This window comes from uncultured Bradyrhizobium sp. (genome assembly GCF_936943645.1).
Lineage (GTDB): Bacteria > Pseudomonadota > Alphaproteobacteria > Rhizobiales > Xanthobacteraceae > Bradyrhizobium.
The window spans coordinates 1-101,445 of sequence record NZ_CAKZJO010000105.1 but is presented as its reverse complement, the minus strand read 5'-3'; the positions used below and the strand labels follow the sequence as shown (position 1 = coordinate 101,445).

Annotated in this window: 87 protein-coding genes; 54 read left to right on the top strand and 33 right to left on the bottom strand. The window is 65.2% G+C overall.

Annotated elements, in window-relative coordinates:
* Positions 1 to 59 precede the first annotated feature (59 nt).
* On the top strand, positions 60 to 1,250 hold the full coding sequence (locus Q0743_RS31290) for a dihydrodipicolinate synthase family protein (protein WP_298245273.1): 1,191 nt from the start codon (positions 60 to 62) through the stop codon (positions 1,248 to 1,250).
* Positions 1,250 to 2,113 carry a sugar phosphate isomerase/epimerase gene (locus Q0743_RS31285; RefSeq protein WP_298245272.1) on the top strand — a complete coding sequence of 288 codons (864 nt, stop codon included), beginning with the start codon at positions 1,250 to 1,252 and terminating at the stop codon, positions 2,111 to 2,113. The genes Q0743_RS31290 and Q0743_RS31285 overlap by 1 nt, the downstream gene beginning before the upstream one ends.
* Positions 2,114 to 2,214: 101 nt before the next feature.
* Here the strand turns inward: Q0743_RS31285 and Q0743_RS31280 are convergent, their stop codons facing one another.
* Positions 2,215 to 3,435 carry a cytochrome P450 gene (locus Q0743_RS31280; RefSeq protein WP_298245271.1) on the bottom strand — a complete coding sequence of 407 codons (1,221 nt, stop codon included), beginning with the start codon at positions 3,433 to 3,435 and terminating at the stop codon, positions 2,215 to 2,217.
* Positions 3,436 to 3,540: 105 nt separating this feature from the next.
* Here Q0743_RS31280 and Q0743_RS31275 point away from each other — a divergent pair, with 105 nt between their 5' ends.
* The 9 genes from Q0743_RS31275 to Q0743_RS31235 all read left to right on the top strand — a co-directional run bounded on the left by Q0743_RS31275 (position 3,541) and on the right by Q0743_RS31235 (position 15,003).
* Positions 3,541 to 4,083 carry a phosphonopyruvate decarboxylase gene (locus Q0743_RS31275; RefSeq protein ID WP_298245270.1) on the top strand — a complete coding sequence of 181 codons (543 nt, stop codon included), beginning with the start codon at positions 3,541 to 3,543 and terminating at the stop codon, positions 4,081 to 4,083.
* Positions 4,080 to 4,670, top strand: a complete 591-nt coding sequence (locus Q0743_RS31270) for a thiamine pyrophosphate-dependent enzyme (protein ID WP_298245269.1) — start codon at positions 4,080 to 4,082, stop codon at positions 4,668 to 4,670. The genes Q0743_RS31275 and Q0743_RS31270 overlap by 4 nt, the downstream gene beginning before the upstream one ends.
* Positions 4,671 to 4,815: 145 nt before the next feature.
* Positions 4,816 to 5,517, top strand: coding sequence for a TetR/AcrR family transcriptional regulator (locus Q0743_RS31265; protein ID WP_298245268.1), 702 nt, complete (start codon positions 4,816 to 4,818; stop codon positions 5,515 to 5,517).
* A gap of 1 nt (position 5,518) precedes the next feature.
* Positions 5,519 to 6,712, top strand: coding sequence for an efflux RND transporter periplasmic adaptor subunit (locus Q0743_RS31260; protein WP_298245267.1), 1,194 nt, complete (start codon positions 5,519 to 5,521; stop codon positions 6,710 to 6,712).
* A gap of 70 nt (positions 6,713 to 6,782) precedes the next feature.
* Positions 6,783 to 9,878, top strand: a complete 3,096-nt coding sequence (locus tag Q0743_RS31255; RefSeq protein WP_298245266.1) for a MexW/MexI family multidrug efflux RND transporter permease subunit — start codon at positions 6,783 to 6,785, stop codon at positions 9,876 to 9,878.
* A 153-nt stretch (positions 9,879 to 10,031) separates the two neighbouring features.
* A complete protein-coding gene (locus tag Q0743_RS31250; protein ID WP_298245276.1) occupies positions 10,032 to 12,614 on the top strand; it encodes an ATP-binding protein in 2,583 nt (860 codons plus the stop codon).
* Positions 12,611 to 13,000, top strand: a complete 390-nt coding sequence (locus Q0743_RS31245; RefSeq protein ID WP_097659480.1) for a response regulator — start codon at positions 12,611 to 12,613, stop codon at positions 12,998 to 13,000. The genes Q0743_RS31250 and Q0743_RS31245 overlap by 4 nt, the downstream gene beginning before the upstream one ends.
* On the top strand, positions 12,997 to 14,247 hold the full coding sequence (locus tag Q0743_RS31240) for an adenylate/guanylate cyclase domain-containing protein (RefSeq protein WP_298245265.1): 1,251 nt from the start codon (positions 12,997 to 12,999) through the stop codon (positions 14,245 to 14,247). Before Q0743_RS31245 ends, Q0743_RS31240 begins: the two co-directional genes overlap by 4 nt.
* Positions 14,248 to 14,256: 9 nt before the next feature.
* A complete protein-coding gene (locus tag Q0743_RS31235) occupies positions 14,257 to 15,003 on the top strand; it encodes a hypothetical protein (protein WP_298245264.1) in 747 nt (248 codons plus the stop codon).
* On the opposite strand, the gene Q0743_RS31230 is transcribed toward Q0743_RS31235, so the two are convergent.
* From Q0743_RS31230 to Q0743_RS31175, 12 genes are all read right to left on the bottom strand, one after another.
* The gene (locus tag Q0743_RS31230; RefSeq protein ID WP_298245263.1) at positions 15,000 to 15,884 is read right to left on the bottom strand and encodes an ABC transporter permease; all 885 of its coding nucleotides are present in this window, start codon (positions 15,882 to 15,884) and stop codon (positions 15,000 to 15,002) included. The two genes, Q0743_RS31235 and Q0743_RS31230, sit on opposite strands and share 4 nt — an antisense overlap.
* 3 nt (positions 15,885 to 15,887) lie before the next feature.
* Positions 15,888 to 16,829: an ABC transporter permease gene (locus tag Q0743_RS31225; protein ID WP_298245262.1), complete on the bottom strand. Its 942-nt coding sequence runs from the start codon at positions 16,827 to 16,829 to the stop codon at positions 15,888 to 15,890.
* A 10-nt stretch (positions 16,830 to 16,839) separates the two neighbouring features.
* On the bottom strand, positions 16,840 to 18,348 hold the full coding sequence (locus tag Q0743_RS31220; RefSeq protein WP_298245261.1) for an ABC transporter substrate-binding protein: 1,509 nt from the start codon (positions 18,346 to 18,348) through the stop codon (positions 16,840 to 16,842).
* Between the two features lie 22 nt (positions 18,349 to 18,370).
* A complete protein-coding gene (locus Q0743_RS31215; RefSeq protein WP_298245260.1) occupies positions 18,371 to 19,480 on the bottom strand; it encodes an ABC transporter ATP-binding protein in 1,110 nt (369 codons plus the stop codon).
* Positions 19,481 to 19,655: 175 nt separating this feature from the next.
* Positions 19,656 to 20,645 carry an ABC transporter ATP-binding protein gene (locus Q0743_RS31210; protein ID WP_298245259.1) on the bottom strand — a complete coding sequence of 330 codons (990 nt, stop codon included), beginning with the start codon at positions 20,643 to 20,645 and terminating at the stop codon, positions 19,656 to 19,658.
* Entirely contained in the window at positions 20,642 to 21,352 is a 711-nt protein-coding gene (locus Q0743_RS31205) for a DUF1028 domain-containing protein (RefSeq protein WP_298245258.1), read from the bottom strand. The genes Q0743_RS31210 and Q0743_RS31205 overlap by 4 nt, the downstream gene beginning before the upstream one ends.
* A gap of 10 nt (positions 21,353 to 21,362) precedes the next feature.
* A complete protein-coding gene (locus tag Q0743_RS31200; RefSeq protein WP_298245257.1) occupies positions 21,363 to 23,168 on the bottom strand; it encodes a gamma-glutamyltransferase family protein in 1,806 nt (601 codons plus the stop codon).
* Positions 23,169 to 23,250: 82 nt separating this feature from the next.
* Positions 23,251 to 24,240 (bottom strand): ABC transporter ATP-binding protein, encoded by a 990-nt coding sequence (locus tag Q0743_RS31195; RefSeq protein ID WP_298245256.1) that lies wholly within the window; start codon positions 24,238 to 24,240, stop codon positions 23,251 to 23,253.
* Positions 24,237 to 25,223 (bottom strand): ABC transporter ATP-binding protein, encoded by a 987-nt coding sequence (locus Q0743_RS31190; RefSeq protein ID WP_298245255.1) that lies wholly within the window; start codon positions 25,221 to 25,223, stop codon positions 24,237 to 24,239. Before Q0743_RS31190 ends, Q0743_RS31195 begins: the two co-directional genes overlap by 4 nt.
* Positions 25,224 to 25,251: 28 nt before the next feature.
* On the bottom strand, positions 25,252 to 26,223 hold the full coding sequence (locus Q0743_RS31185) for an ABC transporter permease (RefSeq protein ID WP_298245254.1): 972 nt from the start codon (positions 26,221 to 26,223) through the stop codon (positions 25,252 to 25,254).
* 11 nt (positions 26,224 to 26,234) lie between these two features.
* Positions 26,235 to 27,215, bottom strand: coding sequence for an ABC transporter permease (locus Q0743_RS31180; RefSeq protein ID WP_298245253.1), 981 nt, complete (start codon positions 27,213 to 27,215; stop codon positions 26,235 to 26,237).
* Positions 27,216 to 27,319: 104 nt separating this feature from the next.
* A complete protein-coding gene (locus Q0743_RS31175) occupies positions 27,320 to 28,915 on the bottom strand; it encodes an ABC transporter substrate-binding protein (RefSeq protein WP_298245252.1) in 1,596 nt (531 codons plus the stop codon).
* A 303-nt stretch (positions 28,916 to 29,218) separates the two neighbouring features.
* Here Q0743_RS31175 and Q0743_RS31170 point away from each other — a divergent pair, with 303 nt between their 5' ends.
* The 6 genes from Q0743_RS31170 to Q0743_RS31145 all read left to right on the top strand — a co-directional run bounded on the left by Q0743_RS31170 (position 29,219) and on the right by Q0743_RS31145 (position 36,957).
* Entirely contained in the window at positions 29,219 to 29,476 is a 258-nt protein-coding gene (locus tag Q0743_RS31170) for a DUF6489 family protein (RefSeq protein ID WP_097659465.1), read from the top strand.
* A gap of 2 nt (positions 29,477 to 29,478) precedes the next feature.
* Positions 29,479 to 30,276, top strand: coding sequence for an alpha/beta hydrolase (locus Q0743_RS31165; protein WP_298245251.1), 798 nt, complete (start codon positions 29,479 to 29,481; stop codon positions 30,274 to 30,276).
* A gap of 49 nt (positions 30,277 to 30,325) precedes the next feature.
* A complete protein-coding gene (locus Q0743_RS31160) occupies positions 30,326 to 31,876 on the top strand; it encodes a wax ester/triacylglycerol synthase family O-acyltransferase (protein ID WP_298245250.1) in 1,551 nt (516 codons plus the stop codon).
* A gap of 10 nt (positions 31,877 to 31,886) precedes the next feature.
* On the top strand, positions 31,887 to 32,882 hold the full coding sequence (locus Q0743_RS31155; RefSeq protein WP_298245249.1) for an alpha/beta fold hydrolase: 996 nt from the start codon (positions 31,887 to 31,889) through the stop codon (positions 32,880 to 32,882).
* A gap of 132 nt (positions 32,883 to 33,014) precedes the next feature.
* Entirely contained in the window at positions 33,015 to 36,251 is a 3,237-nt protein-coding gene (locus Q0743_RS31150) for a cytochrome P450 (RefSeq protein WP_298245248.1), read from the top strand.
* A 31-nt stretch (positions 36,252 to 36,282) separates the two neighbouring features.
* Positions 36,283 to 36,957, top strand: a complete 675-nt coding sequence (locus Q0743_RS31145; protein WP_298245247.1) for a spermidine synthase — start codon at positions 36,283 to 36,285, stop codon at positions 36,955 to 36,957.
* On the opposite strand, the gene Q0743_RS31140 is transcribed toward Q0743_RS31145, so the two are convergent.
* On the bottom strand, positions 36,954 to 37,868 hold the full coding sequence (locus Q0743_RS31140; RefSeq protein WP_298245246.1) for an alpha/beta hydrolase: 915 nt from the start codon (positions 37,866 to 37,868) through the stop codon (positions 36,954 to 36,956). The genes Q0743_RS31145 and Q0743_RS31140 overlap by 4 nt on opposite strands.
* A gap of 163 nt (positions 37,869 to 38,031) precedes the next feature.
* Here Q0743_RS31140 and Q0743_RS31135 point away from each other — a divergent pair, with 163 nt between their 5' ends.
* From Q0743_RS31135 to Q0743_RS31060, 16 genes are all read left to right on the top strand, one after another.
* Positions 38,032 to 38,415: a hypothetical protein gene (locus Q0743_RS31135; RefSeq protein WP_298245245.1), complete on the top strand. Its 384-nt coding sequence runs from the start codon at positions 38,032 to 38,034 to the stop codon at positions 38,413 to 38,415.
* Positions 38,412 to 39,494 carry an alpha/beta fold hydrolase gene (locus tag Q0743_RS31130; protein ID WP_298245244.1) on the top strand — a complete coding sequence of 361 codons (1,083 nt, stop codon included), beginning with the start codon at positions 38,412 to 38,414 and terminating at the stop codon, positions 39,492 to 39,494. The genes Q0743_RS31135 and Q0743_RS31130 overlap by 4 nt, the downstream gene beginning before the upstream one ends.
* On the top strand, positions 39,491 to 40,084 hold the full coding sequence (locus Q0743_RS31125) for a GNAT family N-acetyltransferase (protein ID WP_298245243.1): 594 nt from the start codon (positions 39,491 to 39,493) through the stop codon (positions 40,082 to 40,084). Before Q0743_RS31130 ends, Q0743_RS31125 begins: the two co-directional genes overlap by 4 nt.
* A gap of 192 nt (positions 40,085 to 40,276) precedes the next feature.
* Positions 40,277 to 40,732: a phasin gene (locus tag Q0743_RS31120; protein ID WP_298245242.1), complete on the top strand. Its 456-nt coding sequence runs from the start codon at positions 40,277 to 40,279 to the stop codon at positions 40,730 to 40,732.
* A 171-nt stretch (positions 40,733 to 40,903) separates the two neighbouring features.
* Positions 40,904 to 42,190, top strand: a complete 1,287-nt coding sequence (locus Q0743_RS31115; protein WP_298245241.1) for a DUF445 domain-containing protein — start codon at positions 40,904 to 40,906, stop codon at positions 42,188 to 42,190.
* 202 nt (positions 42,191 to 42,392) lie between these two features.
* Positions 42,393 to 43,163 carry an alpha/beta hydrolase gene (locus tag Q0743_RS31110; protein ID WP_298245240.1) on the top strand — a complete coding sequence of 257 codons (771 nt, stop codon included), beginning with the start codon at positions 42,393 to 42,395 and terminating at the stop codon, positions 43,161 to 43,163.
* Positions 43,164 to 43,372: 209 nt separating this feature from the next.
* Positions 43,373 to 44,239 carry a phenylacetic acid degradation operon negative regulatory protein PaaX gene (paaX, locus tag Q0743_RS31105; RefSeq protein ID WP_298245239.1) on the top strand — a complete coding sequence of 289 codons (867 nt, stop codon included), beginning with the start codon at positions 43,373 to 43,375 and terminating at the stop codon, positions 44,237 to 44,239.
* Positions 44,240 to 44,315: 76 nt separating this feature from the next.
* Entirely contained in the window at positions 44,316 to 45,308 is a 993-nt protein-coding gene (paaA, locus tag Q0743_RS31100) for a 1,2-phenylacetyl-CoA epoxidase subunit PaaA (protein WP_298245238.1), read from the top strand.
* A gap of 10 nt (positions 45,309 to 45,318) precedes the next feature.
* On the top strand, positions 45,319 to 45,606 hold the full coding sequence (paaB, locus tag Q0743_RS31095) for a 1,2-phenylacetyl-CoA epoxidase subunit PaaB (protein WP_063196222.1): 288 nt from the start codon (positions 45,319 to 45,321) through the stop codon (positions 45,604 to 45,606).
* Positions 45,606 to 46,382: a 1,2-phenylacetyl-CoA epoxidase subunit PaaC gene (gene paaC, locus Q0743_RS31090; RefSeq protein ID WP_298245237.1), complete on the top strand. Its 777-nt coding sequence runs from the start codon at positions 45,606 to 45,608 to the stop codon at positions 46,380 to 46,382. Before paaB ends, paaC begins: the two co-directional genes overlap by 1 nt.
* Positions 46,376 to 46,879 carry a 1,2-phenylacetyl-CoA epoxidase subunit PaaD gene (gene paaD / locus Q0743_RS31085; protein ID WP_298245236.1) on the top strand — a complete coding sequence of 168 codons (504 nt, stop codon included), beginning with the start codon at positions 46,376 to 46,378 and terminating at the stop codon, positions 46,877 to 46,879. The genes paaC and paaD overlap by 7 nt, the downstream gene beginning before the upstream one ends.
* A 136-nt stretch (positions 46,880 to 47,015) precedes the next feature.
* Entirely contained in the window at positions 47,016 to 48,098 is a 1,083-nt protein-coding gene (gene paaE / locus Q0743_RS31080) for a 1,2-phenylacetyl-CoA epoxidase subunit PaaE (protein ID WP_298245235.1), read from the top strand.
* A gap of 101 nt (positions 48,099 to 48,199) precedes the next feature.
* Positions 48,200 to 48,649, top strand: a complete 450-nt coding sequence (paaI, locus tag Q0743_RS31075) for a hydroxyphenylacetyl-CoA thioesterase PaaI (protein ID WP_298245234.1) — start codon at positions 48,200 to 48,202, stop codon at positions 48,647 to 48,649.
* A gap of 42 nt (positions 48,650 to 48,691) precedes the next feature.
* Positions 48,692 to 50,020, top strand: coding sequence for a phenylacetate--CoA ligase PaaK (paaK, locus tag Q0743_RS31070; protein ID WP_298245233.1), 1,329 nt, complete (start codon positions 48,692 to 48,694; stop codon positions 50,018 to 50,020).
* 80 nt (positions 50,021 to 50,100) lie between these two features.
* Positions 50,101 to 51,105, top strand: a complete 1,005-nt coding sequence (locus tag Q0743_RS31065) for a zinc-binding alcohol dehydrogenase family protein (RefSeq protein ID WP_298245232.1) — start codon at positions 50,101 to 50,103, stop codon at positions 51,103 to 51,105.
* A gap of 2 nt (positions 51,106 to 51,107) precedes the next feature.
* On the top strand, positions 51,108 to 52,166 hold the full coding sequence (locus Q0743_RS31060; RefSeq protein WP_298245231.1) for a YeeE/YedE family protein: 1,059 nt from the start codon (positions 51,108 to 51,110) through the stop codon (positions 52,164 to 52,166).
* Here the strand turns inward: Q0743_RS31060 and Q0743_RS31055 are convergent.
* The gene (locus tag Q0743_RS31055; protein ID WP_298245230.1) at positions 52,145 to 53,059 is read right to left on the bottom strand and encodes a DMT family transporter; all 915 of its coding nucleotides are present in this window, start codon (positions 53,057 to 53,059) and stop codon (positions 52,145 to 52,147) included. The genes Q0743_RS31060 and Q0743_RS31055 overlap by 22 nt on opposite strands.
* Before the next feature lie 100 nt (positions 53,060 to 53,159).
* Here Q0743_RS31055 and Q0743_RS31050 point away from each other — a divergent pair, with 100 nt between their 5' ends.
* Positions 53,160 to 54,590: a PLP-dependent aminotransferase family protein gene (locus Q0743_RS31050; protein WP_298245275.1), complete on the top strand. Its 1,431-nt coding sequence runs from the start codon at positions 53,160 to 53,162 to the stop codon at positions 54,588 to 54,590.
* 4 nt (positions 54,591 to 54,594) lie between these two features.
* On the opposite strand, the gene Q0743_RS31045 is transcribed toward Q0743_RS31050, so the two are convergent.
* From Q0743_RS31045 to Q0743_RS31025, 5 genes are read right to left on the bottom strand one after another with little or no spacing between them, the layout of a single operon-like run.
* On the bottom strand, positions 54,595 to 55,818 hold the full coding sequence (locus Q0743_RS31045; RefSeq protein ID WP_298245229.1) for a bifunctional alpha/beta hydrolase/OsmC family protein: 1,224 nt from the start codon (positions 55,816 to 55,818) through the stop codon (positions 54,595 to 54,597).
* A gap of 24 nt (positions 55,819 to 55,842) precedes the next feature.
* On the bottom strand, positions 55,843 to 56,505 hold the full coding sequence (locus tag Q0743_RS31040; RefSeq protein WP_298245228.1) for a sulfite oxidase-like oxidoreductase: 663 nt from the start codon (positions 56,503 to 56,505) through the stop codon (positions 55,843 to 55,845).
* Positions 56,506 to 56,508: 3 nt separating this feature from the next.
* Complete coding sequence (locus tag Q0743_RS31035) at positions 56,509 to 57,831, bottom strand: MFS transporter (protein ID WP_298245227.1); 1,323 nt, start codon at positions 57,829 to 57,831, stop codon at positions 56,509 to 56,511.
* A gap of 30 nt (positions 57,832 to 57,861) precedes the next feature.
* Positions 57,862 to 59,082, bottom strand: coding sequence for a cytochrome P450 (locus Q0743_RS31030; protein WP_298245226.1), 1,221 nt, complete (start codon positions 59,080 to 59,082; stop codon positions 57,862 to 57,864).
* A 57-nt stretch (positions 59,083 to 59,139) separates the two neighbouring features.
* Positions 59,140 to 59,349, bottom strand: a complete 210-nt coding sequence (locus tag Q0743_RS31025) for a ferredoxin (RefSeq protein ID WP_100181354.1) — start codon at positions 59,347 to 59,349, stop codon at positions 59,140 to 59,142.
* 157 nt (positions 59,350 to 59,506) lie between these two features.
* Between Q0743_RS31025 and Q0743_RS31020 the strand changes: the two genes are divergently transcribed.
* Positions 59,507 to 60,136, top strand: coding sequence for a TetR/AcrR family transcriptional regulator (locus tag Q0743_RS31020; protein ID WP_298245274.1), 630 nt, complete (start codon positions 59,507 to 59,509; stop codon positions 60,134 to 60,136).
* 14 nt (positions 60,137 to 60,150) lie between these two features.
* Here the strand turns inward: Q0743_RS31020 and Q0743_RS31015 are convergent, their stop codons facing one another.
* The 4 genes from Q0743_RS31015 to Q0743_RS31000 form a co-directional block, all read right to left on the bottom strand.
* Complete coding sequence (locus Q0743_RS31015) at positions 60,151 to 60,789, bottom strand: aspartate/glutamate racemase family protein (protein WP_298245225.1); 639 nt, start codon at positions 60,787 to 60,789, stop codon at positions 60,151 to 60,153.
* 155 nt (positions 60,790 to 60,944) lie between these two features.
* Complete coding sequence (locus Q0743_RS31010) at positions 60,945 to 61,958, bottom strand: amino acid ABC transporter substrate-binding protein (RefSeq protein ID WP_298245224.1); 1,014 nt, start codon at positions 61,956 to 61,958, stop codon at positions 60,945 to 60,947.
* Positions 61,959 to 61,970: 12 nt separating this feature from the next.
* The gene (locus Q0743_RS31005) at positions 61,971 to 63,320 is read right to left on the bottom strand and encodes an aspartate aminotransferase family protein (RefSeq protein WP_298245223.1); all 1,350 of its coding nucleotides are present in this window, start codon (positions 63,318 to 63,320) and stop codon (positions 61,971 to 61,973) included.
* A 3-nt stretch (positions 63,321 to 63,323) separates the two neighbouring features.
* Positions 63,324 to 64,196: a MurR/RpiR family transcriptional regulator gene (locus Q0743_RS31000; protein ID WP_298245222.1), complete on the bottom strand. Its 873-nt coding sequence runs from the start codon at positions 64,194 to 64,196 to the stop codon at positions 63,324 to 63,326.
* An 89-nt stretch (positions 64,197 to 64,285) separates the two neighbouring features.
* On the opposite strand from Q0743_RS31000, the gene Q0743_RS30995 reads away from it, so the two are divergent.
* Positions 64,286 to 65,470, top strand: coding sequence for an ABC transporter permease subunit (locus Q0743_RS30995; protein WP_298245221.1), 1,185 nt, complete (start codon positions 64,286 to 64,288; stop codon positions 65,468 to 65,470).
* A gap of 2 nt (positions 65,471 to 65,472) precedes the next feature.
* Positions 65,473 to 66,579, top strand: coding sequence for an amino acid ABC transporter permease (locus Q0743_RS30990; RefSeq protein WP_298245220.1), 1,107 nt, complete (start codon positions 65,473 to 65,475; stop codon positions 66,577 to 66,579).
* A 150-nt stretch (positions 66,580 to 66,729) separates the two neighbouring features.
* On the opposite strand, the gene Q0743_RS30985 is transcribed toward Q0743_RS30990, so the two are convergent.
* Together Q0743_RS30985 and Q0743_RS30980 are read right to left on the bottom strand one after the other, a co-directional pair.
* Positions 66,730 to 68,148 carry an amidase gene (locus tag Q0743_RS30985; RefSeq protein WP_298245219.1) on the bottom strand — a complete coding sequence of 473 codons (1,419 nt, stop codon included), beginning with the start codon at positions 68,146 to 68,148 and terminating at the stop codon, positions 66,730 to 66,732.
* Between the two features lie 53 nt (positions 68,149 to 68,201).
* Entirely contained in the window at positions 68,202 to 68,978 is a 777-nt protein-coding gene (locus Q0743_RS30980) for an SDR family oxidoreductase (protein WP_298245218.1), read from the bottom strand.
* 156 nt (positions 68,979 to 69,134) lie between these two features.
* Between Q0743_RS30980 and Q0743_RS30975 the strand changes: the two genes are divergently transcribed.
* Positions 69,135 to 70,208 (top strand): tartrate dehydrogenase, encoded by a 1,074-nt coding sequence (locus tag Q0743_RS30975; protein ID WP_298245217.1) that lies wholly within the window; start codon positions 69,135 to 69,137, stop codon positions 70,206 to 70,208.
* Positions 70,209 to 70,430: 222 nt separating this feature from the next.
* Here the strand turns inward: Q0743_RS30975 and Q0743_RS30970 are convergent, their stop codons facing one another.
* From Q0743_RS30970 to Q0743_RS30955, 4 genes are read right to left on the bottom strand one after another with little or no spacing between them, the layout of a single operon-like run.
* Entirely contained in the window at positions 70,431 to 71,504 is a 1,074-nt protein-coding gene (locus tag Q0743_RS30970) for a malate/lactate/ureidoglycolate dehydrogenase (RefSeq protein ID WP_298245216.1), read from the bottom strand.
* An 11-nt stretch (positions 71,505 to 71,515) separates the two neighbouring features.
* Positions 71,516 to 72,427, bottom strand: a complete 912-nt coding sequence (locus tag Q0743_RS30965) for an NAD(P)-dependent oxidoreductase (RefSeq protein ID WP_298245215.1) — start codon at positions 72,425 to 72,427, stop codon at positions 71,516 to 71,518.
* A gap of 12 nt (positions 72,428 to 72,439) precedes the next feature.
* Positions 72,440 to 73,690, bottom strand: coding sequence for a Zn-dependent hydrolase (locus Q0743_RS30960; RefSeq protein WP_298245214.1), 1,251 nt, complete (start codon positions 73,688 to 73,690; stop codon positions 72,440 to 72,442).
* 33 nt (positions 73,691 to 73,723) lie between these two features.
* Positions 73,724 to 74,641, bottom strand: coding sequence for a LysR family transcriptional regulator (locus tag Q0743_RS30955; RefSeq protein WP_100178978.1), 918 nt, complete (start codon positions 74,639 to 74,641; stop codon positions 73,724 to 73,726).
* 120 nt (positions 74,642 to 74,761) lie between these two features.
* Between Q0743_RS30955 and Q0743_RS30950 the strand changes: the two genes are divergently transcribed.
* The 6 genes from Q0743_RS30950 to Q0743_RS30925 all read left to right on the top strand — a co-directional run bounded on the left by Q0743_RS30950 (position 74,762) and on the right by Q0743_RS30925 (position 80,383).
* On the top strand, positions 74,762 to 75,577 hold the full coding sequence (locus Q0743_RS30950; protein ID WP_298245213.1) for a putative hydro-lyase: 816 nt from the start codon (positions 74,762 to 74,764) through the stop codon (positions 75,575 to 75,577).
* Between the two features lie 89 nt (positions 75,578 to 75,666).
* A complete protein-coding gene (locus tag Q0743_RS30945) occupies positions 75,667 to 76,911 on the top strand; it encodes an ABC transporter substrate-binding protein (RefSeq protein ID WP_298245212.1) in 1,245 nt (414 codons plus the stop codon).
* Positions 76,912 to 77,105: 194 nt separating this feature from the next.
* Positions 77,106 to 77,984: a branched-chain amino acid ABC transporter permease gene (locus Q0743_RS30940; RefSeq protein ID WP_298245211.1), complete on the top strand. Its 879-nt coding sequence runs from the start codon at positions 77,106 to 77,108 to the stop codon at positions 77,982 to 77,984.
* Complete coding sequence (locus tag Q0743_RS30935) at positions 77,984 to 78,967, top strand: branched-chain amino acid ABC transporter permease (RefSeq protein WP_298245210.1); 984 nt, start codon at positions 77,984 to 77,986, stop codon at positions 78,965 to 78,967. The genes Q0743_RS30940 and Q0743_RS30935 overlap by 1 nt, the downstream gene beginning before the upstream one ends.
* The gene (locus Q0743_RS30930; RefSeq protein ID WP_298245209.1) at positions 78,964 to 79,695 is read left to right on the top strand and encodes an ABC transporter ATP-binding protein; all 732 of its coding nucleotides are present in this window, start codon (positions 78,964 to 78,966) and stop codon (positions 79,693 to 79,695) included. The genes Q0743_RS30935 and Q0743_RS30930 overlap by 4 nt, the downstream gene beginning before the upstream one ends.
* Entirely contained in the window at positions 79,679 to 80,383 is a 705-nt protein-coding gene (locus Q0743_RS30925; protein WP_097659416.1) for an ABC transporter ATP-binding protein, read from the top strand. The genes Q0743_RS30930 and Q0743_RS30925 overlap by 17 nt, the downstream gene beginning before the upstream one ends.
* Before the next feature lie 188 nt (positions 80,384 to 80,571).
* On the opposite strand, the gene Q0743_RS30920 is transcribed toward Q0743_RS30925, so the two are convergent.
* Positions 80,572 to 81,258 carry an aldolase gene (locus Q0743_RS30920; RefSeq protein WP_298245208.1) on the bottom strand — a complete coding sequence of 229 codons (687 nt, stop codon included), beginning with the start codon at positions 81,256 to 81,258 and terminating at the stop codon, positions 80,572 to 80,574.
* Between Q0743_RS30920 and ltnD the strand changes: the two genes are divergently transcribed.
* From ltnD to Q0743_RS30880, 8 genes are all read left to right on the top strand, one after another.
* Positions 81,248 to 82,282, top strand: coding sequence for an L-threonate dehydrogenase (gene ltnD, locus Q0743_RS30915; protein WP_367184956.1), 1,035 nt, complete (start codon positions 81,248 to 81,250; stop codon positions 82,280 to 82,282). The genes Q0743_RS30920 and ltnD overlap by 11 nt on opposite strands.
* 14 nt (positions 82,283 to 82,296) lie before the next feature.
* Complete coding sequence (otnI, locus tag Q0743_RS30910) at positions 82,297 to 83,079, top strand: 2-oxo-tetronate isomerase (RefSeq protein WP_298245206.1); 783 nt, start codon at positions 82,297 to 82,299, stop codon at positions 83,077 to 83,079.
* Positions 83,076 to 84,353, top strand: coding sequence for a 3-oxo-tetronate kinase (gene otnK, locus Q0743_RS30905; protein ID WP_298245205.1), 1,278 nt, complete (start codon positions 83,076 to 83,078; stop codon positions 84,351 to 84,353). Before otnI ends, otnK begins: the two co-directional genes overlap by 4 nt.
* 170 nt (positions 84,354 to 84,523) lie before the next feature.
* Positions 84,524 to 86,215, top strand: coding sequence for a methyl-accepting chemotaxis protein (locus Q0743_RS30900; RefSeq protein ID WP_298245204.1), 1,692 nt, complete (start codon positions 84,524 to 84,526; stop codon positions 86,213 to 86,215).
* Positions 86,216 to 86,392: 177 nt separating this feature from the next.
* Positions 86,393 to 88,585 carry a methyl-accepting chemotaxis protein gene (locus Q0743_RS30895; protein WP_298245203.1) on the top strand — a complete coding sequence of 731 codons (2,193 nt, stop codon included), beginning with the start codon at positions 86,393 to 86,395 and terminating at the stop codon, positions 88,583 to 88,585.
* A gap of 290 nt (positions 88,586 to 88,875) precedes the next feature.
* Positions 88,876 to 90,918, top strand: a complete 2,043-nt coding sequence (locus Q0743_RS30890) for a methyl-accepting chemotaxis protein (RefSeq protein WP_298245202.1) — start codon at positions 88,876 to 88,878, stop codon at positions 90,916 to 90,918.
* A 166-nt stretch (positions 90,919 to 91,084) separates the two neighbouring features.
* On the top strand, positions 91,085 to 94,264 hold the full coding sequence (locus Q0743_RS30885; RefSeq protein ID WP_298245201.1) for an efflux RND transporter permease subunit: 3,180 nt from the start codon (positions 91,085 to 91,087) through the stop codon (positions 94,262 to 94,264).
* Positions 94,251 to 95,447, top strand: a complete 1,197-nt coding sequence (locus tag Q0743_RS30880) for an efflux RND transporter periplasmic adaptor subunit (RefSeq protein WP_298245200.1) — start codon at positions 94,251 to 94,253, stop codon at positions 95,445 to 95,447. The genes Q0743_RS30885 and Q0743_RS30880 overlap by 14 nt, the downstream gene beginning before the upstream one ends.
* A 41-nt stretch (positions 95,448 to 95,488) precedes the next feature.
* Here Q0743_RS30880 and Q0743_RS30875 read toward each other — a convergent pair whose 3' ends face one another.
* Positions 95,489 to 96,997, bottom strand: coding sequence for an acetyl-CoA acetyltransferase (locus Q0743_RS30875; protein WP_298245199.1), 1,509 nt, complete (start codon positions 96,995 to 96,997; stop codon positions 95,489 to 95,491).
* Positions 96,998 to 97,210: 213 nt separating this feature from the next.
* Complete coding sequence (locus Q0743_RS30870; RefSeq protein ID WP_298245198.1) at positions 97,211 to 98,344, bottom strand: nitronate monooxygenase; 1,134 nt, start codon at positions 98,342 to 98,344, stop codon at positions 97,211 to 97,213.
* A gap of 252 nt (positions 98,345 to 98,596) precedes the next feature.
* Here Q0743_RS30870 and Q0743_RS30865 point away from each other — a divergent pair, with 252 nt between their 5' ends.
* Positions 98,597 to 100,252 (top strand): NAD(P)/FAD-dependent oxidoreductase, encoded by a 1,656-nt coding sequence (locus Q0743_RS30865; protein ID WP_298245197.1) that lies wholly within the window; start codon positions 98,597 to 98,599, stop codon positions 100,250 to 100,252.
* A gap of 162 nt (positions 100,253 to 100,414) precedes the next feature.
* Positions 100,415 to 101,290, top strand: coding sequence for a glutathione-dependent disulfide-bond oxidoreductase (gene yghU / locus Q0743_RS30860; protein WP_298245196.1), 876 nt, complete (start codon positions 100,415 to 100,417; stop codon positions 101,288 to 101,290).
* Positions 101,291 to 101,445: the final 155 nt, after the last annotated feature.

The following is a 101,445-nucleotide window of genomic DNA, read 5'->3' as shown; positions in this document are numbered from 1 at the left end:
AGCGCAAATTGCTTCGCAATTTGTCGCGGGCTCCTCGCAATGACGGGGAGAGGTCCAAAATGAACAAGCCCGTCCTGCCGATCTCATCCCTGTCGCTCAAGCTGCCGAAGGCCGATCGCTCGATCGAGACCTACCGCCTCGCGGCCTCGCGTACATTTCCCGCAAAGCTCGAGGGGCCGCTGAACCGCATCGCCTTCTCGGCCGTGCATACGGTCGCCGATCCCTTCGCCGACAATGATCCTTGGCTCTCCGTTGCCGTCGACTGGGACAAGACCATCGCCTTCCGCGAGCATGTCTGGGATCTCGGTCTCGGCGTTGCCGAAGCCATGGACACTGCGCAGCGCGGCATGGGCCTGGACTGGCCGACATCGCTGGAGCTGATCACGCGCTCGGTCGGCGCCGCCAAGCGACGCAATGCGCTGGTGTTCTCCGGTGCGGGTACCGATCACCTCGCGGTCGAGGACGCCAGGACCATCGATGACGTGATCCGCGCCTATGAGGAGCAGATCTCGGCGGTCGAGAAGGTCGGCGGCCGCATCATTTTGATGGCGTCGCGGGCGCTCGCCAAGCTCGGCCGCAATGCCGATGACTACGCAAAGGTTTACGATCGCGTGCTGTCGCAGGTCCGTGAGCCCGTGATCATCCATTGGCTCGGCGACATGTTCGATCCGGCGCTGACGGGTTATTGGGGCACGAGGGATCTCGACAAGGCGATGGACACGGCGGTGGCCATCATCAACGGCAACGCTGCCAAGGTTGACGGCGTCAAGGTCTCGCTGCTCGACAAGCAACGCGAGATCGACATGCGCAGGCGCCTGGACAAGCGCATCAAGATGTACACCGGCGACGACTTCAACTACGCGGAGCTGATCGCAGGCGACGAACAGGGCTTCTCGCACGCGCTGCTCGGCATCTTCGACGCGATCGCACCGGCGGCGTCCTACGCGCTGTCGCGGCTTGCGGCCGGCGATGAGACCGGCTTCCATGATGTGCTGGGGCCGACTGTGCCGCTGTCGCGCCACATCTTCAAGGCGCCGACGCGGTTCTACAAGACCGGCGTCGTCTTCATGGCGTATCTCAACGGCCACCAGGACCATTTCACCATGATCGGGGGACAGGAGAGCACGCGCTCCACGTTGCATCTGGCCGAGCTGTTCCGTCTGGCCGACAAGGCCGGCCTGCTCGCCAATCCCGAACTCGCGACGCAGCGGATGAAGACCGTGCTCGCCACCCACGGGATTGAAGCCTGATGCGCGATTTCTCGTCCGACCATCGCTGGCTCTCGCTGAATACGGCGACCGTCCGCAAGCAGGGCAACCTCGTCGAGATCATCGATGCCTGTGCGAAGCACGGCATCCGCGCCATCGATCCCTGGCGCGAGCAGGTCTCGGCCGTTGGGCTCGATCGCGCCGCGCGCGCGGTGCGCGAGGCCGGCCTCGATCTCTCAGGCTATTGCCGTGGCGGCATGTTCACATCGGACGCCTCGCGCCGGGGCGAGGTGCGTGACGACAATCGCCGCTGTGTCGATGAAGCGAAGGCGCTGGGCGCGCCCTGCATCGTACTCGTCGTCGGCGGCCTGCCGCAATATTCGCGCCCGGGCAGCGAGGCTTCCAAGGATCTCGTCGCGGCGCGTGGGCAGGTGGAGGAAGCGCTGGCCGACATGCTCGACTACGCCAAACAGGCAAACCTGCCGCTGGCGATCGAGCCCTTGCATCCGGCTTACGCTGCCGATCGCGCCTGCGTGAACACGACAAAGCAGGCGCTCGACATCTGCGACCGGCTCGACCCCGGCCGCAGCGGCATGCTCGGCGTCGCGCTCGACGTCTATCACATCTGGTGGGATCCCGAGCTGATGAGCCAGATCGCGCGCGCCGGAAAGGATCGCCTGCTCGCGTTCCATGTCTGCGACTGGCTGGTGCCGACAAAAGACATCCTCAACGACCGCGGCATGATGGGCGACGGCGTCATCGACATCAAATCGGCGCGCGCTGCCGTCGAGGCGCAGGGCTATGCCGGCTATTCCGAGATCGAGATCTTCTCCAATGACTGGTGGGGCAAACCGATGGATGAGGTGCTGCGCACCTGCATCGCGCGGCACAAAGCGGTGATTTAGGTATCAGGGCACCGCGCTCCAGCGCTGGTGATTACCGAGATACATCAAAGCAGTGGCTACTGTGCATGGGGTTGTTTTCGCAATTTTTGTTGTGAGGCCCCTTATCCGATCGCGCAGGGCACGCTCAAGAATCCGCGAAAACGCACCCGTCCGCCCCGCACCGGCTTTCCGCTTACGGCATAGTTCGGAAAGCGCGCCAGAAAGCGCGAGATCGCGATCGCGCCCTCCAGCCGCGCCAGCGCCATACCGGCGCATTGATGCGCGCCGGTGGCGAAGGCCAGATGCCGGTTCGGCGTGCGCGCGATGTCGAAACGTTCCGGGTCCGGAAACTGCGCGGGATCGCGATTGGCCGCGCCAATGCACAGCGTCACCGACGTGCCGGCCTCGAGCATGACGCCGCCGAGCTCGACCTTCTCGGTGGTCATGCGGTTGCCGAGCTGGTTCGAGCTCTCGTAGCGCAGCATCTCCTCGACCGCGGTCTTGATCATGTCGGGGTTGTCGATCAGCTGCTGCTTCTGGTCCGGGTGACGGTCCAGTGCGACCAGGCCGTTGCCGATCAGGTTCGTCGTGGTCTCGTGCCCCGCGTTGAGCAGGAAGATGCAATTGTGCAACAGCTCCTTCTCGGTCAGCCGCTCCCCATTCTCCTCGCCCTGGATCAGGCGCGTCAGCACGTCGCGCTCGGGATTGCCGGGCTTGTCGCGCCGGCGCGCCACCAGCGTCTGGAGATAGGCTAGGAAATCCGTCACCGCCTTATTGCCGCGCGCGGCCGCATCAGATGACACCACCGGTTCAAGCGCGCCGAGGATCGCCAGCGACCAGTCACGCAGCGGCCCACGCTCGTCATGGGGCACGTCAAGCAGATTGCCGATCACCTCGATCGGAATCGATGCGGCGAAATCCTCGATCAATTCGCAATGGCCTTTGGCCGCGATGGCGTCGAGCAGGCCGTCGACCAGCTTGACGATGTTGCCCTCCATCCCCGCGATTGCCCGCGGCGACAGCGCGCCCATGATCAGGCGGCGCACGCGGGTATGCGACGGCGGATCATTGAAGACGAGGCTGGCGGTGTGATGCTCGTAGAGCGGCGCATCGCCGTATTTCGGCGCGAACTCGCGCTTCTTGTCCGAGCTGAACGACTTCGTGTTCTTGTACGTCGTGACGAGGTCGTCGTAGCGGGTCAGGAACACGGTGCCGCTGCGCAGGCGCTTGACCGGCTCGTTCTCCCGCAGTGCACGATAAGTCGGATAGGGGTCGTCGTAGAATTCCGGCGTCAGCTTCTCGAGGTCGAAGCTGGCGGCCAGCGCCTTCGCATCTGCGTTCATCCCGTTATACTCGCCGGTTAAAGCCGTTATGCCGTTTTTGTTGTTCTGATCGGCGCATGCCTGCGTCTACAGTCGCTGCACCTTGCTAGCCGACTGGACAGGAAAATGCACGCCCACGCTGAGGCTGCCGACACGGCGCCGAATTGGCCCGATGATATTTTCGCGACCCTGCAACGTTTCGACGTGCGGCAGGTGCCTTACGTGCCGGACGCCGGCCATTCGAAGCTGATCCAGCGCGTGCTGGCATCCTCCACCATGCGCGGCATTTCGCTGACGACGGAGGAGGAGGGCGTGGCGCTGCTCGCCGGCGCCTGGGCGGGCGGACAGCGCGGCGTGTTGCTGATGCAGTCGAGCGGCGTCGGCAATTGCATCAACATGCTGTCGCTGATCCCGATCCTGCGCTTTCCGTTCCTGACGCTGGTGACCATGCGCGGCGAGTGGGGTGAGTTCAATCCTTGGCAGGTGCCGATGGGATCGACCACGCAGGGCGTGTTCGAGCTCTCGGGCGTCCAGGTGCTGCGCGCCTCGAACGCGGCCGAGGTGCCGGCCGTGCTGGAGGCCGCTGCGTCGCAGGCCTACAACGCACTCACCCCCACCGCCGTCCTGCTGTCGCAGCGCCTGATCGGCGCCAAGGTTTTCACCAAATGAGCAAGGCCAATCTCCTCGACCGCCGCCAGGTGGTCTCCACGCTGCTGGCGAACCGCAAGGACGTCGTCGCGATCGGTGGCCTCGGGGCCTCCACCAACGACATGTGCGCGGCGGGAGACCACGCCCGCAATTTCTATCTCTGGGGCGGCATGGGCGGCGCTGCCATGATCGGCCTCGGCCTCGCGCTGGCGCAGCCGAAAATGCCTGTGCTGGTCATCACCGGCGACGGCGAGATGCTGATGGGCCTGGGCAGCCTTGCCACCATCGGTCTGCAGAAGCCGTCAAACCTGTCGATCGTCGTGCTCGACAACGAGGCCTATGGCGAGACCGGCGGCCAGACCAGCCACACCTCCACCGCCGCCGACCTCGTCGGCGTCGCCAGGGCTTGCGGCATCAAGGATGCTTGCGCGATCTCGACCATGGCCGAGGTCGAGGCTTTCGCCAAAGCCGTCCATGACGTCTCGGCCGGGCCCCGATTTGCCAATGTAAAGATCGACAACGCCAGCCTGGAGCGGATTCTGCCGACCCGGGACGGCACCTACATCCTCAACCGCATCCGGGGCGACCTCGGCTTTCAGCCGATCTAGGGGCGGGTGGGTCCGTCCCTGCGGCGCTCAGGTCCTGCACGCGGCCCGCGCAAACGGAGCGAATTTCCCCTGAATTTGCAACGCACTTAGGTTGCGTTGCAACATAGTGCTTGACTTTTACGTGGGTGAGTGCTTACTCACTGCCATGAGCTCATTGCGTATGACGAGCGACCTGAGGCGTCAATTGATCCTCGGTGCCGCGAAGCGTTGCTTTGCCCGACATGGCTATACCGGCACCACGACAAAGAGCGTGGCGGCCGCGGCTGCCATTTCCGAGGCCTTGCTGTTCAAGCATTTCCCGTCCAAGGCGGCGCTCTACGCCGAAATCCTCAGCGACGAATGCGAGGCGGATCCGGCGCTGACCGAACTGCTCGAACGCGAGCCGTCAACGGCCACGCTGGTCGAAATCATTCGCGGCATGGTCGCGCATTTTCTCGAGATGGCCGACGGGCCCGATCAGGAAGAGGCGCAGCGCCTGCGACTGATGGCCACGAGCCATTTGGATGATGGCGAATTCGCTCGTTTGCTATATGCCAAGATCGAGACGCTGATCGGCGCGATCTTCGTCGCCTCGCTCGAACGTGCCGTTGCCAGCGGTGACGCGCGCCCATGCAGCGGCGAACCGCTCAACCTGTTCTGGTTTGCGCATCACACGGTGATGACCGCAGCGCTGACCAGGCTGCCGTCCACGCCTTGCCTCGTCTACGGCAAAGCTGAAGACCTCGAGCGGCAGCTGTGTGAGTTTCTCCTGAGGGGTATCGGACTTAACGACGCCGCAATTGCTTCGCATCTGGGCCACAATCAGGCTGCGGATGCCGGCAGGCCGGCGATTGCAGAAAGTGCATGACATGAACATCGTAACCGAACACAAGATTTCGGGCGAACCGATCGACAACAAGGCTCCCAAGCGTCCGGTCCGGCCGGTGCTCTGGTTCATCATCGTCGGCACGCTGCTGGCCGTGCTCGTCGGCGGCCTCGTCTGGTTCAATTACTTCCGGGGCCAGATGATCAAGCAGTTCTTCGCCAACAACAAGCCGCCGCCGACCGCCGTCAGCGCGGCGGAGGCGAAGTCCGAGGTGGTGCCGAACCTGCTCACCGCGGTCGGCGGCCTCGTCGCCGTGCATCAGGTCGACGTCAGCGCCGACGTCAACGGCCGCGTCACCGAGATCAAGTTCCAGCCGGGCACGCGTGTCGAGGCCGGCACGCCGCTGGTGCAGCTGTTCGACGCTCCGGAGCAGGGCGACCTCGCCAACTACAAGGCCCAGGCGACCGTCGCGCAATTATCGCTCGATCGCGCCAAGCAGCTGGCCTCGCGCCAGTTCGGCCCGCAGGCGACCGTCGATTCCGCCCAGGCCGCCTACGACCAGGCGCAGGCCGGCATTGCCAAGACCGAGGCGCTGATCTCCCAGAAGCTGGTGCGTGCGCCGTTCGCCGGCGATCTCGGTGTCCGCAAGGTCGAAGTCGGTCAGTATCTGACGGCAGGTACCGCGATCGTGTCGCTGACCGACCTGTCCGAGCTGTGGGCCAACTTCACCGTGACCGAAAAGGATTCCGGCAGCCTCAAGGTCGGCCAGACCGTCCGGCTCAAGGTCGATGCCTATCCGGGCCGGGTCTTCGAGGGCAAGATCACCACGATCGAGCCGCAGATCGCCAGCGACACCCGCAACATCCGCGTGCAGGCGACGGTTGCCAATCCGGAAAAGATCCTGAAGCCCGGCATGTTCGTGACCACCACGGTGGTGCTGCCGGACAAGCCGGCCGTGATCACCGTTCCGGAGACGGCGGTCGACTACACGCTCTACGGCGACTCGGTGTTCGTGATCACCGAGAAGAAGGGAGAGGACGGCAAGACCAGTCTCTCCGCGGTGCGCACCTTCGTGCAGACCGGCAACAGGGTCGAAGGCCGTGTCGAAATCGTCAAGGGCCTGAAGGCGGGCGACAAGGTCGTTGCCGTCGGCCAGCTCAAGCTGCAATCGGGCGCGGCGGTGTCGATTTCGACCGACCCGGCCCCGCAGATCCCGGCGCAGCCGCCGCGCTACTGATCCATGACACTCAAGTGATCCGGCTCGGCCGGATCACTTTTCTTGAGACATATAAATCGAGATCGCCGCGATGCGCTTTACCGACATCTTCATCAAACGCCCGGTCCTGTCGGTCGTCGTCAGCCTGTTGATCCTGCTGATCGGCCTCCGCGCGGCGATGGTGCTGCCGATCCGGCAATATCCGAAACTGTCGAACACGGTCATCAACATCACGACCGTTTATCCCGGCGCGTCTGCGGACCTGATTCAGGGCTTCATCACGACGCCGATCGAGCAGGCGGTCGCCTCCGCCGAGGGCGTCGACTACATCACCTCGTCCTCGGTGCTCGGCACCTCGACGATCCAGGTCTACATCAAGCTGAACTTCGATCCGAACCAGGCGCTCACCGAAGTCCTGGCGAAGACCAATTCGGTCAAATACCTGATCCCGAAGGAATCCAACGACCCGATCGTCACCAAGACGACGGGCCAGACCACGGCTGTGATGTATCTCGGCTTCTCGTCCGAGGAGCTCTCGGGCTCGGCGATCTCGGATTATCTGACGCGCGTCGTGCAGCCGGTGCTGTCGACGGTCGACGGCGTGGCTTCCGCCGACATTCTCGGCGGCCAGACCTTCGCAATGCGGCTGTGGCTCGATCCCGAGAAGATGGCCGGGCGTAACGTGTCGCCGGCGGACGTCGCGGCTGCCATCCAGGCCAATAATTTCCAGTCCGCAGCGGGCCAGGCCAAGGGCTACCTGATCGTCTCGAACGTCTCGACGAATACTGGCCTGACCAGTGTCGATCAGTTCAAGAAGATGATCGTCAAGGCCAAGGACGGCGGTTTCGTGCGGATGGACGATATCGCCACCGTCGAGCTTGCAGCCCAAAGCACGGATGCGAGCGTCGCCTTTAACGGCGAGCACGCGATCTTCATCGGCGTGCAGGCGACCCCTCAAGGCAATCCGCTCACACTGGTCAAGGGCGTGCGCGCGCTGTTCCCGGAGCTCGAGCGCAATCTGCCGCCGTCGATGAAGATGAAGGTCGCTTACGACTCGACCAAGTTCATCCAGTCCTCGATCGATGAGGTGGAAAAGACGCTGGGCGAAGCCGTGATCATCGTGATCGTGGTCATCTTCCTGTTCCTGGCCTCCTTGCGGTCGGTCATCATTCCCGTCGTCACCATTCCGTTGTCGATGATCGGCGTCTGCACCCTGATGCTGGCGCTGGGCTTCAGCTTCAACCTCTTGACGCTGCTCGCGATGGTGCTGGCGATCGGTCTCGTGGTCGACGACGCCATCGTCGTGGTGGAGAACATCCATCGCCATCTGGAGGAGGGCAAGACGCCGGTCCAGGCGTCGCTGCAAGGCGCGCGCGAAATCGTCGGGCCCGTCATCTCGATGACGATCACGCTCGCAGCCGTGTACGCGCCGATCGGCTTTCTCGGCGGCCTCACCGGTTCGCTGTTTCGCGAATTCGCCTTCACGCTAGCCGGCTCGGTGATCGTGTCGGGCGTGATCGCGCTGACCTTGTCGCCGATGATGTGCTCGGTGCTGCTGAAGAACACCGAAGAGGGCCGCTTCGCGAAGGCCGTCAACAAGGTGTTCGGTGCGCTGACGCGCTGGTATGGCCGCAGGCTCGACCGTTCGCTCGACTACAAGGCGATCACCGGCCTGTTCGCGGTTACCATCCTCGGTCTGGTCGGCTTCCTCTACATGCACACGTCGAAGGAGCTGGCGCCCGAGGAAGATCAGGGCATCGTGTTCGCGGTGACCAAGGCGCCGAAATACGCCAACATCGACTATGTCGATTTCTACGGCGAGAAGCTCGACAAGGAATTCGCAAAGTTTCCCGAGACCGACCTGCGCTTCGTGCTGAACGGCATCAACGGCCCGCAGGGCGGCATCGCCGGCATGCTGCTCAAGCCCTGGGATGAGCGCAAGCGCTCGTCGATCGCCCTGAAGCCGCTGGTGCAGGCCGAGCTCTCCAAGATCGAGGGCGTGCAGGCCTTCGCGTTCAACCTGCCGCCGCTGCCGGGCGGGCCGGGCGGTCTGCCGGTCCAGATGGTGATCAACTCCACCGCGGGCTTTCAGACCGTCTATGAGCAGATGGAGAAGCTGAAGGACGCAGCGCGCAAGAGCGGCATGTTCATCGTCTCCGACAGCGATCTCAACTTCAACCAGCCGAACGTGAAGGTGACGATCGACCGCAGCAAGGCGCAGGACCTCGGCGTCAACATGCAGAACCTCGGCGCCACGCTCGCGGTCCTGCTTGGCGGCAACTACGTCAACCGCTTCAATCTGGAGGGCCGGTCGTACCAGGTGATTCCGCAGGTGCCGCGCGCCAAGCGGCTCTCGCCGGAATCTCTCGGTGGTTACTACGTGACGACCAATACGGGCCAGCAGCTGCCGCTGTCGACCGTGGTGTCGATCGAGACCAAGACCGACCCGAACTCGCTGACGCACTACAATCAGCTTAACTCGGCGACGTTCTCGGCGGTGCCGATGCCCGGCGTGACCGTCGGCGCGGCGGTCGACTTCCTCGAAGGCGAGGCCAAGAAGCTGCCGCAGGGCTTCAGCCACGACTATCTTGCCGACAGCCGGCAGTATGTTCAGGAAGGCAACCAGCTCGCGATCACCTTCGGCTTCGCGCTGATCATCATCTTCCTGGTGCTGGCGGCGCAGTTCGAGAGCCTCCGTGATCCGTTCGTGATCATGATCTCGGTGCCGATGGCGATCGTCGGCGCGCTGATCCCGCTGTTCTTCGGCGTGGCGACCATGAACATCTACACCCAGGTCGGCCTGCTCACCCTGGTCGGCCTGATCACCAAGCACGGCATCCTGATGGTGGAGTTCGCCAACGAGCTCCAGGTCAACGAGCGGCTCGACCGCCGTTCGGCCATCGAGATGTCGGCCCGCATCCGCCTGCGGCCGATCCTGATGACCACGGCCGCGATGGTGACCGGCCTGATTCCGCTGTTGACCGCGACCGGTGCAGGCGCCGCCAGCCGGTTCTCGATCGGCCTCGTCGTCGTGGCCGGCATGTCGATCGGCACGCTGTTCACGCTGTTCGTGCTGCCGGCCGTCTACGTGGTGCTGGCGACCGACCACCGCGCGGCCGCCGATTCCGAGCGGAACAAGCAGGTCAACGAGCTCGATCTCGGCGCCAAGGCCCTGCGGCCGACCTGAGCCGGCTCGCAAACGAACCAGAGGGGCGGCAGCGGTGGGTCCGTTGCCGCCCCTTTTTCGTTCCGTCATCGTATTAGCCATCCGGCGCAGCGGACTGTGGCCTTCCCGCGCCTGCGAGAGACAAGGGCAGGTCTTCTTGCTAGGTTCCGCGGGATGAGCCTCTCCCTCCATCCCGATACCCCGCAAGCCAGCACGCTGCCGAGCCCCGCTCCGGCCAGTGCTGCCTTCGGCGCGGCTGCGGGACGAGGGATCAGGACCAGGCTGTTCACCAAATATGTCGCGCTGTTCGTCGCCGTCGTCGCCATAGCGCTGCTCGCCAACGGCCTGTTCGAGGTCTTCTTCTATTACCGCGAGCACAAGGCGTCGCTGATCCGGGTTCAGCACGAACAGGCCGAGGCGGCGGCGGCCAAGATCGGCCAGTTCGTCAAGGAGATCGAGAGCCAGCTCGGCTGGACCACGCAACTGCCGTGGTCGGCGGGTTCGATCGAGCAGCGCCGGTTCGACGCGCTCCGGCTGCTGCGCCAGGTGCCTGCCATCACCGAGCTTGCCCAGGTGGATTCGACCGGCAAGGAACGGCTGCGGGTCTCGCGGCTCGCCATGGACGCGATCGAGAGCGGGATCGACCTGTCCAGCGATCCGAAGTTTACCGAGGCCGTCGCGCACAAGGTCTATTACGGGCCGGTCTATTTCCGCCGGGAGTCCGAGCCCTACATGACGCTGGCCCTCGCCGGCGCGCGCAAGGACGCCGGTGTCAGCATTGCCGAGGTCAATCTCAAGCTGATCTGGGACGTGGTTTCGCAGATCAAGGTCGGCCTGCACGGGCATGCCTATGTGGTCGGCCCGGAAGGCCGCCTGATCGCGCATCCCGACATCAGTCTCGTGCTGCGCAACACGGACATGTCCGGCCTTGCACAGGTGCGCGCAGCGCAGGCTGCCGGCGGTACCATGCCGGATGCGCTCCAGGAAGCGCGCAACATCCAGGGCCAGAAGGTCCTGACCGCATCGGCGCCGATCGAGCCGCTGCACTGGACCATGTTCGTCGAGTTGCCGGTCGAGGAGGCGTATGCATCGCTCTACGCTTCGCTGCAGCGGCTCGCGATCGTGCTGCTCGCGGCGTCGATCTTCGCGGTGCTGGCGGGGATATTCCTCGCGCGCCGGATGGTCGGGCCGATCCAGGCGCTGCGCAGCGGCGCCGAAAGGATGGGCGGCGGCGACTTCTCCCAGCGCATCTCGATCCGGACGGGCGATGAGCTCGAAGGCCTCGCCAACCAGTTCAACGACATGGGCGCGCGCCTGCAGGAATCCTATGCCGACCTCGAAAACAAGGTCGAACGGCGAACTGCGGAATTGAGCGAGTCCCTGCAGCAGCAGACGGCGACCGCCGATGTGTTGAAGGTCATCAGCCGCTCGGCGTTCGATCTGCAGACCGTGTTGGACACGCTGGTCGGGTCGGCCGCTCGCTTGTGCGACGCGGACGAAGGGACGATCTTCCGGCCGAGCGATGGCGTCTTCTACCTGGCGGCGGCCTGCGGGCTCGACGCCGAACAGGAGAGCAAGCTCCGCACCTTTGCTTCGGTGCCCGAACGGGGCAGTGTGGTCGGGCGTACGCTGCTCGAGGCCAAGACGGTCCATGTCCGGGACGTGCAGGCCGATCCGGACTTTGCGCCCTCGTCGGCGCGGAGACGCGCCAACGTGCGCACGATGCTCGGCGTGCCACTGCTTCGCGAGAGAACGCCGATCGGCGTCTTCGTTCTGACGAGGCACATGGTGCGGCCGTTCAGCGACAAGCAGGTCGAGCTCGCGACGACCTTTGCAGACCAAGCGCTTATCGCGATCGAAAACGTCCGCTTGTTCGAGGAGGTCCAGGAGCGCACCAGAGAGTTGTCGCAGTCGCTTGATGAGTTGCGCACGGCGCAGGACCGTCTGGTCCAGACCGAAAAGCTCGCTTCGCTCGGTCAACTGACCGCCGGGATCGCGCACGAGATCAAGAACCCGCTCAATTTCGTCAACAATTTCTCGGCGTTGTCGACCGAGCTGATCGACGAGCTCAACGAGGTGCTCAAAGCGGCAAAGCTCGACGGCAAGACCAGGGAAGAAGTCGACGAGCTGACCGGCATGCTCAGGGGCAACCTCGAAAAGGTCGTGCAGCACGGCAAGCGCGCCGATTCCATCGTCAGGAACATGCTGCTGCATTCGCGCGAGGGCTCCGGCGAGCATCGCGCCGCTGACATCAATGTGGTCGTGGAGGAAAGCCTCAACCTGGCCTATCACGGCGCGCGCGCCGAACGGCCGGCTTTCAACGTCACGCTCGAGCGCGAGCTCGACCCTGCCGCCGGCATGGTCGACATCTATCCCCAGGAGATCACGCGCGTTTTCCTCAACCTGATCTCGAACGGTTTCTATGCGACTGCCAAGCGCAAGGAGGGCGCAGGCGAGGCTTTCGAGCCCACCATGCGCGTGACGACCAAAGACCGCGGGACCAGGGTCGAGATCCGCATCCGCGACAACGGCACCGGAATTCCGCCGGAAGTGAAAGAGAAGATGTTCAATCCCTTCTTCACCACCAAGCCGGCCGGCGAGGGCACCGGGCTCGGCCTGTCCATGAGTCATGACATCGTCGTGAAACAGCACGGCGGCACCATCGACGTGAATACCGAGCCCGGTGTATTCACCGAATTCATCATCACCCTGCCACGCACGATGGCGGCGGGCGGCACTTCCGGAGGCAAGTCGTGAACGTTTACATCCTGGTCGTCGACGACGAACCCGACGTCGAGGCGCTGTTCCGGCAGCAGTTCCGGCGCGAGCTGCGCGCCGGCCGCTTCCAGATGGAGTTCGCCGCGTCCGCGCCCGATGCGCTCAAGCGCGCCGCGGAGGTTCGCGATCCCTCGCTGATCCTGATCCTGTCCGACATCAACATGCCCGGCATGAGCGGGCTCGACATGCTGCCGAAGGTTCGTGCCGCACACCCGGACGTTCCCGTCATCATGATCACGGCCTATGGCGACGCCGAGACGCGGCGGAAGGCGATCGAGCGCGGCGCCGTCGGGCTTCTCACCAAGCCGATCGACTTTGCCCTGCTGCGGCAGGAGATCGACACGAGGCTCGAGCAAGCCGCATGACTGCGACCATCCTCTTCGTCGACGACGAGCCGGATCTCGAGGCCCTGGTCCTGCAGAAATTCCGCAGGCAGATCCGCGAAGGGCAGCTCGCGCTCGTGTTCGCGCGCGACGGTCTCGAGGCGCTGGAATCGCTCGAGCAAAACCCGCATGTCGATATGGTCGTCTCCGATATCAACATGCCCCGGATGGACGGCCTCTCGCTGCTGGCGAAGCTTCAGGAGACCGAAGACAAGAAATCGACCATCATCGTCTCCGCTTATGGCGACATGAGCAACATCCGCACCGCGATGAATCGCGGTGCGTTCGACTTCCTGACCAAGCCGATCGACTTTGCCGATCTGGAAGCCACGATCGGCAAGACCATCCGCCACATCGAGATGCTGCGCGATGTCAGGCGGCGCCAGATGGAGGCCGAGCGCGCCCATGCCGCGCTCTCGCGTCATTTTTCGCCCGAGCTCGCCAAGCGCCTCGCCGCTGGCGGCGACGGCGAGGGAATCGAAGTGCAGTGGCGCGACGTCGCCACCATCTTCACCGACATCACCGGCTTCACCTCGCTGGTCGAGACTGCGCCGCCCGAAACATTGGGCAGGCTGCTCAACGAGTATGTCGGCGGCATGACCGAGGTCGTCTTCGCCCACGAGGGGACGGTCGCCAAGATCATTGGCGATGCGATCCAGGTGCTCTTCAACGCGCCGGGAGACCAGCCGGATTATGCCACGCGCGCGGTTGCCTGTGCCCATGAGCTCGATACCTGGGCGCAGGACTTTCGCGCGCGCCAGAGTGCCATGGGCATCACCTTCGGTGCCACCCGCATCGGCATTCACGCCGGTCCCGCGCTGGTCGGCAATTTCGGCGGCAACCGCTTTTTCGACTACACCGCGTATGGCGACTCCATCAACATTGCGGCCCGGCTGGAGGCTGCCAACAAGCATCTGGGCACCCGCATCTGCGTCAGCGCCAGCGTCGCCGAGGCGGCTGAGAATTTTCAGGGCCGCCCCGTGGGGGAACTGATGCTGCGCGGACGCAGCGAGCCCTTACGTGCGTTCGAGCCGCTGCCGACGGCCAAATACGAAGCCCCGGAAACGGCTATGTATTCGGAGGCTTACGCCAAGATGGCGGCCGGCGATGCCACGGCCATGCCGGCCTTTGCCGCGCTGGTCGGCCTGCATGCCGACGATTCCCTGGCCGGCTTTCACCTGAAGCGCCTGCTCAACGGCGCCAAGGGCATCCGCATGCAACTGGAATAGGAGTTCGTCATGGTTCGTGAGTTCTCTGCCGGCAATTACCGCTTCATTCCGTCCGTGTTTCAATATTCGGCGGGTGCCGCCGCGGATGACGACTACGAGATCGAGCGCGTCCGCTTCGACCGTTTGGTGCCGCTTGCGGAAGGGTTTGCGCTGGCCGCAAGGTTCATCCAGGAAGCAGGGCGTCCGCTGACCGCGTTCTGTGCCTGCGAGCTGCGTTCGCCGGCGGCCTTCAGCGAAGAGGGGTTTCGCGCGTTCAACCTGCACTATGTGAAGACGCTGTCTGAATGGGGCATCTTCGACGGCACCACCAATCCGGTGGCGCGCAGCAATGTCTGTCCCGAGATTGATCCGCCATCCGAGCCGTCATTCTATGCGTTCTCGTTTACCCGCCCGACGCGGTCAAAGACGCCGAGCTTCGTCATCGCAGGCGGCGCCGAAGCGCGCGAAGGCAGCGGCACCTATGTCGAGCGCACCGTTCGTTACCGCGACCTCAGCCCGGAAGGGCTGCGCGAGAAGGTGCGCTTCACCACGACGTCGCAGATGGAAAGCCGCATGGCCGCCTTCGGTTTCGGCTGGAAGGACACGACCGGCGTGCAGGCCTATTCCGTGCACGACTTCCACCACGCATTGGTGGATGAGCTGGTCCGCCGCGGCGCGTTGCGCTCGGGCCTGACCTGGCATTTCGCCCGGCCGCCGGTGGTCGATCTCGAATATGAGATGGATTGCCGCCGCGTGTTGCGGGAGGTGGTGATCTAGCGCTGCCGCGGGTCCAGCGCATCGCGCAGACCGTCGCCAAGCAGGTTCAGCGACAGCACCACGAGGAAGATCGCCAGCCCCGGCCAGATCGCCATCCACGGCGCCTGGGTCAGGAAGCGTTGCGCGACGTTGAGCATGCTGCCCCAGGATGGCGCCGGCGGCTGCTGGCCGAGGCCGAGGAACGACAACGCCGCTTCGGCGATGATGGCGGCCGCGATCGAGAGCGTCGCCTGCACCAGCAGCGCGGGCAGGATGTTGGGCAGGATATGCGAGAGCGCGATCCGCCACGGCGGATTGCCGAGCGCGCGTGCAGCCTCGACATAGTCCTCGGCCTTGACGACGAGCACCTGGCCGCGGGTCAGGCGGATGAAAATCGGCGTTGCCGAGATGCCGATCGCGATCATGGCATTGCCGAGACTGGGGCCCAGGAATGCCGCGAGCGCGATCGCCAGGATCAGGAACGGGCAGGCCAGCATCGCGTCCGTGATCCGGCTGATCAGCGCATCGACGAAGCCGCCGCGATATCCGGCGAGAAGGCCGAGGGGCACACCGATGCCGAGCGCGATCGCGACCGAGATGAGGCCGGCGAGCAGCGAGGCGCGTGCACCGTAGACGACCCGGCTGAGAATGTCGCGGCCGAGCTCGTCGGTGCCGAACCAGTGTGTCGCGGTCGGCGGCTTGCGCACCAGGCTCCAGCTCGTCGCGATGGGGTCGAAAGGCACGATGAGCGGAGCGAGCACGGCAAGCGCAATGAATAGGGTGACCACGACGAGCCCGAACACCGCCGCCCTGCGCTTGAACAGCCGCCGGCGCGCGCGGCGGGAGGGGCTATCCAGCTCGTCGGCTTGCGTGAGTGGGCCGGGCAGCGCGGCGTCTGTCATGGATCAGCCTCGCAGCCGCGGATTGACGAGGATGTAGGCGATGTCGGCGACGAGGTTCAGTGTGATGTAGACCGTGGCCGTCACCAGCACCACGCCCTGAACCACGGCATAATCGCGGTTGAAGACGGCATCCACGATCAGCTTGCCGAAACCGGGAATGGAGAAGATCTGCTCGGTCAGGACCGCGCCGGAGAACAGCGTGCCGAGCTCGAGCGCACCGAGGGTGATGACGGGCGTCAGCGCATTGCGCATGGCGTGCTTGAGGATCACGGAGCGCTCCAGCAGTCCCTTGGCGCGCGCGGTGCGGACATAATCGCTTTCCAGCACCTGCAGCATGGCGCTACGCGTGTGCCGCATCAGCACCGCGGCAATCGCATTGCCGAGCACGAAAGCCGGCATGATGGTGGCGGCGAGGCTGGCGCGCCAATTCTCGGTGAGCGGCACGTAGCCGGACGCCGGCAACCAGCCGAGCTCGATCGAGAACAGGAAGATCAGCATGATCCCGAGCCAGAAATTCGGCGTCGAGATGCCCCACAGCGCAAACAGGTTCGCGCCGTAGTCCCAGGCCGAACCTTTCTTCACCGCGGCGACGATGCCGGCGGGGATGCCGATCAGGAACGCGATTACAATCGCCATCGAGCCGAGCTGCAACGTCACCGGCAGCTTCTGCGCGATCAGCGCGCGCACCGGCATCTTGTTGCGCAACGACTCGCCGAAATCGCCCGACAGCACGCCCTTGATCCAGTAGGCGTATTGCACCGGGACGGGCTGATCCAGCCGGTACTGGTGACGGATCTGCTCGATCACAGCCGGGTCGCGCTCTTCGCCCGCCATCACCAGCGCAGGGTCGCCCGGCAGCAATTGCTGCAGCGAGAAGATCAGCACCGAGACGAAGAACAGCGTCGGGATGATCTGCGCAAGGCGGCGGGCGAGGAAGTTCAGCATGCTCTCATCGTCACTTCAGCTTCAGTCCGATGACGCGAACGAGGCCGTCGGGCATCTGCTTGTAGCCTTCCAGCTTGGTCGTGTGGGCGATGATGATGCGGCGGTGGTAGAGATAGAGCAGCGGCTCCTCGTCCTGAACCAGCTTGGCCAGGGTCTCATAGCTGGCCTTGCGCTTGGCGAGGTCAGTGAACAGCCGCGCGTCCTCCAGCGCCTTGTCGGCCTGCGGATTGTTCCACGCACCGTAATTCTGCGGCGCGCCGCTGTGCAGGAAGACGTAGCTATTGCCGTCGGGATCGACGCGTCCGCTCCAGGCAAGCATGAAGGCCTGGTAGTCGCCGGCCTCGGCTTGCTTGAGGCCGGTTGCGAATTCGGTGACGCGGAGCTTCATGTCGAACCCCGCCTCCGCCGCCATCGACTGGATCACCTGCGCCGGGGTCTCGGTCTCCGCGCCCTTGGGTACCAGGAAGTCGACGCTGACCGGCGGCGTCACGCCGGCTTCCTTCAGCAGCGCTTTCGCCTTCTCGATGTTGCGGGGGCGGACCGGAAGCGATTTCTGATAGTAGGGATGGTCAGGATTGACCCATTGATTGCCGACCTGGAACTCGCCATTGAATACGACCTGGTTGAGCGCCTCGCGATCGATCGCAAGGTCGAGCGCCTGCCGCACCTTGGCGGACTGGCTGAGCGGGCCCTTGGCCTTGTCCTTGCCGATGTTGAGCGTGATGCCCTGATAGCCGAGCTCGATCGCGGTCGCGACCTTCAGGCGTGAATCGGCGCGAACGTCCTTCAGATCGGTGGCGAGCACGCGCTCGATCAGGTCGAGGCCGCCGGACTTCAGATTGGCAAGCCGCACGGTGGCGTCGACGATCGGCTGGAACACGATCTTGTCGATGAAGACGTTGTCCTTGTTCCAATAGTCGGCGAACTTCTCGAACACGATGCGATCCTGCTGCACGCGCTCGACGAACTTGTAGGGGCCGGCGCAGACCGGATGCAGGCCGAACTTGTCGCCGGCTTCCTTGGCCGCCTTCGGCGACATCATCATGCCGGCGCGGTCGGTGAGCTGGGCCAGCAGCGGTGAGAACGGCGATTTCAGCACCAGCTTGATCGTGAGGGGATCGATGACCTCGACGCGATCGACCGAGGCCAGCTCCGGCTTGCGGAACGAGCCGGGGAACGTCAGATGCCGATCCAGCGAAAACTTTGCGGCTGCGGCGTCGAACGGCTCGCCGTCGTGGAATTTTACGCCGGGCCGCAGCTTGATGATGAGCGCCTTGCCGTCGTCGGCGGTCTCGCTTCCCAGCGCGAGCTGCGGCACGATGTTGAGCTTCTCGTCGATGTCGAAGAGCTTGTCGCAGAAGGCGGAGAACACGATGCGGCCGACATAGGTGCGGGCCATCGTGGGATCGAGAATATCAGGGTCCTCGGCGAGGCCGATGCGCAGCGTGGTCTGGGCTTGCGCGGCTCCGATCGTCAACAGGACGGCTGCGGCCGTTGCGGCCAGGCGAAACATCTTCATCGGACAATCCCCATTGCTTCGGCTATTTCGTTGTAGACGCGGTGCCTTGTATACCAACCCCGGCCGGGCTCCCGCCTTCCGTCTTTCGGCTGAAGGCCGCGACCAATTTTGCAAGCGCCGGCGAAAACCCGCCGGCGGTCGGCAGAATGGCGTCGGCAGACGGCAGCTCCGCCGTGCGGTGACAGGCGGTGGCGTGGCCGGTGCCATCGGCCAGGAGTGCCGGGGCCTGGTTGCGGCAGCGCTCGATCACGAACGGGCAGCGGGTGTGGAAGCGGCAGCCCGCGGGCGGATTGAGTGCGCTCGGGATTTCGCCCTCGAGCAGCACCGTCGTTCGTTTCGCCTTGGGCTGGGGGAGCGGGATCGCCGACAACAGCGCGCGGCTGTAGGGGTGACGGGGTGAGGCGAACAGCGCATCGGCTTCGGCCGTCTCGACGATCTGGCCGAGATTCATCACCGCGACGTGGTCGGCGATATGCTTGACCACGGCGAGGTCGTGCGAGACGAAGATGTAGGCGAGGCCGAACCTGTCCTGCAGCTCGCGCAGCAGATTGAGGATCTGCGAGCGGATCGAGACGTCGAGCGCCGAGACCGGCTCGTCGCAGATGATCAGCTTCGGCTCGACCGCGAGCGCGCGCGCAATGGCGATGCGCTGGCGCTGGCCGCCGGAGAATTCGTGCGGGTAGCGCCGGGCCAGCCGCGGCTCCAGCCCGACCAGCCGCAGGATTTCCGCGACGCGCGCGCGTCGTTGGGGTGGCGGCACCAGGTCGTGCAGGGCCAGCGGCTCGGTCAGGATCTGCCCGACCGTCATGCGTGGATTGAGCGAGGCGTAGGGATCCTGGAAGATGATCTGTGCCTCGCGGCGGAATTTGCGCAAGCCGCCGGCGTCGAGTGCGAGCAGGTCACGCCCGTCGAACCGCACCGTGCCGGCGTCCGGCTCGATCAGCCGCAGCACAAGGCGGCTGACGGTGGACTTGCCGCAGCCGGACTCGCCGACCAGCGCCAGCGTCTTGCCGGCTTCGAGCGAGAAGGAGACGCCGTCGACCGCCCTCACATGCGCCACCGGCCGGCCGAACAACGAGCGCTCGGCGACGAAATGCTTGACCAGGCCGCTGACCTCGAGCAGAGCGGTCATCGTGCTTGCCCCCCACAAAGCGCAATCTCGTGTCCCGGGCGCGGCGCAACATGCCATGTTGCGACGCTGAACCGGGACCCAGCTTGTCGCTGCATGGGCCCCGGTTCAGCAGCGCACCACTGCGCTTCGCTTGTGCTGCGCTGCGCCCGGGGCACGAGAGAGCAAGGGTTCGCCATCACGACACCAGACGTTCGAGCGGTGCGCGGATGCAGCGCGAGAGGTGGCCAGGGCTGACTTCGACGAGCGGTGGCGGTGCCGCGGTGCAGGGCTCGATCACGAACGGGCAGCGCGCGGCGAAGCGGCAGCCGGCCGGCGGCTGCGCCATGTTCGGCACCATGCCTTCGATCGTCGCAAGCTGCTCGGCGCGATGATCGAGCCGCGGGATCGAGCCGAGCAGGCCCACCGTGTAAGGATGTTGCGGGGCGGAGAACAGCTCGTCGACGGCTGCGCGCTCGACGATCTCGCCGGCGTACATCACGGCGACCTCGTCGCAGACCTCGGCGACGACGCCAAGATCATGGGTGATCAGGATGATGGCGGCACCACTGGCGGCCTTCAGCTCGCGCATCAATTCCAGGATCTGCGCCTGCAAGGTGACGTCGAGCGCCGTGGTCGGCTCGTCGGCGATCAAGAGACGCGGATCGCAGGCCAGCGCCATCGCGATCATCACGCGCTGACGCATGCCGCCGGAAAGCTTGTGCGGATATTCGTCGATGCGCCGCTCGGGCGACGGGATATGGACGCGGCGCAATAGCTCGACCGCCCGCTCGCGCGCGCCCTTCCGCGAGCCGCCGCGATGGCGCAGGATGGTCTCGATGATCTGGTCGCCGATCGTGAAGCTCGGATTGAGCGAGGTCATCGGCTCCTGGAAGATCATGGCGAGCCGGTCGCCGCGCAGGTCGCGCAGGGTCGGGTCCGGCGTCTGCAGGAGGTCGAGCCCGTCGAAGCGGATCGCGCCCGAAATCTCCGCGCTTTGCTTCGGCAACAGGCCCATGATGGCGAGCGACGTCACGCTCTTGCCACAGCCGGATTCGCCGACGAGGCCGAGCGTGGCGCCATTGGCGACGCTGAGATCGACACTGTCGACCGCATGGGTGATGCGGCCGTCGTCGCCGTGGAAGCGGATGCGCAGGTCCCTGATCTCGATGAGGGGGCTCGCGCTCATGACCGTCTTGCGCGCGCGGCTTGGATGCTGGCGTCGATGACGCTGCGATCGGTGTTGCCGGCCGGGTTCTGCCGCGTCGGCATGGAGGGGCGGAAGTGAACCCAGAGTTCGTGGCTGACCTGTTCGAGCCGCTCGAGCTCACCGATCGGATCGGGATGATCGTCGGCGCGGATGTCCAGCGCCGGCCATTCCTCCTCGCCGTGGATCAACAATGCCGCGGACTGCTTGCCGCGCTTGTCGCCGCCGGCGGCCTCGCCAGCCCGCATCGCGGCGAGTAGCCTTCGCGGGAAGGGCAGGCTGTCGTTGGCGATATAGGTCTTCGCTGTCTCGTCCAGCACGTCGGCGCCGGCCAGCATGTTGCCGGCGATCGAATAGCCACTGCCGGCGACGTGCCCGCACCAGTCGACGCAGTCATGTCCCGTATGCGCGGCAATCTCGCCGCTGGCGTCCATGATGTGGATCTGGCGGCTCTCGCGTCCGTCGTCGGTCGCGAGCACGGAGGCCAGAACGTCGTGGGCATTCAGGCCCTCGCGCAGTAGCCTGACGCCGTCGATGCCGTAATAAGGATTGACGAAGGCCTGCGTCGCGATCGCGCCGAGGCCGGCCGCGATATAAGGCACGCGCGCGCCGACGGCGAAGAAGCGGGTCGCAACCGCGATGCCGAACTGGCCGGTGACAGGATCTCGCGCGATGATCGACCAGGTCATGTGCTACCTATCAGCGTCCCGCGGCGTAGCCCTGCATGCCGCGCGGGTTGGCGGCGGCGCGCCGGCGCACGCCGACACGCGAAGCCGCGGTGAGGCGGCCTTCCGACCAGTCGGGGCCGACCTCGACGATATGCCCGCGCTCGCGCAAATTCTCGATCGTCGCCTTCGGCACGCGGTTCTCGACCACGAGCACGCCGGGCCGGGCGGTGCGCGGCCAGAACGAGATCGGGAAATGCTCGGAGTGCCAGGCCGGCGCGTCGATGGCTTCCTGGAGGTTGAGGTTGCAGTGGACGTGACGCAGGAAGAACTGCGTGATCCACTGGTCTTGCTGATCGCCGCCGGGCGAGCCCCAGGCGAGATATGGCTCGCCGTCGCGCAGCGCCAAGCTCGGCGACAAGGTCGTGCGCGGTCGCTTGCCCGGCGCGAGCGAACTCGGCTGGTTCTCCTCCAGGTCGAACATTTGCGCGCGGCTGCCGAGGCAAAAACCGAGCTCGGGAATGATCGGCGAGGATTGCAGCCAGCCGCCCGAGGGCGTCGAGGACACCATGTTGCCGGCCTTGTCGATGATGTCGAAATGCACGGTGTCGCCGCGCACCTCGCCGAAGCGCCCCACGGTCGGCTCACCGGCGCCAAGCGCGCCAACGGCCTCGCGTTGGCCTTCCGCGCGGCGCAACTTGACTACGCCGCCAAAACCCTCGACCGCACCGGGCCGGAGATCGAGCGAGGCCTTGTCCGAGACGAGCTTGCGCCGCTCGTCGTTATAGGCATCCGAGAGCAGCGTCGCGATCGGGATCTCGCTGAACTTTGGATCGCCGTAGAACTTTTCGCGGTCGGCGAAAGCGAGCTTGGCGCATTCGATCTGGAGATGGATGAACTCGGGTCCTGTCGGGTCGAGCCCATCGAGGGCAAAGCCCTTGAGCAGCGCGAGCTGCTGCAGCGTCACCGGGCCCTGGCTCCAGACGCCGGCCTTGCAGACGGTGTAGCGGCCGTAGTCGTAGGTGAGCGGCGCCTCGATGGTTGGTTGCCAGCGCGCCATGTCGTCGGCGGAGAGCACACCGCGATGCGGCGAGCCGCTGACGTCCATGACCTCCTGGGTTCGGCAGAATTTGTCGATGGCCTCGGCGACGAAGCCTTGCGACCAGGCCTTGCGCCCACACTCGATCTCGGCATCGCGGCCGCCGCCGCCGCTCTCGGCTTCGTTCAGGATCCGGGTGTAGGTCGCAGCCAGCGCCTTGTTGGTGAAGATCGAGCCGGGCTTCGGCACCTCGCCATTGGGCAGGTAGACCGCAGCCGAAGTCGGCCAGTGTTTGCGGAACAACTGCTCCACGGTCTGGATCGTTGCGCAGGCGCGCTCGACCAGCGGATAGCCATCACGGGCGTAGGAGATCGCGGGCTCGAGCACGTCGCGCAGGCGCATCGTACCGTAGTCGCGCAGCAGCATCATCCAGGATTCGAACGTGCCGGGAACGCAGGCGGCGAGCAGGCCGGTGCCCGGCACCATGTCGAGGCCTTCGCTCTTGTAATGTGCGATGGTGGCGCGCGCCGGGGCCGGGCCCTGGCCGCAGATCACCTCGGTGCGGCCGCGCTTGACGTCGTGAACGATGACCGGCACGTCGCCGCCGGGGCCGTTCAGGTGCGGCTCGACCACCTGGAGCGTGAAGGCGGTGGCGACGCCGGCGTCGAAGGCGTTGCCACCCTTTTCCAGGATGGCCATGCCGACGGCGGTCGCGATCCAGTGTGTGGTGGCGACGACCCCGAACGTGCCCTCGATCTCGGGGCGCGTCGTGAACGGATCGGGATTGACGTTGCTGGCCATGGGTCACCTCACTTGCGGCGCGCGCAATTGATCACAGCCGATGCTGGGATGCCAAATGCGCAGGCCGCATGGCACGCGCGCGTCACGCTGGGACCGGCGCGGTGTTAACTGCGTGGCAGGCGACACCGTCGATCAGTTCCGGAGTTTCCTTGCGGCAGAGATCGAATGCCAGCGGGCAGCGCGGATTGAAGGCGCAACCGGGGGGTGGGTTGATCGGGTTCGGGATCTCGCCCTTCACCGGAATGCGCTGGCGGCCGCTCATGGCAAGATCGGGCACGGCGCCGAGCAGCATCTTGGTGTAGGGCATGCGCGGATTGGCGAACAGCTCGCGTCCCTCCGCGATCTCGACGATGCGGCCGAGATACATCACGCCGACGCGGCTCGCCATGTGGCGGACCACGGCGAGGTTGTGGCTGATGAACATGTAGGTCAGGCCGAACTTGTCCTGGAGGTCGCGCATCAGGTTGAGGATCTGAGCCTGCACCGAGACGTCGAGCGCCGAGGTCGGCTCGTCGCAGACGATGAATTCGGCGTCGGAGGCGAGCGCCCGCGCGATCGCGATACGCTGGCGCTGGCCGCCGGAGAACTCGTGCGGGAATTTCAGCCGGTCGTCGGGATGCAGGCCGACGAGGGTGAGCAGCTCGCCGACGCGGGCCTGGATGTCGCGCTCGCCCTGGATCAGGTCGAAGGCGCGTATCGGCTCGGAGATGATGGCATCGACGCGAAAACGCGGATTCAGGCTCGCATACGGATCCTGGAAGATCATCTGGATGCGGCGGCGCAGCTTGCGGCGCGCCGGCGCCTGCCGCGGATCGGTCATCGAGACGCCGTCGATCAGGACGTCGCCGGAGCTCGGCGGCAGCAGGCCGACGACCATCCGAGCGACCGTGGTCTTGCCGGAGCCGGACTCGCCGACCAGCGCAAACGTCTCGCCCTTCCTGATGTCGAAGGTGACGTGGTCGACGGCCTTGAGATATTCGAGATGCCCGCCCTCGAGTACGCGGTTGAGCCAGGGCTTCGAGACGTCGAACACGCGGCGCAGATTTGTCGCCTGGACGAAGGGCGTGCTCATGCCGCGCTCTCCGCCGGCACGTCGTCATAGAGATGACAGGCGACCGATTGTGCGCCCCGTGGCAACGGCTCCGGCCGCTCGACCCGGCAGCGGTCGAAGGCGGAGGCGCAGCGCGGATTGAACGAGCAGCCGCGCGGGATCGCCGAGAGGCGCGGCATCGAACCCGGGATCTGCTGCAGGCGCTTGTCGTCGCCGGCCAGCGTCGGGATCGCGCCCATCAGGCCCTTGGCGTAGGGATGCAGTGGATTTCTGACGACGTCCTGGACCGGACCGATCTCGGCGACACGGCCAGCATACATCACCGCGACGCGGTCCGAGGTCTCCGCGATCACGCCCATGTCGTGGGTCACCAGCATCACGGCGGTGCCGTGGTCGCGGCCGAGCCGCTTGATCAGCGAGATGATCTGCGCCTGCACGGAGACGTCGAGCGCAGTGGTCGGCTCGTCCGCGATGATCAGCTCGGGTTCGGCACAGATCGCGAGTGCGATCACGACGCGCTGGCGCATGCCGCCGGAGAATTCGTGCGGGTAGCCGTCGATGCGCTTTTCCGGCGCGGGAATACCGACCTCGGCCAGCAGGTCGATGGCGCGGCGGCGGGCCGCCGTCTCGGACAGGTTCAAATGGGTCCTGATGGTCTCGACGATCTGGTCGCCGACCCGGTAGAGCGGATTGAGCGAGGTGAGGGGGTCCTGGAAGATCATGCCGATCCGCTTGCCACGGATGCGGCGCATCTGCTCCGGCGGCAGATTGTCGATGCGCTGGCCGGCGAGACGGATCTCGCCACCGGCAATGCGGCCGGGCGGGTCGATCAGGCCGATCACGGCAAGGCCGGTGACGGATTTGCCGGCGCCGGATTCGCCGACCACGCCCAGCACCTCGCCCTTGGCGATGTCGAAGGAGACGCCGTCGATGGCGCGCAGTGTGCCGCGGCGGGAGGCGAACTCCACCTGAAGGTTACGCACGGAGAGGATGGGTTCGGTCATGAGCGAGGCGTATTCGTCGACATGTTGCTTATCGGAGTTTCGGGTTGAGCGCGTCGCGCAGCCAGTCGCCGAGCAAATTGATCGACAGGATCAATCCGGCGAGCGCCAGGCCAGGGAAGGCGACGATCCACCATTCGCCGGCGAATAGATAATTGTTGCCGATGCGGATCAGCGTGCCCAGCGAGGGCATGGTGTCAGGCAGGCCGACGCCGAGGAACGAGAGCGTTGCCTCGGTGATGATGGCGAGCGCCAGGTTGATGGTGGCGATCACCAGGATCGGGCCCATCGTGTTGGGCAGCACGTGCCGCAGCATGATCTTCGGTGCGGGCAGGCCGATCAGCTGCGCAGCGGCCACGTAGTCCTTGTTCTTCTCGACCATTACGGAGCCGCGCACCGTCCGGGCATAGCCTACCCAGAAACTCAGGCCGATCGAGATCACCAGCACCACCAGCATGCTGGTGGCATCCAGCCGGTTGCCGAAGATCGACTTGGCGATGCCGTTCACCAGCAGCGCGATCAGGATGGCGGGGAAGGTGAGCTGGACGTCGGCGATCCGCATGATCACGCCATCGACTGCGCCGCCGAAATAGCCTGCGATCAGGCCGAGCGCGATGCCGAGTGCGCCGGCGAAGATCACGCCGGCGACGCCGACGGCAAGCGAGATGCGCATGCCGTAGAGGATGGCGGAGAACACGTCGCGGCCCTGCTCGTCGGTGCCGAGCAGGAACGGGCTCTGGCCGTCGGCGGTCCACAGCGGCGAGATGCGCGAGTTCATCAACTGCAGCTGCGCCGGATCGAACGGGTTCTGCACCGCGAGTGCGGAGGCAAAGATCGCGAGCAGGAAGAACAGTACGGTGATGGCCGCCGCCACCATGGTCAGCTTGGAGCGGCGGAACGAATAGAAGATGTCGCTGTCGAGCGCGCGGCTCAGCCAGCTGCGGCCGGCATGCGCGGGCGGAGCGCTCGGCTTGTCGGGATTGGAGGCGACTGCGTCGGACATGCAGGGCTGCCTTATGTGGCGCGGCCGACGGTCGCGCGCAGGCGCGGATCGACCACGGTGTAGAGGATGTCGACCACCAGGTTGATGGTGACGAAGATCAGCGAAACCATCAGCAGGTAGGCGGCCATGATCGGGATGTCGACGTTTTGCACGGCCTGCACGAACAGAAGTCCCATGCCCGGCCATTGGAACACGGTTTCGGTGATGATCGAAAATGCAATAACCGAGCCAAACTGGAGCCCGGCCACCGTGATCACGGGAATCAGCGTGTTCTTCAGTGCGTGGCCGAAATGGATGGCACGCGTGGTGAGCCCCCGGGCGCGGGCAAAGCGGATGTAGTCGGTCCGCAGCACTTCCAGCATCTCCGCGCGAACCAGCCGCATGATCAGGGTCATCTGGAACAGGCCGAGCGTGATCGAGGGCATGATCAATGCCTTCAGCCCCGACAGCGTGAGCAGGCCCGTGCTCCACCAGCCGAGCTTGACCACCTCACCCCGGCCGAACGAGGGCAACCAGCCGAGCGTCACGGCGAACAGGTAGATCAGCAGAATGCCGATCAGGAAAGTCGGGAGCGAGATGCCGACCAGCGAAACCGCCTGGAATAATTTGGCCAGCAGGGTGTCGCGCCGAAGTGCCGAATAGACGCCCATCAGGATGCCGAACACCATCGCAAATACGGTGGCGCAGATTGCGAGTTCCAGAGTTGCGGGCATCCGTTCCATCAACAGCGTCGAGACCGGCTGGCGGAATTGGTAGGAGACGCCGAACTTGAACTGCGCAGCGTCGGCGAAATAGCGCACGAACTGCACCGGCACCGGGTCGTCGAGGCCCAGCGACTTGCGCACGACCTCGCGTTCGGCCGCCGACGTATCGATCGAGACGATTTGGTTGACGGGGTCGCCGGCAAAACGGAACATCGAGAAGGCGATGATGCCGACGGCGAACATGACGCCGATGGCCTGAACGGCGCGGCGAAGCGTGAAAGCGAGCATGCCTTCCACTTTCCTTGGGTGTACGTACGGCCGACGTCTTTGTCAGTCGAAAAAGGAAAGGTCCCGGAAGCCTCACGCCGCCGGGACCTCGTGTTCAAGCGACGCTATTCCTGCTTGGTTGCCCAGCGGAACATGACCAGATTGTCGGCGCGCTGAGGTAGCTTGACCTTCTTCGATACGCCCCAGGCCAGCGCCTGCTGGTGCAGCGGGATGTAGCCCCAGTCCTTGATGCTGATTTCGTAGGCCTGCTTGATCAGCTGGTTGCGCTTGGCAGTGTCGGTCTCGACCAGCACCTTGTCGGTGATGGCGTCGAACTCCTTGTTGCAATAGCCGCCGAGATTGGCCTCGCCACGCGAGGATTTCGCATCGTCGCGGCAGCCCATGATGTCGTAGAGCACGTTGTGCGAGTCCATCGTGCTCGGCGTCCAGCCCAGGAGATAGAACGAGGTCTGGTAGCCGCCTTGCTTGAGCACCTTGGCGAAGTACTGCGCCTTCGGCTGCGCCAGCAGATTGATCTTGACGCCGATGCGGGCAAGCATGCCGACGACGGCCTGGCAGATCGCGGCGTCGTTGACGTAGCGATCGTTCGGGCAGTCCATGGTGACCTCAAAGCCGTCGGGGTAGCCGGCCTCGGTCAGGAGCTTCTTGGCGCCGTCAGGATCGAATTTCGGCCGGGTGAACTCCTTCGACAGCGCGAAAAGCTCCGGTGCGATCATCAACGCGGACGGCGTCGACAGCCCGCGCATCACGCGCGTCTTGATCAGCTCGATGTCGATCGCCTTGTAGAAGGCCTCGCGGACGCGGACGTCCTTGAACGGGTTCTTTCCCTTGACGTTGGAGTAGAGCAGCTCGTCGCGGGTCTGATCGAAGCCGATGAAGATAGTGCGCAACTCCGGCCCCTTCAGCACCTGGGCATTCGGGCTGGAATCGACGCGGGAGATGTCCTGGATCGGCACCGGCTCGATGACGTCGACTTCGCCGGAAAGCAGTGCGGCGACACGGGTGGCGTCGGAGGCAATCGGGGTGAAGATGATCTCCTTCAGATTACCTTCCATCTTGCCCCAGTAATTGGGGTTGGCCTTGAACACCGTCTTCACGCCGGGCTGATGGCTTTCGATGATGAAGGGACCCGTGCCGTTCTCGTGCAGCGAGGCGTAACTGGGCGTGGTCGCCGCCACCGGAGTCGGGTCGACGACGTTGTTCGCCTCGGCCCATTTCTTGTCCATGATGTACCAGACATCCCACGAGTTGTGCAGGATGGGATTGGGTGAAGGCAGGACGAAGTCGACGGTGTAGTCGTCGACCTTGACGACCTTGACGTCGGGCGCAAGCCGGGTCTGCATGTTGGACCCCTTCTTGCGGACGCGATCGGCGGAGAACAGCACGTCATCGGCGGTGAAGGGATCGCCGTTGTGGAATTTCACGCCCTTGCGCAAATGAAACCGCCAGCGGGTGGGCTCCGGCGTTTCCCAGCTTTCCGCCAACCCTGGAATGATCTTGAGGTTCGCGTCGCGCGCCGTGAGGCCTTCATAGACGTGACCGAGATGGGCGTGGGTGGTGCTCTCGTTGAGCGTATAGGGATCGAGCGACTTCAGATCACCCTGGTTGGCATAACGCAGCGTCTGGCTCGACGCGGGCGAAGCCGCCAACGCGAGCACACCGGCGAGCGTCGCCGCAAACAGACTTCGACTTACTGACATTCTTGACCCTCTCCACACCGCCATGCCGGTGGTTTTTGATTGTTCGGCCGGCCGATCGATCCATGTTGCCCAGAGTTATCGACCGGTGCAAGCGCCATTCCAGCAAGGAACGCGCCAAGTTGCACCGCTGTGCAGCAATGCTGACCGCGCCACCGGGCATGGGGGATCTCCCCCTTCGACTTTGGTTGACCATATCGGCGGATTGCAGGACGGGTCACATCGCGCCTGCATCTGGTCGCTTGCGTCGCACCACAACTCGCGGCGATACTCCGTCAGGCCGCTCGAATCTCATCCGGAGGGGACATGAAAGTTAACATTGAAATCGACTGCACCCCCCTTGAGGCCCGCCAGTTCTTCGGTCTGCCCGATGTGGCGCCGATGCAAACGGCCGTGATGGACAAGCTGCAGCAGCAGGTGCTCAGCAACATCGAGAAGGTCTCGCCGGAATCGCTGATCCAGAGCTGGTTCACCTTCGATCCGAAGATCGCCGAGCGCTTCCAGGACATGTTCGTCACCATGGCCGGCCTCGGCGGCACGCGCAGCAGCGACAAGAAGAAATAATAGTGTCGCCCGGGCCGGAGGGGGCAGAGACGGGCCGGCTTCGTCCGCCGGGTCTCGGCCTGCTGCTGGCCGAAGCCCGCGGCCTGTTCGAGCTCAATGCAAGCCTGCTGCTGTCGCCGATCCTGATGCGGGCGCCGCGGGGCGACGGCCATCCGGTGCTGGCGCTGCCGGGCTTCCTCGCCAGCGACCTCTCGATGGCGCCGATGCGCCGCTATCTCAGCGAGCTCGGTTACGACGCGCAGGCCTGGCGGATGGGCCGCAATCTGGGCGGGCTTGGGCGGATGCGGGATGCTCTGCGCGCCCGTCTCGGCGAGATCCATCGCGCAAGCGGACGGAAGGTCAGCCTCGTCGGGTGGAGCCTCGGCGGCGTCTATGCCCGCGATCTCGCGCTCTGGGCACCCGACATGGTTCGCTATGTCGTTACGCTCGGCAGCCCGTTTGCCAACGACGTGCGGGCGACCAACGCCACGCGCCTCTACGAGGCGCTGTCCGGCGAACGGGTCGAGGATCTTGCAGAGGCGCGCGAGGCGATTGCCGGCGATTTGCCGGTGCCGGCGACGTCGATTTACTCGCGTGCCGACGGCGTCGTGAACTGGCGGACCTGTCTGCTCCGTCCCTCCGATCGGGCCGAGAACATCGAAGTGCTCCTGGCGAGCCATATCGGGCTCGGGGTGAACCCCGCAGCGCTATGGGCCGTGGCGGACCGGCTGGCTCAACCGGAAGGAGAGTTCTCGCCATTTGACCGGGCAGGGCCGTTTGCCATTGCATATGCCCCGCCCGAGCAGGCAATATCGGCCTGACGAGAAGCGCCGGCAAAGGCGCCCGTCAGAATAGGTAGCGGAGGGAACTATGGCTGACGGTAAGAAGCTGTCGTCGCTGGACGCATCATTTCTCTATCTGGAAACGCCGGAGATGCCGATGCATGTCGGCAGCATGGCGATCTTTCGCCTGCCCGACGACTACAAGGGCGACTTCTTCGAAGACTTCAAGGCGATGATCGTCTCGCGCCTGCATATCGCGCCGATCCTCAAAGCGCGGCTGGAGAAGGCGCCGCTCGACATCGACCATCCCTCCTGGGTCGAGGATGACCAGTTCGACATCGACCGCCATATTTTCCGCGCCAGCCTGCCGCAGCCGCGCGACCGCGCCACGCTCGAGCGCATCGTCGGCTGGATGCATGCCAAGCTGCTCAACCGCGCCCGCCCGCTCTGGGAGTTCTACGTGTTCGAGGGCATGAAGGACAACGAGGTCGGGCTCTACTCCAAGATGCACCATGCCGCCATCGACGGCGGCGCCGGCGCGGCGTTGACCAACATGATCTACGACATTTCGCCGATCCCGCGGCAGGTCGATCCGCCGGCGGCCGGAGCTAAGCCCGGACAGGAGCCGCGCGACATCGCGGCGAACCTCCTGGATTCCTACCAGCAGCTGTTCAACCAGCCGCTCGATGCCGGCAAGGCCGCGCAGAACCTGCAATTGCCGCGCACCGGCAAGAGCGACATCGGTTCGATCCTGTTCGACAACGCGATGTACCAGATCGAAAGCGCGGTGCGCTTTGCGGGCAATATCCCGACCATGGTCAAGAGCGTGTCGGAGGTGCTCGGCAAGGTCTCCGATCCCAAGTCGCGCGAGAGCCTCGCCAGCATGGTGTCGCCGCCGACCATGCTGAACAAGACCATCTCGTCGGAGCGAAGCTTCGCCGGTGTGTCAATTTCGCTGTCGCGCGCGAAGGCGCTGGCGAAGCTCGCCGGCGGCAAGCTCAACGACGTCGTGCTGGCGCTCGCCTCCGGCGTGGTTCGTCGCTATTTGCAGCAATACGGTACGCTGCCGGCAAAATCGCTGACCGCCGCCGTGCCGATCTCGCTGCGCGAGGAGGGCAACACCGAGGCCAATAACCAGGTGTTCGGCATGATCTGCGCGATCGCGACCAATGTCGACGATCCCAAGGCGCGGCTGGAGGCCATCATCGCGCAGTCGACGAAGTCCAAGGAGATGTCGCATCCCTTGCGCGCGCTGATGCCCCAGGTCTCGAACATCTCGATGCTGGGCGCGCCGATCATGGTGCAGATCCTGGCTTTGCTCTACAGCCGGTCGAACCTGTCCGACGTGCTGCCGCCGGCCGCCAACATCACGGTGTCCAACGTGCCGGGGCCGCGGCAGACGCTTTATGCTGCCGGCGCCGAGCTCCTGCACATCTTCCCGGTCTCGATCTCGACGCATGGGCAGGCGCTCAACATCACCGTGCAGAGCTATCGCGACCAGCTCGATTTCGGCTTCATCGTCGGCGCCAACATCATTCCGCATGTGCAGGTGATGTGCGACATGCTGCCGGAGGAGTTCGCCGCGCTGGAGGCGGCCTACGCGCCGCCGGCCGCGGACATCAAGGGCGCTGCGGAATAGGGACCTCGTGATGATTGAAATGCCGCCGCTCAAGTTCGTTCAGACGAACGGAATCCGCATGGGCTACTACGAGGCGGGTCCCGTCGGCGACAAGCCGCCAGTGGTGCTGTGTCACGGCTGGCCCGAGCTCGCCTTCTCCTGGCGTCATCAGATCAAGGCGCTCAGCGACGCCGGCATCCGGGTGATCGCCCCGGACCAGCGCGGCTATGGCGCGACCGACCGGCCGGAGCCGGTCGAGGCCTACGACATGGAGCATCTGACAGGCGATCTCGTCGGACTGCTCGATCATCTCAACATCGATAAGGCGATCTTCGTCGGTCACGACTGGGGCGGCTTCGTGGTCTGGCAGATGCCGCTGCGGCATCCCTCGCGCGTCGCCGGCGTGGTCGGCGTCAACACCCCGCATTGGGACCGCGCGCCGATCGACCCGATCGCGCTGTTCCGCCAGCGCTTCGGCGACCAGATGTACATCGTCCAGTTCCAGGATCCCGCGCGCGAGCCGGACCGGATCTTCGGCAGCCGGGTCGAGCAGACTTTCGATGCCTTCATGCGCAAGCCGCTGGCGCGGCCGCCGGCAAAGCCCGAGGAGCCGCCGATCGCCGGCGTTGGCGCCTCGGCCAAAACCAATCTGGCCTTTCCGCAGATGATCGCGGCCTACGATGCCAAGGTCGATCCGCGCACGCCGATCCTGTCGGCCGACGAGAAGAAAGTGTTCGTCGACACCTTCACCAGGACCGGCTTCACCGGCGGCATCAACTGGTACCGCAATTTCACCCGCAACTGGGAGCGCGCGAAGGGGCTGGACCATCACATCCATGTGCCGTCGCTGATGATCATGGCGGAGAGCGATGCCGTACTGCCGCCCTCGGCGGCCGACGGCATGGAGAAACTGATCGGCGATCTCGAGAAATATCTGGTGAAGGACAGCGGCCATTGGACGCAGCAGGAGAAGCCGGAAGAGGTCAGCGCCAAGCTGATCGAATGGCGTAGAAGGCGGTTTGGCTAGCGCTCGTCATCGCGAACACGTCATTGCGAGGAGCGAAGCGACGAAGCAATCCAGACTATCTCCGCGGATATATTTCTGGATTGCGTTGCTTCGCTCGAAATGACGACATTGAGGCAGGGGGACTACATTTCGATGTCATCCAAGAACCGTCTGGATCCGATTCCGCAGCCGCCGACCAAGCCCGTGGTCGGCAACATGCTGTCGCTGGACTCGGCAGCGCCCGTGCAGCATTTGACGCGGCTTGCCAAGGAGCTCGGTCCGATCTTCTGGCTCGACATGATGGGCTCGCCGATCGTCGTCGTCTCCGGCCACGATCTCGTCGACGAAATCTCCGACGAGAAACGTTTCGACAAGACGGTGCGTGGCGCGCTGCGGCGCGTGCGTGCGGTCGGCGGCGACGGCCTGTTCACGGCGGATACCAGGGAGCCGAACTGGAGCAAGGCGCACAACATCCTGCTGCAGCCGTTCGGCAACCGGGCCATGCAATCCTATCACCCGAGCATGGTCGATATCGCCGAGCAGCTCGTCCAGAAGTGGGAGCGGCTCAACGCCGACGACGAGATCGACGTGGTCCACGACATGACCGCGCTGACGCTGGATACGATCGGCCTGTGCGGCTTCGATTACCGCTTCAATTCCTTCTATCGGCGCGACTACCATCCCTTCGTCGAGTCGCTGGTGCGCTCGCTCGAAACCATCATGATGACGCGTGGGCTGCCGTTCGAGCAGCTCTGGATGCAGAAGCGGCGCAAGACGCTCGCCGAAGACGTCGCCTTCATGAACAAGATGGTCGACGAGATCATCGCCGAGCGCCGCAAGAGCTCGGAAGGGATCGACGACAAGAAGGACATGCTCGCCGCGATGATGACCGGCGTCGACCGCTCGACCGGCGAGCAGCTCGACGACGTCAACATCCGCTACCAGATCAACACCTTCCTGATCGCGGGCCACGAGACCACCAGTGGCCTCTTGTCCTACACGCTCTATGCGCTGCTCAAGCACCCGGAGATCCTGAAGAAGGCCTATGACGAGGTCGATCGCGTCTTCGGCCCCGACGTCAATGCCAAGCCGACCTACCAGCAGGTGACGCAGCTCACCTACATCACGCAGATCCTGAAAGAGGCGCTGCGGCTGTGGCCGCCGGCGCCGGCCTATGGCATCTCGCCGCTGAACGACGAGACCATCGGCGGCGGGAAGTACAAGCTCCGCAAGGGCACTTTCATCACGATCCTGGTGACCGCGCTGCATCGGGATCCCTCCGTGTGGGGACCGAATCCTGACGCCTTCGATCCCGAGAATTTCAGCAAGGAAGCCGAGGCCAAGCGGCCGATCAATGCCTGGAAGCCGTTCGGCAACGGCCAGCGCGCCTGCATCGGCCGTGGCTTTGCCATGCACGAGGCCGCGCTCGCGCTCGGCATGATCCTGCAGCGCTTCAAGCTGATCGACCATCAGCGCTACCAGATGCATTTGAAGGAAACCCTGACGATGAAGCCGGAAGGCTTCAAGATCAGGGTGCGTCCACGCGCCAATCGCGAGCGTGGTGCCTATGGCGGGCCGATTGCGGCTGTGGCTTCGTCGCCGAAGGCGCCACGTCAGCCAACCGCGCGGCCCGGCCACAACACGCCGATGCTGGTGCTGTACGGCTCGAACCTCGGCACCGCGGAAGAGCTGGCGACGCGCATGGCCGATCTTGCGGAGATCAACGGTTTTGCCGTGCATCTCGGCCCGCTCGACGATTACGTCGGCAAGCTGCCGCAGGAGGGCGGCGTGCTGATCATCTGCGCCTCCTACAACGGCGCCCCGCCCGACAATGCGACGCAGTTCGTCAAATGGCTCGGCAGCGACTTGCCGACAGATGCCTTTGCCGGGGTCCGCTACGCCGTGTTCGGTTGCGGCAACAGCGACTGGGCCGCGACCTATCAATCGGTGCCGCGCCTGATCGATGAGCATTTGTCGGCGCATGGCGCGCGCGCGGTCTATCCGCGCGGCGAGGGCGATGCGCGCAGCGATCTCGACGGTCAGTTCCAGAAGTGGTTCCCGGCGGCGGCGCAGGTCGCGACCAAGGAATTCGGCATCGACTGGAACTTCACCCGCACCGCGGAGGACGATCCGCTCTACGCGATCGAGCCGGTGGCGGTGACCGCGATCAATACCATCGTCGCCCAGGGCGGTGCGGTGGCGATGAAGGTGCTCGCCAACGACGAGCTTCAGAACAAGGCTGGGCCCAACCCGTCGGAGCGCTCGACGCGCCATATCGAGGTGCAGCTGCCGGCGAATGTCAGCTACCGCGTCGGCGACCACCTCAGCGTCGTCCCGCGCAACGATCCGACGCTGGTGGATTCGGTCGCCCGACGCTTCGGCTTCCTGCCGGCTGACCAGATCAGGCTTCAGGTCGCAGAAGGCCGCCGCGCCCAATTGCCGGTCGGCGAGGCGGTGTCGGTCGGACGCCTGCTCAGCGAGTTCGTCGAGCTGCAGCAGGTGGCGACGCGCAAGCAGATCCAGATCATGGCCGATCATACGCGCTGCCCGGTCACCAAGCCGAAGCTGCTGGGCTTCGTCGGCGAGGAGGCCGAAACGCTCGAGCGTTACCGCAGCGAGATCCTGGCCAAGCGCAAATCGGTGTTCGATCTGCTGCTGGAATATCCCGCCTGCGAACTGCCATTCCACGCCTATCTGGAGATGCTCTCGCTGCTCGCGCCGCGCTATTATTCGATCTCGTCCTCGCCGTCGGTGGATTTCGCGCGCTGCAGCATCACGGTCGGCGTGGTCGAAGGCCCGGCGGCGTCGGGGCGCGGCACCTACAAAGGCATCTGCTCGAACTATCTCGCCAATCGCCGTGCGGGCGATGCGGTCTATGCGACCGTGCGCGAGACCAAGGCCGGCTTCCGGCTTCCCGACGATCCGTCGGTGCCGATCATCATGATCGGCCCCGGCACCGGGCTCGCGCCGTTCCGCGGCTTCCTCCAGGAGCGCGCGGCGCGCAAGGCAAAGGGCGCCAGCCTTGGGCCATCCATGCTGTTCTTCGGCTGCCGCCATCCCGATCAGGATTTTCTCTACGCGGAGGAGCTGAAGGCGCTGGCCGCAAGCGGGATCACCGAGCTGTTCACGGCGTTCTCGCGCGCCGACGGGCCGAAGACCTACGTGCAGCACGTGCTCGCCGCGCAGAAGGACAAGGTCTGGCCGCTGATCGAGCAGGGCGCGATCATCTATGTCTGCGGCGACGGCGGCAAGATGGAGCCCGACGTGAAGGCGGCGCTGGTCGCGATCCACCGCGAGAAGAGCGGCAGCGACGCCGCCGCCAGCGCACGCTGGATCGAGGAGATGGGCACGACGAACCGGTATGTGCTGGACGTCTGGGCGGGTGGGTGATTGTTCGCCTGATCGTGCTAAACGTCGCCCCATGATTCCCTGGGAAAAGCTCGACACCGCCAAGATCCCCGGCTCCGACGAGGAGCTCCGCCTGATGCGGCGGGGCAAGGAGTTCTCCATCAAGCTCGGCACCAACGAGCTGATGAACAATCGCCTGTCCGGCTCGGAAGCTGCGCTTGCAACACTCGCGGCGAAGCAGATCGAGACCATCGCCAAGCCCGTTATCCTCATTGGTGGCCTCGGCATGGGCTTTACGCTGCGTGCCGCGCTCACGGTGCTCGGGCCCAAGGCAAAGATCGTGGTGTCCGAGCTGGTGCCCGCGGTGGTCGCCTGGGCGCGCGGGCCGATGGCCGAGGTCTTCGGCGACAGCCTGGATGATGTCAGGGTGAGCATCCGGGAAATCGACGTCGGCGAAGTCATCCGTGCCAAGAGCTCGGCCTTCGACGCCATTTTGCTCGATGTCGACAATGGGCCGGAAGGGCTGACCCGCAAGGGCAATGACGCGCTCTATGGTGCAAGCGGACTGGCGGCGGCCAAGACGGCGCTGCGGCCGGGTGGCGTCCTCGCCGTCTGGTCGTCGGGACCCAATCCGGCCTTCACCAAGCGCCTCAAGCGCGCCGGCTTCGAGGTCAACGAAGCCGCGGTCCGCGCCACCGGACGAGGCGGCGGCGCGCGTCACGTGATCTGGATCGCGAAGAAGGCTTAAGCTGCTTTGGCGGCCGCGCCGTGCGCGTGCTTGTCGATGGCGTCGATGATCTCCTGCCAGAAGCGCATCGGCAGTGCGTGGCCCATGCCGTCGATCATCAACAGCTTTGCATTCGGGATCGACGCCGCCGTGTCCTTGCCGCCCTCGGGGCGCACCAGCGGATCCACGGTGCCATGAATGACCAGTGTCGGCGCGGTCACGGCGTGCAGCCGTTCCTTGCGGCTGCCGGAGGCCAGCACGGCGCGAAGCTGCCGGCCGACGCCGGCGGGATTGAGGCCGCGCGCGAACACCCGCTCGGCACGCTCGGGGTCGAGCGCTTCCTCTTCCGGAAAATGTCCGGCGCGCAGCACCTTCCAGGTCTGGCCGTAACGCACGATGTATTCCTCCTTGCTGCGCGGTGGTGGCGCCATCAGCATCGCGGCGGCCTCGCGGGTCGGCGGTGGCACACGCGGATTGCCCGTCGTCGACATGATCGAGGTCAGCGAGCGGACGCGGTGCGGAAACGACAGCGTCACCTCCTGCGCGATCATGCCGCCCATCGACGCCCCGACGAGATGCGCCGACTTGATGCCGAGCGCATCCATCAGTCCGACCGTGTCTCTTGCCATATCGATCAGCTTGTAGGTCGCAGCGACCGGAATCCTGAAGAAGCGCAGTTTCAGCAGCTCGAGCGGCGTCAAGCGCTTGCCGCCGGTGAGATGGCTGGACTTGCCGATGTCGCGATTGTCGAAGCGGATCACGCGGAAGCCACGTGCGGCAAGCTGCTCGCAAAACGCATCGTCCCAGTGGATCATCTGCGCCCCGAGCCCCATGATCAGCAGCAATGGCTCGGCGTTGTCGTTGCCAAAAATCTCGTAGCAGATGTCGATGCCGTTGGCGCGGACGGTCTGGGGCGGCTGATGGGCGGTCACGGTGCGTTCCCTCTCTGCTGGTCAATGCTGTATCGCATGGTTTCACGCGGCAAAGAAGCCGTGTGCGCCGCACCTTGCGTCGCGCCGGTTGACCGGCATCGCGCAACGGTGTGGTATGGCGAAAAAGAAGGGCATCGCAGCTCTCGATAGCAGGAGGACGCCGATGACCGACAAGACCAATGATCCCGTTGCCATGTGGCAGAAGATGGTGGGCGAGATGGAGAAGGGGTTCAACTCCTTCGCCAACCAGGCCATGTCGTCGCCCGAGTTTTCACAGGCGATGAATCGCGCGGGCGGAGTTGCTGCAGGTGCTCAGAAGCAGCTCGGCGAACTCATGGAGAAATATCTCGTCACGATGAACCTGCCGAGCCGGGAGCAGGTCACCGGTCTTGCGGAACGGTTGCAGTCCATCGAAGCCCAGATCGGCGAGATGAAGTCGATGCTGAGCCAGATGGCCGCACGTTCAGGCATCTCCCAGGGGTTTGACGCGACGCCGCGGCCGCCACGGACGAAGCAGCCGCCCTCCGAGAACGGAGGAAAAACGTGAACGCGCCGGCAGGACTTGATCTCGCCTCCATCCCGGAGCGCATCCAGACCGAGGTGCAGCGCGCCATCCAGCGCAGCATCAAGGGCGTCGAGTATTTCTCGACCTCGGGCCCTTCGCTCGGCTCGACGCCGAAGGACGTGCTGCATTCGCGCGGCACGATGAGCCTCTATCACTACAGGCCGATGTCGGACGAGATCTACCGCGTCCCGGTGCTGATCGTGATGGCGACCACCAATCGTGGCTACATTCTCGACCTCGTGCCCGGCCAGAGCTTCATCGAGTTCCTGCTCAAGCGCGGCTACGACGTCTACATGCTCGACTGGAGTGCTCCGCGGCCGGAAGAGAAGAGCCTGCGGATGGAGGACTATGTCCTCGACTTCATTCCGGACTGCGTCCGCCGCGTGCAGGCCGATTCCGGCGAGCAGGACGTCTCCGTCATCGGCTATTGCTTCGGCGGCGTGCTGTCGCTGCTCTACGGCTCGATCCACAGGGACGGGCCGATGAAGAATCTGATCTGCTTCACCACGCCGATCGACTTCCGCGAGATGAAGCTGTTTTCGAATTTTTCGGATCGCCGCTATTTCGACGTCGATCGTCTCGTCGACAGCGTCGGCAACGTGCCGCCGGAGATGATCCTGTCCTCGTTCGAGATGCTGCGCCCCGCCTCGCGCACGGTGAGCCAGATCCAGCTGTGGGAGAACATCTGGAACGACGAGTTCGTCAAGTCCTACCGGATGTTCGACCGCTGGGCGACCGACACGCTGCCGCTCGCGGGCGAATATTTCCGCACCATCACCAAGGACCTGATGTGGGACAACAAGCTGTTCAACGACACCATGTCGGTCGGCGGCCGCGCGGCGAAGCTCGAGAACATCAAGGTGCCCATCCTGCACGCCGTCGCCGAGCACGACCACATCGTGCCGTATGAGGCCGCAAAACACCTGATTGCGAAGATCGGGTCTACGGACAAGGAAGAGGTGATGCTGAAGGGCGGTCACGTCTCGCTTGTCGCGGGCGCCAACGCCGTCAAGCGGCTGTGGCCGAAACTGGATTCCTGGCTGGGGAAGAGATCGACATGAGCGAGCAACGTTCCTATCCGCGGCACGTCAAGACCGACGCCGGCGAGATCGAGATCCGCCTGATGGCGCCTGCGGACGAAGCCGCGGTGCTCGCTTTCGGCAAGGGCCTGCCGACCCATGATCTGCTGTTCCTGCCGCGCAATATCAGCGAGCCCAAGGTGCTATCGGCCTGGGTCAAGGAGATCGAGCGCGGCGCCATCACGAGCCTGCTCGCGATCAATGACGGAAAGGTCGTCGGTTGCGGCACGCTGGTGCGCGATCCCCATTCCTGGTCGCCCCATGTCGGCGAGATCCGCATGGTGGTCTCGCTGGATGTCCGCGGGAAGGGGGTGGGGCGGGCGCTGTCGCAGGAAACCTTCGCGCTCGCACTCGGCGCGGGCCTGGAAAAGCTCTCGGTCCAGATGACGGTCGACCAGCAGTCGGCGATCGCCCTGTTCGAGAGCCTCGGCTTCAAGGCCGAGGCCCTGCTGCGGGACCACGTCCGCGACGTCGACGGCAAGACCCACGACATCGTGGTGCTCGGCCACAACATCGCGCAGGTTCAGGCCCAGATGGAGGCCTATGGGCTGCCGGGCGCTGTCCAGCACTAGGCGCGGGTGGGAACTCCTATGGGCACAAAAGGCATCATCGTGCCTCCCGTTAAGCGGATCACGATTTCGTGATGATGCGATGCAATACGAATATTGCATCGCACAATTAACTATGCCATATAGGACATGCCCCGGGCCATCGAGGACGGGGTGAGCCCATAGCTCAAAACCATTGAGGATGGAGAGAACCCCATGACCACCGAAACCAACACCGCTTTCGAGGGCTTCAAAGACGCTTTCAAGAACATCCAGAATCTGGAAGTTCCCGAGGCTGCCCGCGAATTCGTCAAGAAGACCGCCAACACCGCCAAGGACCGCGCTGCCGAGGCTTTCGCGGGCTCCGAGCGAGTGACCGCCGCCGTCGAGAACGCGGTGACCGAATCCGTCGCCGAGGCCGGCAAGATCAGCCGCAACATCCAGCAGGCGATCTATGACGACGCTCAGGCGTTCTTCGCCGGCATCGACAAGCTCGCTTCCGCCAAGTCGGTCAGCGAAGCCGTCGAGATCCAGTCGGGTCTGCTCCGCGCCCGCGGCGAAGTGTTCGTCTCGCGTGCCAAGGCGACCGCCGACTATTTCGGCAAGCTCGCCGCCAACGGTGCGAAGTCCGCTCAGGACAATTTCGCCAAGGTCTACAACAAGACCGCCTGATCCGGCGTTCCTGAGTGCAAACTGAAATTTGGGGCCCGCTTCGGCGGGCCTTTGTTTTTTGCGCTGCCGTCATTGCGAGGATCCCTTGCGACGAAGCAATCCAGAGTCTTTCCGCGGAGAGATTCTGGATTGCTTCGCTTCGCTCGCAATGACGAGTACTGTGACGCAGTGATGACCTCGCCCGCTACCTTCTCCTTAGACACCCCCGGCGATGCCGAACGCGCGGCCGAGCTGCGCCGCGTGAAGGCGCTGGCGACCCTGGTACTGGCTTCGACGCTGGCGCTGTTCGTCGTCGCGAAATGGCTGCTGCCCGTGCACCCAATCTTCGGTTTCATCGCCGCTTTCGCGGAGGCCGCGACTATCGGCGGGCTTGCTGATTGGTATGCCGTGGTCGCTCTGTTCAAGCGACCGCTCGGCCTGCCGATCCCGCATACCGCGATCATCCAGAGCAACCAGGCCCGCATCGCCGACAAGCTCGGCGAATTCATCCAGGTGCATTTCCTCGAGGCGGGTCCCGTCGAGGCCAAGCTGAAGGAGATCGATTTCGGCTCCTTCGTCGCCGACTGGCTGCGCGACCGCAAGCGCAGCGATGATCTCGCGCGCTTCGCGCTGCGCCTGCTGCCGGAGGCCGTCTCGGCGACGGAGAGCTCGGGCCTGATGACCTTCATCATCCGCCGCATGTCCTCGCAGCTCCAGGCCATCGACCTTGCGCCGCTCGCGGCCGGCACCTTGCGCGGCTTCGTGGCGGAGGGGCGCCATCAGATCCTGTTCGACGATCTCCTGCGCGTGATGCACGAGACGCTGAACCAGCAAGAGACGATGGGGATGATCCGCGAGAAGGTGCGCGCGGAATTGCCGACCCTGCTGCGGCTCTACCGTGCCGACAAGTTTCTGGTGAACAAGATCGTGGCGTCTGCGACCGCCTTCTTCAACGAGGTGCGCAGCGATCCCAAGCATCCCTTCCGCGGCGAATTCGACCGCATGGTGCTGAGCTTCGTCGACCGGCTCGGCACTGACCAGGCCTATATCGACCGCATCGCCGGCTTGAAGCGTGATCTCCTCGCGCGGCCGGAACTTGCCGATCTTGCTCGCACCGTCTGGGCCAACACGCGCTCCTTCATCGAGCGCAGCGCGAGCGGCGAGACGCAGGTGCTCCAGCATCATCTCGCCGGCATGTTCGTCTCCGCGGGCGATGCGCTTGCCGGCGACGCCGAGCTGCGCGGCGAGATCAACAAGGGGCTGGTGACGGTGCTGCGCAGCTTCGTCGCCGACCAGAAGAGTGGCGTCTCGATCTTCATCTCCGACCAGGTCAAGGCGTGGGACATGGCGCAGCTGATTTCGCTGATCGAAATCAACATCGGACGAGACCTGCAATACATCCGCTTCAATGGCTCCCTGATCGGCGGGCTCGCCGGGCTCGCGCTCTACTCCGTAGAATTCCTGCTCCGATTGCTGTGACTTTTGCGTCACGGCCGTTAGCATTAACGCGCTGGCCTATTGTCGCCCCGCATCTCTCCCGCTTGAATGTCGGGACCGGCCGCCTAGCTGATTCATGTTGCGCTGCGGAACGATCAAGAAGCCGGCGTATTGGAATTCATGCCCATTCCCGGCATCGCCGCCGGCGTCTTCTTTCCAAGAGAAACATTCAAGGGAAACATTGATGACCGTTACTGCCCAGACGCTGCGTCCGCCGTCCCGTACCCTGATGTTTCTGGAAGGGCGCGCGATCCACGAGTTCGGTGCCTTTCTCGGCGCGCTGCCGCTGCTGAGCTTGGCGCCGCGCGGCGATGGGCATCCGGTGCTGGTGCTGCCGGGCCTCGTGGCCTCCGATGCGTCCACGCGCGCGCTGCGCACATTCCTGACCAGCAAGGGCTACGCCGTGAGCGGCTGGCGGCAGGGCCGCAATTACGGCCTGCGCGACGGCGTGCAGCACGCGATGGTGGACCTGGTCCAGGAGCTCGGCGACACCCATGGCCGCAAGATCAGTCTGGTGGGCTGGAGCCTGGGCGGCCTCTATGCGCGCCAGCTCGCCAAGATGATGCCCGAGCGCGTGCGCCAGGTGATCACGCTCGGCAGCCCGTTTGCGGGCGACCCCCGTTCGACCAATGCCTGGCGGGTCTATGAATGGGCGAGCGGACGGAAGTCCGATGAGGTCGATCCGCGGTTCGGCGGCGATCTTGCCGCTCCTCCGCCGGTGCCGACCACCGCCATCTTCAGCCGCACCGACGGCGTTTGCGCCTGGCAGGGCTGCATGGAGAAGACCGGCGCGCAGACCGAGAGCATCGAGGTCGAGAGCAGCCATTGCGGCATGGGTCATCATCCCGCCGTGGTCTATGCGGTCGCCGATCGCCTCGCGCAGAAGGAAGGCCAGTGGCGCCCGTTCGACCGCAGCGGCTGGCGTAGCCTGGCCTATCCCGATCCGCATCGGTAAGCTCTTCCTTCGCCTCTCCCCGCGTGCGGGGAGAGGCCGACACGCGAAGCGTGGCGGGTGAGGGGGGCTCTCCGCGAGTCCAACTCTCACCGAATGCGCGGAGGCTCCCCCTCATCCCGACCTTCTCCCCGCAAGCGTGGAGAAGGAGAAGAGACGACCGTCGTTTCCATCCATTGTCGCGCCCGCACCAAACGCGCTAAGCCTGCCGCATGGCGCATCCGCTCTCCCGCATCATCGACCAGCTCAAGCGCGAGCCTTCCCGCACCGGCTCCATCGTCATCACGGTGTTCGGCGATGCCATCGTGCCCCGCGGCGGTGTGGTGTGGCTCGGCACGCTGCTGGAATTCTTCGAAAGCCTTGATATCGACAGCGGCGTGGTGCGGACCGCGATGTCGCGGCTTGCAGCCGATGGCTGGCTGACGCGCGAGAAGGTCGGCCGCAACAGTTTCTATCGGCTGGCCGACAAAGGGCGCCAGACCTTCGAGGCTGCGACGCGCCACATCTACGATCCGCCGCCGTCCGACTGGACCGGGCGCTTCGAGCTGCTCCTGATCGGCAATGGCGAGGACCGCGACGCTTCGCGCGAAGCGCTGCGCAACGCCGGTTTCGGCAGTCCGCTGCCGGGCGTCTGGGTCGCGCCGTCGGGTGTGCCGGTGCCGGATGAAGCCGCGGGCGCGATCCGCCTCGAAGTCTCGGCCGAGGACGACAGCGGCCGCCGTCTGCTCAGCGCGAGCTGGCCGCTGCAGCGCACCGCGGATGCCTATCTCAAATTCATGAAGACGTTCGAGCCGCTGCGCGCCGCGATTGCGCGTGGGGCGGATCTGTCCGAGGCCGAGGCCTTCACCGCGCGAATCCTCCTGATCCACCATTACCGCCGCGTCGTCCTGCGCGATCCGCTGCTGCCTGAAGGCCTGTTGCCGGCGGACTGGCCGGGCAGGGCGGCGCGTGAGCTCTGCGGCCAGATCTATCGCGCGCTGCTCGCGCCGTCGGAGCAATGGCTTGATGGTCACGGAACCAATGAAAAAGGGCCGTTGCCGCCCGCGCGAAAGCTGCTGGAACGGAGGTTCGGCGCCTGATCTTTATGTTACAGAAATATCTTGCATGAAGTAATTTTTGTTATATATTGCCTCCCAATAAATCGGGAGGATGCGCATGTATACCCAGGCGCTGAACACGGCCGAGGCCGACGACCGCGGTCTCGAGGACGCCGCCGAGGCTGCGCAATTCCAGGCCCGGATCGATGCCGAGGAGCGCATCGAGCCGAACGACTGGATGCCGGCGGCCTATCGCAAGACGCTCACCCGCCAGATCTCCCAGCACGCCCACTCCGAAATCGTCGGCATGCTGCCGGAAGGCAACTGGATCACGCGCGCGCCGACGCTGCGCCGCAAGGCCGCGCTGCTCGCCAAGGTGCAGGACGAGTGCGGTCATGGCCTCTATCTCTACGCCGCCGCCGAGACGCTCGGCTCCTCGCGCGAGGAGCTGGTCGACGCCATGCTCGCGGGCAAGGCGAAGTATTCCTCGATCTTCAACTATCCGACGCTGACCTGGGCCGACATCGGCACCATCGGCTGGCTGGTCGATGGCGCGGCGATCATGAACCAGATTCCGCTGTGCCGCTGCTCATACGGGCCCTACGCGCGCGCGATGATCCGGGTGTGCAAGGAGGAGTCGTTCCACCAGCGCCAGGGCTACGAGATCATGCTGACGCTGTGCCGCGGCTCGGACGAGCAGAAGGCGATGGCGCAGGATGCGCTGAACCGCTGGTGGTGGCCGGTATTGATGATGTTCGGTCCGCCCGATGCGACCAGCCAGCACAGCGACGCCTCGACGAAGTGGAAGATCAAGCGCTTCTCCAATGACGAGCTGCGCCAGAAGTTCGTCGATGCCACCGTGCCGCAGGCGCAATATCTCGGCCTCACCATTCCCGATCCCGGCATGACGCAGGATGCCGACGGTCATTGGCGCTACAGCGAAATCGACTGGACCGAGTTCAAGCAGGTGCTCGCCGGCAACGGCCCGTGCAACCGCGACCGCATGGCCGCGCGCCGCAAGGCCCATGCGGAGGGCGCCTGGGTGCGCGAGGCGGCCGCAGCCTATGCGGCGAAGCGCGCGCAGCGTCAGACCGCGCAAGCTGCGGAATAGGGAGTTCGAGATGGCCACGCCGAATACACCGCTGTGGGAAGTCTTCATTCGCAGCCGGAACGGTCTCGCGCACAAGCATGTGGGATCGCTGCATGCGAGCGACGCCACCATGGCCCTGCAGGCCGCCCGCGACATCTACACCCGCCGCGGCGAAGGCCTGTCGATCTGGGTCGTGCCGTCGAGCGCGATCACGGCGAGCGACCCCGCCGAGAAGGCCATGATGTTCGAGCCGGCGGAATCGAAGATCTACCGGCATCCGACCTTCTACGAAGTGCCCGAGGAAGTGGGGCACATGTGATGGCGACCGCGAACATCGAGGTCTCCGAAACGCCGCTGGTGCTCTACGCGCTGCGCCGCGCCGACGACGCGCTGATCCTGGGCCACCGGCTGTCGGAATGGTGCGGGCACGCGCCGATGCTGGAAGAGGACATGGCGCTTTCCAACATCGCGCTCGACCTGATCGGCCAGGCACGTGAACTCTACAGCTACGCCGCCAAGGCCGAAGGCGGGGATAACGACGAGGACAAGCTCGCTTACTTGCGCGACGTCAGGCAGTACCGCAATCTGCTGCTGGTCGAGCAGCCCAACGGAGATTTCGCCCAGACGCTGGTGCGGCAGTTCTTCTATTCCGCCTTCGCCGACCTCCACTGGCGCGCCATGATGAGCTCGCGCGATACGACGCTGGCCGCGATTGCCGCCAAGTCGGAGAAGGAGAGCGCCTATCATCTGCGCCACGCCTCGGAGTGGCTCATCCGGCTCGGCGACGGCACCGAGGAGAGCCACACGCGCGCGCAAGCTGCGATCGATCACCTCTGGGCCTTCACCGGCGAGATGTTTGCCGTCGACGACGGCGAGCGCGCGCTGATCCATGCCGGAATCGCTGTCGACCCCGGGCCCTTGCGCGGTCGCTGGTTGCAGACGCTGTCCGACGTCGCACACGAGGCCACGCTGATCCTGCCGCAGAACGACTGGATGCAGCAGGGCGGCCGCGCGGGCCGGCACAGCGAGCATCTTGGTCATCTCCTGTCCGAGCTGCAATCGATGCAGCGCACCTTTCCGGGGCTGACATGGTGACGGTGCTAGACCGCGACAGCGAGTTGCGCCGGCGCGCCTGGGATGCCGCCGCGAGCGTGGTCGATCCGGAGATCCCGGTCCTGACCATCGCCGATCTTGGCGTGCTCCGTGAGGTCGTGCTGGCCGGCGACCATGTCGAGGTTGCGATCACGCCGACCTATTCCGGTTGCCCGGCGATGAACATGATCGCACTGGAGATCGAGCTGGCGCTGGAGCGCGCCGGTTTTGCTCGTCCAAAAGTCCGCACCGTGCTCTCGCCGGCCTGGACTACCGACTGGATGAGCGAGGAGGGCCGGCAAAAGCTGCGCGCCTACGGCATCGCGCCGCCGCAGGCGTCGAGCTCACGCCGCGCGCTGTTCGGCGAACAAGCCGTGGCGTGCCCGCAATGCGGCTCTGAAAATACCGAACTGCTCTCCGAATTCGGCTCGACCTCCTGTAAGGCGCTGTGGCGTTGCAAGTCCTGCCGCGAACCTTTTGACTATTTCAAGTGTCATTGAGCGCACACGTGCCAACTCCATCATCATTGCGAGCGAAGCGAAGCAATCCAGATTACCTCCGCGGAGACAGTCTGGATTGCTTCGTCGCAAGGGCTCCTCGCAATGACGGCAGTGAGACCGAGCTAGGATATTTCTGATGTCAGCAGCCGCACCCCGCTTCCATCGCCTGGCCGTCAACGATCTCCGCCGCGAGGCGGCTGACGCCGTTTCGATGACTTTCGCCATTCCGGGCGAACTCGCCCGCGACTATGCCTTCACGCCCGGCCAGTACCTGACGCTCCGCACCACGCTCGACGGAGAAGAGGTGCGCCGCTCCTATTCGATCTGTTCCGGCCCGCAGGATGGCGAGATCCGCATCGCCGTGAAGAAGGTCGATGGCGGCGCGTTTTCGAATTGGGCCGCCGAAGACCTCAGATGCGGCGACGAACTCGACGTGATGACGCCGACCGGACGCTTCGGCGTGGTTCCACCCGCCGATGCAGGCCGTATCCATGTCGGCTTCGCCGCAGGCTCCGGCATCACGCCGATCCTGTCGATCGTGAAGGGCGTGCTCGCGCGCGAGCCGGAGAGCCGCTTCTTCCTGTTCTACGGCAACCGCACCACCGACAACATCATGTTCCTCGAAGCGCTGGAGGAGCTGAAGGACCGCTTCATCGATCGCCTCTCGATCTTTCACGTCATCTCCGGCGAGGACCAGGACATCCCGATCCTGCATGGCCGGCTCGACGGCGACAAGGTGAGGGTGCTGCTGCGCTCGCTGGTGCCGGCGGGAAGTGTCGATCATGTCTACATCTGTGGTCCTCTTGGCATGAGCGAGGATATCGAGACGACCTGCCGCGAGCTCGGCATCACGGAAGACCGCATTCATGTCGAGCGTTTCGTCTCCGAATTCGGCGGCAAGCCGCGGCCGAAGAAAGCGGTTGCACCCGATGCGCCGCCGAAGGCGATCGCCTCGCTGATCATCGACGGCAAGCGCCGCGACGTGCCGGTCGCCGAAGACGAGGCCATCCTCGATGCCGCGCTGCGCGCCGGCGTCGATCTGCCGTTCGCCTGTAAGGGCGGCATGTGCTCGACCTGCCGCGCCAAGCTGGTCGAGGGCGAGGCGCCGATGGACATCAATTATTCGCTGGAGCCTTGGGAACTGAAGGCGGGCTTTGTCCTGACCTGCCAGGCCAAGCCGTCGTCGGAGCGCGTCGTGGTCGATTATGACCATGTCTGATCGGGCGTATCAGGGCCCGAGAATGCAAATGCGTCGCATTATTTGACAGTCTTGGCCAACCAGCAGAACATCATGTGCAAGCATTTGACCGGGAGAGGCGCGTGAACCTCAAAGCTGCTTTGTCGCCTGACGATGTTGCCCGCGCTTGCACTGAGGCGATGTGGGCGGAGGACGATGCGTCCAAGGGGCTCGGCATGGAGATCGTCGAGGTCGGCCCGGGCTATGCGACGCTGGCAATGACGGTGCGGCCGGACATGGTCAACGGCCAGCGCATCGCCCATGGCGGCTTCATCTTCACGCTGGCCGATTCCGCCTTTGCGTTCGCGTGCAACTCGCACAATGACCGCGTTGTTGCCGCGCAGGGCCAGATCACCTTCATCAGGCCCGGCAAGCTCGGTGATCGCCTCGTTGCGAAAGCGCGCGAGATCACGCGCGGCGGACGCTCCGGCATCTATGACGTGCGCGTCACCGCCGGCGATGTCGTCATCGCGGAATTCCGCGGGCACTCGCGCGTCATTCCCGGCACATGGTTGCCGGCGCGGGACGAATAACCAACCAAGAAAAGAACCAATCAATGTTGTGGGGAAGCGAGGATGGCTTTGACGAGGCTCAAGGAAAGCGGCTTCTATAACGCCGAGATGGACGCGCATGAGCGCGCCTCGCGTGACGAGATCATGACGCTGCAGAAGCAGCGGCTGGCCTGGTCGCTGAAGCACGCCTATGACAATGTCGCGCATTATCGCAAGGCGTTCGACAAGGCCGGCGTGCATCCGTCCGATTTTCGCGAGCTCGCGGATCTCGCGAAATTTCCGTTCACGGTGAAAACGGATTTGCGCGACAACTATCCCTTCAACATGTTCGCCGTGCCGCGCGAGAAGCTGGTGCGCGTGCACGCCTCCTCTGGCACGACCGGCAAGCCGATCGTGGTCGGATATACGCAAAGAGACATCGACACCTGGTCGGAGGTGATGGCGCGCTCGATCCGCGCCGCCGGCGGCCGCACCGGCATGATCATTCACAATGCCTATGGCTATGGTCTCTTCACCGGCGGTCTCGGCGTGCACTACGGCGCCGAGAAGCTGGGGTGCACGGTGGTGCCGATCTCCGGCGGCATGACCGAGCGGCAGGTCCAGCTCATCAACGACTTCCGGCCCGATATCATCACGGTGACGCCCAGCTACATGCTGGCGATCCTCGACGAGTTCAAGCGCCAGAAGCTCGACCCTCGTGAATGCTCGCTCAAGGTCGGCATCTTCGGCGCCGAGCCCTGGACCAATGCCATGCGCGGCGAGATCGAGGACGCCTTCGACATGGATGCGACCGACATCTATGGCCTGTCAGAGGTGATCGGCCCGGGCGTCGCGCAGGAATGCATCGAGACCAAGGACGGCCTCCACATCTGGGAGGACCATTTCTACCCCGAGGTGATCGACCCCGAGACCGGCGCGGTGCTGCCTGACGGTGAGAAGGGCGAGCTGGTCTTCACCTCGCTGACCAAGGAAGCCTTTCCGGTGATCCGCTATCGCACCCGCGACCTGACGCGGCTGTTGCCTGGCACGGCACGGCCGGGCATGCGTCGCATGGAAAAGGTGACCGGGCGCTCGGACGACATGATCATCCTGCGCGGCGTCAACCTGTTCCCGACCCAGATCGAGGAAGTGCTGCTCGCGACCGACTGGTGCGGCGGTCACTTCATCCTGGAGCTGACCCGCGAGGGCCGCATGGACGAGCTGACCATCATCGCCGAGGCGCGGTCGGAAAGCTGGGACGGGAGGGGCCTCATCGACCACGCCGACCGGATCTCGACCCACATCAAGAACACGATCGGGATCAGCTCGAAGGTTCAGATCGTGCCCCCTGACACGCTGGAACGCTCGCTCGGCAAGGCCAAGCGGCTCTACGACAAGCGGCCAAAGGACTAGCCTTTAGCCCCCATGAGCCGGGCGGTTGACTTGACCGGCCCCAGAGGCGACAAGGCCCGCGAGAAATCGCGGGTCTTTTCATGTCGCCAGCTGATGCCAAATCCCTCGAAGCGCGCTGCGTACGCCTCAATGCCAAGGCCGAGAACGCCGCCGCGCTTGCGCCGTTGGTCGAGCGCCATACGCTCACGCGCGGGCCGAACGATCTCCTGATCGAGGTGAAGGCTGCGGCCGTCAACCCATCCGACGTGAAGGCCGCGACGGGGCTGATGCCTTATGCCGTGTTCCCCCGTACCCCGGGTCGCGATTATGCCGGCGTCGTCATCGACGGGCCGGCTGGCACGGTCGGCCGCGAGGTGTTCGGCTCCTCCGGCGATCTCGGCATCCGCCGCGACGGCACCCATGCCAGCCATCTCGTGGTCGAGGCCGATGCCGCGGTGGAGAAGCCGAAGACGGTGTCGTGGGAGGAGGCTGCCGGCATCGGCGTGCCTTTCGTCACCGCGATGGAAGGCTTTCGCCGCGCAGGCTTGCCGAAGCCCGGCGACACCGTGCTGGTGTTCGGCGTCAACGGCAAGGTCGGCCAGGCCGCGGTCCAGATCGCGACATGGCAGGGCGCAAGCGTCATCGGCGTGGTGCGCAAGGCAGAGGCCTACGAAGGTCACAGCAACGCGCCGGTTGAGGTGATCGATGCCTCCGCGGTCGACGTTGCGGTGCGCGTTCGCGAGTTGACCGGTGGCAAAGGTGCCGACATCGTCTTCAATACGGTCGGCGATCCCTATTTCCAGGCCGCGCACAAGTCGCTCGCGTTGCGCGGCCGCCAGATCCTGATTGCCGCGATCGACCGTATCGTGCAGTTCAACATCCTCGAATTCTACCGGGGACAGCACACCTATGTCGGCATCGATACGCTCGGCCTGTCCTCGACGGCGACAGGCGCGGTGCTGCGCGACCTCGGCCCGGGCTTTGCGAGCAGTCACCTGAAGCCGTTTCCGATCAAGGCAAATGCCGTCTATCCGCTGGAGAGTGCCAAAGCGGCTTATGTCGCCGTCGCCGGCTCTTCGCGGGATCGCGTGATCCTCAAGCCGTAATCATGGAATCGCCCGCACAATTCGTCATCCTGGCAGGCCTCGTCATTGGCTTGACCTATGGCGCGGTCGGCCTTCTCAGCGGCTTCTGCCTGATGAGCAGCATGCGCGGCTGGCTGGCCGAGGGAGACGGGCGGCTGGTGCGGACCTATGCGCTGGCAATCGCGGTTGCGATCGCCGCGAGCCAGTTCCTCGCGGGCAACGGCATGGTCGACCTCGGCAAGACGATCTATCTGCAGCCGTCATTCTCGGTGCCGGTGCTGTTTCTCGGCGGCCTGCTGTTCGGTTACGGCATGGTGCTGTCGAACGGCTGCGGCTCGCGCGCACTGGTGCTGCTCGGGCGCGGCAATCTGCGTTCCTTCGTCGTCGTGATCGTGTTGGCCATCGCCGCGCAGATGACGCTCAAGGGCCTGATCGCGCCGGCGCGCATCGCGCTGGTTCAGGCCTCGCAAACCACGGTCAACGCGAACTCGCTGCCGTCCTTGCTGGCGACGCTCGGTCTGGGGGACGCACTGTCGCGGGCGCTTGCTGCCGCGGCGATAGCGGTCGCGCTGGTCCTGTTCGCTTTCGCGCATCCGGCCTTCCGTCGCTCACCCGGCCAGATCGCCGCGGGGATCAGCATCGGTCTCCTCGTTGCTGCCGGCTGGTACGCCACCGGTTATCTCGGCGCCGACGACTTCAATCCGGTTCCCGTGACCTCGCTCACCTTCATCGCGCCGATTGCGGACGCGCTGCAATACGCCATGCTCTCCACCGGCCTGTCGCTGAACTTCGGCATCGCGACGGTTGCCGGCGTCTTCGCCGGCAGCCTCATCACCGCGCTCGCTACCGGCCGCTTCAAGCTGGAGGGCTATTCCTCGCCGCGCCACATGCTGCGCTCGGGCAGCGGTGCCGCGCTGATGGGAATCGGCGGCGTCATGGCGTTCGGCTGCTCGATCGGGCAGGGGCTTACGGGCATGTCGACGCTCGCGCTGGGCTCGTTCGTCGCGCTCGCCGGCATTCTGCTCGGCACGACGGCGGGCCTGCGCGGCGTGCTGCGCGTTCAGCCGCTCGCGGCCGCCTGACGGCGCAGCAGCCGGTCTCCCAGTGTCGCAAGGCCGATGCCGCTGACGATCAGCACTGCTGCGATGGCAAGGCTCAAGTCGATGGGCTCCCCGAGCAGGATCGCCGCGCTGGCAATGCCGACGAGCGGCGTTCCCGTGGTGCCGAGCGCCGTCGTCAGGGCCGAGATGCTCTTGTTGACCATCGACATTGCCCAATAGGCCAGCGCCGACCCGATCAGCCCGGAATACAGGAACAGCATCACGAGCCGCGGCGACCATCCCGTGTGCGGCAGGCCCTCGACGAGCAGCGCGCTGACAGTCAGTACGATGGTTGCGACGAGCACCTGCCAGATCAGAAGCTGGAGCGGCGAGGCGATCCAGCGATGCGCGCGGATATAGATGATGTTCGCCGCCCAGGAGATCGCAGCCAGGATGACCATGCCGGCGCCGAGCACGACGTTGGTGTCGGTCCAGTCGATCGAGGCGGGGTTCAGGATCACGGCAAGCCCGACCAGCCCGAGCAGGGCGCCGGCAAGCTTTGGTGCCGTCAGCGTTTCCTTCCCCAGCAGCGGCGCAGCGATCGCGACCCAGAGCGGCGTGGTGTAGCCGAGCACGATGGCCTTGCTCGCCGGCAGGAAGCGCACGCCGGCCGCGACAAGGACCGAGAATATCGTCATGTGGAGCAGCGCCACGCTGAGGACCACCGGAATGTCGCGCCGCTCCGGGATCACCAGATTGTTGCTCAGTCCGAGGATCATGAACAATCCGGCCAGCGCGATCCAGCTCCGGATCGCCGACGTCCATAGCGGCGGAAGGAGCTGGACAAGCTGCTTCGTCACCGACCAGTTCACGCCCCAGGCCAGCACGACGATCAGGAACAGGCCGACGGCCGCGCGGGGGGAGAGAGCGTTCATCGCAGAATCCTTGAAGCAATGCAGCCTGCGAGATAGCATCCTGGCTGGCACCTGAAAAAGTGCCAGATTGGAGAGGAATAGGGTGCCAGTTTCGGACGACATGATCTCGGCGCTGATCGATCTGAAGCGGAGCGACGACGAGGGATTGGCGGCCCAACTGACGGGCCAACTCCGAAACCTGATCGCGAGCGGCCGTCTCGGCAAAGGCCGCGTGCTGCCGTCGAGCCGCCGGCTTGCAGAAGATCTGGGCGTATCGCGCAATACGGTCACTTATGCTTTCGAGCAGCTCGCCGCGGAAGGATATCTCGCGGCATCGCATGGTCGCCGTCCGGTGGTGATGGTCGACGGCGGCGGACACGGTGATGGTGCGGCGGTCGCCAAATCCACCGCGCGTTCCGCAAGGCCGACGTTCTCCCCATGGGCTACGAGGCTCAAGCAGGCGGATTGGCCGCTGTCTTATCAGGCGCCGTTCAGGCCGTTGCGTCCGGGACATGGCGACGCACGAGAGTTCCCGAACGAAGTCTGGGCGCGCTGCCTGCGTCGCAGTGCGGTGCTCGCGGCCCGGCGTGAGATTGGTCCGGTCAACCGCCCACGCCTCTGCGAGGCGCTGGCACACTACCTCGCGACCAGCAGGGGCGTTCGCGCCACGGTCGATCAGATCCTGATCCTGCCCAGCGCGCAGGCCGCGCTGACATTGATTGCGGCCGTGCTGATCGTGCCCGGCGACGAGGTCGGGGTCGAGGATCCCGGCTATCCCGGTGCGGCGGCCGCGTTCCGTGCCTCCGGGGCGAGCGTGACGGGCATGCGGCTGGACGAGCAGGGCATGCAGTGGACATCGGGAATGAGCGCGCCAAAGCTCATCTTCATGACGCCGTCGCATCAGCACCCGACGGGACGATTGATGTCGCTGGCGCGCCGCACCGAGTTCCTCAGGGCAAGCCGACCCGGCAAGACCTGGATCGTCGAGGACGATTACGACGGCGAATTCCACTATGACAGCCGGCCCGTGCCAGCGTTGCAGGGCTTGGACACCCATGGCCGCGTGTTCTACGTCGGGACATTTTCGAAAGCGATGACCTCGGATCTCCGGCTCGGCTATCTCGTCGTACCGCCGGCGCTGGTCGGCACGTTTGAGATTGCACAGCGCCACATCGGAATGATCGCTTCGAGCCACATCCAGGAAGCGCTGGCCGCGTTTATCGCCGATGGGCATTTCCTCGCGCATCTGCGCCGGGTGCGCCGGCTCTATCACGCGCGCCGGGATCATCTCGTGGACGGACTGCAGCGTCACCTCGGTGAGGTGCTCACGGCTGAAGTGCCTTCAGGCGGCATCCAGCTCGTGGCGCGTCTCAATCGCGGCCGCGCCGACCAGGCGGCGGTCAAGCGGCTCATCGAGGCGGGAGTGGTGACGCGTGCCCTGTCGAGCCTGGCGCTGAACAACCCGCAAGATCACGGCCTGCTGCTCGGCTTTGCGGCCTGGCGCGAGAGCGAGATCAGCGCGGCGCTGCGGACCATGGCCGCGTGCTTCTAGTCTGCTAGTCCACGGCCTTCGTCACGATGCGGATCTCCGACGTCAGGGTCCGGTGCACCGGGCACTTGTCCGCGATCTCCATCAGCTTCTTGCGCTGCTCGGCATCGAGTGCGCCGTCGATCGTGATGTCGCGTTCGATCTGGTCGAGCATGCCCTCGCGCGTCTCGCACTCCGCACAGTCCTTGGCGTAGATCTTGGAATGCTTCAGCGTGACGGTGACGCGGTCGAGCGGCAGCGATTTGCGGTCGGCATAGAGACGCATGGTCATGGAGGTGCAGGCCCCGAGGCCAGCCAGCAGGAAGTCGTATGGGCCCGGCCCTGCATCCTCTCCACCGGCCGCGACCGGCTCGTCCGCGACGAGGTGATGGGGGCCGACGGTGATGAGCTGATTGAACTTGCTCTTGCGGGTCTCTTGCACCACGACCTTCCGCGGCTCCTCCGGGAGGTCCATCGTCTTCGCGGGGGGCGCCGTGTCGATGTAGCGGCTAACCCAGGCTGCAATCACGTCGGCCGCATAGAGCGCATCGGCTGGTTTGGTCAGCAAATGATCGGCATGGTCGAGCGAGACGAAGCTTTTGGGGTGCTTCGCGGCAACGAAGATCTTCGTTGCATTGTCGATCCCGACGGTGTCGTCGACGGGGGACTGCAGGATCAGCAGCGCCTTGTGAAGACCGGTGATGTCCTTCATCAGCTCGTGCTCGGCGACATCGTCGACGAATTCGCGCCTGATCCGAAACGGACGGCCCGCAAGCGACACCTCGACCTCGCCTTGCGCGCGGATGTTGTCGAGATGCTCCTTGAACAGGCCCGTGACGTGTGCGGGATCGGATGGCGCCGCGATGGTCACGACGGCGCGTGCTTCGGGAATCTGGCCGGCTGCAGCAAGGATCGCGGCGCCGCCGAGGCTGTGGCCGATCAGCAGGGACGGCGCTTTCCGGATCTGGCGCAGATGGTCCGCTGCGCGGACGAGATCGGCGACGTTGGAGGAGAACGTCGAATTGGCGAAATCGCCTTCACTCGATCCAAGCCCGGTGAAATCGAAGCGCAGCACCGCAATGCCCTTGGTGGCGAGCGCGACCGCAATGCGCTTGGCCGCCAGCGCATCCTTGCCGCAGGTGAAGCAATGCGCGAACAGCGCGTAGGCCGCGGGCTCGCCGTCCGGCAACTCCAGCGCGGCCGCGAGCTGATGGCCGCCTTCGCCTGTGAACTGAAAGCGTTCCGTGGGCATGGGGTTCCCCCGTTCTGTTGAACTCTAATCGTTCGAATAGCGCTGCTCGGCCCAGGGATCGCCGCGGTTATGATAGCCGCGGACCTCCCAGAAGCCCGGCGCGTCCTCGGTGAGGAATTCGATGGCTTGGAGCCATTTGGCACTCTTCCAGAAATACAGATGCGGCACGACCAGCCGCACCGGGCCGCCATGCTCTTCGGTCAGCGGCTGGCCGGACCAGCTATGGGCGAGCAGCGCATCTTCTGCGGCAAAGTCTTCCAGCGCGAGATTGGTGGTATAGCCGTCATAGGAATGCAGCGTCACGAAGCGCGCATCCTCGCGTGGCTGGCAGGCTGCGAGCAGCTCGCGCGTGGCGAGCCCTTCCCATTCGTTGTCGTAACGCGACCAGGTCGTCACGCAATGGATGTCAGAGGTGAACCGGGCCTGCTTCTGCGCCGTGAATTCGGCAAAGGTCCAGAACACGGGGGTCTCGACCGCGCCGTAGACGTCGAGGCGCCAGCGCTCGCGCGATATCGGCGGCAGGACGCCGAGGTCGAGCACGGGCCAGTCCTTGGTGAGGTGCTGACCGGGCGGCAGGCGCTGATCTTCCGGCCGCGTGACCTTGCCGGTGAGAAAGCGGCCCTCGCGCGCCCATTTCTGCTTGGTGCGGGTCAGCTTGCTGTCGGGCGGCTCGTTGTCGTCGGACATTGGCTACTCGTGGCGGTGCATGGCGGAGGCGTGCTTGGTGTCGCGCATGGTGGAATAGATGATCAGCGACAGACAGATGATTCCGGCGAGATAATAGTAGAACCAGTCTTCGTGCCCGATGCTCTTGAAGTAGAGCGCGATCGCCGGAGCGGTGCCGCCGAAGATCGAGACCGTGATCGCATAGGGCAGGCCGACGCCGAGCGCGCGGACGTTGGTCGGAAACAGCTCGGCTTTCACCACGGCGTTGATCGAGGTGTAGCCGGCGACGAACAGCCAGGCGCAGCAGATCAGGATGAACGCGACGAAGGGCGATTTGGTCTCCTTCAGCGTCATCAACAGTGGTACGGTTGCGAGCGTGCCGGCGACGCCGAAGAAGATCAGCAGCGGCTTGCGCCCGATCTTGTCGGAGAGGGCGCCATAGATCGGCTGCAGGATGGTCGCAAAGATCAAGGTGCCGAAGATCACCAGGGTGGTCTGGTCCTCGGTCAAGCCGACCGAAAGCTTGACGAAAGTCTGCATGTAGGTGGTGAAGGTGTAGAATGCGGCAGTGCCGCCCGCGGTGAGGCCGACCACCAGCAGCAACTCGCGCGGATAGCGCAGCAGATTGGCGATCGAGCCAGTCGGCTTCACGACCTTCTTGGCTTCCTCGAACGCCTCGGTCTCGTGCAAGCCACGCCGCATCACCGCGGCAAAGATCGCAAGCGCCGCGCCGATGGCGAACGGGATGCGCCAGCCCCAGGCCTTCAGCTCTTCCGGGGTGAGGAAGACCTTTTGCAGGAGCAGCAGCACGATGATCGCAGTGAGCTGGCCGCCGATCAAGGTGACGTATTGGAAGCTGGAATAGAAGCCGCGGTGCTTGGGATCGGCGACTTCGCTGAGATAGGTGGCGCTGGCGCCATATTCGCCGCCGAGGCTGAGGCCCTCGATAATGCGTGCAAGGGCGAGGATCACCGGCGCGGCGAACCCGATCGTTGCATAAGTCGGCGTCAGCGCGATGATCAGCGAACCGAAGCACATGAAGACCACGGAAAGCGTCAGCGAGATGCGTCGGCCGAAATGGTCGGCGAGATAGCCGAAGAACCAGCCGCCCAGGGGGCGCATCAGGAAGGTCGCCGCGAAAACGACGGCGACGTTCAATTGCTGGACGACAGGGTCGGTGCCGGGGAAGAAGGCGGGGGCGAAATAGAGCGCGAAGGCCGTGTAGGCGTAGAAGTCGTACCACTCGACGAGATTGCCGATCGAGCCGATGAAGATCGCCTTGATCCGGCGCTTGGCATCGGCGAGGTCGATGTGGTCAGGGGCCGGGTGGGTTGCTTGCTCAGTCACGTCCGGCCCTTCGTCGCTGTTTGGAAAGGCCTACATCGCCTTTCCCAGCAGAAATGGCAACTGGCGAGGGCCCCGCACCGTGCCCTGCGACCAGGTCACCGTGCCTGCCGGATCGAGCCGGAAGTCCGGAATGCGCTTCAGCCATTCCTCCAGCGCAACCTGCATCTCCATGCGCGCGAGATTGGAACCCACGCAGCGATGGATGCCGAGGCCGAAAGCGGCATGGCGGTTCTCCCGACGATCAATCACGACTTTGTCAGCGTCCGGAAACATCTTGGGATCGCGATTGGCGGCCGGGAAGGACAGCAACACCATGTTGCCCGCCTTGACCGGGCAGCCCGAGATCGCGGTGTCCTTGACGACCTCGCGGGCCATCGTCACCGGCGAATAGGCGCGCAGCAGTTCCTCCACCGCGTTCGGGATCAGGTTCGGTTCGGCGATCAGCCGCTCGCGGTCGGCCGGGACTTTTGCCAGATGCCAGAGCGAGGACCCGATCGCGCTCCAGGTGGTGTCGATGCCGGCGATCAGGAGCAGGCGTAGCGAGCCCAGCACATGGGACTCTTCCAGCGGCTGGCCCTCCTTGTCCTTGGCGTTCATCAGATAGGAGATGAGATCGTCGGTCGGCCTGGTCTTGCGTTCCTCGATATGCGTGCTGAAATAGGCGCTCATTTCCTGCACGGCCTGGAGCAGCTTGGTCTCGTCCTTGATGCCGAGCTCGAGGATCATGTGGATCCAGTTGATGAAGAGATCGCTGTCGCTCTCGGGAATGCCGAGCATGTGCGCGATCGCCCGAACCGGGATGTACTTGCTGTAGCGCGAGGCGGCGTCGACCTTGCCGTCGGCGATGAAGCCGTCGATCAGCTCGTTGCAGATCGCGCGCATCCGCGGCTCCAGCTTCTTCATCGCGTCCGGCGTGAACGGCGGCAACAGGAGCTGCTTGGCCGGCTTGTGCACGGGCGGGTCGGAAGTGATCGGCGGGGCGGCGTTCCTCGCGATCTCCGGCCGTACGTCGCGCACGATGATGCGGCGCGAGGAGAAATGCTCGGTATCGTTGGCGATCTCACGCACGGCATCGTAGGTCGTCGGCATGTAGCAGCCGAGGAAGCGTTCGGTATGCACGACCGGGCTTGCAGCGCGTAGCTCGTCCCAGATCGGAAATGGATCTTCCGTCCACTGCGGATCAGTGTGGTCGAAATCGTTGACCCAGTCGATGACGGGCGGATGGGCGACAGGCTGGCTGACGTCGGACATGTCGGGGAATCCCTTGGCTCGTGTTCGGTGATAGGATGCGGGGCGGCGGAGGCCGCGCTACTCCTCGATCACATCGATTGCGATTTCCGGGCAGTTGGATTTGGCAAGCCAGGCCTTGTCTTCGAGCCCGGGCGGGACCGTGCCGTCGCCGGCTTCGTGTGCGTTGCCGAATTCGTCGAGCTCGAAAAGCTCCGGCGCGAGTGCTTTGCAGCGCGCGTGGCCCTGGCATTTGTCGGGATCAACGTGAACCCTCAGTCGCTCGGTCATGGCGGCATCCTCGGTCGTGTGCGCGCGGAGCCCACGGGGCGGCGCGTTCCTCATGTCAATTTTATCTGCGGCATTTGCCACAGGCCTTAAGTTATATGCTATTACATTCGCGCCGGCCTTCCCCTGTCAAGGGCAAACTTGTAGGCTCGACTGCGACATGCGCTCACAACTCGCCCGCAAGCCCGCGAACACCTACCACCATGGCGATCTTCGCGATGCTCTGATCAAGGCCGCGCTGCGCGAGGCGGAGCAGGGTGGTGCCGAGGCGATCAGCATCAAGGCGTTGGCGAAGCAGCTCGGCGTGTCGCAGCCGGCGCCTTATCGTCACTTTGCGGATCGGGAGGCTCTGCTCGCGGCGGCAACGGCGGAGGCGTTCCGGCAGTTCAATGTGATCTTGCGGGAGGCGATGGCAAAGCCGACGAAGCAATCGAAGTTGTCGCTTCTGGCTCAGGCGACACTGGAGTTCGGCCTGCGCCGCAACGGCATCTATCGCTTGATGTTTGCGTCCCGCACCGTCTCTTGCGCCGTCAAGGGCAACGAGCTGTACGCGGCCACGCGGGAAACCTTTTCGCTGGTGATCGAAGCGCTGGAGGCGCCGGCCATCGGCTATTTGCGCGAACGGCAAGCGCTCAAAATCTGGGCGGCACTGCATGGGGTGGTGATGCTGGCCGAGCAGGGCCTGTTCACCGGCGAGGCCGCGCACGCCACGCGCGAGGAATTGGTCGAGGATTTCGTCAACGAGACCAAAGCCGCGCTCACGGCCGCGATCAGGGCGACGCGACGCTAGACAAAGCCCGGTGCCTAAGCCGTCGCTTTCAACAGCATCATGAGCTTGTCGACGGCGCTGTCCGGCGTGGTCACGACGGGACGTCCGGTGGCCTCCGCGACCAGCGGCGCGGTCGCCGCGATGCTGAACTGGGCCAGCGCGATGACATCGCAATCGTGCAGGTCCTTGGACGCTTCAACGATCAGCCGGTCGTGCGTGGCGCGGTCGCCTCGGTCGAGCGCCGCCAGGGCGCCCTCGGCAAGCTTCGGCACGATCTGGACCGAGGCCGGGAATTCCGGCGGCATCGACACCAGCGTCGGCGGGAAGGTCGAGAGCAGGCCGATGCGCTTGCCCATCGTCACCGCGCGCTCGATCATGGCCTCATTCGGCTTCAGCACCGGCATCGGCGCATGCGCGCGCGCGACCGCCTCGATGCAGGGGCCGAAAGCCGAGCAGGTGAACAGAATTCCGTTCGCGCCTGTCGCCGCAGCATAATCGCCGAGCGCCAGGAAGCGCTCGGTCATGACGTCGTTGAGCGTGCCGTCGCGGGCCAGATCCGCCGACAGGCTGTCATCGAGCAGGTTCATCAACCGCGCCTGTGGCCAGGCCTTGGCAAACGCCGCTTCGATCGGAGCGATGGAGTGCTTGAGGGCGTGGATCAGGGCGATGCGCATGGGATGTCTCGTCTCCCTCGCCCCGCTTGCGGGGAAAGGGTCGGGGTGAGGGGGAGTCTCCGCGGGGACGGTGAGAGTTGGACTCGCGGAGAGCCCCCCTTCACCCGACCGCTGCGCTGTCGACCTCTCCCCGCAGGCGGGGAGAGGTGAACTCCTTACTTGAACGGCACGGCGTACATCAAGCCGCCCTTGCTCCAGAGGCCGTTGAGGCCGCGATCGAGCTTGAGCGGGCTCGCCTTGCCGACATTGCGCTCGTAGATCTCGCCGTAATTGCCGGTGGCCTTGATCGCAGTCACCAGCCATTTGTTGTCGAGCCCAAGCCGCGAGCCGAGGTCGCCGGAGGCACCGAGCAGGCGCTGGATCGCGGGTACCTGCGACTTCGCCATCTCTTCGACGTTGCCTTGCGTGACGCCGAGCTCCTCGGCCTCGATCAGGCCGTAATGCAGCCAGGTGATGATGTCGCTCCAGACCTCGTCGCCGTTGCGGGTGAAGGGTCCGAGCGGCTCCTTGCTGATGGTCTGCGGCAGCACGACGTAGTCGGCCGGGTTCGGCGCCGCAGTGGTCACGGCGCCGGCGAGCGCGGAGGCGTCCTGGGTCATGGCATCGCAGCGGCCGCCGAAGAAGGTCTGGTACATGGTGTCGACGCGGTCGAACACCAGCGGCTTCCAGTCGATGCCATTGGCGCGGCCGTAATCGCCGAGCGTGACCTCGTGCGTGGTGCCCTGAGCCACGCAGACGGTGGCGCCCTTGAGGTCCTTGATGTCCTTGACGCCCAGATCCTTCTTCACGACGAAGCCCTGGCCGTCGTAGAAATTGATCGGGCCTTGCCGCAAGCCCAGCGTCACGCCGCGCAAGTACGTCTGCGTCGAGTTGCGGTAAAGCACGTCGATCTCGCCCGACTGCAGCGCGGTGAAGCGGTTCTGCGCCGTCAGGGAGACGTAGCGCACCTTGTTGGGATCGCCGAGCACGCCGGCTGCGAGCGCGCGACAATAATCGACGTCGAGACCCTTGTAATTGCCTTGCGAGTCCGGCGCCGAGAAGCCGGCAAAGCCGGCGCTGACGCCGCACACCAGCGTGCCGCGGCTCTTCACCGTGTCGAGCGTCGCTGCGGATGCGACGACCGTCGATGCAGCGAGCACGCCCGCCGCGATAACCACTTTCCTCATCATGCTACTCTCCCCTCAGTGATTGACACTACGCAACACGTTGTCGACGGCCGTGCCGAGCTTGTCGACGATCAGGTCGATCTCGTCGGCGGAGGCGATATAGGGCGGCGCCAGCAGCACGTGGTCGCCGCGCACGCCGTCCACGGTGCCGCCGCCGGGATAGCAGCCGAGTCCATTGGCGAAGGCCTCCGCCTTGATCCTCTGGTTCAGCTTCAGCGCGGGATCGAACGAAGTGCGGCTGGCGCGATCCTCGACCAGCTCGATCGCCCAGAACAGGCCGCGGCCCCTGATGTCGCCGACATGGCGATGATTGCCGAAGCGCTCGGTCAGCCGCTGCTCGAGCTGCTTGCCGCGCTCCTTCACGCGGTCGAGCAGGCGATCCTCCCGGATCACATCCTGCACCGCGAGCGCGGCCGCGCAGGCGAGGGGATGGGCCAGGTAAGTATGCCCGTGCTGGAAGGCGCCCGAACCGGCGCGGATGGTATCGATGATCTTGCCGCTGGCGAGCATTGCACCGATCGGCTGGTAGCCGCCGCCGAGCCCCTTTGCGATGGCCTGGATGTCGGGCGCGATGCCTTCCTGCTCCCAGGCATGCGTGGTGCCGGTGCGCCCCATGCCGCACATGACCTCGTCGAGGATGAGCAGGGCGCCGTGCCGGTCGCAGATCTCACGCACCGCCTTGAAGTAGCCGTCCGGCGCGGTCACCGCGCCCGCGGTGGCGCCGACGACAGGCTCGGCGAGGAACGCTGCGACCGTGTTCGGACCAAGCCGCTGGAATTCGGCCTCGAGCTCCGCGGCCAGCCGCGCCACGAATTGCGCATCGGACTCGCCGTCATGCTTCTCGTGATAGGCGAAGGCCGGCGTGACGTGGCTGAAGGCGGCCGAGAGCAGCGGCGCGTAAGGCGCGCGTCGCCAGGCGTTGCCGCCGGCGGCGAGGGCGCCAAGCGTGTTGCCGTGATAGCTCTGCCGCCGCGCGATGAAATGCTGCCGCTGGGGTTCGCCGCGCTCGATGAAATATTGCCGCGCCAGCTTGATACTGGCTTCGATCGCTTCCGATCCGCCGCTGACGAAATAGGCGTAGGCGAGGCCGCCGGGCTCATGGCCGACCAGCGTCTCGGCGAGGGCTTCGGCGGGCTCCGACGAGAAGAAGGCGGTGTGCGCATAGGCCAGCGTCGAGGCTTGCTTGGCCATCGCGGCGATCACGCGGGGATGCTGGTGGCCGAGGCAGGAGACGGCCGCGCCGCCGGAAGCGTCGATCACGCGCCGTCCGTCCTCGGCGAAGAGATAGACGCCTTCGCCGCCGATCGCCTTGGGCGGCGTTTCGCGGAGCGAGCGGTGCAGCACGCGGCTGGTGCGGGCGGCCATGGGTCAACCTTTCTCTGGGACGTAGATGGAGGCAGCGATGAGCCGCGCCTCGGTATTTTCCAGGCGCTTCTTCGCAGCGGCGCCGCCGAGCGAGAACGTCACGGCCGCCAGCGACTGCGCAATTGCGACCGCGCCGGTGAGGCTCGGGAAGAATCCAGGAGACGACGCCGCCTCGAACAGCAGCACGTGGTCGGCGCCCTCGGCCATAGGTGCCGAGAGGCTGTCCGCGATCGCGATCAGCGTCGCGCCGCTGCGGTGAGCGGCCTGTGCGACGCGGACGCTCGCATGGGTGTAGGGCAGGAAGCCGATGACGATGACGGCCTCGCCGGGCCTGATAGCGCCGAGGTCGAGATCGTCGGGGCCTGACGTTCCGACAAGCTGCACCTGTTCGGGACGGAACAGCCGCAGCTCGTAGTTCAAGAGCTCCGCAACGCTGCGGCAGCTGCGATAGCCCGCGATCCAGATCCGCTTGGCCTGATGCAGCGCACGGGCCGCCTCCGCGATCGGCTGGGCCGGGATTCGCGGAAGGCCGGCGGCCTCGGCCTCCAGCTTGTCGGTGACGAGCGCGACATCGGAATTCGGACCGGGCCGACGGCCTCTGGCGCGGCCGGAGAAGGGCGAGGTCTGCGACGGCCGCCGCGCTTCGGTCAGCGCCGCGCGCAATTCGTCCCAGCCCGAATAGCCGATCGCCTTGGCGAGGCGGGTGAAGGCGGCGGGATCGGCGCCGGCTTCGGCGGCGAGGTCGCGCATCGAACGGGTGGTGGCGTCGTAGTCGTTGGCGGCGACGAAGCGGCCGACTTCCTGCAGCCGCATCGGGAGCGATGGCAATGCAATGCGCAGTTCGCTCAGCGGCGAGGATTTCGCGGGCTCGACCATGAAACATTTGTTGCATGAATTTTAGATCGGTGCAACAGTTGACGTGCGCTGCCGGAAGTCGTCGCTCCCTTGAGAAGGATTCTTGCGCTGTGACCACGGACGCTCGGAGACCGCCGCCGCGCCGCATGTTCGGCACATGGGGGCGCCGCGAACTGCAAGGCCTGTTCTGGCAGGTGCTGGTGGTCGGGATCGCGCTCGCGGTCGTCGGCTTCCTCTGGTCCAACACCGTCACCAACCTCTCGGCCCGCCGCATCACGACCGGCTTTGCCTTTCTCGGCCGCGAGGCCGGCATGCCGATCGCCGACAGCCTGCTCGCCTATAACCCGAGAGACAGCTACCTCTGGGCTTTCGTCGTCGGCGTCGCCAACACCTTGCGCGTCGCCGTGATCGGGATCGTGCTCGCGACCATCCTGGGCACGCTGATCGGCATCTCGCGCCTGTCCGCTAACTGGCTGCTGTCGCGCCTCGCCGCGGTCTATGTCGAGACGCTCCGCGACATCCCGCTGCTGCTTCAACTCCTGTTCTGGTACGTGCTGATGCAGGCGTTGCCGGCCGCGCGCGCGGCGTGGCGGCCGGTTGAGGGCGTGTTCCTGTCCAATCGCGGCCTGATCCTGCCGGCCATTCCGATCGGCCCGTTGCAGCTTTGGGTGCTCGGTACCGCCGTGCTCGGATGCGCCCTGTTCTATCTCGTCAGGCGAGGGCTCGTGGTGCAGCAGATGCGCGACGGCAAGCCGCGGCCGGCGTGGCCGTTTGCGCTCGGGCTCATCGTCGTGCTGCCGGCGGCCCTTTCATTGGTGCTCCGTGTGCCCTGGACGATCGAATGGCCGGAGTTGCGCGGCTTCAATTTCGTCGGCGGGCTGACGCTCGCCCCGGAATACTTCGCGCTGCTGATCGCGCTCGTCACCTACACCTCGGCGTTCATTGCCGAGATCGTGCGGAGCGGCATCCAGTCGGTGCCGCGCGGCCAATGGGACGCCGCCAACGCGCTCGGTCTCCGCCGCAGCTTCATGCTGCGGCAGATCATCCTGCCTCAGGCGCTGCGCGTGATCGTGCCGCCGATGACGAGCCAGTATCTCAACCTGACCAAGAACTCCTCGCTCGCGGTCGCGATCGGCTACCAGGATGTGGTCTCGATCGCCAACACCACGTTGAACCAGACCGGGCAGGCGATCGAGGCGATTGCGCTGATCATGGCGGTGTTCCTGACCATCAGCCTGTCCATCAGCTTCTTCATGAACTGGTACAATGCGCGCATCGCGCTGGCGGAGCGCTGAGCATGACCGCAATTACCGACATCCCCGATGCGCCCCGCGCCGCTCGCCGCCCGCAAATGGGCAATCCGGTGTCGCGGTGGCTGCGCAGCAATTTGTTCTCGTCGATCCCGAACGGCATCGTCACGGTCGTGCTGCTGGCGCTGCTCGCCAAGGGCCTCTTCAGCTTTGTCCAGTGGGGCATCGCCAACGCCGTCTGGCTGACCCCGGCAAACGACTCCAGTGCCTGCCGCGCGGTCCGCGGTGTCGGCGCCTGCTGGGCCATCATTCCGGAAAAGTACCGCTTCATCCTGTTCGGCACCTACCCGTTCGACGAGCAGTGGCGGCCGGCGCTTTCGGTGCTGCTGTTCATCGCGCTGTTCTATCTGTCGACCCGCCGCGCCTTGTGGCGGCGCGAGCTCGTCTTCCTCTGGATCGGCGCGCTCGCGCTGATCAGCGTGCTGATGTGGGGCGGGGTGTTTGGGCTCTCCTTCGTGTCGCAGGATCGCTGGGGCGGCTTGCCGGTGACGCTGATCCTGGCCACGTTCGGGCTCGCATTCGGCTTTCCGCTCGGCATCCTCGTCGCACTCGGCCGGCGCTCGAAGCTGCCGGCGATCCGCTCGCTGAGCGTACTCTATGTCGAGCTGATCCGCGGTGTGCCGCTGGTGAGCCTGCTGTTCATGGCGAGCGTGATGTTCCCGCTGTTCATGCCGAGCGGATTCAACATCGACAAGCTGCTGCGCGCGCAGATCGCGATCATCCTGTTCGCGGGCGCCTATCTCGCCGAGGTCATCCGCGGCGGCCTTCAGGCCGTGCCGCGCGGGCAGTATGAAGCCGCTGACGCGCTCGGGCTGTCCTACTGGCGCAAGCACCGTCTGATCGTCCTGCCGCAGGCGATCCGCCACGTGATCCCGCCGCTGGTCAACACCTTCATCGCCTTCTTCAAGGACACCAGCCTCGTCCTCATCATCGGTATCTTCGACCTGCTGACGACGGCGAAGACCGCGATCATCGATCCGGCCTGGCAGCAATTTTCGGTCGAGGTCTACATCTTCGTCGCGGCGATCTACTTCGTGTTCTGCTTCGCAATGTCGCGCTATAGCCGCAGCCTGGAAGCCACCAGCGCGAGGTGAGAGCCTCGTGTCCCGGACAAGGTGCAGCGCATTGGCGCTGCGCCGCAGAGCCGGGACCCAGGGTTGTACGGGAAGTCTCGGCGAGATGGGCTCCGGCTCTGCAGCGCGCCGCCGAAGAGGCGTTGCGCCGCGTCCGGGGCGCGGAATACCCTACTTCTTCACCCTGGGATCGATCGGCGTCTGTCCGCGCAGGCCCAGAATGTCCTCCAGCACCTTCGCGCCAGCGAGCACGTCTGCATCGCCCCTTGGCGCGCCGACGACCTGCACGCCGACCGGCAGGCCGGACGCCGTGAAGCCGCACGGCAGCGACAGCGAGGGGCAGCAGGCGAGCGTGATGGCGTAGACGATGCCGAGCCACTCGACGTAATTGTCGAACCTCTTGCCGGCGCATTCGGCGACATAGCGGTGCTCGATCGGGAAGGGCGGTACGATCGTGGTCGGCGTCAGCAGCAGGTCGTAGGTCTTGAAGAACTCGACCGCGCGCGCGGTCATGCCGACGCGCTGCGCTTCGGCGCGCGCGATCTGCTCGACGGTGAGCTTGAGGCCTTCCTCGATGTTCCAGATCACCTCGGGCTTGAGCAGATCGCGCTTGGTGCGCAGCAGATTGGCCTTGGTCATCGCGAAATCGAACGCGCGCAGCACGTGGAAGCACTCATGCGCCTCGCGCCAGTCGGGATGCGCCTCCTCGACGATGGCGCCAGCTTCCGCGAAACGTTCGGCTGCCTTGCGCGTGATCGCCTTGACCTCGGGATCAACAGGCGTGATGCCGAGATCGGGCGAGTAAGCGATGCGCTTCGGCTTCCTGCCCGACTGTGCCGCGGACAGGAACGAGGCTGCGGGGGCGGGCAACGACAGAGGATCGTCCGCATAGTCGCCGCTCATGGCATCCAGCAGCAGCGCAAGATCCTCGACGTTGCGTGCCATCGGGCCGACCACGCCGAGATTGCGGTCGATACCGGATTTGGGAGTATGGGCGACGCGGCCAATGCTGGGGCGCATGCCCACGATACCGCAGAAGGCCGCCGGGCTGCGCAAGCTGCCGCCCATGTCCGAGCCCTGGGCGAGCCAGGCCATGCCGGTCGCCAGCGCTACTGCCGCGCCGCCGGAGGAGCCGGCCGCGGATTTCGTCGTATCCCAGGGATTGAGCGTCGCGCCGAACACCTCGTTGAAGGTGTTGGCGCCGGCGCCGAACTCCGGCGTATTGGATTTGGCATAGATGACCGCGCCGTTGGCCTCGAGGTTCTCGACCATGAGGTCGGACTTTGCGGGAACGTTGTCCTTGAAGATCGGCGAGCCCTGCGTGCTCAGCACGCCCGCAACGTCGGTCAAGTCCTTGATCGGCAGCGGCAGCCCCGCCAGCAGCCCGCGCGCGCCGGCAGGTTTTCGCATCAAGGCCTTGGCGCTGTCCCGCGCGCGATCGAAGCAGAGGATCGGCAGCGCATTGACCTTGCCGTCGACCTCGCCGATGCGCTTTTCCACGACATCAAGCAGTTCGAGCGGCGAGACGTCGCCGGAGCGCAGCTTGTCGACGACGGCGCAAGCGGTTTGGCGGATCAGGTCTTGAGACAACTATTCTACTCCTGTGCTTATCATGCCGCGATTGCTCGCAATGACGGCAATACTTAACCCCATCCGGCGCTGATGCCGCCGTCCACCGTGTAGATCACGCCCGACGTATACCCGGCACGATCCGACGCCAGGAACGCCATGAGGTCGCCGATCTCGCGCGCATGCGCAGGCCGCCCGAGCGGCAGGCTCTTCTGGAATTCCTTGTAGCGGCTTTCGTCACCGAACTGGTGCTTGGCCCGCGTCTTCAGCAGCGTGACGTGGCGATCGGTGCCGACAGGGCCGGGATTAATGCCGACCACGCGGATGTTGTCGGCAAGGCTCTTGCCGCCGAGCGCGCGGGTGAAGGCCATCAGAGCGGCATTGCCGGCGCTGCCGCAGACATAGTTGGCGTCGAACTTTTCGCCGGCCGCGCCAATGTCGTTGACGATCACGCCGCCGCCCTTGGCCTTCATCTGCGCGTAGATCTGCCGCGTGAGGTTGATGTAACCGAAAACTTTCAATTCCCAGGCGTGACGCCAGGTCGCTTCGTCGATCTTGTCGATCGAGCCGCCCGGAATGTCCCCGGCATTGTTGACGAGCACGTCGATGTCGGCGGCTTCCCGGGCGAGCCGCGCCAGATCCTCGGGCTTGCGCAAGTCGACGACGCTGGTTGCCGCATCGATCTGATGCGCGGAGCGCAGGCGGTCCGCCAACGCCTTGAGCTGGTCGCCGCTGCGGGCGGCGAGCAGGAGGTTTGCGCCTTCCTCGGCAAACGCTTCGGCCGCGGCGGCGCCAATGCCCTTGGACGCGCCTGTGATCAGGACGCGCTTGCCACGCAGATGCAGATCCATGAGGGTTACTCGCGGGATGGGAGCAGGATCAAATCAGTAGGCGCTCGGCCGCGCCACGGTCAACATTGCAGTGCAGCGTTGCACTGCCGCCGCGTTTGGTCCATTGCGGTGCGGTCAAAAAGGCGGCGGCTGCCGGACCAATCAAGGACGTTCTCGATGAGCAAGAAACAATACCGGATTGCGGTTATTCCCGGCGATGGCATCGGCAAGGAAGTGATGCCCGAGGGCCTGCGCGTCCTGGAGGCTGCGGCGAAGAAGCACGGGGTCTCCCTTCATTTCGACCATTTCGACTTCTCGTCCTGGGACTATTACGAGAAGCACGGCCAGATGATGCCCGACGACTGGAAGGAGAAGATCGGCAAGCACGATGCGATCTATTTCGGCGCGGTCGGTTGGCCGGCGAAGATTCCGGACCACGTCTCACTGTGGGGCTCGCTGATCAAGTTTCGCCGCGAGTTCGACCAGTACGTCAATCTGCGCCCGGTGCGGTTGATGCCTGGCGTGCCGTCGCCGCTGGCGGGCCGCAAGCCCGGCGACATCGATTTCTGGGTGGTGCGCGAGAATACCGAAGGCGAGTACTCCTCCGTCGGCGGCCGCATGTTCCCGGACACCGACCGCGAATTCGTGACGCAGCAGACGGTGATGACCCGCACCGGCGTCGACCGCATCCTGAAGTTCGCCTTCGAGCTCGCGCAGTCGCGGCCGAAGAAGCACCTGACCTCGGCGACCAAGTCGAACGGCATCTCCATCACCATGCCCTATTGGGACGAGCGCGTGGAGGCGATGGCCAAGAAGTTTCCGGGCGTGAAGTGGGACAAGTACCACATCGACATCCTGACCGCGAACTTCGTGCTGCACCCGGACTGGTTCGACGTCGTGGTCGGCTCCAACCTGTTCGGTGACATCCTCTCCGATCTCGGCCCGGCCTGCACCGGCACGATCGGCATCGCGCCGTCGGGCAACATCAATCCCGAGGGTGATTTCCCCTCGGTGTTCGAGCCGGTGCACGGCTCGGCGCCCGACATTGCGGGGCAGGGCATCGCCAACCCGATCGGTGCGATCTGGTCGGGCGCGATGATGCTGGAGCATCTCGGCGAGAAGGTCGCCGGCAAGTCGATCGTCGAGGCCATCGAGCGCACGCTGGCCGAACGCACGCTCCGCACCAAGGATCTCGGCGGCAATGCCGACACCACGGCGTGCGGCAAGGCGGTCGCGGATATGGTGGATTGAGGCGGAGCCTTCGCGAAGGCTAACTCCGCGGTTGCAACAACCTCTCCTGTCGTCCCTGCGAAAGCAGGGACCCATAACCACGGGGAGAGGTTGTTTGGCTAGGCTGGCAACTCCGAGTCTTCGCCAAACAACGTTCTGTGGTGGTTATGGGTCCCGGATCTGCGCGCGCCTTAAGGGCGCGCTGGTCCGGGACGACACCGTTTGTGATTGCTCGTCTCGAGACTACCCCGCGATCTTCTCGATCGCCGCCTGATCCAGCCCGAACTTCTTCCCGGCCTCGATGATCTCCTGCCAGGTGGTGGGATCGACCGGAATGCCTTCGGCGAGGCGCTTCTTCTTGGTCTCTCGTTCGGGCTCGCCGGCGATCTTCACCCTGTCGACGCCGGGGCCGGGAGGTGAGCCGGTGTGCCAGGCAACGAAGCCCTCGACTTCGCTTGCCAGGTTCTCGCCAGTGCCAAGCTTGTTCGGATCGATGACGATCGAGAGCATGCCGTTGATAACGTTGTATTTGCCGTCGGACGGGCCCTTGACCACCTGCCCGCCGGAAAGTGCGCCGCCGAGGATTTCGCACACCAGCGCGAGCCCCGATCCCTTGTGCTCGCCGAACGGCAGGATCGCGCCGTACGGCGGGATCACGGTGTAGCGCGGATCAACCGTGGGCTTGCCCTCGTTGTCGATGATGGTGCCGGGCTCGAGCGCGACGCCCTTGTTGTGGGCAACGCGGGTCTTGCCTTGCGCGATCCGGCTGGTGGCGAAGTCGAGCACGATCGGCTCCTTGCCCCTGCGCGGGATGCCGACGCAGAACGGGTTGGTGCCGTGGCGCGGATCGCTGCCGCCCCAGGGCGCCACGATCGGGCGCGAGATCACGTTGACGAAGTGGATCGAGACCAACCCGTGGTTGATGCACTGCTCGGCCCAATGGCCGATGCGGCCGATATGATGCGAGTTGGAGAGGCCGACGAGGCACACGCCATTCTTCTTGGCGCGCTCGGCCGCCAGCTCCATCGCTTCATGGCCGATCACCTGGCCATAGCCGGTGACGCCGTCCAGGGTGAGGAGCGGGCCGGTGTCGAGCACGGTCTTGACATGCGCGTTCACGGCGAGGCCGCCGTTCACGATGCTTTGGACATAGCGTGGGATCATGCCGACGCCGTGCGAGTCATGGCCCTTGAGATTGGCCTCGACCAGATTGGTGGACACGAGCTCGGCCTCGCGGTCCGAGGAGCCGCCGGCCTTGACGATGGCGCGGATGGCGTTGGTGAGTGGCTCTGCCTTGATGGTGCGATAGTCGGCCATTTTTATTGCTCTTATCCGTTCACGATCCGGCGGCAGTGGACCCATGCCGCTTCAATCAGGTTTTCGCTGGCTTCCGGCGTGCGGAAGGCGGAATGCGCCGACAGCGTCACGTTCGGAATCTTCGTCAGCGGATGATCGCCGGGCAAGGGCTCGGTGTTGAAGACATCGAGACCGGCATGGCGCATATGGCCCGATTTCAGCGCGTCGATCATCGCCTGCTCGTCGACGATCGCAGCGCGCGCGGTGTTGACGAAGATGACGCCTGGCTTCATCTTCGCGATCTTCTCGCGCGTGATCATGCCGCGCGTCTCGTCGTTGAGCAGCAGATGCAGCGACACGACGTCGCTTCTGGCCAGCACCGTGTCGAGATCGGTGAACTCGACGCCCGGATGGCTCTTCGGCGAGCGGTTCCAGGCGATCACCTTCATGCCGCTGCCCGAGGCAATGCGCGCGACCTCGGCGGCGATGCCGCCGAAGCCGATCAGGCCGAGCGTCTTGCCGGTGAGCTGCATGCCGTCCTCGCGCAGCCAGCTGCCGGCGCGCATCTCGCGGTCCATCATCGCGATGACGCGCGCGGAAGCCCACATCAGTGCGATCGCGGATTCCGCCACGGCCGTATCGCCGTAGCCCTTGATCAGGTGCACGGAGATGCCGAGCTCGGTGAGCTCCTCCGGGTTCATGTAGCTGCGCGCGCCGGTGCCGAGGAACACGACGTGCTTCAGGCCGGTGCACTTCTTCGCGACCTCGGTCGGCAGCGCGGTGTGGTCGACGATCGCGATCTCGGCGCCGCCGAGAACTTCCGGATATTGCTCCGGCTTGATGTCAGGATCCCTGTGGATCCGCACCTTGGGATCACCGGGCTTTTCCAGCCGCTCCATGATTACGGCGAGGGCTTCGTTGGCGTCGACGAAAACTCCGCGCATGGCTCTCTCCGGTCAGGACGCGACGCCGGCGATCGCCAGCACGGTATGCATGAGGACGTTGGTGCCGGCGGCGCAGTCGGGCTGCGTCGCGTCTTCCAGCTCGTTGTGGCTGATGCCGTCCTTGCAGGGCACGAACACCATCGCGGCGGGGATGACGGTGTTGAGGTTGCAGGCGTCATGGCCGGCGCCGGAGGTGATGCGGCGCGAGGAATAGCCGAGCGTCTTTGCCGCGTTCTCGACCGCCGCAATGAGCTTGGGATCGAAATGCGTCGGCGGCTTGCGCCAGACCAGGTCGAGCTTCACCTCGACCTTGCGGCGCGCGGAGATCTCGGCGATCGCTGCGCGCAGGTCGCGGTCGAGCGCGTCCATGATCGCGCCGTCGGCGCTGCGGCAATCCATGGTGAAGGCGATCTCGCCGGGAATGACGTTGCGCGAGGGGTTGGCGATCACTGCCTCGCCGATGGTGCCGACCGCATTCGGCCCGTGCTTCTTCGCGATTGCTTCCATCGCCAGCACGATCTCGGAGAGCGTCGCCAGCGCATCGCGGCGCAGCGGCATCGGCGTCGAGCCCGCATGGCTCTCGAAGCCGGAAATCTTGCCGTCGTACCACAGTACGCCCTGGCCGGAATCGACGACGCCGATGGTCTTGCCCTCGGCCTCCAGGATCGGACCCTGCTCGATGTGCAGCTCGACGAAGCAGCCGAGCTTCTGGGAGCCGACCGGCTTGTCGCCGCGATAGCCGATGCTGTCGAGCGCCTGGCCGACGGTGGTGCCGTCGATGTCCTTGCGCGACAAAATGTCGTCGGTGGTGAAATCGCCGACATAGGCGGCCGAGGCCATCATCGCAGGTGCGAAGCGCGAGCCTTCCTCGTTGGTCCAGTTGACGATGCAGATCGGGGCGTCGGTCTCGATGCCGGCATCGTTCAGCGTGCGGATCACTTCCAGCGCGCCGAGCGTGCCCAGGATGCCGTCATACTTGCCTCCGGTCGGCTGGGTGTCGAGATGCGAGCCGATGCCGACCGGCAGCTTCGACATGTCGCGCCCCTTGCGCAGGCCGAATTGCGAGCCGAGCGCGTCGGTGTGCACCTCGAGGCCGGCGTCCTCGCAGGCTTTGCGGAACCAGTCGCGCACCTGCTTGTCCTCGGCGCTCAGCGTCAGTCGCCGCACGCCGCCCTTGGCCGTCGCGCCGAATTGCGCGGTCTCGTGGATGGAGCCCCAGAGGCGGGCGGAATCGATTTGCAGGTTGGTGACGGCTCGGCTCATGCGGGTGGGTCTCTCGATTGTCCGGCGCCTTTTTCAATGACCCGCCAACGCGGGCGCGTCAACCGCGAGGCTGCTCTGCGCAATCTGCCGTGCAAGCTCGGCGACGCGCTCCACCGCGACGACGTCGGGCGAGGCGAGCCAGCTTGCGGTGAAGGTCAGCGGCGCGATGGCGAGGTCGGTGTCGAGCAGCTGCAGCCGACCGTCAGCGAGCTCGTTCTCGACGATGGCATCGGGGATCACGGCGACGCCGAGCCCTTCGACCGCCATGTGGATGACGGTCGCCAGCGAGGCGGAGGCATGCAGGCGGATCGGCGGCAGCTCGGGCCGGTCGAACACCTCGCGCACGACCTCGTAAGGCTTGGTCTTGCGGGGGAAGGTGATGATCGGAAACCGCGCGAGCTCCGCCGGCGTCACCGGGCCCTTGCCGAGGCCGAGCGAGGGGCTTGCGAGAAATCCGATCGGGTAATCGGCGAGCACGCGGTTGTGCACGCCGGAGGCGGACAGCGGCCCGACGACAAACGCAAGCTCGATCTCCTGCGCGAGCAGGCGCGCGGTGAGATTCGGCGTGATGTCGACCTCGATCTCCAGCGACAGGTTCGGATAGACCTGGTTGACGCTCTTCACGAGGCGCGGCAGCCAAGTGTGCACGATGGTCTCGGCGACGCCGAGCCGCATCACGCCGCGCATCGCGGAGGCGTCGCTGATCTCCGCCATCATCTGCGCGCGCAGGCCGATCAGCTTCTCCGCATAGACCATCATCTGCCGGCCGCTCGGGGTCGGCGAGGCCACGCGATGATCGCGGTTGAGGAGCTTCACGCCCATCTCGCGCTCGAGCTGGGCGATGCGCTGGGAGATCGCGGGCTGGGTCGTGTTGAGGCGCTGGGCGGCGCCTCGAAAGCTGCCGAGCTTCACAACCCAAAGGAACGTCTCGATCGACCTGAAGTCCAGCATTGGAAGGATTTTCCCAGTCGATAAAAAAGATTTATCGAGATTGATTAGAAACGACGATTAGACTTTATAGCACGCTTGGTGTTGGCTTGTCTTTGTCGAGTTTATAGGCAGGTCGATCACATGACTGTTTTGGTGGCAGCGCAGCAAACTGAAACGCCCGACACGCTCCCGAGCCGCAAGGCCCGACTCGCCTATCGCGCGGGGCTGGTCGCTTCCACCGCCGGCGCCGCCCCCGGCTTCGTCCAAGGCAATCTGGCGATCCTGCCGGCCGAATATGCCGGTGCCTTTCACCGCTTCTGCCAGCTCAATCCGAAGCCGTGCCCGATCATCGGGATGTCCGACGTCGGCAGTCCCTTCATCCCGGCGCTCGGCGCCGATCTCGACATCCGTACCGACGTGCCGCGCTACCGTGTCTGGCGTGACGGCGAGGTGGTGGACGAGCCGACCGATGTGACGAAGCATTGGCGCGACGATCTCGTGACCTTCGTGCTCGGCTGCTCGTTCTCGTTCGAAGAGGCGCTGCTCGACGAGGGCATGCCGATCCGCCACATCGAGCACAATGTGCGCGTGCCGATGTACCGCACCAACATCGCCTGCGGTGTATCAGGTCCGTTCGCCGGTCCCATGGTGGTGTCGATGCGCCCGTTCAAGCCGGCGGACGCGATCCGCGCTGTGCAGATCACCTCGCGCTATCCCGCTGTGCACGGCGCGCCCGTGCATCTCGGTCATCCGCACCTGATCGGCATCAAGGACATCGCCAAGCCCGACTATGGCGATCCCGTGCCGGTGGCCGACGACGAGATCCCGGTGTTCTGGGCCTGCGGCGTGACCCCGCAATCGGTGATCAACGCCGCCAAGCTTCCGTTCGCGATCACGCATTCGCCCGGCCTGATGCTGGTGACGGATCTCAAGAACAGGACCATGGCCGTGATTTAGTGGGCAGCATCTGCTGCTTCTTCGAGCTTTACCGCGTCTATCAATCGCTTCATTCGATCAGCCGAAACTCAGTCAAAGAGGACTCTGCCATGACGATCACTCGCCGCGACGTATTGTTGGGTGCCACTGCCACCGCAGCGCTGGTGCCGCTGGCCGCCCGCGCACAGACTTCGGAAGTCGTGATCGGCGTGATCTATCCGTTCTCCGGCGGCAGCGCGCAGCAGGGTGTCGACGCGCAAAAGGCCTATGAGACCGCGCTCGAAGTCATCAACAAGGCCACCGATTTCGACCTGCCGCTGGCGAAGGGCGAGGGCCTTCCGGGTCTTGGCGGCGCCAAGGTCCGTCTCGTGTTCGCCGACCACCAGGCCGATCCGCAGAAGGGCCGCGCCGAGGCCGAGCGCCTGATTACGCAGGAGAAGGTCTGTGCCGTCATCGGCACCTATCAGAGTGCGGTTGCCGTCACCGTCAGCCAGATCTGCGAGCGTTACCAGGTTCCGTTCGTCTCGGCCGACAATTCCTCGCCCAGCCTGCATCGCCGCGGCCTGAAGTACTATTTCCGCGCCGCGCCGCACGACGAGATGTACTCGGCCGCCATGTTCGACTTCTTCGACGCCATGAAGAAGAAGGGCACCAAGATCGAGACGCTGTCGCTGTTCCACGAGGACACCATCTTCGGCACCGATTCCGGCAACGCCCAGGCCAAGATCGCCGGCGAGCGCGCCTACAAGATCGTCACCGACATCAAGTATCGCGCCAACTCGCCTTCGCTTTCGGCCGAGGTGCAGCAGCTCAAGTCCGCGAACGCCGACGTGCTGATGCCCTCGAGCTACACCACCGACGGCATTCTCCTGGTCAAGACCATGGCCGAGCTCGGCTACAAGCCGAATGCGATCGTGGCGCAGGATGCCGGCTTCTCCGAGAAGGCGCTCTATGACGCGGTCGGCGACAAGCTCGAAGGCGTGATCTCGCGCGGCACCTTCTCGCTCGATCTCGCGCAGAAGCGCCCGATGGTCGGCAAGATCAACGACATGTTCAAGGCGCGCTCGGGCAAGGACTTCAACGACCTCACCTCGCGCCAGTTCATGGGCCTGATCATCCTCGCCGACGCCATCAGCCGCGCCAAGTCGACCGACGGCGAGAAGATCCGCGACGCGCTGGCGGCGACCGACATTCCGGGCGAGCAGACCATCATGCCCTGGAAGCGCGTCAAGTTCGACGAGATGGGCCAGAACAACGATGCCGATCCGGTGCTGCTGCAATATATCGGCGGCAAGTTCGTCACCATCTTCCCGCCGCAGGCCGCGATCGCGGAAGCGGTCTGGCCGATGAAGTAAGCGCTGCGGGGACCAAGCACTTTTGCGGTGTAGCCAATCGAGCTGCCTCCCCGCGACGTCATTGCGAGCGAAGCGAAGCAATCCAGTAATGTATCCACGGAGACAGTCTGGATTGCTTCGTCGCAAGGGCTCCTCGCAATGACGGAGGAGTTAGCTTCGGCTCTCATTCTGAGCGCATTTCGGGGGACAGAGTTTTGACAGCCCAAGCCATTATCCAGAGTCTCGCGAGCGGCCTGCTCATGGGCCTGCTCTACGGACTGATCGCGGTCGGCCTTGCGCTGATCTTCGGCCTGATGGACGTCACGAACTTCGCCCATGGCGAGTTCCTGATGATCGCGATGTACCTGTCGTTCTTCCTGTTCGCGTTCTTCGCGATCGACCCCTTGCTGTCGGCGCCGCTGGTCGCCGCGGCGCTCTTCATCTTCGGAGCGGTGGTCTACCTGTTGATTGTCCGCTTCGCCATGCGGGCCAAGGCCAATGCCGGCATGGTGCAGATCTTCACCACCTTCGGCCTCGCCATCGTGATGCGCGGCCTCGCGCAGTACTTCTTCACGCCCGACTATCGCAGCATTCCGCAGTCATGGCTCGGCGGCAAGACCATCTCGATTGCCGGCATCTTCTTACCCGAGCCGCAGCTTGTCGGCGCGCTGGTCTCGATCGCGGCTTTCGCCGGTCTGTACTTCTTCATCCACCGCACCGATTTCGGCCGCGCGCTGGAAGCCACGCGCGAAGATCCCGGTGCCGTCGCGCTGGTCGGCATCGACAAGAACCGCGTGTTCGCGTTCGGCTGGGGCCTCGGCGCCGCGCTGGTCGGTCTCGCCGGCGCGATCATGGCGGTGTTCTTCTACATCTATCCCGACGTCGGCGCGTCCTTTGCGTTGATCGCCTACGTCACCGTGGCGCTTGGCGGTTTCGGCAGCGTGTTTGGCGCGTTTGCCGGCGGCATCATCGTGGGCTTGGTCGAAGCCACCACCGCACTGGTGCTGCCGCCGTCGTTGAAATCGGTCGGCATCTACGCCGTCTATCTGCTGGTCGTCTTCATCCGGCCGCGCGGCCTGTTCGGATCGATCTGATGGACAAGGAATTTGCAGCGCGGCGCCGCCGCGACCTCATCATCGCCGCGGTGCTGGCCGGGATCGCGGCGCTGACGCCATTGTTCGTGAAGGACGTCGTCGTCCAGAACATCCTGATCCTGACCTTGATGTATGCGGGACTGTCGCAGAGCTGGAATATCCTGTCCGGCTATTGCGGGCAGATTTCGCTCGGGCACGCGCTGTATTTCGGCCTGGGGGCCTACACCACCGAGCTGCTGTTCACCAAGTTCGGCGTGCTGCCCTGGTTCGGCATGCTGGCGGGTGGCGTGGTGTCGGCGCTGATCGCGATGGGGCTCGGTTATCCCTTCTTCCGCCTGCGCGGCCATTACTTCGTGATCGCCACCATCGTCATCGCCGAGATCGGCTTGCTTCTGTTCCACAATTGGGATTGGGCCGGCGCCGCGATGGGCATCACCATCCCGATCCGCGGCGACAGCTGGCTGAAATTCCAGTTCCTGCGCACCAAGCTGCCGTATTTCTATTTCGCGCTGGCGCTGTGCTGCCTCGCCTGGTTCGTCACCTGGTGGCTGGAAGATTCCAAATGGGGCTTCTGGTGGCGCGCGGTGAAGGACAATCCGGACGCGGCCGAGAGCCTCGGCGTCGACGTGTTCAATTCCAAGATGGGCGCGGCCGCGGTCTCCGCCTTCCTGGTTGCCGTCGGCGGCAGTTTCTACGCCCAGTTCGTCTCCTACATCGACCCCGAGAGCGTCATGGGCTTCCAGTTTTCGCTGTTGATGGCGCTGCCTGCCGTGCTCGGTGGCATCGGCACGCTGTGGGGGCCGGTGCTCGGGGCCGCCATCCTGATCCCGCTGACCGAGCTGACGCGCTTCAAGTTCGGCGGCTCGGGACGCGGCGTCGACCTCATCGTCTACGGCACGCTGATCGTGCTGATCTCGCTGGCCTTGCCGCGGGGGCTGCTCAGCCTGTTCGCGCGCCCGAAGAAGACGGGAGCCGCCCGATGACCGCGCTGCTTGAAACCCGCGGCGTCTGGCAGCGCTTCGGCGGCCTCGTCGCCAACAGCGACGTCTCGATCTCGGTCGGCCGCGGCGAGATCGTCGGCCTGATCGGCCCCAACGGCGCCGGCAAGTCGACGCTGTTCAATCTCATCGCCGGCGTCTTGCCGCCGACGCAAGGCTCGATTCTATTTGACGGCGAGGACGTCACGAACATGCCGGCGGCCGCGCGCTGCCAGCGCGGGGTGGGGCGCACCTTCCAGGTGGTCAAGAGCTTCGAGACCATGACTGTGATCGACAACGTCATCGTCGGCGCGCTGGTGCGCAACACCGTGATGCGCGAGGCGCGCCGCAAGGCGCGTGAGGTGCTCGAGTTCACCGGCCTTGCCGCACGTGCCGACGTGCTCGCCAGCGACCTCGTGCCGGCCGAGAAACGCCGCCTCGAAGTCGCGCGTGCGCTCGCGACCGAGCCGAAGCTGCTGCTGCTCGACGAAGTCCTCACCGGACTGACGCCGACCGAGGCGCAGACCGGCGTGGCCCTGGTGCGCAAGGTGCGCGATGCCGGCATCACCGTGCTGATGGTGGAGCATGTCATGGAAATCGTGATGCCGCTGGTCGACCGCGCCATCGTGCTCGACCTCGGCAAGGTCCTGGTCGAGGGCAAGCCCGCCGAAGTGGTCCGCGATCCCAAGGTGATCAAGGCATATCTGGGAGATCGTCATGCTGTCGGTGCGTGAAGTCACGACCGCCTATCAGGGTCTGGTCGCGATCTCCGCGGTCAGCATCGAGGTCACCAAGGGTGAAATCGTCTGCGTTGCCGGTGCCAACGGTGCCGGCAAGTCCACTTTGCTGAAGTCGATCGCCGGTGCCGAGCGTCCGCGCTCTGGCAGCGTGACCTTCGACGGCAAGCAGATCAACGGCATGGCGCAGCATCACATCACGGCGGCCGGCATCGCCTATGTGCCGGAGAACCGCCGCCTGTTTCCGCGCCTGTCGGTGCGCGACAATCTTCGCCTCGGCAGCTATCTCTATCGCGGCGAGGCCGACCGCGAGGCACCGCTCGATCTCGTCTTCAAGCTGTTTCCGCGCCTCGCCGAGCGCCTCGATCAGCGCGCCGAGACGCTCTCCGGCGGCGAGCAGCAGATGCTCGCGATCGGCCGCGCGCTGATGACGCGTCCCCGCCTGTTGATGCTGGACGAGCCCTCGCAAGGCATCATGCCGAAGCTGGTCGACGAGATCTTCCAGGCGGTGAAGCTGATCCGCGACAGCGGCATGACCGTCCTGATCGTCGAGCAGCGCATGGCCGAGTGCCTGGAGATCGCCGACCGCGCCTACATCCTGCAAACCGGCCGCGTGCTGATGCAGGGCCCGGCCGCGGAGATCAAGGGCAATCCGGACGTGCGCAAGGCGTATCTGGGGCTGTAGCTCGACTGCGGCCGCAATCTCCGCCGTCATCCCCGCGCAACCGCGAAGCGGTTGTCGCTGGAGGTGCGCGCCCTTCGCGCGCCTCGAAGGACGGGCCGCGAGCGCCTGTAGCCCATCCTTCGAGGCTTCACCTTGCGATGCGCTGCATCGCAAGGCTCGCACCTCAGGATGACGTCAGTGTGCGTGGTTCAATGCTCGTGCCCATGCTCCGGCAGCGTCACCCCGAAAACCTTCACCAGATCCGTCACCTGCTCCGGCGACAGATAGCGCGGGTTCAGCCCGCGCAGCAGCAAATAGAGCTTCGCCGTCTCCTCCAGCTCCTCCGTCGCAAACACCGCGGCTTCCAGCGTGTCGCCCGCGACGACCGGGCCGTGATTGGCGAGCAGCACGGATGAATATTTCCCCGCCAGCCCCTTGATCGCATCGGCCACCGCGGGATCGCCGGGGCGGTAATAAGGCACGAGCGCGGTGGCGCCGCATTTCATCAGATAATAGGCCGTCATCGGCGGCAGCGCGGCGTGCGGGTCGATCTCCGGCAGCATCGAGAGCGCGACCGAATGGGTGGAGTGCAGATGCACGATCGCGCGTGCACTGCCGCGTGTGTCGTAGAGCGCGGTGTGCAGGGGAACCTCTTTGGTCGGAGCATCCCCCGAAACCAGCTTACCCTCCGCATCCAGCCGAGACAACTTTGCCGGGTCGAGGAAGCCGAGCGAGGCATTGGTCGGCGTCACCAGCCAGCCGCCGCCGTCCAGGCTGACGCTGATATTGCCTGATGAGCCCGGCGTCAGCCCGCGCTCGAACAGGGACCGTCCGAAGCGGCAGATATCCTCGCGCAGCCTTGTCTCGTTGCTCGTGTCGGTTCTCATGGCCGTCATGTCCGCTTGTCTCACGCTTTGGCAGCGCGGCCAAGCCGTGTTATCGGTTCGCCGAGCCGCCGCAAAAGCCGGCCATCCAGGAAACGTTCGCAAGGGTCAGTTGCATATGTCCGCCTCCACGTCTCAAAAACAGCGCATCGCCGTCATCGGGCTTGGCTCGATGGGGTACGGCATGGCGACCTCGCTGAAGCGCGCCGGCCACGCGGTCACCGGTTGTGACGTTTCGGCAGACGCAGTGGCGCGCTTCGTGAAGGACGGCGGGGCAGGCGCAAAGACGCCGGCCGAGGCGGCCAAGGACGCCGACATCGTCGTCAGCGTCGTCGTCAACGCTGCCCAGACCGAGGCGATCCTGTTCGGCAAGGACGGGGCCGCCGAGACCATGCCGAAAGGCAGTGTGTTCGTCTCCTCCGCCACCATGGATCCCGAAGTGGCGCGGCGCCTCGCCAAGCAGCTGGAGGCAACCGGCCGGCTTTATCTGGATGCGCCAATCTCCGGCGGCGCGCAGCGCGCGGCACAAGGCGAGCTGACGATCCTGGCCTCCGGCAGCTCCGCCGCGTTCGCAAAGGCCCGGCCGGCGCTCGATGCCATGGCCGCAAAACTCTACGAGCTCGGCGATGCCGCCGGCCAGGGCGCCGCCTTCAAGATGATCAACCAGCTTCTTGCCGGTGTGCACATTGCCGCCGCGTCGGAAGCGATGGCATTCGCGGCCAAGCAGGGCCTCGACATCCGCAAGGTCTATGAAGTGATCACGGCGTCCGCCGGCAATTCCTGGATGTTCGAGAACCGCATGCCGCACGTGCTCGACGGCGATTACACGCCGCGGAGTGCCGTCGAGATCTTCGTCAAGGATCTCGGCATCATCCAGGACATGGCGCGCAGCGCGCGATTCCCCGTGCCGGTCTCGGCCGCCGCCCTGCAGATGTTCCTGATGACGGCTGCCGCCGGCATGGGCCGCGATGACGACGCCTCGGTGGCGCGTATGTATGCGCAGGTCACCGGCGTGAAGCTGCCCGGCGACAAGTAACGAAGAGGACTCCCATGCCCCGTTTTGCCGCCAATCTCTCGATGATGTTCACCGAGGTGCCGTTCCTCGATCGTTTCGACGCCGCCGCGCAAGCCGGCTTCACCGCGGTCGAGTTTCTCTTTCCCTACGAGCACCCGGCCGAGGCGGTCGGCGAGCGTCTCAAGCGCAACGGCCTGACCCAGGCGCTGTTCAATCTGCCGCCGGGCGACTGGAACGCCGGCGAGAAAGGCTTTGCGGCGCTGCCGGCGCGGTTCGCCGATCTCAAGGCGAGCCTGGAGACGGCGCTGCCTTACGCCAAGGCGACCGGCGTGAAGCGCCTGCATCTGATGGCCGGCATCGCCAACCGTGGCGAGCGCGTCGCGATCGAGGCCTTCTACAAATCGGTGGCATGGGCTGCGGAGTTCTTCGCTCCCCACGGCATCGACGTCGTGATCGAGCCGATCAATGCGCGCAACGTGCCCGGCTACTTCCTCAACGATTTCGGCTTTGCCCGCGACCTGATCCAGGAGCTGAGGCTTGCGAACCTCAAGCTGCAGTTCGACATCTATCACTGCCAGATCATCCATGGCGACGTCACCATGCGGCTGCGCGAGATGATGCCGATCATCGGCCACGTCCAGATCGCCAGTATCCCCTCGCGCAACGAGCCGGACGGCGAGGAGCTGAACTATCCGTTCCTGTTCGAGGAGCTCGATCGGCTCGGCTATGCCGGCTTCGTCGGCTGCGAGTATAACCCGCGCGGCAAGACCTCCGACGGTCTCGCCTGGTTCAAGCCTTACGCTGGAGTGAAGCCGTGACCCTTGCGCTGGGCTGCATCGCCGACGACTACACTGGCGCCTCCGATCTCGCCAACACGCTGACGCGCGCGGGCCTGCGCACGGTGCAGACCATCGGCGTGCCCTCGGACGATCTCGCGCTGCCCGAGGTCGATGCCGTCGTGGTGTCGCTGAAGAGCCGCTCGATCGAGGCCGGCCTTGCCGTGTCGCGCTCGCGCGCGGCGGACAAATGGCTGCGCGGCCGCGGCGCGCGCCATGTGCTGTTCAAGATCTGCTCGACCTTCGATTCCACCATTTCAGGCAATATCGGCCCCGTCATGGACGCGCTGCGCGCCGATTGCGGCGAGGGAGCCGTGCTGGTGACGCCGGCCTTCCCGGAGACCGGCCGCACCGTCTACCAGGGCAATCTCTTCGTCGGCGCCGTGCCGCTGAACGAGAGCCCGCTGAAGGACCATCCGCTCAACCCGATGCACGATTCCAACCTGGTGCGTGTGCTCGCGCGTCAGAGCCGGACGCAGATCGGCCTCGTCGACCTCGCCACCGTCACGCGCGGTGCGGATGCCGTGCGGGCGCGGCTGGTCGAGCTTGCGGCCCAGGGCATTGGCGCTGCCATCATCGACGCCGTGTTCGACCGCGACCTCGAGACCATCGGCCTCGTCGCCGGTCAGCATCGCCTGTCGGTCGGTGCCTCCGGCATCGGCCTTGGACTGGCGCGCGCGCTGGTGTCGACGGGCGAGGTCAAGCCCGCTGGGGCGAGCGGTGAAGCCGGTGCTGCGGTTGGCGGACCGGCGGCATGCCTTGCCGGAAGCTGCTCGCAGGCGACGCTGAAGCAGATCGCCAGCGCCGAAAAGGTCATGCCGGTGCTCCATCTCGATCCGGACCGTATTCTTACGGGGGCGGATGAAGTGCAGCGCGCGCTGAGCTGGGCGAGGCCTCGGCTCGCCGATGGTCCGGTGCTGATCGCATCGAGCTCGACGCCGGATCAAGTCGCCGCCCTGCAGGCTCGCCACGGCCGCGATGCCGCCGGCCATGCCATCGAGCAGGCGATGGCCGATATCGCAGAAAACCTCGTGAAAGCAGGGGTTCGGCGGCTCGTTGTCGCCGGCGGCGAGACCTCCGGCGCCGTCGTCGATCGCATTCAAATTCCGGGCTTCCTCGTCGGCGCGGAGATCGCCGCCGGTGTCCCGGTGTTGCGCGCGGTCGGTGCCGAAGCCGGGGAGATGCTGCTCGCCTTGAAGTCCGGAAACTTCGGCGGACCCGAGTTTTTCTCGGACGCGCTTAGGCTCATGCGTTGAACGCAGGGCGTTTTTAGTCCCCTGTTCATCTCTTTGGATTTCCGTAGCCGTGCGGAGTCGCAGCTAACGTCTGCGCGGTTGGTCTGCTGCGTGGATGTCGGCGCCGCTCCTCTTTGGTTGATTCCTACAGCTACCGACGCGCGCCCGCGCCAGCACAACGAGCCCCGATTATGTTTGCAAAGCTTTCCATCCGCGCCAAGATCATCAGCGTCGTGGCGTTCCTGCTGGTCGCGATGACCGGCATGGGCCTGCTCGCCGTCATGAAGATGCGGACGATCAACGCCAACACCGTCGACATCACCACGAACTGGATGCCGAGCGTCAGGGTGATCGGCGACCTCCGCGCCGCAGTCATTACCTATCGGAACGTGGTGCGCCAGCACATGCTGGCCGAAGCTCTGGACGACAAGCTCGTGGTGGAGAAGACCGCCGCTACCGTGACAGAGGCGCTTGCCAAGACGCGTAGCAAATATGAGGCCATGATCAGCTCCCCGGAAGAGCGGGCGCTCTACAGCCAATGGTCCAAGCTCTGGGACGACTACAAGAAGGGAACCGAAGACGTCTTCGCGATCTCGCGCAAGGAGGCTGGGAAGATCCCGCACGATGCGCAGGAGCTGAACTCCAAGACGGTCAACAAGATCGGTCTTGCGGCGGATGAGATCCTGACCAAGGACATCGAGCTCAACACCAAGGGTGGCGAACAGGCCGCCGCGGAGGCTGCCGACACCTTCTACTACGCCTTCATGCTGGTCGCGATCATCCTGGGCATCGCCGTCATTGCCGGCGTTGCCGTGGGCTTCTACCTGGTTCAGGACGTCTCGAAGGGCATCAACTCGATCATCGAACCGATGCAGGCGCTGGGCAAGGGCGACCTCGCAGCCGAGGTCCCGCATCGCGGCGAGAAGACGGAGATCGGCGCCATGGCCGACGTGCTCCAGATCTTCAAGGAAGCGCTGATCGCCAAGAAGGCAGCGGACGAGGCTGCGGCCGCGGATGCCGAAGCCAAGATCGAGCGCGGTCGCCGCGTCGACAACATCACCCGCGACTTCGAAACCATGATCGGCGAGATCGTGCAGACCGTGTCGTCGGCTTCGACCCAGCTCGAAGCTTCGGCCTCGACCTTGACCTCGACCGCCGACCGTTCGCAGCGGCTGGCGACCACGGTGGCCAGCGCTTCGGAAGAAGCCTCGACCAACGTGCAGTCGGTGGCCTCGGCGACTGAGGAGATGGCCTCGTCGGTCGGCGAGATCAGCCGTCAGGTGCAGGAATCGGCGCGGATGGCGGGCGATGCCGTCGGCCAGGCCCGTGCCACCACCGAGCGCGTCAGCGAGCTGTCCAAGGCGGCCGCCCGCATCGGCGACGTCGTCGAGCTGATCAACACCATCGCCGGCCAGACCAATTTGCTCGCGCTGAACGCGACCATCGAAGCCGCCCGTGCCGGTGAAGCCGGCCGTGGCTTTGCGGTCGTGGCTTCCGAGGTGAAGGCGCTCGCCGAGCAGACCGCGAAGGCGACCGGCGAGATCGGCCAGCAGATCTCCGGCATTCAGGCGGCGACCAACGACTCGGTCGGCGCCATCAAGGAGATCTCCTCGACCATCGAACGCCTGTCGGAAATCTCGTCGGCGATTGCAGCTGCGGTGGAAGAGCAGGGCGCGGCGACGCAGGAGATCGCCCGCAACGTGCAGCAGGCCGCGCAAGGTACCCAGCAGGTCTCCTCCAACATCACCGATGTGCAGCGTGGTGCGACCGAGACCGGCACGGCCTCCTCGCAGGTGCTGTCGGCAGCACAGATGCTGTCCAACGACTCGGGCCGCTTGAAGAGCGAGGTCAGCAAGTTCCTGACCAACGTCCGCGCAGCCTGACCTTCTTCAACAGGTATTCGACTATGCAAGAGCGGCGCCCTCGGCGCCGCTCTTTTGCTTTGGGCCCGAGTATCGGCCTCCTTTGACTTATTTTTCACGTGGGTCGTACGGTTCCAAATCTTTACGGGTTCCGAACTCGGGTAACCTTAACTCGGCACGGTATTTCGGAGGCCCACCGTGAAGCTGCTTTCATTTTCTGCCATTCGCTCCATCCAATTGAAGATCGCGCTGATCGCCGGCATTTGTCTCGCGGTCACCTGTGTCGTGCTGATCGGTTACGGCCTGTTCTCGACGCAGAGCATGAATCAGTACGTGACCCACGAGGTCATGCAGCTGGTCGACCACCAGACCAAGGAGAGCCTGATGAATCGGGCCTCCACCGAAGCCAACGCGATCAAGGCCGAGCTCGAGGTGGGCTTTGATGCGGCGCGCACCACAGCGCATGCCTTCGCGACGCTGGCCGACGAGAAGGTCGGCACTCCCATCGCGGCCCGGCGTGCCCAGTTCAACGCGCTCCTGCGCCACGTGCTCGAGCTCAATCCTGCCTTCAACGGCACCTATTCGGCCTGGGAGCCCGGCGCATTGGATAACGATGACGCGGCGTTCAAGGGCCGCAAGGACGTGGGATCGGACAATACCGGCCGCTTCCTGCCCTATTGGACGCGCAATGCCAACGGCGATATCGCCGTTCAGCCGCTGGTCGAGTACGACAGCAGCGAGCGGCATCCCAACGGCCTCGTGAAGGGCGCCTGGTACATCAATCCGAACACGACGGGTCAGGAGAACATCCTCGGTCCGCTGCCCTATATCGTTCAGGGCAAGGCCGTCTTCCTGGCGACCATGTCGGTGCCGGTCATGATCGGCGGCAAGTTCCGCGGCGTCGCTGGCGCCGACTACAATCTCGATTTCGTGCAGAAGCTCGCCGTCAAGATCAACGGCTCGCTGTTCGAGGGCAAGGGCAAGGTCGCGATCCTCAACGATACCGGCCTGATCGTTGCCAACAGCGCCAATCAGGACGTGATCGGCAAGAACGCGTCGGAAGCCGATCCGCGCTGGAGCGAGAGCCTCGCCATCATCAAGGCCGGCAAGCGTACGGTGCAGGACGATCCCAAGTTCGCCAATATTGACATCTATGCGCCGGTCCGCTTCGGACTTACGGAGAACGCCTGGTCGGTCGTGATCTCGATCCCGCGCGACGTCGTGCTGGCCTCCGCACGGCAACTGGATGCCTCGCTCAGCGCCCGTGCGACGTCGAGCACGTTCTGGCAGCTCGGCGTCGGCCTCGTCATCGTGCTCGCCGCGATCTTCCTGATCTCGTTCGCGGCCCGCAAGATCGCGCGGCCGATCCAGGATTGCGCGAATTTCGCCGACGGCATCGCCAAAGGCGACTTCAACCAGCAGCTCGAGATCGACCAGGCCGACGAGGTCGGTCGGCTCGCGACGTCCCTCAGCTCGATGCAGGGCGACATCAAGCGCAGCATCGAGCAGCGTGCCCAGGACCAGGCGGCCGCCGACCGCGAGCGCAAGCGCGCGATGAACGAACTGGCCGACAGCTTCGAAGCGCAGGTGGGCGGCATCGTCGAGACGGTCTCGGCCGCGTCCGGCGCACTGGAGACCTCGGCGGGATCGCTGAGCTCGACCGCCGAGCGGGCGCAACAGCTTGCCTCCGTCGTCTCTGCCGCGTCCGATCAGGCGTCCGGTAACGTGCAGTCGGTGGCCTCGGCGACCGAGGAGATGGCCTCGTCGGTCGGCGAGATCAGCCGTCAGGTGCAGGAATCGGCGCGGATGGCGGGCGATGCCGTCGGCCAGGCCCGTGCCACCACCGAGCGCGTCAGCGAGCTGTCCAAGGCGGCCGCCCGCATCGGCGACGTCGTCGAGCTGATCAACACCATCGCCGGCCAGACCAATTTGCTCGCGCTGAACGCGACCATCGAAGCCGCCCGTGCCGGTGAAGCCGGCCGTGGCTTTGCGGTCGTGGCTTCCGAGGTGAAGGCGCTCGCCGAGCAGACCGCGAAGGCGACCGGCGAGATCGGCCAGCAGATCTCCGGCATTCAGGCGGCGACCAACGACTCGGTCGGCGCCATCAAGGAGATCTCCTCGACCATCGAACGCCTGTCGGAAATCTCGTCGGCGATTGCAGCTGCGGTGGAAGAGCAGGGCGCGGCGACGCAGGAGATCGCCCGCAACGTGCAGCAGGCCGCGCAAGGTACCCAGCAGGTCTCCTCCAACATCACCGATGTGCAGCGTGGTGCGACCGAGACCGGCTCGGCATCCTCGCAGGTGCTGTCGGCGGCACAGATGCTGTCCACCGACTCGGGTCGCTTGAAGAACGAGGTCAGCAAGTTCCTGACCAACGTCCGAGCGGCCTGAGCCGTCGTCCGGCCCGACGACAAGCGGCACGTGCAGCGTGAGGGGACCCACAGTCCACCAGCGCTGCACCGTGCAATTTTCACAAGCAACGTTTTGATAAGCATATGAAATGACGTCCCCCGCCTCGCGGCTGCACTTTGACGTGAGACAACATCGTGTTGCGAACGTCGGGTAGTTCTCGTGAGGGTCGATCCGTTCCATCCCAGGAAACGGCGTTCGGGAGAAGGAAGACAGCGGTGCATCTCAGAATTGGAACGGTACTCCCCGTCATCATTTCGGCGCTTGCCCTGATGGGGGTAGCTGCAACCGGCTACGCGGCCATTCACGCCTACCATGACCGTCAGGAGGCCGAAATCTTCGTCGGTCTCAACGGTATTTCGCAATCGCTGCTGCACAGCGCCGGACAGTGGGCGAAAGAGCGCGGCATGACCAATGCGGCGCTGAATTCGCCCGAGCTGCTTCCGGCCGATCGGCGCGCGGAGATCGACGCTGTGCGGGCGACGTCGGATCAGACCTTCCGCGATGCCGTGCAACGTCTGCGCGCTGTCACGGCGATGAAGGGCGCCGAACAGCGTATCTCGGAAGCCGAGCGGACATTCCAGAACTTCGAAAACCTGCGTCGCAAGGTGGATGCGAACCTCGCCAAGCCCGGGCCGGAGCGGGACGGTGAGGTGGTCAAGGCCTTTGCCCCGGCGATCACCGACCTGATCGAGGTCGCCGCCAACAGGCCGCGCATTACGCTGGAGACGCTGACCAGCTCGCCTTCGGCCGCCATGGCACGCCTCGTCGGCCTCCGGCACCTGACGGCCGAGATGGCGGAGAACGCCGGGCGCGAACGTGCGCTTCTCGGTGGATTGATCAGTTCGCACACCAAGCTTGCCGCGGACGGTATCGGCCGGATCGCGGCCTTCCGTGGCCACGTGGAGCTTGCCTGGGAGACGGTCGCCCCGATCGCCGACCGCACCGACATTGCGGCGGCGCTCGCAAAGGCCATCAAGCAGGTGAATGAGGATTATTTTCAGACCTATGGCGCCTTGCGGGCCGATGTGCTCGCGGCCGGCCCGAGCGGCGAATACAAGATCACCGGCCACGATTATGTGGGCCGCGCGACAACGGCAATCAATTCCATTCTCGGGCTGGCGGGTGCCATCGGCGCGGCGGCGGATACGGAGGCCGCCGAGCAGGCGAAGGCGAGCGCTTCCAATCTGATCGTTAGTGTTGCGATCCTGCTTGCGAGCCTTGGCCTCACATTGCTGAGCTTCTGGGTCGCGTTTTCGCGCATCGTGCGTCCGCTCTCGGCTCTGACGGGTGCAATGGGCGAATTGGCGAGTGGCAATTTCGCGGTGGTCCTCCCCGGACTTGGCCGCAAGGACGAGGTGGGCGATATGGCCCACGCGGTCGAGACCTTCAAGGTCAAGGCGGAGGAGAAGGCACACGAGGTGGCGGACGCCAAGATCCGGCAGGACCAGGTCGCGGCTGAACAGCGCCGTGCCGACATGCACAGCCTTGCCGGTCAATTCGAGACGGCGGTCGGCGAGATCGTGGATGCGGTGAGTTCGGCTTCGACCGAGCTGGAAGCCTCTGCCGGTGCGATGAACGTGACGGCCGCGCAGGCGCAAAAGCTCGCCGTCGTTGTCGCCGACGGTTCGGAGGAAGCCTCGGCAAACGTCCAATCGGTCGCGTCCGCGGCCGAGCAATTGTCCACCTCCGTCACCGAGATCAGCCGCCGGGTGCAGGATTCGGCGCGAATGGCCAACGAAGCCGTCGACCAGGTGCGGCTGACCGACGGGCATATCGACGGCTTGTCGAAGGCGGTCGGCAAGATCGGCGACGTCGTCGAACTGATCGACCAGATCGCTGGGCAGACCAATCTCCTCGCGCTCAACGCAACGATCGAAGCGGCGAGGGCGGGCGAGTCCGGTCGTGGCTTCGCGGTGGTGGCTTCCGAGGTCAAGGCCCTTGCCGCGCAGACGGCGAAGGCGACCGGTGAGATCGCAGAGCAGATCACCGGCATCCAGTCGGCGACACGAGAGTCCGTCACGGCGATCCGCGACATCGGCGGCACCATCTCGCGGCTGTCCGAAATCGCTGCGGCCATTGCCGCGGCGGTGGAGGAACAGGGGGCGGCGACGCAGGAGATCACGCGAAACGTGCAGCAGGCGGCCAAGGGCGCGCAGCAGGCCTCGACCAATGTCGGCGAGGTCGAGCGGGGCGCCGCCGAGACCGGCGCGTCGTCCTCGCAAGTGCTGTCGGCGGCGCAGATGCTGTCGCGCGATTCCAACCGTCTCAAGCTCGAGGTCGGCAAGTTCCTGAGCGCGGTCCGCGCCGCCTGAGACAGGCCGCCGCATAGCTGCGATGTCAATTTCGCAGTGCGGTAGCAGGGAATTGAATGCGGGATAGCCGCCAGGCATTAGCGTTTCCGGCGGTGCTCAGGTAAAGGGAGGAGGGATCCCCGCGGGGGCGGATTCCTTCCTTGCTTGACCTGGATTTGCCTGGCGCATGATTGCTCTGGTCCGTATTGCCCTGAGCCGGCCCTATACGTTCGTCGTGCTCGCGCTTCTGTTGCTGATCATCGGACCGCTCGCGGCGCTGCGGACCCCGACCGACATCTTCCCGGACATCCGCATTCCCGTGATCGGCGTGGTCTGGCAGTACACCGGCCTGCCGCCCGACCAGATGTCCGGCCGTATCACGACGCCGTTCCAGCGTGCGCTGACGACGACGGTCAACGACATCGAGCACATCACCGCCAATTCCTACAACGGCTTTGGCATCATCAAGATCTTCTTCCAGCCCAATGTCGACATCCGCACCGCCAACGCGCAGGTTACCGCGATCTCGCAGACGCTGATCAAGCAGATGCCGCCGGGGGCAACGCCGCCCCTGATCCTGAACTACTCTGCGTCCACCGTGCCGATCATCCAGGTGGCGCTGTCGGGCGACGGCCTGACCGAGCAGAACCTTGCCGACATCGGCATCAACAATCTGCGCACGCCGCTGGTCACCGTGCCCGGTGCGGCGATCCCGTATCCGTTCGGCGGCAAGCAGCGCCAGGTTACGATCGATCTCGATCCCACTGCGCTCCAGGCGCGCGGCCTGTCCGGTCAGGACGTCGCCAACGCCCTTGCCGCGCAAAACCTGATCACGCCGGTCGGCACCCAGAAGATCGGCCAGTTCGAATACAACATCCAGCTCAACAACTCGCCGCTCAAGATCGACGAGCTTGGCAACCTGCCGATCAGGACCGTCAACGGCGCCATGGTCTATGTGCGCGACGTCGCCACCGTGCGCGACGGCAACCCGCCGCAGACCAACATCGTCCATGTCGACGGCAACCGCTCGGTGCTGATGATGGTGCTGAAGGCCGGCGCGACCTCGACGCTCGACATCATCGCCGGCATCAAGCAGAAAGTGATCGACGTCAAGGACCAGCTCCCCGACGCGCTCAAGATCGGCTTCATCGGCGACCAGTCGGTGTTCGTCCGCGGCGCGATCCAGGGCGTCGCCGTCGAGGGCGTGATCGCGGCACTGCTCACCAGCGTCATGATCCTCTTGTTCCTCGGCAGCTGGCGCTCGACCATCATCATCGCGGTGTCGATCCCGCTGTCGGTGCTGGGCGCCATCATCATGCTGTCGGCGATCGGCGAGACGCTGAACATCATGACGCTCGGTGGCCTTGCGCTGGCGGTCGGCATCCTCGTCGACGACGCCACCGTCACCATCGAGAACATCAACTACCATCTGGAGCAGGGCAAGCCGGTCGAGCAGTCGATCCTCGACGGCGCCAACCAGATCGTGACGCCGGCCTTCGTCTCGCTGCTGTGCATCTGCATCGTGTTCGTGCCGATGTTCTTCCTCACCGGCGTTGCGCGCTTCCTGTTCGTGCCGATGGCGGAAGCCGTGATGTTCGCGATGATCTGGTCGTTCATCCTGTCGCGCACGCTGGTGCCGACCATGGCGAACTATCTGCTGCATGCCCATGTCGATCACGAAGGAGCGCCGCCGAAGTCGCGCAATCCGCTGGTCTGGTTCCAGCGCGGCTTCGAGGCGCGGTTCGAGCGCGTCCGCGGCTTCTATCACGACCTGCTCGGCCTCGCTCTGGCGCACCGTGCGGTGTTCGTGATCGGCTTTCTCTGTGTCGTCGGTGCATCCTTCGCGCTGGTGCCGTTCCTCGGGCGCAACTTCTTCCCCGCGGTCGATGCCGGCAACATCCTGATGCATGTCCGCACCCAGGTCGGCACGCGTGTCGAGGAGACCGCCAACCAGCTCGCCGACGTGCAGAAGGCGGTGCGCAAGCTGATCCCCGGCGAGATCGAGACCATGACCGACAACATCGGCATGCCGATCTCCGGCATCAACATGACTTACAACAACACCGGCGTGATCGGCCCGCAGGACGGCGACATCCAGATCAAGCTGAAGGAGGGCCACAAGCCGACCGAAGAGCACGTGAAGGTGCTGCGCGAGCAATTGCCGCGCCTGTTCCCCGGCGTCAGCTTCGCCTTCCTCCCTGCGGACATCGTCAGCCAGATCCTGAATTTTGGCGCGCCTGCGCCGATCGACCTGCAGATCCGCGGTGCCAACCTTGCCGGCAACTTCGCCTATGCCAACAGCCTGCTGGCCAGGGTCCGCAAGATCCCCGGCGTGGCCGATGCCCGCATCCAGCAATCCCCGAACGCGCCGACCTTCAATATCGATGTCGACCGCACCCGCGCGCAATATGTCGGCTTGACCGAGCGCGACGTCACCAACAGCCTCGTGGTCAATCTCGCCGGCTCCTCGCAGGTCGCGCCGACCTATTACCTCAACCCGGACAACGGCGTGTCCTACTCGATCGTGATGCAGACGCCGCAATACCAGATCGACTCGCTCAGCGCGCTGCAGACGCTGCCGATCACCGCCGCCGGCAATGCGCAGTCGCCGATCCTCGGCGGCATTGCCGACATCAGGCGATCGGCCTCGAGCGCGGTGGTCTCGCAATACGACATCCAGTCTATGGTGCAGATCTTCGCGACGACCTCGGGCCGCGATCTCGGTGCGGTCGCCGCCGACATCCGCCAGGTGATTGCCGACACGGCCAAGGAGGTGCCGAAGGGCTCGTCCGTGGTGCTGCTCGGCCAGGTGCAGACCATGAACGGCGCTTTCACCGGCCTGTTGTTCGGTCTGCTCGGGGCCGTCGTGCTGATCTACTTCCTGATCGTCGTGAACTTCCAGTCCTGGTCCGATCCGTTCGTGATCATCACGGCGCTGCCGGCCGCGCTGGCCGGCATCGTCTGGATGCTGTTCACGACCGGGACCACGCTGTCGGTTCCCGCGCTGACCGGCGCCATCATGTGCATGGGCGTTGCCACCGCCAACAGCGTGCTCGTGATCTCCTTCGCTCGCGAGCGCTATGCCGAGCTCGGCGATCCCATTGCGGCCGCGCTCGAAGCCGGCTTCGTCCGGTTCCGCCCGGTGCTGATGACCGCGCTCGCCATGATCATCGGCATGGCGCCGATGGCGCTGGGGCTGGGCGAGGGCGGCGAGCAGAATGCGCCACTTGGCCGCGCCGTGATCGGCGGCCTGATCTTTGCAACCTTCGCCACGCTGATGTTTGTTCCCGTGGTGTTCAGTATGGTACACAAAAAGCAAGGCGCCACAGCCGCCGCCCCCTTGGAGACCCCGCATGTCGCCCACTGAATCCCGCTCGCCGGTGTCGCACCGGAAACTGGGCATCTTCGGCGTGGTGGCGCTGATTGCGGCGGGTCTTGTGGTCGGCACCGGCATCCGCGCCCGCGAAGAGCAGGACTCCAAGCTGAAGGAGTGGACCGATGACCAGGCCGTTCCCAGCGTCGCGGTAACGCAGCCGAGCGCCAAGGCGCTCAATGCCACCATCGACCTGCCGGGCAGGCTGGAGGCCTATTATCGCGCGCCGATCTTTGCCCGCGTCCCCGGCTATCTCAAGAGTTGGAGCGCCGACATCGGCGCGCGGGTCAAGGCCGGCCAGGTGATCGCCGAGATCGAGGCGCCCGATCTCGACCAGCAACTGCTGCAGGCCAGGGCCGACCTGGCCAGCCAGCAATCCAGCGCCAAGCTGTCGGAAGCGACCCTCAACCGCCGCAAGACGCTGGTCGCCTCCAACTTCGTGTCTGCGCAGGAGATCGACGAGCGCACCGCCGATCTTTCCAACAAGAACGCGGCGGTTCGCTCGGGCCAGGCCAATGTCGAGCGGCTGGAAGCGCTGGCCGGCTACAAGAAGATCACCGCGCCGTTCGACGGCGTCGTCACCGCGCGTGACACCGACGTCGGTGCGCTGATCAATGCCGGCGGCGGTTCGGGCCCGGCGATGTTCGTGGTCTCTGACATCACCAAGCTGCGCGTCTACGTCAACGTGCCCCAGAACTACGTGCCGGCGATCAAGATCGGCGCCAAGGCCGTCATCACGCTGCCGGAGTATCCGAACCGGAATTTCCAGGCGACGGTTGAGGCGTCCTCGCAGGCGGTCGACGTGGCCTCCGGCACCACGCGCATGCAGCTTGGCCTCGACAATTCCTCAGGCGAGCTGATGCCCGGCGGCTATGCCAGCGTGAAGCTGAGCCTGCAGCGCGATTCCGCGCCGCTCAGCATTCCCGCCAGCGCGCTGATCTTCAACAGCCGCGGCCTGCGTGTCGCCACCGTCGGTGCCGACGACAAGGTGCTGTTCAAGCCGGTGACCATCGCCCGCGACCTCGGCCGCGAGATCGAGCTCGCCTCGGGGATTGCCGCCGACGACCGCGTCATCACCGCGCCGCCGGACGGCCTCTCCGATGGCGATGCGGTGCGGGTTGTTGGCGCCAAGGGCAAGCCGGCCACCGCTTCGGAGAAGCAGGCGCCGAAGGGTTAGCTCTTCTTCACCTCGCCCCGCTTGCGGGGAGAGGGAGAATATTACGCCACCCGCCACTCCGGTACGCCGTCCGCCGCCATCGCGATCTCGCCGAGCGATCCCACCGGCGTGCGATCCATATTGAGCAGATGCGCCAGCGTCGCGCTGTCGCTCGCCGGAATTCGTGCCAGCGTGCGCCGGTCATCTGCCGTCCGCAGCATCACCACGCCGTGCTCGGCCTCGCCGCCGCGGCCGTAGAGCACGGTGAAGCTCTCCACCTTGCCCTTGCCCGCGGCCTCGCTGACGAACTCCGGCACCGCGCGCTTGTTGCGGTCGGCCTCGGCTTGCACGCTCGTCTCCTGCGCCAGCGCCGCGCGCGGCGCGGTCTTCGCCACCACCAGCGCGTGATGCTTGGTGACGAAACCGCCTTGTCCGTAGAGCAGGCCGAGCTTTGCGCCCTCGCGCACACGCCGCACCATCGCACAGGCCGCGTGCGTCATGTAGGTGTTGAGCGGCGCGCCGAAGAAGGTGAGGCCGCCGGTGACGGTCGGTTGCACGTCGGCGCCGAGGCCCAGCGTCCGCCGCGCCATCTTGGGCACGCAGGGGAAGCAGCTATAGAGCTCGATGGCGTCGAACGTCTTGCCGTCACCGCCGGCGAGGTCCATCGCGGCCTTGAGCACCGCGTTCTGAGGATGGCTCTCGTGGAACTGGTCCCGCAGCAGATAATCGCGCGGCTCTTCCGCCGAGGCGCCGCCGAGCGGATAGACCAGCTTGTTTTCCGCGATGCCAAGCGCACGCGCCTTGGCGAGGCTGGTCAGCAGCAGCGCGCCGCCCATATTGACGCTGGGGTTGGCGACCATGAGCTTGTTGTAGGGCCAGGCGATCAGGCGGTTGTCGGCGGTCGGCGTCGTGATCTCCTCCGGCGTGTAGCGCCGCTTCAGCCAAGCGTTTGGATTCTGCGCGGCGGCTTCCGAATAGCGCGACCACAATATGCCCGACTCCGCCATCGCCTCACGCGGCGTCTGGCCCCAATGCGCGGCGGATGCCGCCTCATAGAGCGGATAGACCGTGACGGGGCGGAACACCCCTAACTTCACCGCCAGCGGTTTCTGGAAAGCTGCGCCGCGCTTGGGCTCCTCGACGTCATGGGCGAATGGCGTCCATGGCAACTTGACGCCGGCACGCTCCGCCTTGGTCGCGGTCGATTGCGCCTCTGCCCCGCACACGGCGGCCACGGTGCATTCGCCGCGCGCGATGCGCTTGGCGGCTTCGTGGATGTAGCGGATCGGGCTCTCGCCGCCGACCGGGCCGTAATAGCAATGCGCAGGCGTCACGCCGAGGCGCTGTGCCAACAGCTTCTCCGGATCGCGATAGCGCCAGCTCAGGAAATTGACGACGTCGAGCGACTGCACCTCGCCGAGCAGCTTTGCGCCGGCATCCGGCTCGGCGCGCCGCAACGCCTGTTCGAGCAGGTCGAGCGGCTCGAGGCCGGCGGTGACCTCCTTGGGGCGGTCGACGATCTCGCCGATGCCGACGATGACGGGGATGCGATCTTCGGGGGTATTGGTCATTTCTTCTTGCTTCACGTTTCAGGTTCTTGGCACGCCGTCGCCCTTTGAGGGCCGCCGAAGAGGCGGCCACCTCAGGGTGACGGCTACGGATACGGCGTCATCCCCGCGCAATGGCGAAGCCATTGTCGCTGGAGGTGCGAGTGGCACGGTGCGCTAGCACCGGGCCGCGAGCCTCGAAGGATGGGCCACGAGCACAATTCCGGCCACGCGCAATCACTCCGCCACCAGCGCATTCATGTGCTCGACGGCTTCGGCGAACTCTTCCTTGAACTCCTGCACCACGGCGCCCGCGGATTTCACGCTGTCGATCAGGCCGACGCCCTGGCCGACGAAATAGCTGACGAGGTCGCGCGCCCTGGCGTTGCCGGCCGCCGCAGCGCGGTCGATCGCGTTGAACGCGTCGCGGCTGATGATGCTCTGTAGTGGCATCGGCAGCGCGCCCGGGCTGTCGGGGGCGCGGTCCCAGGCATCGGTCCAGACCGAGCGGAGCTGGCGCGCTGGTTTGCCGGTGCGGCCCTTCGAGCGCACCGCGTCGCGCGAGGACGCCGCGATCATCTTCTCGCGGAAGATCTCGCTCGTCTCGGACTCGACGGTCGCCAGCCACACCGAGCCGGTCCATGCGCCGGCCGCGCCCATCGCCATGCAGGCCGCCATCTGCCGGCCGGTTATGATGCCGCCGGCGGCGAGCACCGGTACGTCGCGGATCTCCTTGATCGCCTTGATCACCTCCGGCACCAGCACCATGGTCGAGACCTCGCCGCAATGGCCGCCGGCCTCGGTGCCCTGCACCACGAGGATGTCGACGCCGGCCGCGACCTGGCGCAGCGCGTGCTCCTTGGCGCCGACGAGGGCGGCGACCGGCACGCCGTGCTTCCTGCCCATCTCGATCATCGCCTTCGGCGGCACGCCCAGCGCATTGGCGATCAGGCGGATCGGATGGTTGAAGGAGACTTCGAGCAGCTGCAGCGCCGTCTTCGCATCGAACGGCTGCGGCTGATCGGCGGCGACCTCCGTGCTCGTCAGCTCGATGTCGTATTTCTTCAGCAGATCGCGCGTATAGGCGCGATGCTCCTGCGGCACGCGCGCTTCGAGACTCTTCCAGGTGACGTCCTTCTCGCCTGATGTGGAGATGTTCTCGGGGATCAGCACGTCGATGCCGTAGGGCTTGCCGTCGACGTGATCGTCGATCCATTTCAGCTCGCGCTCGAGCGTGTCCGGCGTGTGCACGGTGGCACCCAGCACACCAAAACCGCCGGCGCGGCTGACGGCGGCAACGACATCGCGGCAATGGCTGAAGGCGAGCAGCGGGAACTCGATGCCCAGCATGTCGCAGATCGGCGATTTCATGGTCCTCTCCCGGCCGCCTTCGTGGCTCGTTGTTGCTTGCTTGGCGAAGGCTGTCCGACGCTAGCGCATCGTTGTCTGCGATGCCACGCCGGATTCGGCAAAGCATCTTGCGTGCAGGCGCCGCGCGGCGGCGAGGCCATTCCGCTGCACAAAATAAGCAGATCAGGGCTCGTCGTTTTGCCACTTGCGCTTTCGCCGGCGCTCGCAAATGCTGACGGGCAACAACTCAAAACAACGAGGGAGCGCCAGCCGATGACGTCAGCGCCAGCAAGTCCGGCCCATGCCAGGGAAGCCTATGACGTTGTCGTCGTCGGTGCAGGGTTTGCCGGCATGTACATGCTACACCGGTTGCGCGGGCTCGGCTTCTCGGCGCGGGTCTACGAGCAGGGCGGCGGTGTCGGCGGCACCTGGTACTGGAACCGATATCCCGGCGCGCGCTGCGACGTCGAGAGCATGCAATATTCCTATTCGTTCTCCGAGCAGCTGCAGCAGGAATGGGACTGGAGCGAACGCTACGCGCCGCAAGCAGAGATCCTGAAATACGCCAACCATGTCGCGGATCGCTTCGATCTGCGCCGCGACATCCAGTTCGACACCCGCGTCGAGCGCGCCGTCTTCGACGAGCGCGCCAAGCGCTGGTCGGTGACGACCTCCGGCGGCGAGACGGTGCAGGCGCAATTCGTCGTGCTTGCGACGGGATGCCTGTCGAATGCGCGCAAGCCCGACATCAAGGGCCTCGAGAATTTTGAAGGGCCCGTCTACCACACCGGCAACTGGCCGCATGAAGAGGTCGACTTCACCGGCCTGCGCGTCGGCCTGATCGGCACGGGATCGTCGGGTATCCAGTCGGCGCCTGTTATCGCCGGGCAGGCGAAGCACCTCACCGTGTTTCAGCGCACCGCGAACTTCTCGATTCCCGCCCGTAACGCCGCGCTCAGCGCCGAGGAGCGCGATGCGTTCCGCAACAATTATCCGGAGATCCGCCGCTTCGCCCGCGAGGTCGCGCGCAACGGCATCTATGCCGAGCAGCCCGATCGTGGCGCGCTCGACGACAGCGAGGATGTCAGGCGCGGGAAATACGCGGGGCGCTGGGAGCGCGGCGGGCTCACCTTCATGTACGCCTACAACAATCTCGGCCTCGACCGCACCGCGAACGACACGGCCGCCGATTACGTCCGCGGCAAGATCGCCGAGATCGTGAGGGATCCCGCGACGGCAAAGCTGCTGCAGCCGAACAGCCATCCGATCGGCACCAAGCGCATCTGCATCGACACTGACTATTTCGCGACCTTCAACCGCCCGAACGTCTCGCTGGTCGACATCAAGACCAATCCGATCGAGGAGATCACCGCGAATGCGGTTCGCGTTGCGGGCCAGGACCATGAGGTCGACGCGCTGGTGCTGGCGACCGGCTTCGACGCCATGACCGGGTCGGTCGCCAAGATCGACATCCACGGCCGCGGCGGACGGACGCTGAACCAGAAATGGGCGGAGGGCCCCAAGACCTATCTCGGGCTGATGAGCGCGGGCTTCCCGAACCTCTTCATCATCACCGGTCCCGGCAGCCCCTCGGTGCTGTCGAACATGATCGTGTCGATCGAGCAGCATGTCGACTGGATCGCCGATTGCCTCGTCCACATGCGCAAGGACGGTCTGGCGACCATGGAGGCGGGAGGGGAGGCCGAGGACAAATGGGTGGCGCATGTCAACGAGGTCGCCGCCGGCACGCTCTATCCCCAGGCCAATTCCTGGTACATGGGCGCCAATATCCCCGGCAAGCCGCGCATCTTCATGCCCTATATCGGTGGTGTCGGCGTCTATCGCCGCATCTGCGACGAGGTCGCAGCGAAGGGCTATGAGGGGTTTTTGATCGAGCGCGCGGAGCAGCCGCAGGCTGCGGCGTCATAGCGCCTGTCACTCAGGCTCGCCCTGCGGGCCCTGGAACGACGGGGAGGGAGCCTGTAATGACGAAACGGTGAGTGGCTCCGCCCGGCCATGCGTCTCGGAGCCCTTGCCATCGGCCAATCCGGGGCTAATTAATGCAGGCGCATCTTTCTGCCGGAGCCCCGCATGACCGACACCCCCGCCTACGTGCCGCCCAAAGTCTGGACCTGGAATAAGGAGAATGGCGGGCAGTTCGCCAGCATCAACCGCCCGATCGCCGGCCCCACCCACGACAAGGAGCTGCCGGTCGGCAAGCATCCGCTGCAGCTCTATTCGCTGGCCACCCCGAACGGGGTGAAGGTCACGGTGATGCTGGAAGAGCTGCTGGCGCTCGGCCACAAGGGCGCCGAATACGACGCCTGGCTGATCAAGATTGGTAACGGCGACCAGTTCGGCAGCGGCTTCGTCGACATCAACCCGAACTCGAAGATCCCCGCGCTGATGGATCGCTCCGGCCCCGAACCGATCCGGGTGTTCGAATCCGGCTCGATCCTGTTCTACCTCGCCGAGAAGTTCGGCGCCTTCCTGCCGAAGGACATCAAGGCCCGCACCGAGGCGATGTCCTGGCTGTTCTGGCAGATGGGCAGCGCGCCCTATCTCGGCGGCGGCTTCGGCCATTTCTACGCCTATGCGCCGTTCAAGATCGAATACGCCATCGATCGCTTCGCGATGGAGGTCAAGCGCCAGCTCGACGTGCTCGACCGGCGTCTCGCCGACAACGCGTACCTCGCGGGCAAGGACTACACCATCGCCGACATCGCGGTGTGGCCCTGGTACGGCGCGCTTGCCAAGGGGCTGGTCTACGGTGCCGGTGAATTCCTGTCGGTGCAGGACTACAAGAACGTGCAGCGCTGGACCGACCAGATCGCGCAGCGCCCCGCCGTGAAGCGCGGCCGCATGGTCAACCGCGTCTCCGGCGATCCCGCCAGCCAGCTCCACGAGCGCCACGACGCCGGCGATTTCGAGACGAAGACTCAGGACAAGGTCGCGCCCGCTACGTAAGGTGCGTAGGGCGGATTAGCCGTAGGCGTAATCCGCCTTTCCTTGGCGATTGTTCGGCGGATTACGCCAGCGGACTGCGCTTCGCGCAGCCGCGAGCTAACTAATCGTACTGAGTCAGCCGGTCGCAGTAATTTTGGCTGAGAATCAAGTATTTG

What these genes read in the sequence shown, in the direction of transcription:
- Q0743_RS31290 (WP_298245273.1), top strand. Translation starts at nt 60, where the DNA reads ATGAACAAGCCCGTCCTGCCGATCTCATCCCTGTCGCTCAAGCTGCCG.
- Q0743_RS31285 (WP_298245272.1), top strand. Translation starts at nt 1,250, where the DNA reads ATGCGCGATTTCTCGTCCGACCATCGCTGGCTCTCGCTGAATACGGCG.
- Q0743_RS31280 (WP_298245271.1), bottom strand. Translation starts at nt 3,435, where the DNA reads ATGAACGCAGATGCGAAGGCGCTGGCCGCCAGCTTCGACCTCGAGAAG.
- Q0743_RS31275 (WP_298245270.1), top strand. Translation starts at nt 3,541, where the DNA reads ATGCACGCCCACGCTGAGGCTGCCGACACGGCGCCGAATTGGCCCGAT.
- Q0743_RS31270 (WP_298245269.1), top strand. Translation starts at nt 4,080, where the DNA reads ATGAGCAAGGCCAATCTCCTCGACCGCCGCCAGGTGGTCTCCACGCTG.
- Q0743_RS31265 (WP_298245268.1), top strand. Translation starts at nt 4,816, where the DNA reads ATGAGCTCATTGCGTATGACGAGCGACCTGAGGCGTCAATTGATCCTC.
- Q0743_RS31260 (WP_298245267.1), top strand. Translation starts at nt 5,519, where the DNA reads ATGAACATCGTAACCGAACACAAGATTTCGGGCGAACCGATCGACAAC.
- Q0743_RS31255 (WP_298245266.1), top strand. Translation starts at nt 6,783, where the DNA reads ATGCGCTTTACCGACATCTTCATCAAACGCCCGGTCCTGTCGGTCGTC.
- Q0743_RS31250 (WP_298245276.1), top strand. Translation starts at nt 10,032, where the DNA reads ATGAGCCTCTCCCTCCATCCCGATACCCCGCAAGCCAGCACGCTGCCG.
- Q0743_RS31240 (WP_298245265.1), top strand. Translation starts at nt 12,997, where the DNA reads ATGACTGCGACCATCCTCTTCGTCGACGACGAGCCGGATCTCGAGGCC.
- Q0743_RS31235 (WP_298245264.1), top strand. Translation starts at nt 14,257, where the DNA reads ATGGTTCGTGAGTTCTCTGCCGGCAATTACCGCTTCATTCCGTCCGTG.
- Q0743_RS31230 (WP_298245263.1), bottom strand. Translation starts at nt 15,884, where the DNA reads ATGACAGACGCCGCGCTGCCCGGCCCACTCACGCAAGCCGACGAGCTG.
- Q0743_RS31225 (WP_298245262.1), bottom strand. Translation starts at nt 16,829, where the DNA reads ATGCTGAACTTCCTCGCCCGCCGCCTTGCGCAGATCATCCCGACGCTG.
- Q0743_RS31220 (WP_298245261.1), bottom strand. Translation starts at nt 18,348, where the DNA reads ATGAAGATGTTTCGCCTGGCCGCAACGGCCGCAGCCGTCCTGTTGACG.
- Q0743_RS31215 (WP_298245260.1), bottom strand. Translation starts at nt 19,480, where the DNA reads ATGACCGCTCTGCTCGAGGTCAGCGGCCTGGTCAAGCATTTCGTCGCC.
- Q0743_RS31210 (WP_298245259.1), bottom strand. Translation starts at nt 20,645, where the DNA reads ATGAGCGCGAGCCCCCTCATCGAGATCAGGGACCTGCGCATCCGCTTC.
- Q0743_RS31205 (WP_298245258.1), bottom strand. Translation starts at nt 21,352, where the DNA reads ATGACCTGGTCGATCATCGCGCGAGATCCTGTCACCGGCCAGTTCGGC.
- Q0743_RS31200 (WP_298245257.1), bottom strand. Translation starts at nt 23,168, where the DNA reads ATGGCCAGCAACGTCAATCCCGATCCGTTCACGACGCGCCCCGAGATC.
- Q0743_RS31195 (WP_298245256.1), bottom strand. Translation starts at nt 24,240, where the DNA reads ATGAGCACGCCCTTCGTCCAGGCGACAAATCTGCGCCGCGTGTTCGAC.
- Q0743_RS31190 (WP_298245255.1), bottom strand. Translation starts at nt 25,223, where the DNA reads ATGACCGAACCCATCCTCTCCGTGCGTAACCTTCAGGTGGAGTTCGCC.
- Q0743_RS31185 (WP_298245254.1), bottom strand. Translation starts at nt 26,223, where the DNA reads ATGTCCGACGCAGTCGCCTCCAATCCCGACAAGCCGAGCGCTCCGCCC.
- Q0743_RS31180 (WP_298245253.1), bottom strand. Translation starts at nt 27,215, where the DNA reads ATGCTCGCTTTCACGCTTCGCCGCGCCGTTCAGGCCATCGGCGTCATG.
- Q0743_RS31175 (WP_298245252.1), bottom strand. Translation starts at nt 28,915, where the DNA reads ATGTCAGTAAGTCGAAGTCTGTTTGCGGCGACGCTCGCCGGTGTGCTC.
- Q0743_RS31170 (WP_097659465.1), top strand. Translation starts at nt 29,219, where the DNA reads ATGAAAGTTAACATTGAAATCGACTGCACCCCCCTTGAGGCCCGCCAG.
- Q0743_RS31160 (WP_298245250.1), top strand. Translation starts at nt 30,326, where the DNA reads ATGGCTGACGGTAAGAAGCTGTCGTCGCTGGACGCATCATTTCTCTAT.
- Q0743_RS31155 (WP_298245249.1), top strand. Translation starts at nt 31,887, where the DNA reads ATGATTGAAATGCCGCCGCTCAAGTTCGTTCAGACGAACGGAATCCGC.
- Q0743_RS31150 (WP_298245248.1), top strand. Translation starts at nt 33,015, where the DNA reads ATGTCATCCAAGAACCGTCTGGATCCGATTCCGCAGCCGCCGACCAAG.
- Q0743_RS31145 (WP_298245247.1), top strand. Translation starts at nt 36,283, where the DNA reads ATGATTCCCTGGGAAAAGCTCGACACCGCCAAGATCCCCGGCTCCGAC.
- Q0743_RS31135 (WP_298245245.1), top strand. Translation starts at nt 38,032, where the DNA reads ATGACCGACAAGACCAATGATCCCGTTGCCATGTGGCAGAAGATGGTG.
- Q0743_RS31125 (WP_298245243.1), top strand. Translation starts at nt 39,491, where the DNA reads ATGAGCGAGCAACGTTCCTATCCGCGGCACGTCAAGACCGACGCCGGC.
- Q0743_RS31120 (WP_298245242.1), top strand. Translation starts at nt 40,277, where the DNA reads ATGACCACCGAAACCAACACCGCTTTCGAGGGCTTCAAAGACGCTTTC.
- Q0743_RS31115 (WP_298245241.1), top strand. Translation starts at nt 40,904, where the DNA reads ATGACCTCGCCCGCTACCTTCTCCTTAGACACCCCCGGCGATGCCGAA.
- Q0743_RS31110 (WP_298245240.1), top strand. Translation starts at nt 42,393, where the DNA reads ATGACCGTTACTGCCCAGACGCTGCGTCCGCCGTCCCGTACCCTGATG.
- paaX (WP_298245239.1), top strand. Translation starts at nt 43,373, where the DNA reads ATGGCGCATCCGCTCTCCCGCATCATCGACCAGCTCAAGCGCGAGCCT.
- paaA (WP_298245238.1), top strand. Translation starts at nt 44,316, where the DNA reads ATGTATACCCAGGCGCTGAACACGGCCGAGGCCGACGACCGCGGTCTC.
- paaB (WP_063196222.1), top strand. Translation starts at nt 45,319, where the DNA reads ATGGCCACGCCGAATACACCGCTGTGGGAAGTCTTCATTCGCAGCCGG.
- paaC (WP_298245237.1), top strand. Translation starts at nt 45,606, where the DNA reads ATGGCGACCGCGAACATCGAGGTCTCCGAAACGCCGCTGGTGCTCTAC.
- paaD (WP_298245236.1), top strand. Translation starts at nt 46,376, where the DNA reads ATGGTGACGGTGCTAGACCGCGACAGCGAGTTGCGCCGGCGCGCCTGG.
- paaE (WP_298245235.1), top strand. Translation starts at nt 47,016, where the DNA reads ATGTCAGCAGCCGCACCCCGCTTCCATCGCCTGGCCGTCAACGATCTC.
- paaK (WP_298245233.1), top strand. Translation starts at nt 48,692, where the DNA reads ATGGCTTTGACGAGGCTCAAGGAAAGCGGCTTCTATAACGCCGAGATG.
- Q0743_RS31065 (WP_298245232.1), top strand. Translation starts at nt 50,101, where the DNA reads ATGTCGCCAGCTGATGCCAAATCCCTCGAAGCGCGCTGCGTACGCCTC.
- Q0743_RS31060 (WP_298245231.1), top strand. Translation starts at nt 51,108, where the DNA reads ATGGAATCGCCCGCACAATTCGTCATCCTGGCAGGCCTCGTCATTGGC.
- Q0743_RS31055 (WP_298245230.1), bottom strand. Translation starts at nt 53,059, where the DNA reads ATGAACGCTCTCTCCCCCCGCGCGGCCGTCGGCCTGTTCCTGATCGTC.
- Q0743_RS31050 (WP_298245275.1), top strand. Translation starts at nt 53,160, where the DNA reads ATGATCTCGGCGCTGATCGATCTGAAGCGGAGCGACGACGAGGGATTG.
- Q0743_RS31045 (WP_298245229.1), bottom strand. Translation starts at nt 55,818, where the DNA reads ATGCCCACGGAACGCTTTCAGTTCACAGGCGAAGGCGGCCATCAGCTC.
- Q0743_RS31040 (WP_298245228.1), bottom strand. Translation starts at nt 56,505, where the DNA reads ATGTCCGACGACAACGAGCCGCCCGACAGCAAGCTGACCCGCACCAAG.
- Q0743_RS31030 (WP_298245226.1), bottom strand. Translation starts at nt 59,082, where the DNA reads ATGTCCGACGTCAGCCAGCCTGTCGCCCATCCGCCCGTCATCGACTGG.
- Q0743_RS31025 (WP_100181354.1), bottom strand. Translation starts at nt 59,349, where the DNA reads ATGACCGAGCGACTGAGGGTTCACGTTGATCCCGACAAATGCCAGGGC.
- Q0743_RS31020 (WP_298245274.1), top strand. Translation starts at nt 59,507, where the DNA reads ATGCGCTCACAACTCGCCCGCAAGCCCGCGAACACCTACCACCATGGC.
- Q0743_RS31015 (WP_298245225.1), bottom strand. Translation starts at nt 60,789, where the DNA reads ATGCGCATCGCCCTGATCCACGCCCTCAAGCACTCCATCGCTCCGATC.
- Q0743_RS31010 (WP_298245224.1), bottom strand. Translation starts at nt 61,958, where the DNA reads ATGATGAGGAAAGTGGTTATCGCGGCGGGCGTGCTCGCTGCATCGACG.
- Q0743_RS31005 (WP_298245223.1), bottom strand. Translation starts at nt 63,320, where the DNA reads ATGGCCGCCCGCACCAGCCGCGTGCTGCACCGCTCGCTCCGCGAAACG.
- Q0743_RS31000 (WP_298245222.1), bottom strand. Translation starts at nt 64,196, where the DNA reads ATGGTCGAGCCCGCGAAATCCTCGCCGCTGAGCGAACTGCGCATTGCA.
- Q0743_RS30990 (WP_298245220.1), top strand. Translation starts at nt 65,473, where the DNA reads ATGACCGCAATTACCGACATCCCCGATGCGCCCCGCGCCGCTCGCCGC.
- Q0743_RS30980 (WP_298245218.1), bottom strand. Translation starts at nt 68,978, where the DNA reads ATGGATCTGCATCTGCGTGGCAAGCGCGTCCTGATCACAGGCGCGTCC.
- Q0743_RS30975 (WP_298245217.1), top strand. Translation starts at nt 69,135, where the DNA reads ATGAGCAAGAAACAATACCGGATTGCGGTTATTCCCGGCGATGGCATC.
- Q0743_RS30970 (WP_298245216.1), bottom strand. Translation starts at nt 71,504, where the DNA reads ATGGCCGACTATCGCACCATCAAGGCAGAGCCACTCACCAACGCCATC.
- Q0743_RS30965 (WP_298245215.1), bottom strand. Translation starts at nt 72,427, where the DNA reads ATGCGCGGAGTTTTCGTCGACGCCAACGAAGCCCTCGCCGTAATCATG.
- Q0743_RS30960 (WP_298245214.1), bottom strand. Translation starts at nt 73,690, where the DNA reads ATGAGCCGAGCCGTCACCAACCTGCAAATCGATTCCGCCCGCCTCTGG.
- Q0743_RS30955 (WP_100178978.1), bottom strand. Translation starts at nt 74,641, where the DNA reads ATGCTGGACTTCAGGTCGATCGAGACGTTCCTTTGGGTTGTGAAGCTC.
- Q0743_RS30950 (WP_298245213.1), top strand. Translation starts at nt 74,762, where the DNA reads ATGACTGTTTTGGTGGCAGCGCAGCAAACTGAAACGCCCGACACGCTC.
- Q0743_RS30945 (WP_298245212.1), top strand. Translation starts at nt 75,667, where the DNA reads ATGACGATCACTCGCCGCGACGTATTGTTGGGTGCCACTGCCACCGCA.
- Q0743_RS30935 (WP_298245210.1), top strand. Translation starts at nt 77,984, where the DNA reads ATGGACAAGGAATTTGCAGCGCGGCGCCGCCGCGACCTCATCATCGCC.
- Q0743_RS30930 (WP_298245209.1), top strand. Translation starts at nt 78,964, where the DNA reads ATGACCGCGCTGCTTGAAACCCGCGGCGTCTGGCAGCGCTTCGGCGGC.
- Q0743_RS30925 (WP_097659416.1), top strand. Translation starts at nt 79,679, where the DNA reads ATGCTGTCGGTGCGTGAAGTCACGACCGCCTATCAGGGTCTGGTCGCG.
- ltnD (WP_367184956.1), top strand. Translation starts at nt 81,248, where the DNA reads ATGGCCGTCATGTCCGCTTGTCTCACGCTTTGGCAGCGCGGCCAAGCC.
- Q0743_RS30920 (WP_298245208.1), bottom strand. Translation starts at nt 81,258, where the DNA reads ATGACGGCCATGAGAACCGACACGAGCAACGAGACAAGGCTGCGCGAG.
- otnI (WP_298245206.1), top strand. Translation starts at nt 82,297, where the DNA reads ATGCCCCGTTTTGCCGCCAATCTCTCGATGATGTTCACCGAGGTGCCG.
- Q0743_RS30900 (WP_298245204.1), top strand. Translation starts at nt 84,524, where the DNA reads ATGTTTGCAAAGCTTTCCATCCGCGCCAAGATCATCAGCGTCGTGGCG.
- Q0743_RS30890 (WP_298245202.1), top strand. Translation starts at nt 88,876, where the DNA reads ATGGGGGTAGCTGCAACCGGCTACGCGGCCATTCACGCCTACCATGAC.
- Q0743_RS30885 (WP_298245201.1), top strand. Translation starts at nt 91,085, where the DNA reads ATGATTGCTCTGGTCCGTATTGCCCTGAGCCGGCCCTATACGTTCGTC.
- Q0743_RS30880 (WP_298245200.1), top strand. Translation starts at nt 94,251, where the DNA reads ATGTCGCCCACTGAATCCCGCTCGCCGGTGTCGCACCGGAAACTGGGC.
- Q0743_RS30875 (WP_298245199.1), bottom strand. Translation starts at nt 96,997, where the DNA reads ATGACCAATACCCCCGAAGATCGCATCCCCGTCATCGTCGGCATCGGC.
- Q0743_RS30870 (WP_298245198.1), bottom strand. Translation starts at nt 98,344, where the DNA reads ATGAAATCGCCGATCTGCGACATGCTGGGCATCGAGTTCCCGCTGCTC.
- Q0743_RS30865 (WP_298245197.1), top strand. Translation starts at nt 98,597, where the DNA reads ATGACGTCAGCGCCAGCAAGTCCGGCCCATGCCAGGGAAGCCTATGAC.
- yghU (WP_298245196.1), top strand. Translation starts at nt 100,415, where the DNA reads ATGACCGACACCCCCGCCTACGTGCCGCCCAAAGTCTGGACCTGGAAT.